Genomic DNA, 110,034 nt, shown 5'->3' on the forward strand with positions numbered 1-110,034 from the left:
AACTAGGGTGGTACCACGATTAAATCGTCCCTTGGCCAGGGGGGCGTTTTTTGTTTTTCAATGCACTATTAACTATAAAATTTTAAGGGAGATTATAAAATGAATATATCTTTAATAATAATTATTTTATATATATTAATGCTCTTCGCAATAAGCCTTATTGCAAGGAAAAAAGCATCAAAAAGCAGTGAAAGCTATACATTGGCTGCAAGGCAGCTTACAACTCCACTTGTAACCTGTTCACTTATAGGAATGGCAATAGGCGGTGCTTCAACTATAGGTGTTGCTGAACAAGCTTATGAAGTAGGCCTGTCCGCAGGTTGGTACAGTGTAGCCTGGGGTATTGCCGCCATAGTCATGGGAATAGCTGTAGCCGGCAAATACAGGGAATTCAAAGTATCTACTGTACCTGAACTCTTTGGTAAATTCTATGATGAGAAAGGAAGATTTATTTGCGTTATATGTCAGATAATAATTCTTATTGTAGTTGTATCTCTGCAATACATCGCAGGAGGAGCTATTTTATCAGCACTATTACCGGGTATATTTACATTAAAAACCGGTATGATAGTAAGTGCCTGCGTATTTGTAGGTATAACTTTTATAGGTGGAATGTGGTCTGCTGGATTATGTAATTTATTCAATGTTCCATTAAAATATATAGGAATTATATTGTGTACAATATTAGCTGTAGTTTCAAGAGGTGGAATAAGCAATATAAAAATGGAGCTTCCACATAATATCCCTTATTTTAGTGTTGTAAAAGGTACTGGCATATGGATAATTTTAAGTTGGATTTTAGTTATGACTACACAGGTAATGTCCATGCAAGGTCCTGTACAACTGACTTTTGCAGCTAAGACTCCAAAAATAGCCAGGAGAAGTTTTATAATCGGCGGCTTGCTTATGATTCCAATAGGATTTCTGTGTGCCATAATAGGTATAGCTTCCAAAACTGCCTTTCCGGATTTAAATGCAACTATGGCACTACCTAAAATGATATTGTCCTTAAATCCTGTTGCAGCCGGTATAACTCTTGCAGCTCTTTGGGCAGCGGATGTATCAACAGCTTGTAACTTGCTGCTTGGAGCATCTACATTGTTTACCCATGACATATACGTAAAGCTTATAAATCCTAAAATGGAAAATAAGAAATATACCATAATGACAAAATTGTTTGTAATATTGCTTGGTGCATTGACCTTTGTATTGGCTCTATCCATGTCAGGTATATTAAAAACCATATCAGTTGGTTTAAGTCTATGTACAGCATTTACAATTGTATTTTTATTTACAATATTTATACCTAAATTATGTAGAAAAAGTTCAGCATTTTTTACAACTCTAGCTGGTATAATAGTTTTATTTTTATGGGAATTAGTACCTAATATTAGAATATTTCCTCATGTAATATTTATGGAATGGATTGTATGCCTCATAGTATTTCTATTGATATCCCTTATTGACAAGAAAAAAATATCTGTAAATTAATTCAAAAGGCCGTTGAAAATCCAACGGCCTTTTATAAAATGCCTTATAAAATTCATATAAATTTCAAGCTAATATCCATAGCCTTTACTGAATGAGTCAAATTACCTATAGATATCAAATCAACTCCTGTAGATGCAATAGCTTGAACATTTTCCTCATTTACATTCCCCGATGCTTCCAAGATAAATCCTTTATTGACAAACCCCACTGCCTTCTTCATGGTTTCTAAGTCCATATTGTCCAACATTATTACATCAGCTTCGGTACATACGGCCTCTTTAAGTTGAGATAAATTTTCCACTTCAACTTCGATTTTAGTCGTAAAAGGCAGCTTCTCTTTTATTATTTCAACTGCTTTTTTTATAGATCCAACTGCTTTTATATGATTGTCTTTGATCATTGCATAGTCTGATAAATTCAATCTATGGTTATATCCTCCTCCTACAGTTACAGAATACTTGTCCAGTATTCTAAAACCCGGTAGAGTTTTTCTAGTGTCAACTATTTTAACACCATAATCTTTTACAAGATTAACTATGTTATTAGTTTTAGTGGCTATTCCACACATTCTCTGAATTATATTAAGTGCAACTCTCTCACCTTTTAATATGGATTTTGAATTGCCCTCTATTTCTGCAATTGTATCTCCCAATTTTACCGTATTTCCATCTTTCAAACTGTTTTTAAATACTATATTTTTATCTAAAGTATGAAATACTCTCTTTGCTATTTCAATTCCAGCTGTAATTCCAGGCTCTTTGGCAATAAATCTTGCCCTTGAAATTTCACTTCCTTTAAATAAAGTATCTGTGGTAATATCTCCATAATTTATATCTTCTATAAGAGCATTTTTAATAAATTCATCAACTATTAAATAATTCAAATTCAAACCCTCCAGATTTATTTGACCAAATTTCTACAGTATTCTTCAACATAATTGCTGCCTATTGATGTTTTACTCTGCAGGGCAGCGGAAATAATGGAATGGGCCACTTGATACATATTATATATTTCCATATAATCCATACTGTCAAATTTCAAATTTTCTAATTCATCTATTTTACTATCTACATATTTTATTGAATAATCCAGTTTATCAACATTTCTAATTATTCCAACATTCTGCTCCATTAATTCTTTCAAGTGATTCTTTATAATCTGAAATTCAATTTTTTTATTATTATCTATACATAAATATTTATCTTCTATAGCATTGATGCAGAAATCATCCTTTTCTTCATATTTGTAATTTTTTATTTTCTCTGAAATATCAAGAGCTGCTCTTCTGCCAAAAACTACTGCCTCCATAAGTGAATTGCTTGCAAGTCTGTTAGCTCCATGAACTCCTGTACATGAGCATTCTCCAACTGCATATAAATTTTCAATGTTGGTTCTGCTATACAAATCCACCTTTATTCCTCCCATAAAATAATGTTGGGCGGGAGTTACTGGAATATATTCCTCATCTATTTCTACTCCGGAATCTTTACATTTACTATAGATAGTTTTAAATCTATGTTGTAAAAAATTTTTACTGTACATAGTAGCATCCAAATATACATATTCTGATTTAAACTTATCCATCTGATCTTTAATTGCTCTTGCAACAATATCTCGTGGAGCCATATCTTTTCTTGAATCATAGTCCTTCATAAAAGCGTCTTTATAAATATTTCTAAGTACTGCTCCTTCTCCTCTTACTGCTTCTGATATCAAAAACATTCTTTTCTTAACATTATTACAGAAAAATGAGGTAGGATGAAATTGTACATATTCCATGTTTTCCAACACAGCTCCTGCTCTATTGGCCATTGCAATGCCATCCCCTGTAAGTACATCTACATTTGTAGTTTTTGAAAATAGCTGTCCAATTCCTCCTGATGCAATAATGCAAAATTTAGTCTTGAAATACACAAATTTTTTATTATAATATGCAGTTACTCCTGTACATTTATTGTTATTATCTACAATATCTATTGCAAAAATATCGCTTATAACATCTATATTTTTTGCATTTTTAACCTGATTTATAAGAGCATCCATTATGCCCTTGCCTGTAGCATCTCCATTTACATGAAGAATTCTTGGGAAAGAATGATTTGCCTCCAGAGATCTATAAAAATCCCCTTTGGAATTTCTGTCAAAATCCACTCCCAACTCAACTAATTTATCAATGGCAATCTGTGATTCATCTACAAGTATCTTTACAGCGTCCAAATCATTTATATAGCAGCCTGCATTTATAGTATCCTTTATATGCAGCAATCTATCATCATCTTCTATACTTGCCGCAATCCCTCCTTGTGCAAGGCAGGAATCTGAATCATATATATCTTTTTTACTGAACACTGCTATTTTTAAATTTTTGGGGAGCATCAATGCCATATAAAGTCCTGCTATACCGGCACCTATTATAACTATGTCATATTCCCTTTCAATTTCAAAATTTTTATTATAATTTACTAAATATCTTCTCAATTATACCGCCTTCCATTCTAATGGATTATTGAACACAGAGCATTTTTTCAAGAGAACCCAATGCCTGAATCCTTGTATCTTCAGGAATAAATATCTCATTTTCCATATTCGTCAGTGCATTATATACATCTTCAAGTGTTGTCATCTTCATATTCTCACACACTAATCTTTTACTAAGCAAATAAAACTCTTTCTCCGGATTATCATTTTTCATCTTATGCAGTACACCAATTTCAGTACCTATTATAAATTCTTTACTGGTGGAATTTTTAGCATAGTCAATTATTTGAGAAGTACTTCCTACAAAATCCGCACTCTCTCTTATTTCTTCAGAAACTTCAGGATGGACTAACATTTCAGCATATAGATGCTCCTCTTTAGCTTTAAATACATCATCCATTGTTATTCTGGCATGAGTAATACAGTGACCTGCCCATGGTATTATCTCTTTATTATCAACTTTTTCCCCAACATAAGACGCAAGATTTTGATCTGGTACAAAAATCACCTGATCGGCATCTATATTTTCTACAACTTTAACAGCATTTGAAGAAGTACAACATATATCACTTATAGCTTTAACCTCTGTTGAAGAATTAACATAACATACAACTTTTGCATCTGGATACTTTCTCTTTTCTCTTTCAAGCTGTTTCCTATCTATAGAATCTGCAAGTGGACATCCTGCATATTTTGCAGGTAAAAGCACAATCTTGTCCGGTGACAAAATTTTTGCACTTTCAGCCATGAATTTTACCCCACAAAATACTATAACTTTCTTGTCCATATTTGCAGCAGCTCTGCTGAGAGCAAAAGAATCTCCTACTATATCTGCTATATCCTGAACTTCCGGCAATTGATAGTTATGTGCCAGTATACAGGCATCTTTTTCTATTTTTAATCTGTTTATTTCATTTATTAAAGATATATTGTTCATATCTACACCTCTGAAAAATATTTATACTGGTTTACTGTATATACACTAGTATATACTAATTTTTATATTTTAACAATGCACACAAAAAACTGCCTCAAAATAATTCCTTCTTAAATTGAGGCAGTTCTTAAATATTTATCTTTTATTTAGATATGTCCATTTGGAAAGAGATAGAGAAGTATACACAAAAAGTGGCACACACTACCACCCATTACAAACAAATGCCATATAGCATGATTATATGGTATTCTGTCGGATAAATAGAGCATTGCTCCTCCAGTATATATTATACCTCCTGCAAACAACAACACTATACCAGCAGTTGGCAGAAGCATCAAAAGTCTTTTCATTGCAAAGACTATAAGCCATCCCATTACAATATATATTACAGTAGAAAGTACATTGAATTTTCCTGTCCAAAATACTTTCATTATTATACCTATAATAGCAAGTGCCCATATTATTCCGAAAATGTACCAACCTATTGTTGGCCTCAACACTGTAAGCGTAAATGGAGTATACGTACCGGCTATCAATAAATAAATGGAAGCATGATCAAATATTCTAAATAATTTTTTTATCTTTATATTTATCATACTGTGATACAGTGTTGATTCCAAATACAATATCAAAAGAGATATGCCATATATAGTATAACTTATTACATACCATTTATCTCCTTTATGATGTGCAAATGCAATCAAAAGAACTAGTGCTGCAACTGATAAAATTGTTCCCACTGCATGAGTTATTACATTTGCAATTTCCTCTTTTCTTGTGTAAAAACCTAAATTTCCTTCCAAACAAACCACTTCCTTATATATCAATTAATCATGTTTCATTACATAGTTTTAAAAACTATATGTTATATTTATAATGATATCATAATAAATATCCATATTCAATACCATGTTCAATTATTTATATTTTATATAATAAATTATAACTATATACAATAAATTTACTGTATAATATATAATAAATATTAAAACAAGTGAGGTACTAAAATGTTAAAACGTGATATTACAAATGAATTAGCAGAGAATTTTATTAATTACTTAAATAAATTGGAAATTGAAAAAAACAATAATGACTACGATAAATCACTGGCAATAATAGACTCTGCATTTAAGGATATATTTAAATTGGGAATAAAATTTTTCAATTCACTTTCAAATGAAAACTTGGTAGACATGACAAGTACAAATGGGAAAGCAAGTGCTGACAAATGTATAATGATGGCTAAACTTTTTGAAGAAGAGGCTAGAATATTAGAAATTCAGAATAAATTAGATGACTCATTCTACATAAATCAAAAATCTTTGAATATATTTTTAGATACTTATAGTGCTGAAAATGATATCTGCACTTTAAAAAAATATTTTTCCGACATACCAAATATAATAAATAGTGTTATTGAATATAAACTACCCACTTCGCTACAAATAAAAATACGTGACTATTATGCAATGGAAAATAAATTTGATAAGGCCGATAATATAGCTTATGAGATATTGGAGGAGAATAATTACGACAATCAAATTGTACATGAAACATTGAATTTTTATAAAAAACTTTTGTCACAACAAGATTTATTATTGACTAAAGGTGGAATTACAAAATCAGAGATTGAAGAATCTATAAGAGATCTCGAAATCAAACTTTAAAATACTTGAATATTATAAATAAAACCCACCATGCCGTAGGATTGAGTTATTTGAACCCGCTCTCAAGCAGGTGGGCACCGCCTTTCTGCTTCCTGTTTCCAATATATAATTGGATCTCATTTCACAAAAAGAGATAGGTTCCCTTTTTCAATATGTTCGGTCAATATGAACTCAATCTGCGCACACAGCAGGATTTACTTATATATATATTATACTACATTTTTTTTAGTTTATCCATAATTAGCAATGTTGTTTTACTTATGTTTTACATCTATGTTAAGTTCTTGTAATTGTATGTCATCCACTACATTTGGTGCTTCTGACATAGGACAAAATGCATTTTGATTCTTTGGAAAAGTTATTACATCTTTTATATTTTCAGTATCTGCCAAAAACATTATCATTCTGTCGAATCCATAAGCAAGACCTCCATGTGGTGGTGGTCCAAACTTAAATGCCTGAAGCAGGAATCCAAATCTCTCCCATGCAGATTCATCAGTAAATCCAAGGATTTCAAACATCTTTTGCTGAAGTTCGGTATCATGTATTCTTATACTACCTCCACCTAATTCTTCACCATTCAATACTATATCATAGGCCTTTGCTCTAACTCTACCCGGATCACTTTCTAAATACTGTATGTCTTCATCCATTGGCATAGTAAAAGGATGATGTTCTGCCTGATATCTTTTCTCATCTTCATTATAGGAAAGCAAAGGGAACTCAGTTATCCATACAAACTTAAATTCATGATTGTCGGAAAGTATCCCGGTCTCCTTTGCCATATGGACTCTAAGAGCACCTAAACTTTGGAATACTATCTTATTTTTGTCTGCAGCTATTAGAATAAGATCTCCAACTTTAGCATTAAGTTTTTCAAATATGGCATCAATTTTATCCTGTTTTAGGAATTTTGATATGGATGACTTTATTCCATCATCTCTATTCGCTATCCAAACAAGTCCTTTAGCTCCATAGTCTTTCACAAATTCAACTAATTTATCTATCTGTTTTCTTCCCATTTTAGCACAATTTTCAACTTTTATAGCTCTAACTGAACCACCTGATTCAATTGCACCTTTAAAGACTCTGAAGTCCATGTCACTTACAATATCTGTTATGTCATTTATCTCCATTCCAAATCTAAGATCCGGTTTGTCACTTCCGTATTTCTCCATTGCAACTTTATAAGGCATTCTAGCTATAGGAAGTTTTACATCTACTCCTACTATTTCCTTAAATATTTTCTTAATAAGTCTTTCATTTAATTCTATTATGTCGTCTTCCTCCACAAATGAAAGCTCCATATCAACCTGAGTAAATTCCGGCTGTCTGTTGGCTCTCAAATCCTCATCTCTGAAACATTTTGCAATTTGAAAATACCTATCATACCCGGATACCATCAAAAGTTGTTTGAACAGCTGTGGAGATTGTGGCAATGCATAAAATTTTCCTGGGAAATTTCTACTTGGAACAAGATAATCTCTAGCACCTTCTGGAGTACTCTTTGTAAGAATTGGAGTCTCCATCTCAAGAAAACCTTCTTTATCCATAAAATCTCTTATAACTTTTGCTGTTTTATGTCTTATCTTAAATATTCTTTGCATATCAGGTCTTCTTAAATCCAAATATCTATATTTCAATCTTATATTTTCAGCAGCATCTAAATTTTCCTTTATATATATAGGAGGCGTTTCAGATTCAGAAAATACTTTTATGTATTCACCCTTTAATTCAACCATTCCTGTAGGTATCTCATTGTTTACAGATTGTCTTTTTACCAATGTACCCTTAACTGCAATACAGTACTCAGATTTAACATTATCTGCTTTTTCAAATGCCTCCTGGTTTATTTTTTCTCCAAATACTGCCTGAACTATTCCAGTCCTGTCTCTTAAATCTATAAATATAAGTCCTCCAAGATTTCTCTTTCTCTGGACCCAGCCCATTACTGTAAATTCATTTCCTATGTTCTCTTCTTTTAAAACACCGCACATAGAAGTTCTTTTAAGTCCTTTCAAAGATTCTCCCATTATTTTCAACTCCCATTATTTATATTGTAAAGCACAACTATCCTATCAAATTGCATATTCCATTTAAATCATCTAATTTTAACTCAAATTGCTGTCCATCATCCATTCTCTTAAACTTTGCAGAACATGTATCCAACTCATTTTCTCCAAGTATAACTGTAAATTTTGCATTTATTTTATTGGCATACTTCATTTCAGCTTTAACACTTCTGTTTGTATGGTCACATTCACATCTCAAGCCTTCTTCTCTTAGTGTATTTGCCAACTTAAGAGATGCAAGCTTTGCATCATTTCCAAGGGCGCCTATGTACAAATCTATGTAAGGCTTTTCAGGTATTTTTATACCATTTTCTTTAAGAGTAAGTAACGTTCTCTCTATTCCCATACCAAAACCCATGGCTGGAAGTTCGGGTCCCCCTACTTCTTCTATGAGATAATCATACCTTCCACCTGCACATATTGTTATATCATTATTTATTATTTCAAATACAGTTTTTGTATAATAGTCAAGTCCCCTTACAATAAGTGGATTTATTTTAAACTCTATACCAAGAGCATCTAAATATTTTTTGAGCCCTTCAAAATGTTCCTTGCAATCATCACATAGATAATCCAATATTTTAGGTGCATTCTTAACTATATCTTTCTTCCCATCTATCTTACAATCCAGTATTCTCATAGGATTTCTATCAAACCTATTCTTGCATGTATCACATAATTCATCATATCTGTCAGATAGATACTCTTTAAGTGCATTATTGTACTCCTTTCTACATTTTGCACATCCTATACTGTTTATATTTAATTCAACATCTTTAATTCCAAATTCTTTATATACTCTCATGGCAAGACTTATTACCTCTGCATCAATAGATGGGCCTGGTGCACCAAAAACCTCTACTCCAAATTGATGATGTTCTCTAAGTCTCCCTTTTTGAACATTTTCATAACGAAGCGCTGGAGTAAAATAAAATAATTTTGTAGGTTGAACTTCATTGTACAAATTGCCTTGAACAAAGGCTCTTACAGCTGGTGAAGTTCCTTCTGGTTTCAAAGTAATACTCCTACCCGCCTTATCCTCAAAAGTATACATTTCCTTTTGAACTACATCTGTAGTTTCTCCAACTCCTCTTTGAAATAATTCAGTATATTCAAACACAGGAGTTCTTATCTCTCTATGTCCATAAGACGCCGCTATTTTTCTGAATTTATTTTCTAAGTATTGCCATTTGTATACCTCTCCAGGCAGTACATCTTTAGTACCTTTAGGCGCTTGAATAGCCATAAATATTTACTTCCTCTCTAATTAAATTTATGTAAAAAGCAACATAAACTATTATATATTTCATACAATAGTTTTTCAAATTTTATCTATTTATAAAAAAGGATTATTCTCTCTCTCATTGCCTATGGAACTTTTACCCTGATGTCCAGGCAATACTATAGTATCGTCTGACAATTTCATAAGTTTGCCCTTTATACTATCAATTAAAGTTTTGAAATTTCCTCCAAGCATATCTGTCCTTCCTATACTGCCGGCAAACAGTGTATCTCCTGTAAATAATACATTACCTATCAAGAAGCTAACCCCTCCTGGAGTATGTCCAGGGGTATGTATAACCTTTATATTTATATTTCCAAGTGCAAGTATATCTCCATCTTTAATGAATTTATCTATATCCTTATGTATATTTCCATACATAAAAGAACCGGACTCCATCATTTTATAATCCTCTTGATTTATATATATTGGCGCATTGTATATATTCTTTATGTCTGCTGCAGCCTGTGTATGGTCAGCATGACCATGTGTCAATAATATAAATTTTATATTGTGAATATTCATATCATCTAAAGTCTTTTTAATAATACTACTATCTGCACCAGGATCAATTACAGCACATTCATTTGAGTCAGTATCTAAAACTATATAGCAGTTGGCAGCATAATCTCCTAATGACAATCTCTTTATTTTCATAATAAAACCTCCCTAATTAAAGTCCATCAAAAATTCTTTTTGCTATCTAAAAGTATAGTAACTGGTCCATCATTTTCTATTGAGACAAGCATATCTGCCCCAAATTTTCCTGTTTCAACTTTTTTTACTGCAGATTTACACTGCTTTACAAATTCATCATATAATTTCTCCGATTTATCTCCTGACAGAGCTTCTACAAAGCTGGGTCTTCTTCCTTTTCTACAGTCTCCATATAAAGTAAACTGCGATATTAAAAGAAGTTCGCCGCCTACATCCATAAGTGATTTATTTAATTTACCATGATCATCTTCAAATATTCTCAAATTTATTATTTTATCTTTTAAGTATTCTATATCAGAAACATTATCCTCTTTTGATATTCCCAAGAGTACATTCAAACCGGCATCAATCTGTCCTATAATATTGCCATCAACCTGTACTTTTGAATTTTTAACTCTCTGAACAACTGCTCGCATATATACCACCCCTAACTATTTGTTCTGTAAACTTCTATTGTTCCACTCATTTTTCTGAGTTTCTTTATAACATCTTTAAGATCATTTATATCGGTTATTTTTAGTTTCATAGTTATAATAGCTATACCATTTTTAGAAGGCTTGGCATCTACAGCATACAGAGACGTTTTACTATTACTTACTACTTCCATAGAATCAGCTAGAAGACCAGGTCTATCCTCACTTTTAATCTGTATTTCAGTGATATATTCTTCACCCTTAGGTCTTCCCCAACTTACCTCTATCAGCTTATTTTCCTTGTTCTTTAAAAGGTGTTCTAAGTTTTTACAATCATATCTATGTATAGATACGCCTCTACCTTTAGTTATGTACCCTAAAATAGAATCTCCTGGTACGGGATTACAGCATTGGGCAAACCTAACAAGAACATTAGTCTCACCTTTCACTATTATTCCCGGAGATTTCTTCTTGTTTCTAACTTGCCTGTTACTGTTCTTGTTGAATTGATCCTGTATGACTCTCCAGTCCGTTATGTTTTTCTTTACCATTGCTTCATGAATATCTGTTAATTTAGATACTATAGTGGGTAAATTAACAACACCTATACCAATTGCAGCATATAAATCCTCTATAGAATTCATATTGTATTTCTTTAATATTGCTGTAATACCATCTTCTTTAGTTATATCTCCCAAATTATAACCATGTTTTTTAGTTTCTTTTTCAAGCAATTCTTTTCCCTTTAATATATTTTCTTCCTTCCTGGCTTTTTTAAACCAGGATTTTATCTTACTCTTGGCTTGATTGCTCTTTACTACATTAAGCCAATCAATACTAGGTCCTTTAGGAACACTTGAAACAGATATTTCTACTATTTCTCCAGTTTTCAACTTATAATCAAGAGGTACCATCTTTCCATTTACTTTGGCTCCAGCACAATTATTTCCTATGTCCGTATGTATCTTATATGCGAAATCTATTGGGGTAGCTTCATAAGGTAAATTTATAACATTACCCTGTGGGGTGAACACAAATACTTCATCTGAAAATAAATCTATCTTAAAGCCTTCCATAAATTCATCTGCGTCAGATGTCTGGGTCTGCCAATCAAGCATCTCTCTAATCCATGTTAACTTCTTATCAATCGTATCTTCGGTACTTACTCCCTCTTTGTACTTCCAATGGGCAGCTATACCATACTCAGCAGTTTTATGCATTTCAAAAGTTCTTATTTGAATTTCAAAAGGCTTTCCCTGTGGACCTATTACGGTAGAATGAAGTGATTGATACATGTTGGGTTTTGGCATTGCTATATAGTCCTTAAATCTGCCAGGGATTGGCTTATACATAGTATGAGCTATTCCAAGTGCTGCATAACAATCCTTAACTGTATCTACCAGAACCCTTACTGCAGTAAGATCAAATATCTGATCTATCGTCTTGTTCTTATTTACCATTTTTCTATATATACTATAAAAATGCTTTGGGCGTCCAGCAATATCTGAATCTATCCCTGCATCATCAAGATTTTCCTTCAATTCATGTATTATCTGTTCTATATGTTTTTCCCTTTCGCCTCTTTTTTCTGCAATTTTTCTAACTATAAAATAGTACTCATTTGGGTTCAAGTATCTAAGGGACAGATCTTCCAATTCCCACTTAACTTTAGATATACCAAGCCTATGAGCCAAGGGAGCATATATATCAAGGGTTTCTTTGGATTTTTCTTTTTGCTTTTCCACCGGCATATATTTTAATGTTCTCATATTATGCAGTCTATCAGCTAATTTTATAAGTATAACCCTTATATCTTTAGCCATGGCCAGAAGCATCTTCCTTACATTATCTGCCTGCTGCTCTTTTCTAGTTTTATATTCAAGCCTTCCAAGTTTAGTTACTCCTTCTACTAGATTTGCAACTTCAGCACTAAACTCTCTAGTTATGTCATCATGAGTAAAATTCGTATCTTCTACTACATCATGAAGAAGACCCGCTACTATTGTGCTGGTATCCATACCCATATCCGCCAATATACATGCAACTTCTACAGGATGCATTATATACGGATCTCCAGATTCCCTTTTTTGCTTTTTATGGGCCTTATCTGCAAACTGGTATGCCTTTTTAACCATATCTTTGTCTATATTAGTACAATTTTTATCAATTTTTTTTATAAGTTTTTCCAGCATATGTATACTCCCTAAAACCAATGGCTGGTTCAATAAACCAGCCATTATTTTTTACTATTATTATATTATATACTCTATTAACTTTCAATTTAAAGTTATATATTATATTGAATTAGTGAAAATACATCATAATTATCCAATTCTTTTCTTCCCTTTAAATCAGTTAATTCTATAACAAAATTTGCTGCTACAACATCTCCTCCAAGCTGTTCTACCAACTTAATGACAGACTTTAGAGTTCCACCCGTTGCCAATAGATCGTCTACTATAGCCACTCTTGTACCAGGTGTTATAGCATCTTTATGTATTTCAAGTGCATCATTTCCATATTCTAAATCATAACTTGTCTTTAGAGTATCACATGGAAGTTTTCCAGCCTTTCTTACAGGAACAAAACCTGCATCTATTGCATATGCTACAGGTGCACCAAATAAAAATCCCCTTGCCTCAGGTCCTACTACTAGATCAATGTCCTTGTTTTTTAAATTTTCTGCAATTTTATCTACGGCATATCTGAAAGCTTGCTTGTCTTTAAGAATGGTTGTGACGTCCTTAAAGCTTATACCTTCTTTAGGGAAACCTTCTATCACTCTTATTTTATCTTTTAAATCCACTAATACCCCTCCAACAACTCAAATAAATTACTACATCATAATACATTATCACAAACTCCTAAAAATTACTAATCCAAAATTTCATTTTTCAAGTATTTGGCTATTTGTTCTGCCCTGTCCATATTTTCAGTTATAAAAAGTTCAACTGCTATTCTGGCATTATCTATATATCTCTTATTTTTAGTAGATAATCTCATATTATTTGAAAGTTTAAATATACTATCTCTGTTTATATTTTTAATTCCATAAACTTTTAATAGTGCTCTAAATCCATAATTATTAGTGTAATTCAAATGGTATAATCCCTGGTCCACTATCTCCTTGTTTTCTCCAGTTACCCTGATTCCCTTTGAAAGTGTTCCAAGCAAAACCAAATCCAGATATTTACTTACAGATTTCATTTGGTAATACACAGATATAGCCTGAGAAAGCTTAAATGCAATTCCTACTGCTGTTAAATCCTTAAAAGGATAATTACAGCTTCTCTGATTTGGATTTATAACAACAGCTCTAGGAAGCACTCCCTTATATTTATGATAATCCGTAACTATGACATCCATGCCAAGTTTTTTGCATAATTCTACCTGGGATATTGATTGACTTCCACATCCAGTAGTCAATATAAGTTTGGCTCCCAAGAATTTTATGTGGTTTTTTATCAATCTAGAATTTATATTAAGCTTATCATCCATATCATCTGAAATAAAATACTCTACATCTGCATTTAAATATTTCAATACGAGAAACAACAGAGAAACAGCAGTTACTCCATCCAAGTCACAATTTCCATATATAACAATTTTTTCTCTTTCATTTACTGCTTTAATTATTCTCTTTAGAGCTGTTTCCATATTTTTTAAACGGAAAGGATCCTGCATTCCTAAAAAGTCGAAATTATAAGTAATATCTTGTCGTATCTCCATAATAAAATCCTCCAATTTATCAAAAGCACTTCTATTATAAATTAAATTGTTGTTTTTTACAAATGCAATTTAAGTAGGTTTTATGCAATAAAAAATCTAGAGTTTCAATATACTCTAGATTTTTTATTCTAACATATTCAGAGGATAATTTTAATATCTAATTTTCTGTATTGGATGAAATCTTTAACTTTTTTCTTTTTTTCATACGATTTTTTATAATCACCCAAGTAGGGCTAGCTATACATATAGAAGAATAACATCCTGATATAATACCTATCAATATAGGCTCTGAAAAATTTCTTACAGAAGGAACCAATATATAAACTGAAACCAACGTTATAACAACTGTAAGCACTGTATTTATAGATCTGGCCATAGTTTGAGTCAAACTTGCATCAGCTATTACTCCAGGCTTTTCCCGCCTCATATATTTTTGATTTTCTCTTATTCTATCAAAGACTACTATAGTATCATGGACAGAATATCCGATAACTGTAAGTGCAGCTGCTATAAAACTGGAATCAATTGATACACGGAGTATTGCATATATTGAAAGCATTATAAGTATATTATGGATAAGCCCAATAATTGCAGCCATACCAAAACTAAATTCAAACCTTATAGCTATATATATAAACATAGCTATAATTGCTATAACGATTGCCTTAATTGCATTAGTTCTAGCTTCTTGACCTATAGATGCACCTATACTCTCCTGATTTGTAATATTGCTCTTACTGTATTTAGCTTTTATATCTTTTACAATTCCACTTACATCGTTATTGCTTAAATTGGCACTCTTTATGGATATGTGGGTTTTTTCCACTTTATTGGATTGAAAATCATTGGAATACTTTTTAATTATTTTATCCACATCCGGCTTATTGAAATTTTGACCAAGATTTATTTCAATCACAGTTCCACCTTTAAAATCCAATCCAAACTCTAATCCTTTAGTTGCCATTGTAAAAATACCTAATGCAATTATTATAATTGATATTGTATACCATATTTTTCTTTTCTCTACAATTCTATATATTTTATTCATCCTATTTTGATATCCCCTTTCTAAAGTCATGGACACCAAAAGTTCCAATTGTAGCTTTGTGACTGAACAAACCTATATCTGCCACCAGCTTCATCAGAGTCCTTGTGACTGTTATAGCAGTAAACATACTTAGAACTACTCCTATTATAAGAGTAAGTGCAAATCCTTTAACAGCACCTGTACCTACGCTATAAAGTACAATTCCTGAAATGATTGAAGTTATATTTGAATCAAAAATTGAACTCATTGCCCTCTTAAACCCTATATTTATAGCAGCTTTAATAGGCCGCCCACTTTTCAGTTCCTCCTTGGTTCTTTCAAATATAAGTATATTTGCATCAACAGCCATACCTACTGTTAGCAAGAACGCAGCTATTCCTGAAAGTGTCAAAGTTACATTTATATTGGCAAATGCAGCAAGTACTATGTATATATATAATGTCAGTGCTATATCTGCAATAAGTCCCGGCAACCTGTAATACAAAAGCATAAATATCATTACAAGTCCTATACCTATTTTACCAGCAAGTATGCTTAGAGGTAAAGCATTGGCACCAAGAGATGCTCCAATAGTTGTAACCTGTACTGGTTTTATTGAAACTGGTAGAGCTCCTGATTTTATCAAATTTGCCTGTTTCTGCGCTTCCTCAAGAGTCTGACTTCCACTTATTATTGCTTTTCCATCCGTTATATGCGCATCTACTGTTGGATCCGTAAGCTTCTGATTATCTAAATATATTGCAATCTTCTTTCCCATAAATTTCTGTGTGGCATCTGCAAATTTTTTAGTTCCACTGGAATTTAATTCCAGGCTTATAGTTGGCTGTTGATTGTTGTTGGTATCTAGATATGCACTGGCATCTTTTACATCCTTACCTGTAAGTATAGTGCTATTATCTGGTCCTACAAATTTAAGTTGTCCGGTTTTTGCTACACCATCTACAACTTCTTTTGCATCAAACTTCCCAGGTATTTCAATTCTTATTCTATTATTTCCTTCTTTTGTTACTACTGTTTCACTCACTCCTAATTTATTAACTCTCAAAGCTAGGAGATCTACTGTTCTATTTACCGTCTTCTGATCTACATTTTTAGATTGGATTTCTTCTAATATGGAAATACCACCTTGCAAATCAAGTCCCCTATTTATAACTTGAGTGAGAGGTTTTACCTGATATCCGGCAAATTTAATTCCATACACTCCAGAATAAGCTAGAAAACCTATAATAGCAAGGCATACTAATAAAATTATAGTACTCCTCACTCTCGTGCTACTTTTTCTTCCAGATCTCATGTTTATGCTCCTTTTTTACTAATTTGTACTTTTTATAAATAATACAATAAAATTATATCACTTTTATTCAATTCATAGTTTTAACTTTAAGTGCAATGGCACATTCAATTCTCTTTTTCTGCATTTTACATCCCAATGAATAAGGCTTATTCATGTCTCCATTGAAATTATAGTTATTGGCCTGACAACCTCCACTACAGTAAAATCTAGCCCAGCAATTTATACATTCAGGCTTATTGTATATATGTGCAGTTTTGAATTTTTGACTTATATCATGTCTCAAATTATTAAAATTATCTAAATTCCCCATTTTAAAATTCTCATTTCCTACAAACTGATGACATGGATATATATCACCATCTGGAGTTATTGCTACATATTCATGTCCTGCACCACATCCTGATATTCTCTTGTAGACACAGGGACCTCCTTGTAAGTCTATATTAAAATGATAAAATTTAAACGTCTTTCCACTTTTATTTCTATGGAGCATTTCCTCATATAATTTATCATATTGTTTAAATATAGTATCAAGGTCTTCTTCTCTTATAGAAAGTGGGTTATCCTTAGGAAGCACTACAGGTTCAACTGATATTTCATCAAACCCTTGATCTGCCAAAAATTTTATATCTTCGAAAAAGTCTATATTTTCTCTTGTAAATGTTCCTCTAGCATAATATTGCTTGGATTTATCACGCATTTCAACCATCTTTTTTATTTTGGGAAGTATGGTATCAAAAGATCCACTTCCATCTACTCTAACTCTGACATTATCATTTACTTTTTTTCTACCATCAATACTCAGCACTATATTCCCCATGTTTTTATCCAGATAATCCATGATTTTATTATTTAATAATGTAGCATTGGTAGTCATGGTAAACCTTATATTTTTGTTATGTATTTTTTCTTGAATCTTTGCATATTCTACTATTTCTACTATAGTATCAAATGCCATAAGCGGTTCTCCACCAAATAGATCGATTTCTATATTTTTTCTAGGTCCAGACTTTTCTATAACAAAATCTATTGCTTTTTTTCCAATTTCAGCAGACATCAATTTTCTTTTACCTTTGTATTCACCTTCATCTGCAAAACAATATTTACATCGTAAATTACAATCATGTGCAATATTTAAGCAAAGTGCCTTTATAAACGATGGAGTACTGTCATTTTTTAATGCTGCATTCTTGTATATATCTTCAGAATATAGTGTTCCATTTTCAACTAATTGTTTAACTTCTGAATAGGCCTCTAAAATATCTTCTTTTCTGTATTTATCTCCAAGACATTTAACAATTTCATCCAAAGTTTTTAATCTATCATCATCTAAAATATCATATACAAGTTCATCTATTAAATGAACCGTTCCAGAGTTAACATCTATTACATAATAGTCATCACTCTGAATAAATTTATGAATATTATTCAAATTTTCTTCCTCCTACTATTTTTTGTATTTTCATGTGATTATAAACTTAAGGCAGTAACTTTATGTTACTGCCTTAAGTTTATACTAATTTTCACAAGCTAAGTTAGCAACTGTACATGAAGTCTTACATGCTGACTGACAAGAATTAGCACATTCTTTACAACCTGGTTTTTTCAAACTGTCTTTTATGTTAGAATTGTTTATAGTTCTTATATGCTTCATTTGATTTCCCCCATTCTTAAAGGTTTCTGTTTGATTATAACATAAATTATTCTTAAAATAAAGTTTGTAAACTTAGATGCAACCTATATTTACAAAGAATTAACCAACTAAAGATTAACCCCAATTATACCTGACATTCCACCTACAAGAAGTGCAAGTATCAATCTTTTAATACCTTCAGAACCAATTACAGAAGAATTTCCTGAAATTATAGAAACTATGTATAGTATGATTATATACAAAATCGCAACTATAATTCCTACAAGCCAACCTTTTCTCTTTATTTTTCTTGAAGCATATATGGCACCATACATTATGCTCAAGATAGTTGTTACAACATAAAAAATAGAATTCACAAATTCATTTACTTCAACAAATGTCATTACTACAGCAAACATCAAAAGCATTAACACTGTAATTATAAAACTTCTAAGTACACCTTCGGCAGCAGGAATATAATTATATTTTTCCAAATTAAAACACCCCCCATCTAATAGTATTTATGTAGATGAAAGATGCTTTATTACTTATAATTTATTTATCTTCGCTTTTAGACACTTCTGAAGTACTTCTAGTAGATAAAACATTTAATATACCACTTTTACTGAGCTTTATCTTTACTCTGTCTGGTCCTGTCTGAAGTGTAATTTCTTTATCCTGTATGTTGGTAACTTTTCCTATTATTCCTCCCTTTGTTATAATTTCATCGTTTACCTTAAGTTCACCAAGCATGCTGCTATATTTTTTTCTTCTCTTGCTTTCAGGAAGAAACATAAATAGATAACACACTATAATGACAATAAGGAATGGTGCAAATGTTCCTAAATTCTTCATATTTATACCTCCTTGTTATTTTTTACTTTCATTCCATTGTTGGATTTTTTGTTCTTTATATTTTGGAAAGTAATTTCCATCAATAGCATCTCTTATTTCACTCATCAAATTATTATAAAAATATAAATTATGCATGACACAAAGTCTCATAGCTAGCATTTCCTTTGCTTTAAATAAATGTCTTATGTAAGCTCTGCTGTAATTTTTGCAAACCGTACAACTGCAATTATTGTCAATTGGACTGTCATCCAATTCATACTTTGCATTTAAAAGATTTAATTGTCCATGGTCTGTAAACACATGAGAATGTCTCCCATTTCTTGCAGGAAGTACACAGTCAAAAAAATCTACCCCTCTTTCTACTGCTTCAAGTATATTTGTAGGAGTTCCAACTCCCATTAAATATATAGGCTTATCTTGAGGTAAATACGGTACAACTTTTTCTATTATCCTGTACATTTCTTCACTAGTTTCACCAACAGCCAAACCTCCAATGGCATAACCATCAAGGTTCATGTCACTTATCACCTTGGCATGTTCTATTCTTATATCATCATATGTACCACCTTGATTTATTCCAAATAGCATTTGTTTTCTATTTATAGTATCAGGCATTGAATTCAATCTATTCATTTCTGCTTTACATCTTTCAAGCCATCTTGTAGTTCTCTCTACAGATTTTTGGACATATTCTCTAGGTGAAGGATTTTCAATGCATTCATCAAATGCCATAGCTATAGTTGATGCAAGATTGCTTTGAATTCTCATACTCTCTTCAGGTCCCATAAATATTTTTCTTCCATCAATATGAGAACTAAAATAGACTCCTTCTTCCTTTATTTTTCTTATCTTTGCCAGGGAAAACACCTGAAATCCACCTGAATCCGTTAAAATAGGTCTATCCCAATTCATAAATTTATGAAGACCTCCAAGTTTTCTAATAACCTTATCTCCCGGTCTTAAACTTAAATGATATGTATTTGACAATTCCACCTGGCATCCAATATTTCTCAAGTCAACACTTGAAACAGCACCTTTTATAGCTGCCAATGTGCCTACATTCATAAATACAGGTGTTTGAACTACTCCGTGTACTGTTGTCAACTGTCCACGCCTTGCATTTCCTTGTTTTTTAAGAAGCTTATACATTAATTATTCCTCCTATTTTATGAACATAGCATCTCCAAAGCTAAAAAATCTATATTTCTCATCTACTGCAATTTTGTAAGCATTCAGTATATTTTCTCTTCCACAAAGTGCACTTACAAGCATTATTAATGTTGATTCAGGCAGGTGAAAATTGGTTATAAGATTATCCACCACTTTGTATTTGTAACCAGGGTAAATAAATATATCTGTCCACCCCGATTGTTCTCTTACTCTTCCATCTTCGTCTCCTATAGTTTCTAGCGTTCTGCAAGATGTGGTACCTACTGCTACTATTTTATGTCCTGTCTCTTTGGCTCTATTTATCTTATCTGCAGTATCTTTAGTCATACGGTAGTATTCAGAATGCATGTCATGATCTTCAATATTCTCAACTTTAACTGGCCTAAATGTACCAAGACCTACATGCAATGTCAAAAATGCAATCTCTACTCCCTTTTCAGCTATTTTACCCAAAAGTTCTTTTGTAAAATGAAGTCCTGCTGTAGGAGCTGCCGCAGATCCTTCTTCCTTTGAATATACTGTCTGATACATTTCCTTGTCTTCCAGTTTTTCCTTTATGTATGGTGGAAGAGGCATTTGTCCAAGTCTATCCAATACTTCCTCAAATATACCGCTGTATTCAAATTTTACTACCCTGTTTCCGTCTTTCTTTTCTTCAAGTATTTCAGCCTTCAATTCGCCATTTCCAAAGTTAAACCTACTTCCTACTCTAGCTCTTCTACCAGGCTTAACTAAAGTTTCCCATGTATCATCTTCTGTTCTCTTAAGCAGCAGAATTTCCATCTTACCGCCTGTTTCCTCTTTACTGCCTATTAATCTTGCAGGAAGCACTCTTGTATCATTTAAGACAAGACAATCTCCTGGATTTAAATAATCTATTATATCTCTAAATACCTTATGTTCAACATTCCCGCTATTTTTATCAAGTACCATAAGCCTTGCCTCATCCCTCTGTTTTAAAGGATGCTGTGCAATAAGTTCCTTTGGTAGATAAAAATCAAAATCTGTTATTCGCAATTTATTCACTCCATTTCGTACAATTCAAAGTACACAATTACAACTCTATTTATCAAATAAAGTTGATTGTCTTGGTTTTTTGTCTGATCTACTTCTATTAAAATGTCTATATGCACTATCTGATGCCATTCTTCCTCTTGGAGTTCTTATTATAAAACCTTTTTGGATTAAATAGGGCTCATATACATCTTGTATTGTGTCCAGTTCTTCTCCTATAAAGTAAGCCAGGGTTTCCAGTCCAACAGGACCTCCATTAAAATTATCAATTATAGCCTTAAGTATTTTATTGTCTATACTATCAAATCCTTCATTGTCAACCTCGAGAAGTTTAAGTGCTGCTTTGCTGCTTTCCATGTCTATGATTCCATTACCCTTAACTTCCGAGTAATCCCTTACTCTTTTTAATATTCTATTGGCAATTCTTGGAGTACCCCTTGATCTTCTTCCTATCTCTTTTGCAGCCTTGGCATCAATTTCTATATTGAGTATATCTGCAGATCTCAATATGATTTCACTGAGTTCGTCTTCACTGTAGAATTCCATGGGACATAACATTCCAAATCTATCTCTAAGTGGTGCCGTTAGAAGTCCTATTCTGGTAGTTGCACCTATGAGTGTAAAGTTCGGCAAATCCAATCTTATGGATTTTGCTGAGGCACCTTTGCCTATTACTATGTCAAGTGCATAATCCTCCATTGCTGGATACAATATTTCTTCTACACTTCTATTCAACCTGTGTATTTCATCTATAAAAAGTACGTCCATATTATTTAAATTTGTAAGTATTGCAGCCAGATCACCTGCCTTTTCTATAGCCGGTCCTGATGTAACTTTTAAATTGCCGCCCATTTCCCGAGCTATTATATTTGCAAGAGTAGTTTTACCAAGACCTGGTGGTCCATAAAACAGCACATGATCCAATGCTTCGTTCCTATTCTTTGCAGCTTGTATAAAGATTTTAAGCTTATTTTTTACATTTTCCTGTCCTATATATTCATTGAGTTTTTTAGGTCTTAAACTATACTCGTTTTCTCCTTCACCATTTAAAACAGAAGGAGTTACAATTCTATCTTCCATATTTACTCACCTAACCTAACCCATTAAAAATTTAAGTGCATCTTTAATAACAACTTCAACGGAATCACCAATTTTTATTGAATCCAATGCCCTTGATGCTTCTTTTTGAGAATATCCAAGAGAAATCAAAGCCTCTAGTGCTTCAGACAAGTTTTCATTGTTGGTATTCAACTCATTTTGATTCCCACTAAGTTGATCTATTTCCTTGCAATCTATTTTGTCCTTTAACTCCAATATAACTCTTTGGGCAGTTTTTTTACCTATGCCAGGAGCTCTGATTATAGTATTTTCATCTTTAGTTATTATAGCATATTTTAAGTTGTTTACATTAGTTATAGACAACAGTGACAATGCAGCTTTTGCTCCTATGCCATTTACTCCAAGCAACAAATTGAACATAAACAATTCTTCTCTAGTTAAAAATCCATATAATCCAATAAAATCTTCTCTTACTATTTGAGTTACATAGACCAATATGTGATCTCCAATTTCAGGAATATTAGCGATGGTACTTCCAGATGTATTTATTCTATATCCAATATCGTTGTTTTCCACTATTATGTAGTCTTTATTCATACCTGCATAAATTCCTCTTATATACTCATACACTAAAACTTCCTCCAAAAATAATAATACTTTCCAAAAATTAAAGAAATAATTGTAACACATAATACTTTATCATTTTAAAAACGTTTATTCAAGTAATTAAATACAACTAACGTTAAAAAGCCTCAAAGGCTATTATTCATAGTCTTCAAGGCGTGCTTCAGCATCATTTAGGGTATCACATTGAAAATATTTATCTCCCCTGGTCAGCATTTCTATATCCTTTGGTTTCAATCTGTTTATTTTTATATCCGTTATATCTCTCGATGAATCTTCTACAAACATATTGCCATTCTCATCTGTTTTATATATTGCTATTGCTCCATCTTTTATGCCAACTACATATTTATTTGGTTCATACTTATCCACTTCTTTAATCATAACTGCTTCAAGTGAATTAAAGCTATACATCTTATAGCCTTTGCCTTTATAAATATTTTCTATCTGACTTTTAGTTTTTCCTGCCAGATTGCCTGCGGATTTTTCTTCTTGAATTTGAACCGCCCCACTTTTAGCATATTTGATTTTCAATATCATATTTCCATTTTTAGACATTACATTGTCTACATTTGAATTTGTCTTTACGAAATTATAATTTTTTGTGCTATCATAATCCTGTATTTTATTTACACATATATAATAACTTATACCAAATACTAAAATGGTTAGAACGACTAATAATGCTGTACGAAATTTTCTTATATCCATAATATCCCTCCTTACTGATTATTATGGACATGATGTGCTAATATTATACATATATTATTTATTTTTACATTAAAATCAATAATTTCTTATATTTTTAAATTGTTACTAAATTTTAATAATGGTGTTTGCAGATATGTTATACTAATATAAGATTAACTATATAAATATAGAAGGAGTTGAAATTAGTTCTTAGCTTAATTAGTTACGCTATATATGAACTTCGTAATTATGAAATCAAAAAAATTTATATTCATAGCTATTGTTTTTATTTTGGCCATATATGGAGTATTTTGTCTTAGAAATATTCCATATATAAGTAGACATTTTAGAAACAATACAAATATAGTAAAAGTAACAATACCCGAAGGATACACAACTGAGCAAATAGGACAGGCACTAGAAAAATCAGGATTGGTTACAAAACATGACTTTATGAATACAGTTGAAAATTGGAAAAGTGATAAAGATACTAATTATTGGTTTTTAAAAGGTATTCCAAACAACAAGCATAAATTAGATGGTTTTTTATATCCTGCTACATATTCCTTTAATAAGAAGATGTCCAGCAGGGAAATTTTAGTTGAAATGCTGAATGCCTTTTCGACACACATACAACCTTATAAAGAGTATATAAATAAAAGCAATCTCAATACAAAAGATGTTGTAATTATAGCCTCTTTAATAGAGAAAGAAGCAAAAAAAGATGTAGACAGGCCCAAAATATCAAGTGTTATTTATAATAGATTAAACAAAAAAATGCCTCTTCAGATAGATGCAACTATTTTATATGTAATTGGACATAAGGATAAATTATATAATAAAGATTTAAAAGTTAAATCTCCATATAATACTTATTTGAACACTGGATTACCACCATCAGCCATATGTAATCCAGGCACTAAGTCAATATCTGCAGCTGTTCATCCTGCAAATACAAAATATCTTTATTATGTATTGGATAATAAAACAAATGAACATATTTTTTCTGAAACATATTCCAATCATCTAAAGAACATATCAAAATATAACAATAAGTAAAATAAAAGCAATCCACACCATGTGGACTGCTTTTTAATGTTTTAATCGTCAAATTCATCAGGGAAATCTGCATTACTGTAAACATTTTGGACATCATCATCATCTTCAAGTTTATCTATAAGTTTCTGTACATTTTCGGCTGTTTCCATATCAAGTTATAAAGCCATTTACAAATATATTAAACATATTATAATTTCAATATAAATACACATATACCTTAATTAAATTCAATTAATAATTATATAACTTAAGTATAGTATATCACTGTTAAAGTCATAATACCTCTTTATGGATTATATTGTCAAGGTAATTTTTTACCATAATGCTTTTAAATTAATTTTTATTCTATTTATTATAGTATCATCATCCTTATATTTACACTCTAAATATACAACATATGGATATTTTATATTTGTAACAGTACATTCAGTATCACTGTCTATCTTAAATCCTAATATATTTGTAGCATTACTATTATAATCAATATTAAAATTAAATTTAGCATTATCGACTATATTACCATTATTTTTTAATATAGCATTAAACTCACAACTATCTCCATCCCTTATTGTTATACTTGTATAAGTATCATCATCCCAATAACTATCATCATATGGAGTAACTTCTAAAGTATAATTATGTTGTGGTAATGTCACTACACTAGCAGAAATTATAGTTGAATATGTATTACCATCTATTCCTAAATAAGATATTGTAATATTTGCATTACCTTCTACTACTCCAGTAACTAATCCAGTATTATCTACTGTACAAATATCACTATTTGAAGATGTATATATTAATGTAGGATTTTCTACATTTGTTCCATTTACAGTAACAGTTGCAGTAATTTGAGACGTACTATTAATATTTACATTTAATGGATTAGGTGTTGCAGATACAATAGGATTATATGTTGCTGCTCCTGTAGGTATCTCATTAACTAAATCATCCCCACTTTGTATAGTATCTTGTTTTGCTTGTAATTCTAAAATACCATTTTTAGTATAGTCTACTCCCTCAACTATCCATGCCTGTTTAAACTTAATAAATCTATCTGCAACTTTTATATTATTAGTTATACTATTTGCTTGTACAGTAATCAATATTTTATTTGCAGGTAATATAACCCATTGCTCAGTTTCTAAATCTATGGATTTATTTGTTATTATACTAACCTCAGGAAATATTACATTGTCTATAGCAAAATTAATATTATAATTACATTTTTCTATTGTGTATAAATCATATACATCATTTATATTTTCATTTCTTGTAATAATCATATAGTTTATATTATTATAACTTATAATATCACCCTGTTTTAAATCTTCTACGGTTATGAAATACTTTTCATCTTTAGAGGTATCTCTATCATCTATTTCTTTGAATATACCTTCTATCATATTATTTTCATCATTATTTACAATACAGGTTTTTCCCATGTGCTTTAATGCTAAATTATAAAAATTTAATAATGTGTTCATTTTACCATTTTTCCCCCTATCTATCTGATGTAAACAACATAAAAATATTAGAAATATCGTCTTCACTGTCTGGATCAAGTAAAGTTGCTATTCTATCTTTAATTTTCTGTATTCTATCTTCTAATAGTTTATAACATTCTGCTACACTCAATTGAGTTGTAGGATCTTCAATCTTTCTCATTAAATCTATATCATTACCTACTGCTTCAAGTATATCTATAATAGTAAATAATAAATTACGCTGCATAGTACCCTTATCATATGTATCTGTGGCAGTTAATTTATTTTCTGATAAATACATCGTATATTCCTCATCTTTAAAATAATCTTTATGATTTAATTCTATTTTTAATCTATCTAATACGTTCATTTATATCTACTTCCTTTCTTGGTTTTTATTTTTAGAAATTATAAGGGGATATATCAAAATTACTTTCAATTTTGATATATCCCCTTATTTAAATATGTTATTTTTTATTTTAATGGTGATACAAATACAATAAAAGAATTTGCAGTTTTATATAAAGTATACATTCCATAAGTACAAGTGCCAAAATTAGTTGTAGTTGTACCTAACCCTATATACATAAAAAGATTACTATTCTTACTAAGTAAATCTACTAATACATTTTTATTTTTATCTATCGTTTCCATATTTTTATCTAATGCATTATCAAAATATAGTAATGCATTACTTGTATTATCAGTAATTATGGACATACCTTTAGTCATTAGAGAATTTTGCACATCTTTTGATAATAAAGCATCATTTTGAACAAGCAATTCAATTTTATTTTTATCTTTATTATACTCTATAACAATAGCAGCATAAGGTGCTATTGTTTTTCCTGTATATTGTTTCAAAATAATAAGACCTTTACTTTTATCCATATTTATAGATATAGTATCCATAGAATTAATTATATCTAATAAAAAAGGATTAATTTTATCTGCATATGATTTTCCAATAGTATCATAAAAATTATTAATAGTTGAATTTGATTGGTTAGCATTTTCATTGTTAATACTTTTTATAATATCATTATTACTAACCATATTAACTATTCCATCATCAGCAAAATTAGTAAAGTTAGCATTATTATCTGAATGAATAGGCGGATAAATATCTGGTATACTAGATTGATTAGTATTAGTACTATTTATGACATTATTGACTATATCATTACTTATAACACCTGTGCCACCTAATATACTTATTGTTTTTATATTGGATTTATTCGCCACCACTATATTTTTTGCATAATTTTGGTTATTATTATTGATTAATATTATTGGATTGTTGTTTAAAGCAGCAAGTGCACTACCTGACAATGCATCCGCAAATGTACTATCATTAGCTAAAAATACTTTAACAAAATCTAAATCATTTCTATAGGTATCGTTTATCTGTTTATTCATTTCTAAAGAATTAGAAGCATGAATTGGAGTACAACTTATTAAATCCTCTCTAACTCCTTTCGATGTCATAAAATTATTATCATCCAATATTACAACATTACTTTTTAAGTTATCAACTATATAATTCTTAATTGAAGTAATTGGAGTATCTCTATTTCCTAATATAATTGGAGATTGTTTATTTGCTGCTACAGGAGATATAGACAAAGCATCTTGCCAATTAGCCCCATCTGTAAAAAATATATTAGAAGGATTAGAAAAATATTTTGCCACTTGCAAACTAGTATTATATCTATCTTTTCCAGCAATTCTAACAACGTTATATCCTTGTGATTTCAAGTTTTTTTCAATGTTTATGGATATTACACCTGTGCCTCCAATTATATAAATGTTTTTTGCACCCAAACTTTGAATCTTATCTTTGGCAGTTTGAGATAATACATTCCCATCTGTTAATAAAATTGGTGCTGTATATTTCTTCGATAATGGAGCAGAAACAATAGCATCTGCATACATTTGGCTATTTACTAAAATTACGGATTGAGTTTTCAACCATCCTTTTGATACTATTTGGCTATTAGTATCATATCTATCTTGTCCTCCTAACCTTTCTGTCTGTATATTGCTATCTGCAAAAGTTATTCCTGGAAATGCAAATATTATACTTATAACAGAACATATAATTGTAGTTTTAATTCTTTTACTTAACATGAATTTAGTCCCCCTCTTAAAAATTAATGCCTATTCACATTTTATTCACATAATATCTATAATTCTTTAAATTATAGTAAAATCCTTCTAATTTGTCTAATATTTTTCGAAATATGAATTATACAACAAATTTTAAAAATACTCTTAAACTTGTTAATGGTATAAGTTTAAGTTAAGGATTCTTATATAATATTGAATTTTTACTGTGGGTAAAAAAATACCTTACTAAACATATTTTTTAGGAAAAGGGGGATTAAATAGCATAAAAAATAGAAGGTATTACTTACCTTCATACTTTTTTACTAATTTATAAAATGTAGTTTTCTTTAATCCTAATTCTTGCATTGCTTCAGTACCTTTTAACTCTCTGCATTTATATTTATTATAAACTTCTGTCCAATTTTCAGGATAATTTATTTCTTTTCTACCTTTGTATTTCCCCTCTTTTTTTGCTATTGCTATACCTTCTTTTTGTCTTTCTAACGTATTTTCACGTTCAAATTGATATATAGCTCCTATCATAGTAACCATTAGTTTTCCTGTGGATGTTGTGGTATCAAGGTTTTCCTTTAAACTTATTAACTTTATTCCTTTATTATTTACTAGATCTATTATATCTAATAAATCTTTTGTACTTCTCGCTAATCTACTAAAATCTTTAACATATATTGTGTCACCACTTCTAGCAAACTCTAGCATTTCATTTAATCTAGGTCTATTAATATCCTTAGCACTGATTTTCTCTTCAAAGAACTTCTCAATCCCCAAATTTTTCATGGCCTCGTATTGTCTACCTTCGTTCTGTTCCACTGTTGATACCCTTATATATCCTATCTTCATAATAAAAACCCTCCACTATAATAAACAATATCTTTTTATACACTTATTATAGCAAAGTGTTCGTTTAAGTTCAAGTATATTTGCAAACTATAGTTCAATAATTCTTAAATTCATTTTAAACGAACTAATATAAATATATTGTATTGGTTTGTCTACAGTATAGTCTATTTGAACTATATTACAAACAAATTATATACTTATTACCCATTTGATTTAGTAAAGTGAAGTGTTACATTGATAAATCTTGTCCCATTTATTTCAAGTCAATAATCATTTCAAATTTTTTACATATATTTTTTAAAATTTATTTTATCTTATGAAATATCTTGTGCTTCAAAATACTGACTGACTAGTCAGTATAATCTAATATTAGTTAACCTCTATTTCAATATCAGTTAACAATACTCTTGTCAGTATTATTTACGTTAACCTTATCATTATTATCCGTATCATTACCACTATTGTTACTCTCAGATGCTAATCTATCCATTTCCTGTGATACATCTGTTGTTATAGGACTCTTCTCTATTATAGTTTTCTTTGATATAGCACCCATTCCATATTGGACATTCAACTCATCTAATAGCTCTTGAGCATTTACAGGTCTACTATAATTAAATTCTACAGATACATAATCGTCATCATTAAACGTAATACCCTTCAACGCTAATAACTTATCAAACATTTTAAATCTTTCTCTTAATCCTTTTCTAATACATTTCTCCTGTACCATAGAATATACATCTGCTAATTGATATAGGAGTTTTAACGATACTTCACTTACATTAGATATATTGGTATTCCCACCAACAATTGAGGGCATATGAGCAACCATATTAAGTTTTTGATTGATTATATCTAAATACATCTTGATAGTTGAATAATCCATATTAGCATTAACATATTTCATATCTGAACCCATCTCAAGGGACACAGCATATCCAACAGCATCTTTATCTATGCTACCTTCTAATTGTTGTCCTATAACGGTTGGTATTGGAGACAATGATAAAGTATATATACCATCTCCTAATTTAGATAATAAATCCTCAAGCTCATCTAATATTGGAATCATATCATAAAGCAATGATACCCCAAAATTAGGATCAATATCATTTTTATTATGATAATGTATAGGTAATCCACTTACGTTGGGACTACTTGATATCAAATTAATATTTTCATTTTCATTATTATAGCTATCAACTTTATCTGGATAATATACATTATAATAATCAATTCCATTTACAGTCCAATTTTCTATAAAAGCAACATATTCATTTGTTTCAGTGATAACAGGATATGCATATTCACTATCAATTAATTTACTACATATATTCTTATCTTTATCTAAATATACATATTCATAAGCATCTCCATATTTGCCTATGCTATCAATTATATCAAAATCAATATCATTATAATTGCCTTTCCTATAGATGTTCTGATATTCCTTTACCTTATTCTCGCTACCAACTAGAGATAACGGTTTCCCTAATAAATATGTGCTATGGAAATTTAATATTGTCTTTGCTTCATTTATTATTAATTTCTTAGTTATATATGTTTTACCCTTAAATTGCATATTTTTCTTCTCTTTTATTTTATGTACTCCATGCAAATATTCTTTATTTCTTATAACTCTACTAACTCTTTGTAAATTAGAACCTTGATTTACTTCATCTATAAACCATTCTGGATTATTATTGTATAGTTTATCTATATATTCATTTATATCCATTTTATCATTCCTTTCACTACCATCTATAATTTACTCCATGCTTTATAGCATATAACGCTAATGCTGTTGCCATTACAGAATCATCATGTTGTCCAGATACCGCACCCATAGAACCATTATCATTAATTTGAAATACCTGCATTTCCTCTAATACTCTCACAGAATTAATTTTTATATGCCCTTCGTCAAACATTTCAACAAAATCATTTATAATAATCCCTTTGCTTTTAGAATTAGTATCAAATCCCAACCTAGATATTACCTTGTTATTTTCATCAAACATTTTTTGTTTATATATTCTCATATATTTGAAGTTGTATCTTAATCTTTCTATAACACTATTACCACCACTGGCACGTTCAATATTCAATAATGCTTTATTATAATAAAGTCCTAATATATTAATTATTTCTGCCATCTGATATGGTTTTATTTTATTATTGTAAAATTCTGCTACCTGTTCACCATCTTCATTGAATACTTCGCATACAGAATAATCCTGGCCAACCCCTTCACTAAGATCACAACCTATGTGATATCTAGAATTTGTCTTCTTTAATTTATAAATAAAAAATGATCTACCATAATATTTTTTTAAATCATTAGGCAAATCAGTTATATTATCTTTCTTTATATAATTGTTTTTAGGAATAGATCTTTGTATTTGTACAATTCTTTTGTTTGAGAAAATATTTTGTCCCGTTGTAATAAATGCCTCCATATCTGTTGAAGGGTATTCCATATGAAAAGCATCTAATCCACTGGATGCAACTTTTAAACGTCTCCAAACTAATTGCTCTATACTACATCCCAATTTTATAAGCCCTAATTCTTCATCGTTTAATTCTTCTTCTGTAAGCATTTTATTATTATTTTTAGCTTTGTATATATCTACGCTATTTTTATAATCTTTTTTAAATAATGTATTTCCCTTTATCCAATTAAAGAAAAGTGCTTTATAGCTATTCTCATTATTTTTAGCTTGAAAATACAAATCATGGAAATAATTCATTCCACAAGCTGTAGATTCTATAATTAATTTTCCATCTGGTGCTAGTGCCTGAGTAATAGAATTTAATTGCCTTTTTGGTGTTTTCCAGAACGCCATTTCGGATAAATGTACTAGATGTAATGTATCACCTCTAGCTACGTCTTTGTTCCCAGCACATACACAAGTAATCTTACTACCATTTACCATTTTAATTTCCATTCTATTATTAGCTATTGTTTTAGGTTTTAACCAATCTGGCAAACTATTAAATTGCTGTTTTAATTTATCAAAAATTGCATTACAACTTTTTTGATCGTGAGATACAAGTAAACAACTGGAATTAGGATACACAATACACTGTCTTATACTTAAAGCCACTGTACAAACAGATAGCCCTAACTGACGTGATTTTAATACTATAATATATTTACAAAGACCTTCAACAAATTCTCTCTGTTCTGGCGTTAATATAAAAGGTACTAATTTAGTATCCTTGTCCACTATCTTAATAAATGCTTGTATCCATTCAATCTCATTTCCATCCTCCCAAAGATATTTTATTTTTTTAACACTTTCCATCGATAAATTCATTATTTATTATCTCCTTTCAGTCCAGGTATATTTATTCCATTTAAGTAATTGTCAATTTCATCTTCGCTATTTCCAAAGAAATCTGATTTAAAGAAATCCTCACACCATTTAGCAGAATTAACATCACCTTTTTTCGTTGCTTTATTATACATGCTATTGTAAATATCTAACATTTTTAGTGTTTTAGAACTCTTTAGATATGCCTTGATTGCTTCCTGGACATCTTCTCTCATTAACCAATCTGACATGGCTGTCTCAAATTCTACCGCACAATTATTTTTTATTTCTTTATCATAACTCTCTTTACTTCTATCTGAATCCACATACCATTTAACAAAGTAAGATAATTTCTGGTTATTTCCATTAAGCATCTTTTTTATCTTAGTAGGTACACTCTTTTTCATGCTATCATTCCTTTCTATTACTCAATTTTTTGTATAGAAAAAGAACCTATATCGCTATAAGTTCTCTTTTTAATAACTATCATATTTTCAAAAATATACTTAGTTCTGTGTCATAGGATATCTACTATTAAAATCTATATTGGTAAGTTTCATACCACTATTTTCATATTTATAATAAGCATCAAATCCACCCAAACTATCAGCATGACAACTTCCTGATATATATCTAGACATTTTCAATCCAGATATACCACTACCATCTATATTATATAAACTGTATATTGGGCCATCTGAAATATATGGTTGTACATCTATTCCATTTTCCTTAGCTGATTGCATACCTTGATCATTGGTTAAATCTATAGAATAACTTTTATTAAAATTATTTGAATTTATTTCAAGTTCATCATATCCATTTAATTGAAATGACACGTTATCTTGACTTATATTAGATTCTAATTTTGGATTCTCACCATCATTATAATTATCTATTTTAGTTAAATTATTCCCTTCCACAGTTTCAACATCACAAGTTTCATTTCCAGTATTGCCACCTTCTTGAGCTACAGATATTATCTCAGGTAATCCATCTCCCGTCATATCTGCTAACATAATTTGTCCATATCCAAAATAACTATCTCCCACAACTTTTGATCCAAATATTTGTCCATTTGAAGCATCTTGTAAGTATAATTTTACATTATACTTATCATTAGGATTATTAGTAAGTATCATATTTTCTATTTTCCCATCATTATTTATATCCATAGTTTTTAAATCAATAATTTTTTCACCTTTAAAAGTCCCACCAATATCTAATTTTATTCCATTAAAATTGTTTTCTGCATTTAAAGATACAGATCCTTGTCCACCTAGAATAACAACGTTACTATAATCTGAAGAATCTATATAATTTTTTTGATTACTTATATTATTTCCATCTGTAAGTATTATTGGTGCATTCAATTTTGCAGCCAATGCACTTCCTGATAATGCATCTGGAAAATTTCTACCATTAGATAAGATTGCATATTTAGAATCCAATTTAAAATATTTAGCAGCTTGTAAAGATGTATCATATCTATCTTTACCATTAATTCTAATGATATCAGAATCTTCTATGCCTGATAAGCTACTTTTTAGTTTATTCTTAACATTATCACTTAAAACAGCAGTTCCACCAATCACATAAACTTTAGATGGATTTATGCTGGATATTTTATCAACTATAGATTGTGGTATAGCATTAGCACTACTCATAAATATTGGATAACCTTTAGATGCTGCAATACCTGATATACTTAAAGCATCTGGAAAATTAAATCCATTTACAATAACTACTGGAGTACCATCCTTAACGTTCATTTCATTAACTATTATATTATTGGTATCAAATCTATCTGTACCACCTAATCTTTTAATATTACTATATCCAGATTGTTGAAGTTGCTTAACTACATTATTGCCCACCGAACTTACTCCACCAAGCAAATATATAGTCCCATTTTCAGATAAATGTTTACTTATATAATCTAAGCTCTTATATGCTAGTCCACTATTAAAATCATCAACTAATAATATAGGTGCATTTAATTTTTTAGAAAGTGGAGCACCAACCAATGAATCTGGAAAATTTTTGCCACTAGCTATTATTATACTATCTGCTACTCCTGGATTAACTTGACTAGCAATATTAAAAGACGTTTCATATCTATCTTGTCCTGATAATCTAGTGACATTGTAGTATTTAGAAGATTGTGCAGAAACTTTATAAAAAGGCATTATAAATAAAAAAGTTGCTACTAATACAATCATCTTCATTATTCTTTTGTTCATATATAGCATCTCCCTAAATGTATAATTTTTAATATAATATTAACATTATATTAATATTATATCAACATTTAGCAAAATTCCTTTATAAATACATTTAATATAAATATATACTAACATCTTGTCTAATTATCCTTTATTAGAAATTATAGAGTAGATGTATAAATATCTACTCTATAAAATATTATTGCCTTTTAACAACTTTTGCGGGTAATTTATAAGTAAACGCATCTATTATATCATCACTATTAGTAGCATTTGGAAATTCAACTTTAGCAACATGTATATTTATTTCTTGTGTAGATGAAGTATTATTTGATATATTGCTAATATTCCCACTTAAATCAGATGAAGTGAATGGGACTATGCTATGAGGCATATTCAATTGTTCAATATTAGCTTTTTCCAATGCCTTTACCAAAACCATAAAATTCTCCGTATCATTTGGATTCAATATCATCTCTTTTTTATGTAATAAAGCTAATTTACCATTATCTCCTGCCCAATCTCCTGTATATCCACCTGTATCAAATTTACTTAAATCTACATTCTTATTAGTTGGTACAATACCATAATTTGTAGCTAAATAATCTTGATAGGTTTTATTAGTATCATATCTAGTAGTACCTGCTTGGCCACTAAATCCAGTCCCGTATTGAATATTTATTGAATCTCCATATTGTGCTTTTAATATAGCTGCATCTGATTCTTTAGCAAAAACGACTGGTCTAGTATCAACTGAACCAACTTGCGTAGGAGAATAAGATCCAGGACTAATTCCTGCTGCTGCCTGTGCTGCTAATAATTGATTTATTGCATCTATAGCTTGATTAACATTATCTTGTACTGTTACAACCATTTGTCCCATACCATTATAAGTTACATCATTAATATTAGACATACTTTGTGTAACAGTTGCTAGATTAGTATTTGCCCCTATATTAATAGCATAAGATTCATTCGTCTGTGCATCTTTTACAATAACTGTTTGCTGTGTAGTAGAAGTATCTGTTTGTTGTGTAGTTAATTGATCATATTTCTTCTGAGTACCTAATTGTTGTTGCTTAAATTTCTCTAAATCAGATAATGTAGCATTTCTGTCTTTACCATAGATTGCTGTTGCTCCTGATTGTTGAATTTGTCCTTGTAATTGATTGGTAAGTCCTCCGCCAACTACTACATCTCCTGCATTTAATTGTATTTTACTAACTTCTTTACTAGCAGTATCTATTACATCATATAAACTAGAATCAAGTGTTTTTACAGCATTTTGATAATCTGCTCCAGTAGCATAAACTTTTATCTTTTGTGCTGCCTCTCCACTTACATAATCAAATATTGCATTTGCAGTTTCTTGCCTGTTAGATCCAGATAGTCTAGTTGCTCCATTTAGATTTAATCCTTCTGTTGCACCTTGACCTCCTACAACTAAATCTCCACCTTGTAATTGCAATCCACTTCTAGCTTCTTCTGACATGTCTCCTATATCAACATACTGATATTTATCTCCAAATGCTGTTTTTGCATTTGCTAAATCTATTCCTGATCCAACAACTACATATGTTCCTCCTTGATTTATTCCATATTGAGCTATTTGCTGTTGAGTAGCATATCTATCTGCTCCCCATAATCTCGTCCCTGAACCTAAGTCCATTCCTTGTGTTACTGCTGCTCCACCAACTAAAACATCATTAGAAGTTAATTCTGCTTTAGATTTATCAAAATTTGGATCACTAATATCAACATACGTATATCCATTACTACCTAAAATGTTCTTAGCATTTGCTAAATCCGCACCACTACCATATACAACGTGTCCTTCTCCTGTCGTTTCTGTAGGATTAATTACACCATTTATACCATTCTGTGCATTGACAAAATTGGGATTTAATTTACTTATATCAGACAATATTGATTGTACAGATGAAGATACTGTACTTGTGATATTTCCAAAAGTTGTACCATATATATTTTCCATTTGAGATAAACTATCTGTTACAATTTTATTAATGTCAGTTTGGCCAGTAGAAAATAAATCTTTCTGATCATTAAAAGCATCTTCAATATTCTGTTTAATTCTATCCATTGTTTCTTGTCTGATTTGGACTTCTTGCTCTAATTGCTCTTTCTCATCATTTAATGAATCTTGTTGATGTTGTTGAGCAGTCTGTCTTTCCCAATCATTATTAGATGTTTGCTTATCTCTTAAATCTTTTTCGTCTTGATCTACTGTTGTCTGATTTGCTACATAAGTCCAGTTCCAATTACCATTCTTATCCTGAGTTAATTGTTGAACATTTCTCTCATTTTGATCTTGTTGAAGCTTTACTCTTGCTTCTTCTAAATCAAGAAGATTTTTATCTCTAGTCTCCTGCTCTTGTAGATTTTGTTCCTGCTTCTCCATAGCTTTTAACTGAGCATCTATAGCATTTTCTCTAGCTTTTGCAGCATCCTCAAATTCTTGTTTTGTCTGTCCACCATAAATTTGCTTTTCTACTAAATCTAATACCTGATTTTCTGTTTGCTCTTCTAACTGCTTATATTGATCTATCCTATCTTGCTGTATATCATTTTGCTTTTGTTGTAATGTATTAATTTGATCTAATAATTCTATTTTTTCTTCTGAACCATCTGTAAATCGACTAGCTTCATCTTGTAATAATTTAATCCTCTCAGAAATTATATCATTCTGCTTTTCATCATCTGATATAATTTTATTTATAAGATTTATCTTATCACTATATCCTTTATCGGTAGCATTATCTAATTCTTGTAATTTTGCTTTTAAATTAGTTATGTCATTTTCATATGATTTCAATTTATTTGATAACTCTAAATCAGCTATAGTATTTTCAATATCTGCTATATTCTTATTTGTATCTAATAAATCTTTATTTATTGCATCCTGTTCTTTCAACCATACTTGATTTGTTGTGCCATATTTTTCATTTGCTATTAACTGTTTAACATAGTTTAATTCATCTTCTCTAGCTGATTTTATTTTAAGCTGTTGTTCTAATTCTTCTTTTGCAATATCTAATTTACCCTGATAATTGTCTTTATCTTTAGTATCTAGTAAATCATACTGCTGTTGTAAGGTATCTAATTTATCTTGATAAATTTGAGTTTTAGCTTGATAATCAGCAGTTATCCAATCATCAAATGCCTGTTGCAATGTCTGTAACGCTTGTTGCTCTGTTGCTTTTAATTCGATTAATTGGCTCTGTAATTGTTGTATATAATTAGAGTTCCATCCACCTTTTTGAATCTGATTTTCTATGAATTTCTGCTTTGCATTATAGGTGTTATATTGAACATTCATATCCTGCCATTCTTGCTTTAAAAATTCAACTTTTTCCTTACTTCCTTCATTATACATATCTGCTTTAGTTTTTACTGCTTCAATAAATTTAGCATAAGAATTAATCTTATCATCAAATTGTCCCTCTTTAGCTTCTAATTCTGCCCATGCAACTTGATCTATTTGAGCTTTTAAATCTGGAATTGACTGTTGCAAACTTTCTACTTGAGATAATAAACTCTCATATCCTGATTGTGCTGTGTTAGCGGCATCTTCTCCAGACACGACACCTGTTGTAGTTGTTGAACTACTTGATGTACTACCAGAACCTCCAAATTGTGAATAATATCCCATTACTTTTTTAACATAATCTTGTGTTTCTGATATATTAGGTATAGAACCATGTACATTACCTGGCCCAGCATTATAAGCTGCTAATGCTAAAGGTATACTACCACTTTCATACTTTAGCATTTGTGCTATATATTTAGTTCCTCCCATAATATTCTGTTGAGCATCATAAGGATTTACACCCAGTCCACTTGCTGTACCTGGCATTAATTGCATTAATCCTATTGCACCTGCTGGTGAAATAGAACCTTGATTACCACCACTTTCTTGTTGAATTATTGCTTGAATAAGTGCGGTTGGTACTCCATATGTTGAACTTGCTTTATTTATATAACTAGCATAATTTCCACTTGCACTACCACTACTACCAGAAGAAGTACTCGTACTACTCATTGTATAATTTATTCCAGCATATTGATTTGCCATATTTTTTAATGAAGCTGCATTTGCATTATTAGCAGCTATATTTTTATTTGTTAAAGCTAATTGCTCTTGTAATGCTTTTTTCTTCTTTTCAAGAGTTGCTATATATTCATTAGAATGATCATTCATTGTACCTAAAGTATAATCATAATTTTTAATTGCTAATTGTACTTTATTAATTTCATCTTCATATACTTTCATAACATTAGTAGCTTCTTTTACTGCCTGAGTTGCTCTTTTTTGCATTTCTTCATTAAGTTTTGTAGCCTGTGTATTGGCATCTGTGGCATCAGTATTATCTTTGGTTGCCTTAGTATTTGCTTCTTCAGCACCTGAATTATCCTCATCAGCTTTTGAATCATCTTCGATAGATTTTTTCGCTTCCTCATATATTTTATTTACTTCAGACAAACTGTTAGATATCTTAGATGCAGCATCCGTATAACCAGATGCAGTTTTCTTGGCACTATCTTTTGTTTCCTTACTCCAGCCTGGCATACTATATAAAGCTTTTGTATTATATGCTTCTTCTTGTAGTATCTTCATCCTTGCAGTGGCTTGTTGATATGTCATAGTAGTTTCACCAACTTGGATATCTTGTGCTTGTTTACTAGCATCCAGTTTTATTTTTATCAAATCTTGTACTGACACGCCTTCTTTACCAAGTATACCTATCTCCGCATTTAATAATCCTGTATTTTTAATAGTAACATTACCATCTTTATCTTTTTGCGTAACTAATCCAGAAACTTCCCCACTTAATTTATTGGCAATAGTACTCATTTTATCTTGTATTTCTGCATTAGGAACAGATATTTGTTGTAATTTTTTATATTCGTTGCCCAATGAAATAATATTATCTTTATGGCTTATTTCTGCCTGTGATGTCTTGGAAATCTTTTCAACAGTGTCATTAATACCTATTTGTTGTTCTGCTTCTGTGTATTTATATATCTCACCAGTAGTACTATTAAAAGCTAATCCTGCATCTTTTAGAACCTTTTCTTGTTCTTTGATCTGATTATTTACCTTTGCCAATTTATCTAAATCAGGACTATTTCCAACTATGTTTTTACCAGCTATGCTTATACCAAAAGAGGGATCTTGCATTTGTCCTTGTATATCATTACGTTGTTTTATTAATTTTTGCAAATTTTCTTGAGTTTTCTTTAAATCTGATGTGTTAGATTTTATACCTGCTACATCATTCTCCTTCATTGCTTCGGTTAATCCAGAATAAGATTGCTTTAAGTCATCTGTTTGTTGTTTTAAATCCTTCTGATGTTGGATATGTTTAATTATTGCTACTCCTGCAACTCCTAATGCAGCTATAATCCATGTAATAGGATTTGTTAAGAATGCTAAACTTACAGCTTTTATACTTGTCGCTAACGCTGTAAATGAACCTGATAATGCATTGGTAATTCCTACTCCTTCGCTAATAACATTAAATAAAGCAAATGAAGCACTCATCTTTTTTAGTCCAGATGTAACTAAACTAGCATTTTTTATTATTAATATCATTGCAGTTCCTATTCCTGCTAATGCAATTCCAGATTTCGGTGCAGATGTTGTTATTGTGTCTAAAGATTGTATAAAACTTGTTAATCCTTGTAAAGCTTTATTTATAGTAGAACTTGATACAAGTGAAGTGTGTAAATCTTCTACTGCATGTTGGAAAGATTTTAATTTTGCTTCTGGACTATCTGCAAAAATATCCATTTTCTTTTGAGCATATCCAGCACTATCACCCATGTCTTTTAAGTTTTTATCTACTTGATCAAGATTGTTCATCAATGCTTGGAAATTATTAGCGTTTTCTGCTCCTGCAAAGGCCTTAGATATAGCCGATTTAGACACTTCATCTAGATTTTTCCACTTTTTAGATAACTCATCGATAACAGTTTCGTACGATTTAAATGTTTTAGGATCTGACCTCAAATTTATATTAGCATACCGTTTTAAGTCCCTTTCTACATTTGAAAGATCATCGCCTGAGAAGGCATCAAATTTCTGTCCTCCTTTTACGTTAAGAAAACGTGAGAACATAGTTGAAAAAGAACGTCCTATACTTGATGGATCTTCCCTCGTTACAGAACTTACAGTACTCTCGTAAGCCAATAAATGATTAAAGTCAACTTTTGCAGATTTGGCCATATCGGCAGATTTACTCATGCTTGTTGCCATTTCTGCAAATGAACTGGCACTACTATTATCTGTTTTAGTTAATTTATCTATAACTGTCATCATTTCTTTAGCATTGGATGTATTCATTTTAAATCCATTTGCCATAGCTATTAATTGGTCAGAAACCGTCTTAGTATCTTGCCCTGATAATGTAGCACCAAAACTACTAGCTTTTAATAAATTTTTAGTTTCACCGATAGAATTTCCTGCTCTAAGAAAATTCTCTGCTCCACTCATCATTTCACCAGTAGTAGAATGTACTTGTGTAGCTAAATCAGAAAATTGTTCTGTCAACCCTTTTACTTGTTGTTGATTCATTCCAGTAATCATCTGAATATTTGTCTGATTTTTACTGATATTCATAACATCTTGAATAGCTTCTTTTATTTGGTTAATTCCACCATATACTGCTGCACTTACAGCAGTCCATTGTAAGATACCCTTTATTGAACTTGCTAATTGAGATGCTAAAGTACCATGTCTACTACTTAAATCTTGAATACTTGTACTCATATTATGTACTGAACCACTACTCTCATCTAAAGTAGCTTTATAATTATGTACTATATTCTTACCTTCATTAACAGAATAATTAACTGTTTTCATAGTATTCCCAAGACTATCTACAGATTCCTTTACACTAGATACAGTAGCTTTACCATTATTTAATTCACTAAAATATTTTTGTATATCACTAAAACTAGAATTCATATTTAGACCAGTACTATTAAAGCTTCCTAAATTAGAACCCATACCTTTAATTCGCTGAACTTCAGTTCCTAATTCCTTCAATTTTTTAATTTGAGAATCTATATTTCCACTATCACCTTTAAAATTAGTTGAAGTATATAGTTTTTGCATTTCAGATCTTATTTGATTTATCTTACTTTCTGGAATTATATTGCCAAATTTAGATTTCAAATTATTTAATGCAATTTCCTGCTGTTTTATAGCATTGGTTATACTAATAATCTTACTCTGTTTTTTGTCTAAATCTGAAATAGATTGTCTAAGCCCTTGTTGTTCTGTACTAGATAAAACTTCATTTGCTCCTCTAGTTCTATTTATAGCAGAATTTATTGCATTATACGTATTTTCTAATTCTTTATATTGAGAAGAATCAACATCTATTTTACTACCATAATTATTACGAACGTTATTCAATTTGGACTGCTGTGAATCTAAGAAATTCTGTGTACTTTGTTGTAATTTTAAATTAGTTTCATATTCTTTACTTGCTTTAGATAATTCAATATACGTATTCTTTATTTGATTAGATTTTTCTTCAAAATTATTTATATTTAAAGAATCTAACTGTTTCTGTAATCCAACTATAGAATCAATTTTAATTCCTTGTAATTGTTTTACAGCATTATTATATTTACTCTTAAAATTATCTACGTTATTCAGCGTTTGGTCTAAATTATTTATCTCCTTGATATTATCTACACTGAAACTAATTGGAGTTAAATTCTTACCATCCATAAATTCATTAGCATTATATTTAATTTTATCGACTAAACCATTCAATTGTTGCAATTTAATTGTAAAGTCCTTTATCATCCCATTTTTATCAAATGTTGGATTTACGCTAATCTGCCCCATTTGCTTATATGTATTAATAATATCTTCAAAATTACCCTTGATTCCTGCTAAATCCTGTTTAGTTTTAACAGTATTTACCTGTAAATCAACAGATTTTGAAGCTGTATTTTGTACATTTTTAACTGCATCTAATATAGAATTCAGTTGTTTTATTGCTTTATCATCTTTTATATCAACACCTAACTCAATTTTTTGTTGAGTTATTTTATTTATCTGGTCACTAAGTTGTGTTTTTAAAGCATTTAATGAAGATTGATCCCAACCTATTTTTAATCCACTCAAATATTATTCCTCCCAATTTATCTATTTTTGCACTTTAACTTCATAAAACCATTTTAAAATCATATTTTCATCATCTCTTGCACCGATACGTTTAATTCGCCATGGTTATTGGACATATAATATTTTAAATTCAACATCAGTATCGCTTATATCAGATATAAAAGGCACTTCAAATTCTTTTATATCATCTCTATTAATACAAATTGTTTTCTTTTTCTTATAATCATTAAATATGAAGTATTTATTTGTAAACTTTTCTTTATCTTGTACTTTATAACTATAAATTTCAGGATTATTATTAAGCCAGTCCACAAATTCCGTTGATTCGGTAGCAGTAGTATATATATCTAATTTCTGTCTAAATCCTTTCAATATAACACTCACATTTATAAGTGTAGTATCTAAATCAATCTTATTTTTTCTTATTCTTGCCATTAATAAATTCCCCCAATTTATCTATTTTTTTATCCATACCATCCATTTTCTTATCTAATTTATCAAATTTATTATTAATCATTGTATTGTTTTCTTTTATGATACTAAATAATTTATCAAATCTTTTATTCAATCCAATTAAATCTATATCCTTGTTATCATAATTTTCTGATTTTCTTGTATATGAATATATCTTTTCTACATTTTCCATATTATAAATTTCTCCTCTTTAATTTAATTTTTAATTATATGCACCATTATAATAATCCCCACCTCGGGGGATTATAAATGTGAACTGATCTTCAATTTTTAGGCACCTTTACCTATAGACATTAAATCTATAGGTAAAATTCTTAAAGGAAATTACAAACAAAGCATAGTAATAAAATCATTATTTCTTTAGTTGAACATTTAAAATGTTTTGGTATGTAATTTTCCTGCTTAATAAATTTTTCCATAATATTTCTTGAGATTTAATAACTCATGCAGACAATCCATAAATTCTGGTGTCCTTTCAAATACAAATATTTTTCTATCTCCTTCAGGTATTTTTTTGAAATGATACCCTAAAAAATTCATAGCCATCGCTAAAGAAAATTTATTGATATTATATGTCGCTGTTATTTCTTTATAATCCATATAATTCCTCCTATATATAAAAGAATTCACTATTTTTAGTGAGTCATTTTTGTTTTCTATGTATTATTTATTTTGTTTATGTATAAGGTAAATTTCATGTGCTGCCAATTCTAACCTTGCTAATAATTGATCTCTTTCAACTGTGTCAAATATATGATTATTCCTATTCTCTTCTAATTTACCTTCGCATTTATATATTTCTTCTAATTGTTCTTCTAATCTTTTATCCATATATATAAATCTCTCCTTCTATAAATTTAAATTTTATGATAATACTGAATATATAGCACTATTTTTATAAGTCCACGCCAACGAGAATATGTTATTTTCTACTGGCACACCTGTCTTTTTTATAAATTTTTTGCATAATAAAAACTCCTTACTAGGGAGTTCTAAATTGAATCCAAATAATTTATTTAATTCATCTAGTTTTATATCTGTTTGTAAATATCCATCAACCATGTTTATACTTGCATATAGGTTATATTTATCTATTATTTTATAAAAATAATCCGCATCATGTTTTTCTAATATATCCATTAATTCTTTATATCCTAATATAGTATCTATATAATACGTTGCCTGTTTTTTATTAAAATAGTAAGATTTAAACATTGTATCTATACACAATATTACTTCTTTTTGTTCTTCTGTAAATATGTTAATATCCACATTTAGTATGCTCAATATTGTTATTAAAGTTGATCCTGCAAATTTATTATAATAGTTATGTCTACCAATATTACATAAACTATTTATATTAATGGCATCTTTGTTAATATTATTCGTCAAATGATTTCCAAAACACTTCCCTGAATATAAATCTGCATCCACTGCAATACAAGTGTTCGGAATAACTTCTATCCCCTGATTTTTGTATAATCCATAAAAAGAATAGAAATATTTTATATCCCATTTTTTATGTAATGTAAGATAATAGCAACTCATTAACGAATCTATATCGTTGCTTAGACACAGACAATATTGTCCTACTGTATTAATCCAATTTGGTAATCGTTTTATTATTTCTTTGTTCAAATAATTCGTGTTTTGATCGTAAAGTAACAATTACTATGTATTATTTATAATTCGAATATATTATGTTAATACAAACATTTATCCCCCTTCCTCTTGTGCTAGATTTTTACCTCTGCAACACTTCCACCTCCTGTAATTATATTTTCTGTTATCTCTAAAATCTCTCATATTTTCTCCTCTAATCTCTTTTTATTATTTATTCCTTTTTAAATAATTTAGGATTATCCAATATATTCATTATCATTGTTCCTCTCATTTTTCTTAGTGTTTTTAATTATTTTGTCCATTATTTCCTCATGAGCAGTATGCTTCTTATGCCCTGCATCTTTTAATCTTTCCTTGCTTTCCTTTTTCCACTTTTCAATTTTTAACTCAAACACTTCTTCTTTAGTCAGCTTCTTTTTTATTTTCTTCATTTTCAACTTCCTTTTCCTTGCTTTTATTTTTAGCTGATACTTTGTATACTGCATTTACATATTTATCATGCTGTGCCTTAGAATAACCATGTTTACCATTCTCAATCATTGAAATATAATTTTTAGATGTTCCCATTTCCTCTCCAATTTCTTTTTGTGTAACATCATGTATCAATCTTAGAAATTTTAATTTATCTGGACTTAACACCTAATCTCACTTCCTTTCATCAATTTTTCTTACTTAAATCTTTTATTTCAAGCAGTAAAGCTTGTATTATATCTTCTTTTATATTTAATTTTATTTGCAATTTTTCTAATTCATCTTTTATTTTATCTACCTCAAATTTTGTATATATTTGTTTATTCATATATAACTCCTTTTACATAAAAAAGATGGGAAAATACTATTCCCACCATTTTAAATATGTATTATACTATTGTTTTCTTTAACATAATTACCCCAGATTCATCTATCTGTTTTACAGCATAAATATATGTACCAACTATATCACTGGCATGTAATTTCTCTTCTCTTTCTTCTTTTATATCTATAGCTCTTTTCTCCATATATGCAAGTGCATTTTTCTTTATAATAAAAGATCTACATTCACCTGTAATAGAATCATAGGTGCTATGATTACTATGAAATACTGGTATCCCTCTAAAATAACCTATCATACCATTCCTAACTATTCCATTGCTTTGTTGATTATAAGTTTTACTTACATCTACAAATTCAGGCATACTATAAAAAGAACTATCTAGCATACTATTTATAACTATTCCTGCCATCTCATCTACATCAGATTCATCTCCAAATAAAGTCAATGCTTCATTTAATTCATTGGCAGTAATTGCTTTCCCATCTGCTGTAGCAGTTTTAAGAGGCGTTTTAGATGCTTCCTCTATCAAATCTTTATCCAGTGATCTTGCAAACACTATAGCTTGCTGAGAAGAAGCTTCCTCAATTTGATTTCCTAATGCTGTCATATCATCAATATCAAAAACCCTTATTATAGAGTCCTTCATTAATATTGTTGCAGTAGAATCATCCTGGTCTAAAGTTTGTATTGGTGATTGTGTTCCTTTTGTAACTTCATTAGCGTCTCCTATGGTTTTAAATTTTGGAAAATGTATTGTTTCCCCTACAGTAGTATTTTTTAAATCTCCTAGTGGAGCAGCTAAAAGTGCTACCCTTACTTTCCCTTCAAATTTCTCTCTTGTTAATTTACTGTATACCTCTGGTATTATTAAACTCATTAATAATCAGATCCTTTCTTATTTTTAATTTTTAATATAATAAAAAAGCCACCTACAAAATTTATGTAGATAACTTTTTATTTACTTAATTTATCATATAATTCTTTGTTAGTATCATATAGATCCATTCTTTCCATAATTCCCATTTTCTTAAATTGTTCTTTTGTAATAGAAACTAATTTAGATTTGTGAGAACCTGGTTTAAAACTATTATCTATTTTGCTATTAGTAAATATCTCCTTTAAATTTCCAATTTCATCAGACAATTTATCATCTTCAATTCCTGATAAATACTTTGCTAATTGTTCAGGTAAGCCCTGCTCTTTCAATTTACTAGATACATTCATTACCTTTTCTTTTTTAGCAACTTCTTTTTCCTTATCCTCAAGTATCTTCAATCTTTTTTCCAATTCAATTTCAGCTTCTGATTTATCCTTAGGTTTATATTTTTTCAATTCTTCCTCTGCTACATTTAATTTTTCACCATATGTATTTTTAATTTTACTTGTTTCAGCTTCAATTAATTTATTTACATCATCTTTAGGCAAATAATCCTTGTAACCTTCCTTGGTCTTAGTAATTTGCTCAGTTATATATTTATTTACTCCTTTTGTTTGTTCTTCACTTAAATTTAAATCTTTGATATCCATATAATCTTCCTCTCAAATTATTTATTTTTTATTCTAGCTTTAGTCTCTACAATTTTATCTAATATTTCTTCCTTTATTTCTTGAGTTTCGGCAATATCATATTCTTTCTTCAACTTGGACAATAACTCTTCATCACTCATCTGTATTTCTACTACTTTTTGTTTTATATCTTCAGGCAATTTGGCGATATTTTTATCTAACTCTTTATTTACCTTGTCAATGCTTTCTTTAAATTCAGTGAATCTATTCATAAGATCAATAAATTCTCTATTAATTTCTGTAATGAATTTTATAAAAGCATTATTTGGTGGATACGCTAACATACTTTTAAATTGTTCTAATTCAATATCCTTTTTGACATTGGTTAAAATATCTATGAGCCTATAAACTAGCTCATCATATTGTTTTTCTTTTTTAATATCTACAGAATTAAGCTTATCTAATAATCCCTTATTAATGCTGTGGAATTTTATTCTACCTTTTGTAAGTGGTTCAATTATCCTAGTAGCTTCCTTACCTTCTTTATCCATATAAAACTCTAATTCCCTATCTTTTGTAAAATCTGATAACTTCATTTAACTTACCCCCTATATTATTTCTTTAGATAATTTTTGTAATTTTTTATGTATTCTTTCAATTTCATATGATGAAATATCAAAATCATAAGCTATATTTCTTATTTCTGCAACGTCTTTTAAGTATGTATTTTGTTTGTTACAAACATCAAACAAAATATCAATCAAATCATTTTTTGTTTGAATAATTTCTATATAACAATCCTGTACATGCTGTGTATATTTTTTTTTATTACAATATTCATCTAACTCTTCATAAGTCATATTTTCTATTTTTTTGTCCTTTGCTTCTTTTCTTGTATCTCTTTTTAATTCCATAAAATAATCTCTCCCTTTTTAATATTTAAGTATAAAATTTTTTAATTTATTAAATTTGTCTTCTCTAATTTCTCTTCCATCCCTTGCAAAATGAGCCACATCATATCTTTTAATTCCTGCTGCTCTTGCAATAAAGGCGAAAGATATTCCTTTTTTATCTTTCATTTGTAATACTTTTTCTCTTATTACTTGTCTTGCTCCATCATCATTCAATTTTCTCCTCTCCTTATTAAATAGTCTGTGCTTAATTTTTTTAATTTAAGTATATACCAGTATAGCAATACCAACGGTTGACACTAGCTTTACAACTTAGGTATTAGTTTGTTTTGTGCTATAAAAAAAGAGAATACAAAGTGTACTCTCTATATCTCCAAAATTAAGATACTTAATAAATTAATTAAGTACCTACATAGCATTTTCCCCTATGTGCGTCTAGTTTTTTCTTAATGGCAAAGGGGCAGGATCTGAACCTACATCAAAACTAGCAAAAATTACCGATAAATAATTTAGCATACCAGAATCATTCTAGCTAAAAAATAGCTAGAATCAATTATCTATTTCTTCAGATAATTCATTTTAACTATTTTTATATAATTTTCTATTGACTATTGTAATTTAAATATGTTATAGTATATTTGTATTATTATATAGTTTTTTAGATGAAAATATATAAATATTATGGAGAGGTATAAATACTAGGCATATAGCTGTTCTTTCGGGATTCTTGGTATACCTTCCCATCATACCTCTCTACCATATAGGAACCAAATTTCAACTCACTTGTTAAGTATTTTTTATGAAACTTTAAAACTAGTTGTCTAACAAATTTCCAAAATGAATGTTTTTTTCCAAAATATTATTTTTTGTCTTAAATACATTTAAAAATATATCTTTATCTGCTTGATATAATGAATTTAATAAATCTAATTTGTATTTGCATTCAATAGGAGTAAAATATTTTTCTTTATGAAACACTTTATAAATGATAGCATATACAGTTTCTGATTTAATTTTATATCTCTTTATTTTACTCATTCCCTTAGATTTATTATCATCTAATTTATTATATTTTTCTAATTCTTGCGATTTTGATAACTCATTATATTTTTTATATTTTGCTTCAATAGATTTTTGTTTATTTGTAATTTCCATAATACAACTTACAATATTTTCTATTTGTCTCTTTTTTGCTTTTTTAATATCAAGATCAACCAATAATGTATCTAATTCAATTGTAGGAATTGAATCTGCATCTTTAACATCCAATATTGATTGAAGATAATCCATACTTGTATCGTATTTTTTAATTTTATTTTTTATCTTCTTACTTTGATTAATATATTTAAAAAATTCTGGTTTTTTATCATATAATATATTAGTATTAGCAAGATTTTTTATTTGTAACTCTATATCTACATCGTACATTCTTTTGGCACTATCAATACAAATTTCGGATAATACTGTACATATATCTACTCCCTGCAATAATTCATTTAATTTATTTTTATCCTTACTATTTTTATTTATTAAATCCCAATATGTACTCATATACAATTGTCCTAAATTAACCACAGTTCCAATATTTTTTTGACTTGTTGCTAATATATTATCTATTCGAGCCATATCTTCTGAGCATACTGTATATCTGTTTTTATTTTTTTCGGTATCAATATTGGAAGATACTTTCTTATTCTTAGTATCATCTATTAAATCCACCCCATTTTCACATACCTTATAATTTTGATTATTATAACATTTCTTAGCATTCTCTAGCAAAGTAGCATTTCTGACTAAAAGTAATACATCACTGTCATAATCCATGCCTGACAATATCCTTTGTATCGGAAATTCAATTGCATTTATAGCAATAATATTAGGTGTTAAATTGAAATACTCTTTAATAAATTCATTATCTTTATTATGTAAAATCAATACATTAGAAGGAGATGTATGTGGATTTCTAAAAGCAACATATTCTTTATCAAATGGATGTAATGTAGTATATACTTCATTTGTTTTAAATTGCTGTTCACTATCCCATTTATGTAATAATATATTATTTTTATCTACTGGTAAGATTCCTATAGCATGGTACATATATTCCACCAGATTTCCAGCTATAGTACAATAGTCTGCTTCTAATCTAATCTTACCTTTCTTTACATGAGTAATATATTTATGTATATCTTTTTTCCTTTTGTCTTTAAATACCTTGGTATTAACTATTTTAATATTTCTATTATATAAATCAACTAACATGTTATTTGAATTTATTGTATTAGCTGTATTCTTCAAATATTGTATATATGTTTCAATATCATTTTTTAACTTATCTATATAATAAAGTTCAAACTCACTTAATTTTGCCATACCATCAAGATTAATAGGAATAGAATTTAGCATCTGGTAGCTCATCTGATTTATAATATTACCTTTATCATTTTTACCTTTTGTACTTTTTTGCTCACTTTTACAAATTCCAAAAATACAATTTTCTTTCTCTATTTTTCTTTTCCAATGCAACCACATTTTCTTTTTGTTATTGTCTTTTACAACATAAAATTTTAATGCTTTTAAAGAGTTAGGAGTAATAATCATATGTACGTCTTTAGCATATATAGCTTCATCAAACATATTTTTTAATTGCCAATCATTATAATTTATGTTTTCAGGACAATTATTCTTCAGAAAAGATTGTAAATTGCAATTAAATACACAGCTTTTAAACATATGATTTCTAAGTAACATCATACCTTTACCAGTTTTAAAGTAACTGCTATCTAAGATCCCTTCACCGTCAAACAAATCATTTTTCATCTTTATATTTTTCTTTTGACTAAATAATTCTTGATTTCCTTTTTCTTTTTTCTTAACAACATTACAGTCTATCGGAAACACGCTCTTTACATCATCAATAATTAATATATTTTTAGTATTAATTTTTATAATATCTTCAATATGACTGCTAACCAATGATTCATAACTTAAAAGTCCTGGAAAATCTATATCATTTCTTCCTTCCAATCTCATTCCCATTCTTGCCCAATTTATCATAGTATCTCTTAAAGATTTTTTAATAAATAATACTTGTCCAGTACGTGACTTAGATGAAGATCTTTTATATACAACAAAATCAACTTTTTCAGTTTTTTTCTTACTATTTTCATCTATATAATGGAATGTTAATATAAATCCTTCTTTATATAATAAGCTTCTTAATTTATCATTTTTTATTTCTTTCCATTTATCTAATGCAATTTCTTCAGATATTTCATTTATATAAAGCTTTAATTTTTGTATATATTCTTTATTTTTTTGAGTATCAGGAGATATAGTTTTTAATTTTTTATTTATGATTGATATTACTTCATTACCAGATTTTACTTTTTGCTTAAATTTAACATTTATAATATCATTAGTCATAATTTTATTATATCTTTTACTGCTAAATGTCTTAAAACCTTTTTGATTATGTAAGTGTCTTAATTCCAGTGAATATGGAATCATACCACAATAAGAAGTATTTAATTCATTCTTTCTATTTAAATGTTCCCAAATTTCAGAACCTTCAACAGACATTATGTATATATTATTATTTTCCATTATAAATCAATCCCTCTTTTTTATTTTATGTGCTAAATTGTACAAATATAATTTATCTGGCCTGCACCTACAGATATTAAATCTATTGCATTTTAAATGCTTTGCTTTAGTTAGAAATTTTAAACCCTTATTTCAAGCCATTTGAGGTTGTACTATATGACCAGATAACCATATACCTATATAGGATAACCTTATAAGATATATTATTAATGTAACCGATACGTTTTAAACGTAATGTTGAATCCCCAACGTTGGGGATTTAAATAATTTTAAAGCCATCAACAGATTTATGATCGGGATATTTTCGTTCCCATCAATAAATATATATATAATAGTTCTATGAACCTATGGTCGATTAAGTTGCAAAGAACCGCAACATTAACCTCCTGTCTTTGCCACTACGTGTCAAATCCAATATACTTTTTTTAATAAATGTATAAGTGGAATTTCCCCGATTCACTGAAAACTTCTTAGAGCGTATTCTTACGCTTATCAAATTATAGAGAATATTATTCTAAGGGACTTATAGTCTCCCTCTTATATGTATTGTCAACCTGTCTTATAAATTCCATTTACAATAAATTATATATACTAAGAATACGACCTGTAGTCGGATTCTTAAGGCAGGTAATCCTTTAGGATTACCGACTCTCTCCCTTTGAACTAGAACTCTTTTTATTTTTGGGGTCGTTTTATGCAATAACCTCTATATAGAGCTTGTGGGTGTTTTTGACCCCAAAAATTATTCTTCTTTATATATTAATTTACCAACTATCCAATATCTTTTACCTCTATTAAGATTCTTATTTCCATTATTTAATTTTCTTCTCTTGTCTATATCATGATTAATCGTATAAGGCAGTCCTAAATCTTTTAACCACCCATTTAATGTATGTCTTCCCATTGTTCTAGCTTTAAGGCCTGCTTTATTAAATATCTTCTTCAATTCTTTTCGTTCATCTGAAAACAATTTTGTACCTTTTATATTTTCTAAATAATTTATTAATATATCCTTTTCTTTTTGTTCTTCTAATATTATATAGTTGTATTTTTGACTGTTATTATAAAATCCAAATATATTTGCTAAATACTTACAATATCCGAAATTACCAAGTTGTTTCATTTTATTAATATTCAATAAATCTATTTTGCATTTGAAATACATCATCTCATTTATTTTTTTAGTACATTTATTATTTTCTTCTACAGGATCATCATATATTATATTAGAGTAATCATTTTGTCTAGGATATTTTAATATATAGTTTTTGATACCATTCTCTTTTAAATAATCTGCCATTTCAATTTTTTTATTGAGTTGAGTTTCTATTCCACCAAGTTGTTTATTTGTTATTGTTTTAATATATATATTTACATAATCATCTAAACTTTTTATTCTCTTCCTTCCAATACATTGAATTAAGCTTCCTACATCTTTTACATCACAAACTATATGTTTTATATCAGTATCAATTAAATTTATTCCAGCATCCATACAAGTGGTTGTTATTAGGATATTTTCTTCAAACTTTTCTTTTACTAGCATATCCATTACTTTTTCCTGATCTACTTTTTTAAAATATTGTTTATTGTTTCTGCTACAATTAAATAAACTATATTTTTCAAATTGTAAATATAAGCCATATGCTTTTTGGGCAGATTGTATAAAAAATATTATTTTTTCACTTGTTTTTATTGCATCTTTGGCTAATTCTACTAAAGTCGTATCATAGTTAAAAAATACTAAATTTTCAAATTTATATTTTATAGGTAAACTATAATCTATTGTTTTTATTTTTTTCTTTCTATTTAAATATTGTTTGATGTAATCTCCAGTGGCAGACATAAATATTTTTGTGACATTTTGAGATAATATTAAATTTAGAGATATATCTGTTGTTTTATTAAAGGCAGCATCTGATAGGAAATAATGGAATTCATCGCAGACTATATATTGATATTGATCTAATAAATTTTTATATTTATGTATTTCTTTAAATTCTAATTTTTGATATGTATGTATATCTATTACATCTATTTTTTTATCTTTATTAATTTCATTTTGAAACTGATTTACACAATTTGTTCTATGTATTAGCATTAGTATTTTCTTATTATTTTTCTTTGCAAAGGCATATAGAATATTTTTTATAAAATAACTTTTTCCTGTACCAGTTCCTGCTGTGATTGTTACAGTATTATTATTCCATTGTCTAATATCATCAATTTTGATAATTTCACTTATTCTTTTATCCATTCAATTTCCCCCAAATTTGATATTTTTAATTTAATTTGGTAAGGTAGGGTAATACCCTACCTTTCAGATTTTAAATTTTCCATCTTCAAAGTAATATAACTTATCCCATTTTCTAACTAATGTTTTACTAAATTTTTGTGCTGTACCCCACTTAAAATCACGTAACTTTTGTACTACTTTTGCTGTTAAATCTGCAACTAAAATATCTTTTGTCCCTAATATACAAAATTCTATTTTTTTCCTTCCGACTATTTTATAGTTAAAGATTACATCTATTTTGCTAAAATCTTCGTTACTAAACTCTTTTATAATATCTAATTCTTTTTTTAATAAATCTGTATTTTCGATCGTTTTTTTAGTTACTATCATATCTCTCACCTTTACCCTTATATAAATTTGTTTAATTCATCCAGCTCATTTTGTTTAATTTGTTCTAATTCTTCATCCTTATTATCAGATTTTACTTTTACTGGTTTATCATTAAAATTACTTAAATTTAGTGCAAAATTATTATCATTATTGTTTTTTACTGTATTTGATTTACTTTTATTACTCTCCATTACTTCTGTATCATTATTACTGCCCTTGACTGTTTTTACAACATTTTTAGTAATAGTGAGTAACTTTTTATCACTTTTATTGCCTTTGCTTACCTTCTTCTTGCTTCTAGTTTCTTCTATTTCCTTTGTAGAATTTTGATTCACAATGTATTGAAATAATATTCTTTTTATCTCCTGAGTTTCATTAAATGATTGTGAAAGATAATCTAGAACTATCCTTTCTTTCTCTTTATTTCTATTAAATGTTAATTGGAATCTTTTACTGCTATTGCTTATTGCCATTATGCAACAACATCTTTCAATATTATTTTACTAGCTTCCATTGCCCCTATTATATTAGAATTTAAAGCATCCTCATGGATTTTAAAATTTGGCAAAGTTAACTTATTAATATACTCTTGCAGCATTAAGCTTGTACCGCCTGTAAAGATTACCTTATAAGTTGCTAGATTAACTAATGGTTTAATAGCATCCAATATATTATTAAGGAACTCTGCATATTGTTTTTGGTAAACTTTAATTATACCCTCATCAATCAGGCGTTTTATATCTTCTTCTACAAAATTTTCTCCCTTAGCATTTTCAATATTTTTTATTTTTTGAAAAAAGTTATAACTTCCTAGTGTTATGGTATTAAGTTTTTCAATTTTGCCATTGTGCAATACTACTAAGTTTACTGTCCTGGAACCTATATCTACTAGTGCTACAGAACCTTTCTTATCTTCACTATTCAGTGAAAAATATGAAACATAGCCCTCTGGCAGTATCATCACATTATGTATAGAAGCAAGAATTTCTTTTCCATTATATTTAAAATTAAATTCTTTATTTTTTAATTTACCTATTAATCTTGTTTTATTTTGCATTTGGATTGCAGGCAGTAATAAAGTAATATTAGATTCCATGATCTCTTGTCCTGGATTTGCTTTACATAATGTATATAGGATCTGAGGTATTAGGCACCATTTTTCTATCTTATTAAATTCTTTTTGGATCTGTCCCACTTCAAAGAATATCGTTTGTTCATTATACTCAATTCGCTGGAATCCTTCCTCATAAGATTGATATTCGCTGCTAACTCTACTGCTAAAAACCCCTTTAATTCCTTTATTATTAATCCATTTTGTATTCCAATTACCTTGATCTATTACAACAACATTATTTACTATTTCTTCTTTTGCACTTGTTTTTTCCATTTTAATTCCTCCAATTATTTTAAAATTCTGATATTGCTGTATTTTTGTGAATCTCCACTATTAAGACATTTAAATATTTTAAGAGTACAAATTATACCTTGCAATTTAAAGTATCTTAAAAAAGCTATTGAATAATATTTTTATGTGTGTTATACTAAATTTATTGTTTAAGAATTTTTATTTTATTGTCAAAGATCGATATAACTTGAAGAGTTATTTGTCTGAATTACTTTCAAGTGACACCTTATATCGTACCAAGTTTTTGATTATTGTTCAAATTTCATATTTAGTTATATGTTTTATTTTTTGGCTATTATAGGCAAATAGGTATTTTGTTTGGCGTTTTATATAGCTTTATTTGTGTTTTCTATGTTTTTGTAATTAATTACACCAAATAGCCATATTTTTACCATTAGCAGTTATAAATACTTCTCTAAATCCATCTTCCTGCCCCCAGTAATCCTCCATTATATTATTTACATCATCTAAATTTACTTTATATTGGATTGATTTTGACATATTATTTTCATCCATCTCAACACCTGTTATTTTTAAAATATTATTATTCTTTAATATTCTATAATCCTTTAATATGTGTATAGCCTGTTCATCTTCAATAGTTAAATATTCATTATTAAAATCTGCTAATATCTCATCTAAATTTTGCCTCAGTTGATTCAAATGATATACTTTGCCTCCACTCATAAAAATATTTACCAAAATGTTATCTATTTCTATATTAGTAATATCGTCATATTTGAGCTTTAATACAGTAATTATCTTGTCTTTATTTAAGTATATAAACTCAATGCCATGTTCCTTACATACTAGAGATCCTTCAGTTAAATCTTCAAATTTTGGCTCTATCATATGTAAAGAATATACCTTATAGTTTAATCCTTTCAGTTTTTCTTTTACATTTGTTAATTTTTCCATCTGTCTTCATCCCCCAATTATTTAAATATTAAAGGAGTACTCTTTGCTGAAGTACTAGAAGAATACTCCAACAAAAATTATTTTTCTAATGTATCTAATATTCGATCAATCTGCCTTTCAATCTTATCATCTGTAATATTTTTTAATTGTTCTGTATATAGTGTCATAATTTCTGTAGCTTTTTTATAAGTAACTTTTATATCGCTACCACTCTTCATAAATGATGTTCTATATATGTTGTGGCTTTCATTATCTATACATATTTTGCAATACCAACCTGATTCATAGTTCTTATATTCATTTATCACAGTATGTACTAAATTTAATATATAATCTCTATTCCATTTAATGGCTTGTCTTAATGTTGCAGTTTCAGATGATGTTTGATATTGTCGTCCTGGGTACTGCTCTTTATAGTTATCTATAAGCAGATATTCTTGTGCTTCCTCTATACTCTTATATTTGGTTCTAATATTATCCTGAGTATCATCCATTATTGTTGGTGCTGGTACAAGCTCGTTATAACTCTCTTTAAAATTTACTTCTCCATCACTTATTGAATGTATTTTTGCATTACCAGAGACACTTACACTATCATCCCCATATTCTCCTAGTCCCTCAAATTCTTCTTCTGCCTTTTCCCTTATTTTCTGTGCGGTTGCATTGTCCTCTACTTCTACTTCCTGTATTACCTCGCATACTGCATATCCACTTACACTTACTTTTTTCATTCTAAATTCCTCCATTTTTTATTTATAGTTTTTTAAAATTTAATGATTAAAAAATTAATCATTATGTGTTATAATTTATTTGATATTTAATTTATATTAGTAGAAGTTAAGTGTGCGAAACTTATCATCTACATTAATAACTACATAATATTTTATTTAAGTTAAGGTATTTAGCCGTACCTTAACTTATTAAAATTTTTTAGTTTTAGAGAAATTTTCAATACTTTTTAGAATCGTTTTATTAAAATTGTCAAGTGATTTTTTATAACTCTCTGGATAATTAGGTACATCAATATTTTCTTTATATTTATCTGGTTCATAATAGTATAAAATCAACATTGAAATTGCATCTGCAATCCATATTTCGTGAAAATTATTTGTTTGGATAATTGCAATTACTAATTTTAAGTACATATGTACTTGATTCATATATACTCTATCATTTATGTTATCAAATTGTAATATTCTTTTTATTTCTTCAATAATCTCAATACTTTTAATTTTTACACTTATAAGAGATATTTTTTTAAGCGTGACTCTATCTCTTCCTTTAATATCTTTTATTTTAATATCTTCTTTAAGCATATTAGAATCTAATTCATTATTTAATTTTTTTTGTTGAATATAAAGCTTATCTAAATCATTAATTTCTTTTTGAAAATATTCTTCTGGCATATCATCAAACCTCTTAGACAAAATAGGAATATACTTTTTAGCAACTGGCCTTCTGCCTGATGTCCATGCGTTTACTGTCTGCCTGCTGATACCTAATTCTCTTGCTATATTTATATATTTAACATTGTACAAATTACATATATACTCAAATCCTATCATTTGTTTATCTCCCATTTGTAATACATTGTATTGCTTTATGCTTATATAATATCACCCTTGTAATACATTGTCAAACATTATTTTTAAGTTATCAATGTCTTTATTTACAAAAGTTAATAAAAATATTGACAAAGCGATAAATAAACCTTACAATATAAATAATAAAACAAATATGGGTCATACCTGTGTTTATTTTCAGGTAACTGATTTAAATAAAATACATATAATATAGTAGTAGTAATGCTATTTAATTATCAAGGAACAATTTTTCAATGTGTATTTCCCGCAACAGAAACACCTTTAAATATACTCTTTTTATTTTGCTACTGTAACATAGTAATTTGTCTATATTTTCTTATTAAAGTTGTTTTTTGATTAATTAACTTTAAATTACTTTGTTTTTCATAATATAGCAAAGTTTTTTTGTGTTGCCTAAAATTATATAGATTAAGCATGTATTTTTCTTATCAGCTCCCCTAAAGTTATATCTCCAAATAATTCTCTTAAAAATTCTAGCTTCTTATTTAAATCTCTTGCTTTAGCAATATATCCTAATTTCATTTTTATTTTCCTCCCTCTTGGTATATTTCTATAATACTACGATATTCGTAACGTGTCAACACTATACTCGTAAATAAATATATTTTTTATGATATCTATATTGACCACAATTCAAATAAATAGTAATATATTAAGTGGTGATGATATTATGATAAGAATGAAATTACATATTAAATTAGCAGAAAAAAGATTAACTCAAAAACAATTAAGTGAACTAACTGGCATAAGATTACCCACTATTTCAGCTTATTGCACAGACAAATTCAAAACAATTCCCAGGGAACATTTAAATATATTGTGTCGCTTTTTTAATTGTAAGATAGAGGATTTAATAGAATATATTCCAGATCCGACAGATGGACTATAAAAGGTTTGTCTGTTTTTCATTATTCCCCTCCTGCAACAAAAACATTGTATCATTTATTTCTTTTCTTTGCACGACAAATAGACACCAGAAAAATCCATTATATTAAAGTTTTTCTGCTGCTCCTATATTTTCCTATTATATTCTTTTATTTTCTGCCTAATCTATATTATACATTTTATATAATTTATGTTATAATACCTACCCTTAACATTTTAAATACATCTCATGTTAAGGTTCAATAATAAGATTTATTAATTTTATTTAAACATAAAACACATCATTAGTAATTACACTACGCCTAACTTACTTACATTCTTATTTTATTAATTTTATTGACCATTGTCAATGGTTTTTATTAATTTTATTTATTTTTTTATAAATATTTTAATATGATTTACATACGATCCGCATGGTTGAGCCATTCACTAAATTAAATATAATTAATATAATTCAGTCATATATGCAATTTTCCTTTTTATTAATAAAATAAATATACGGTAAAACCATAATAAAACCTTGATATTGCATCATTTAGTAGATATAAAAATTTTAGATTATCTTTAATAATCCAGTTATATCAACAGTCATGCTATTGTCTTGCTTTGAAACACTAGATTTTAAATCCTTATAACTAAATTTTATTAATTATTTGAACTCTTGTCAATGAATTTTTATTAATTTTATTTATTTTAATATATATTAGATAAATCTCTTTTAGAGTTTTATCTTACTGCTGATCAGACCATCTATATACTCATACTTAAGCATATAGCGATGCTAAAAGAAGAAATATACTATTATTTATTATTATAAGTTAAATTTCTAATCCTATAATATTTCTATTATTCTATTATACACTATATAAACTTTTATTTATTTTATATAACTCTTACTTAGCTTATACCCCTACAAATAAGCCATTTATATAACGATCACATTTATTAGAGTATAAAAAAACTAATTATTTATTTTATTAATGTTATTTAATTTTAGTTTTATTAATTATATTTATCCTTTATATTCATGTGAAAATCCACATTTGCCACAATAATAAGCACTTTTTTTCTTACCTAATGCTCCACCAACTAATCCTATTGGCCCAAGTAATATTCCTCCTACTGCTGCTTTACCAACACTGAATCCTTTATTCTCCGTATCAACTTTCTTCCAACTTTTAACTTCACCGCACATTGGACATTTTTTAGGTGCTTTCCCCATACTTATTTCCTCCTCAAATTATATAATATATATCCATTATAGATTTAATTACCAGTAAATTCAACGATTACCCAATAATTAATCTTTCTATGATTTATTTATCTCTAACCTTTACCTTTTTCAGCTTATGACCTCCCTATAATTGGTTAGCCGTATCATAATCAAAATGTTGATCAACTTCAGGCATATCGGGTTGAATAATTTTTACATCTATACTCTTTATATCTTTTAAACCTGATATATCAAATTTTCCGCCAATAGTATTTTTATATACTGGTTTATCTGGGAAAAAATCAGTTACAGATTCATTGCTCATATCAGTTGACATACTAGTTGGATGTAATGTTTTTTGAGTTCCATCATTATTAGTTACTATAATTACAATATTATCATTTTTTGCAAAATCCATTTCATCTCCACCAACAGTTGCAGAACAAAATACTAAATTTAAATTTGAACTTTTCTTTTTAAGTTCATTTGTAACAGATTTATCACTTATATCATTATAGTTTTTAGCTAAATCAGCACTTGTACTCACTACTGTAGTATATGGTGTCCATATAGTAATACCACCCACATAGCTATTTTGAAATTCATCAGAAGATTTTATTACCATGTTAATACCACTAGTATATATCGATTTATCTTTATATTTTTGTCCTAGACTCATAGCTTTATGAAATTGATCTTTTGTTAAAACTCCTAAATCAAATCCATTAATTTTATTATCTTCTTTTGGTTTCTGTTGAGTAACTAATTTATCAACTACCGATTTATTATTAGATACACTTTTATCATTATTTTTACTAGCAAAATAATATCCGCCTATAAATACTAATATAATAACTACAATTGTTCCTATTACAATACCTATCTTCTTTTTAGTTTTTTGCTTTTTAATACTACTATTTTTTACTTCTTTTTTAATTTTCTTTCCACAATAACTACAAAATACATTATCATCTGGATTTTCATGACCACATTTTTTACAAATCATCTTAATTCCCCCTTGAAAATATTTTACCTCATTTTACAATTTTTGTACATATTTTATTCATATATTGTTAACTTTTAAGTTTCAAATATATAAATTCAATAGAAAATTTTATACCTATACATCTATTTTTTCTATTTTAAGAATCCTTTAATAGCAACGTTCCTAGCATCTCAATTTTAGTAAATTTCAATTCTAAGCGTTTTATTTTTGCTATAGGTATAATCCACATACCTTCTATTTTAGGATGTCTTAAAACGGCTGTATAAATTATAAATTGTGATTATTTTATATAAGACCATTATATTTATATACTCTCTTATTATATCTCTTACACATATGTTCTTTATGAGATACTTTCCTATTCATACTGCAATACTCCAATCCTTCATTATGATAATAACAACAATTTACACACATACACTTTCTTTCCTTTCTCTTAATATTAACTACTCTTAATATATTATCTTTCATTTTATTTTTATATCTCAATCTCAATCACTCCTAAATTTTTAATTATTACTTGACTTTTGATCTAATTCTGATAAACTCTGGCAATAGTTAAGCAATTGGGTATAGTTTGCCCTAGGATTTCTGAGCAAACTATTGACAAACTCTGTATAATGAGTTGAAGTTTCTTGTCATACTGCCATTGTTCCATGATAGGATATCTTAACTACTCACCCATTAAGAACTATCATAGATCCATCTTACGATTGAGTGTACCACCCCAGATAATTTATTAGACGGTCATCTGAACCCTTCTAAGGGGTATATATACAAATAGCAGTATAATATATATCCCCATGAATTTTACTCGCTGGCGGCTTCATGTCACCCCTAGAATTATTTATAGTTGTTCTAGTGCATACACAACTAACCTATACCATTTTTATCCATATTATTTTATGGTATAGGAAATAAACCTTGCAAATTCCTATTTTTTGAAATATAATAAAAGTATTGAGTTTATATTTTATTGATAGGTTTTTGCAATGAATATTATTTGATATTCAGTTTTGTAGGTCTATCGTAAATATTAAGTTGTAGCCACCTTCTTGCAGGTGGTTATTTCTTTTATATAGCCATTCTAAGACACTTTAGTGCGTGACCATGGATTACTTATATGCTTATCGCTTATATCTCTCTGTATTATCCCCTCAATTTCATCAGTGGACTTGTATCCATACTCATTTTCACAATTTCTTTATCTTTTAAACTTTGTAAGTAAATTTTAGTTATATTTACATTTTCATGTCCCAATAACCTACTTACTGCATAAATATCTTCATCATGCCTAAGCATGAATTGTGCATAATAATGTCTTATTGTGTGTGGAGAACATCTTATTGTATCTCTTACCTTTGCCGTCTTTCCTGTTTGTCTTACAACTCTTTCTATAGTTTCAATCGTCAATCTATTTCCCCTAAAACTTATAAAATAAGCATCTGTTGTAATAAATTTATTCTTTATATAACCTTCCCTTACTCTTGCATACTTGATAAAAATTCTTTTCAATGCAGGTGAAATAGGAACATATCTTTCTTTATTGCCTTTGCCATGAATTAAAATTATTTGTTCTCTTATATCTGACATATTTAAAGAACACAACTCAAGATTTCTGATACCTGTTTCAAATAAAATAGCCACGATTGCTTTATTTCTTGCATTATAAAAAGATTTGTAATCCCATTGTTTCAACATTTTCTTTGCTTCACTATCTGTAAAAGTTTCAATTAATTTTTTTGCTTCTTTTACCCACTTAACTTTTCGCACAGGATTATTTTCAGAAGAAATATATTCCTCCTGAATGCAATACCTATAAAATCCCCTTATGCATTTTAAAATTGAGTTCATATAAACTTCTGTTCTGCCCTGCTTATCTAAATAATTAATATATTTTTTTATAGATGGACTTCTAATTTGTTCTAATTCAGTTATATTAAACTCATTTTTCACATACTTACAAAATCCTTTCACAATATTAATGTTTGTCCTAATAGTTCTAGGACTTAATTTTCTACACTCCATATCAAACTTAAATTCTTTTATAAGGTCATTTAATGGCAACAAAAAAACCACCTCCAAATATAGATAAATTTACACGTATATCTATATTGAAAATGGTCTATTCCTTGCATAGCCTCATTTAATATGTTTTATATTTTATATATACCGTTATAACTCGACTTTTTGAAAATATACTAAACTTGTTGACTTTGTCTAAACCGCCTAATCATCAAATTCATCAGGGAAATCCGCATTGTGATAGACATTTTGGACGTCATCATCATCTTCAAGTTTGTCTATAAGTTTCTGCACCTTTTCGGCTGTTTCCATATCAACAGCTGTCAAAGTATCTGGTATCATAATAATATCAGCTGATATAAATTTAAATCCCTGTGATTCAAGTGAATCTCTCACATTTCCAAACTCTTCTATAGTAGTAGTTATTTCAAATACTTCATCCTGAGTTTCAAAATCTTCTGCACCGGCATCCAAAACCTTCATCATCATGTCGTCTTCATCCATATCATCTGTTTTTTCTATTATTATCTGACCTTTGGTCTGAAACATATAGCCTACACATCCATTAGCTCCTAAGTTTCCACCACTTCTTGTAAATGCGGTTCTAACATTTCCAGCAGTTCTATTTTTATTGTCAGTAAGAGCTTTAACTATTATAGCTACACCACTTGGTCCATAGCCTTCATATGTAACTTCTTCATAATTCAGTCCTTCCATTTCTCCAGAACCTTTTTTTATTGCTCTATTTATTGTATCTTGAGGCATATTATTGGATTTTGCCTTTGCAATAACATCCCTTAGTTTTGAATTTGTATCCGGATTTGAACCATCTTTTGCTGCAATTGCAATTTCTTTACCTATTTTAGTAAATATCTTTCCACGTTGGGCATCTATTTTACCTTTTTTAGCTTGTATATTATGCCATTTTGAATGTCCTGACATATTCATTCCCTCCCAAATACCATTTATATAAAATCTTAAATATTATATCATATAAACGTTTATTCGCACAAATCTTCTTCCCTATACAACCTATTTTCCATTTTAAAATAGTCTTCTTCATCTCCAACTATTACCTGACATTTTCCTCTAGTTATATCTATAGTCTTATTTATAACTTTATCATTACATTCCAATGGACAGTACATTAAAATTTTAACTTTATCTGAATAATCTATATTTTCTATATGCCACAATTCATTTTCAAAACCATGTTTAATTTTGTCCAAGTCTTCATAGTTTACCATTATATCAAGCTCTACACCTTTAATTTTTTCTATTATGCCGCTATCTTCTATAGCCTTGGATGCAGCTTTGGAATAAGCTCTCAAAAGACCTCCTTTTCCTAATAGAATTCCTCCAAAATATCTTGTAACTACTACCACCACGTCTGTTATTTTATTTTTTTTGATTATTCCAAGGATAGGCAATCCTGCTGTACCTTGCGGTTCACCATCATCACTATATCTTTGTATATTCATATTTTCTCCTATAGCATAGGCATATACATTGTGCCTTGCTTCTTTTTCACCGCGTTTTATTTTATTTATAAATTTTTTGGCTTCATCTTCAGAATAAATTCTCCTTACACGACCTATAAATGTGGATTTTTTTTCTTCAAATTCATATCGAGATTCATTCTTCACTGTAAAATAACCCAAACTTTTCACCTCTTTTAAATATTTTGTTTAATAATATTTAAATATTGTTGTGAGCATATCTTCAAATATTCTTTATCTGTATTATTTTTTATATATTCTATTTTTTCCGCTGCTTTTTCACTTTTTATTTTAATCAAAGCCTTTATGGCATACATTATAACTTGAGGGTTTGTATCATCTAAAGCTCTTATAAGTGCATTTTCTCCTAACTTATTTCCTGATTTGCAGCCTAATTTTCCAATAGCAGAAACTGCCATTCTTCTAACATTTACATGCTTATGGACTACTCCCTTTACTAGAACATCAAAGGCCTCCATATCTCCTATTTCTCCTAGTATCCAAAGTGCAGTTTCTTTATCTTTGGTTCGCATGTCTGTATAATTCAACTTTATAAATTCAACTAGTTTTTTTTCATTAGATTTGTCTAAATTTTTAAGTACATTTATTTTATCAAATTTTCCAGATATGGATATTTTATAAAGCAGCTGTTTTTCGCTGCCACTTTTAGCCAAAATTCCATATTTTATTTTACCACTTATTATATGATTTTCAATCGTCTTTCTATCTAAATTTCTTATTTTACTTATAGAATCTATACTTTTGCCTTCTAGAGACAAAAAATAACTTATCTCTTCAGTAGTATAAGAATCTATATCATTCCAATCTACTTTCAACATTCCATTTAAGCCCATAACATTACCTCTTTTGGTTCATAATATCTGATATAATATTAATCCCTGTTTTTATATCCTGATCTTTTACCTGGGAAAAACTCAACCTAAAATATTTTTGTCCATCTAATGGGTTTTTGTAAAATAAAGTTCCAGGAGTTATTAGTATTTTTCTACTTTTAGCTTCATTAAAAAGCTGAATTGTATTTATAGAGATTTCATCCAGTATTCTCAAATAAAAATGAAGTCCTCCTCCCGGGTCATTAAATACTGCTTTATCTTTCAAATACTTTACAAGACAGTACTTTGTATAATCATATCTATGCGAGTAGACGCTATTCAACTTATTTATATAGTTTCTCCAGAATCCCTTTCTAATATATAAATCAAGTGCCCTTTGCATAATACTTGAAGTAGATATGTCTGTGTTTATTTTACAATTTTGTATACTCTCTTTAAATCTCTTAGGCGGCACTAAATAACCAATTCTTATTCCAGGCAAAAATATTTTTGAAAAACTCTTTATATATATTACTCTATCATTAGTATCTAAACTTTTAAAACTATTATATTTTATTCTGTCATCATAAATAAGTTCTGATAAATAATCATCTTCTATAATATAAAAATCATATATTTGTGCTAAATTGAGTATCTGTATTTTCTTCTCATAGCTATAACTCATACCTGTTGGATTTTGAAAATAACTCATTGTATAAAAACATTTTATAGTATTTTTTCTTAATATTTTTTCAAACTTGTTAATACTGAGACCATCTTTATCTACAGGAACTTCAAATATCTCAGCCCTTCTCCATTTAAATACAGATAATGCCCCACTATAAGTTGGTTTTTCTAAAATCACACCATCATTTGTATTAACTATAGCTTTAGATACTATATCTATTCCTTGTTGTGCTCCCGAAACTATTAATATATCCTCACTATTGATTTTGTTATTCCAAAAGATATGACTTATACTGTCCCTAAGTCCTTCATATCCTAAAACTTCCTGACAAATAAGAGCTTTGGCTCCATCTCTGTCAAGAACTTCATCTATTACATTTTTAAAAGACTTTACAGGGAAAAAATCTCCATTTGGAGTTTCTCCTGTAAAATCCATATACTCTGTATAACCGTTATTAGATATTTTTTTTAATACTTTTGAGTATTCTCTTCGAAAATTTTTATCTATATCTTTTCTCTTTGCATATGTTCCGCTGCCCAGCTTTTGAAAAGCATATCCTTCACTTTCAAGCTTTTTATATGTATTTACAATAGTTATACTATTTACATTCAAATATTCAGATAGTTTTCTTATGGAAGGTAATTTCTCCCCATCTTTTATACTATTGGAGTCAATTAGCTTTTTTATATGCTTTGCTATAGCCTTGTATTTAACTATTCCCTGACGATCAAATTTTAAAAAATACTTATTCGATTCAATCACATCCATTTGTTTTGTGTATTAATCTAAACAAAATACACATTTTCTTTAGATAGTATACTACCATCTTCCAATTTGTAATCTCTTATTTGCTTTTTTATTATATTCTTCTTCCAAAGTTTGTCTAGTATTTCTTCCATACATATATCATATTCCTTGAATAATTCATCTTTTTTTATTTGTTCAGAACTCAAGAAATCATCTTTTCTCTTAATATAATTTATTAATACATTTACAAGCTTTGATATATTTAAATTTATGTTTTCATCAAAGTATTCAATTAAATTTCTTATAGATATCTCTATATCTTTTTCCTCTTTACTACAGAATAATAGATTTTTAACATATTTTTTTAGTTTATCATTTAAATTTACAGCAACACTGACGGCATCCTTGCTTATCATATATCCTGCAGAGTTAACATACAACTTAGAAAATTCCTCTATTGACTTAATTGCTTCAATATATGCAGTATAAATACCATCATTTTGTAAATATTTTTTACATATGGAAATATTTTTAATCAATTTTCCCACATACACCATATTCCATCTTTCTCTATCTATATCTGGATAATATCTAATTATATCATATCTAGAACTTATTTCCATGTCCTTGGAAAACACCAAACGAGAAGATGATATTATTCTATGTATAAAACCACCTCTTAAATTTTCATCATTAATTTGCATGAAATTACCTTTACTCATAAATTTAATATGAATTGGAATACCTATTTCTTCCGTATATATATTTATTAAACTTGAAGCATTATTGTCATATATTACAAATAGATCTACATCTGACTCATCCCATAAATCTCCTGTAATTATACTTCCAAAAACCATAACAGCCAATATGGATTTATTTTTCTTAAATCTAGCAATTGCACTATTAAATGCTTTTTGATATTGTAATATTGTCTTTTCCACTATATTACAACCCCCCTTACCATAGGTCATAAGCAATTCAATCGGTTATTTTGCTGAATTGAATATTAACAGAATTTTTATATATTATATAATTATTATAATATAAATACAATAGTGAATTTATATTGGAAATTATTCCATTCAATTTTTAAGCAAATTATAATTTAAAAATTAAAAGAGGAAGAAGCAATTTAAATTACTTCTTCCTCTTTTGTACTTTTATATTTTAACTCTCTTTTTCAAATTCATCCTTTGAAACTCCGCAAAGTGGACATACCCAATCATCTGGTAAATTCTCAAATGCTGTTCCTGGATTTACTCCATTATCTGGATCCCCTTTTTCTGGATCATAAATGTATCCACAGGCACTACAAACATATTTATCCATATCTAAATTCCTCCAATCATAAAATGTACTAATAAATTTTGTACTATTAGTATGTCACATTAAGTCATATAAGTCAATATATCTATATATTACCCAAATATTTGATAACTACATATTATCTTAATATGGTATATAATATAATAATATTTACTATCATTATATTTCAATATTTTTATCTACCTATTAGTATTGTTAAAAACATTGAAAAATATTAGAAACATTGCTAATATTAATAATGTAATTTTATAATAAAATGGACAATTTTAATAAGGAGGGCAATTATGGGAAAGAGCCAAAAAAAGTCTCGGAAAAAAACTCCAAAGAAAACTCAGAAAAAAACTTTGAAACTCTCATTTACTATTTTAATCTGCATATTTTTATCAATAGTTGTAATATGTATTGGAGTTGGAGCAGCTATCATAAAAAGTGCACCTGCTCTAGATGTAAATCGTGTATTAAATTTAAATGAGCCTTCAGTTTTATATGATAATAAAGGAAATATGGCAGATACAGTGACCAGTACCGAGCAAAGAACTGTTCTTTCTTTTAATAATATACCTGATAATTTGAAACATGCTTTTATAAGTATTGAAGATGAACGATTTTATAAGCATAAAGGTATAGATATAAAAAGAATAGTGGGAGTAGTTTTAATAGATATTGAAAATAAACTAAAAAGACAATCTGGACTGCAGGGAGCATCTACTATAACTCAGCAGTTGGTAAGAGGTATATATCTGTCGCCACAAGTAACTATGACAAGGAAACTACAAGAAATGTATCTTTCCATAAAGCTTGAAAAACTTTTAACCAAAGATCAAATTCTTGAAGGATATATGAATACAATTTTTTTAGGTGGAAGAGCTTTCGGTGTTGAATCCGCATCACAACAATACTTTGGCAAGTCGGCCAGTTCATTAAATTTAATTGAATGTGCCTTTATTGCAGGTATACCTCAAAGTCCATCTGTATATTATCCTTATTCCAGTGCTTCTAAAAAAAATCCATCTATATATTTAAACAGAACAAAAAGTGTATTGAAAAAGATGTATGAAAATAATTACATAAGTGAACAACAATATGTTGAAGCTATAAATAATATAAATAAGGGAAATTTACATATAAAACCGTATACTCCCCAAAGCAACAGGTTGGAACACGAATGGTTTTCTATGCCTGCAATGCAGCAGGTAAAAAATGATTTAAAGACAAAGTACAATTACACTGATTCACAGGTTAGTCAAATGATAACTTATGGAGGATTAAAAATATACACTACTATGGATAAAAACCTTCAAAAGCAAACTGAAAGTATATTGAATAATTCTACTGTATTACAAAATAATTCTGCAAAAGATAAAAATGGAATAATACAACCTCAAGCTTCAGCTGTAGTTATGGACTACCATACTGGAGAGGTAAAGGCTTTAGTTGGAGGTAGAGGCACTCAACCTGCCATGTCATATAATAGGGCAGCTTCTCAAAGTTATTTAAGACCACCTGGTTCTGGAATAAAGCCTTTAACTGTATATAGTCCTGCTATAGAGTCTAAAAAATATACTGCAGCAACTATACTTGAAGACTCACCATGGTCAGATGACACAGCCAGAAAATATGGAGCAAATGGCAGTGCTTATAATCCAACAAATGAAGGTACTATTTCATATACAAATATGACATTGCGAACTGCACTTATGAAATCATCAAATGTTATAGCTGCTAAAGTAGAAGATACTATAGGACTTAAAACAGGTGCTTCATATGCAGAAAAATTTGGGTTGAATTTGGATACTACGGATAAATCAAGTATGGCTGCACTTTCACTAGGAGAAATGTACCATGGTACAAATACACTGCAAATGGCTGCTGCCTATGGAGTATTTGGTAATAATGGCATATATACTTCACCTAGACTTTATACAAAAGTTACAGACAGATCCGGAAAAGTAATTTTGGAATCAAAAGTAAGTTCTAGAAAGGTATTATCAGCAAATGCTGCATATGTAATGTTTGATCTTTTAAAAGCTCCTGTAAGCTCAGAAGGAACAGGTTCTGCAGCTAATTTTAGTGATATGGCTAGAGGTAAAACAGGTACCTCAAGTGATGACAAAAATTTATGGTTTTCAGGATTAACTCCCTACTACTCCGCTTCAGTTTGGATAGGAAATGATGATAATTCACAAATATCAAGTTTAAACAGTAACTCTTCAGCTGCAGTTTGGGCATCTATAATGACAGCTTTTCATGAAGAATTACCTTATAAAGAATTAACTATGCCTTCTGGAGTTGTAACTGAACAAGTTTCTTCTGAAACAGGCAAACTACCATCTCCACTTTACTTTTTGAATCCATCAAAAAGTAAATACTATACTGAAGTATTTATAGATGGTACTGAACCAACAGAAGAAGATACAATATCTGATTCATTATTTAATAATAATAATAAAGATTCCCATAAAACAAATAATCAGCAAAATACTAAATCAAAAAGAAAACATGTAAATACTCCAAATTCCAATGACAATACAACTGATTTAAATAATCAAAACTCCAATAATAAAAATATAAATAGTAATAATGCCAATAGTAATGTTAATACTACTGACAATACCAATAATACTACTAATACTACTAATAACAATACTAATAATACAGACACCAATAATACAGATACGACAAATGATGCAAACTCACAAAATCAATCCAAATTAGGCAATTAGCATAAACAAGTAGGTTTCGTAAATACTTTTGTATTACGAAACCTACTTGTTTATTGATTCAAAATATCTTTCATAGTTTTCAATACTTTCTTTTCAATTCTTGATACTTGCACTTGATTTATACCAAGCATTTTGGCAACTTGTACTTGAGTTTTATCTTTAAAATATCTTAACATTATTATTTGTCTTGACCTTACATCCAAACTTTTAAGTGTTTCCTTTAAAGCTATCCTGTCTACCATCTCAACATCTTCATTTGGATTCTGACTTAGCTTATCTATCAAGAGAACTGGTGCTCCATCATCCTGATGTATAGTATCATATAAATATTGCATATTATTTGCAGATTCCGATGCAAATATTAAATCTTCTACCTTTATTCCAGAGTACTTAGCCAGCTCTTCAACAGTAGGCTCTCTATTTAACTGTTTTGTAAGTGCCTCTTTATCATAATGGATTTTTTTAGCAGTGTTTTTTACACTTCTGCTAACTTTTATCATTCCATCATCTCTCAAAAATCTTTTTATTTCACCCATTATCATAGGTACTGCATAGGTAGAAAATTTCACATTATATGTTTCATCAAAATTATTAATTGCTTTCATAAGACCCATACATCCTATCTGGAATATGTCCTCATATTCATAGCCTCTATTTAAAAATTTCTTACTTATAGAAGTAACTAATGGAAAATTAACTTCTACTAACTTATTCAGCGCATTTTTGTCCCCTTTTTTGGCAGCTCTTATAAGTTTTAAATTGTCATTATAGTCATAATTAGATATTTTTACAGCTTCCTCACTCATATTATTCACCTAACTTAATGATTTAAAAACTTTTTTCATCAATACTCTTGTCCCCTTGTTCTTTTCAGATTGTATTTCAAGAGAATCCATAAAAGTATCCATAACTGTAAATCCCATGCCTGATCTTTCTAAATCAGGCCTGGAAGTATACAGGGGCTGCATAGCAAGATTTATATCTTCTATGCCAGCACCTTCATCTTGTATTATTAAAGTAAGTTCTTTTTCCTTTATATAAGCTTCAATTTTTACAATACCCTTTCCGTTTTCATAACCATGAATAATAGAGTTTGTAACTGCTTCTGAAACTGCAGTCTTTACATCAGTTAATTCATCTATAGTTGGATCTAATTGTGATACAAAAGCTGCTACTGATACTCTTGCAAAGCTTTCATTCTGCGATTTGCTAACAAACTCTATTTTCATACTGTTATCATACATGTCTCTATCCCCCCATTAAATATTATCAATAGCCTGCTCAACGCTGTCATACACCTTTATTATTTTAAACATACCTGATAACTGAAATACTCTATTTACTGAATCTATAACTTTTGCAATACAAACAGTTCCATTTTTTAAGCCTAGCTTTTTATACCTTCCAATTACAACACCTATACCTGAACTATCCATAAAACTCACATGAGAAAAATCCATTATAAGTTTCTTTATGTTATCCCTTTCAAGTCTATCATCAATCTTATTTCTTACTTCTTCAGCACTATGATGGTCTAGTTCTCCGGTCATATGAACTATAAGTTTATCATTTTTAACTTCAAATTCTAAATTCATATCATAAAAACTCTACTAAAACCATGGTTTAATATATAAAATGCCATATATGGTCTTAGCGTTAAGCTATAGCTTAACTTTAATTTTACATACAGTAATAATGGCATATTTCCATATGTCTAAAATTTATATATAAATGTATAAATTTTAGTATGTGCAAGAATCTACACAGTCCGAGTCAGACGCTCTTACCCCCTCTCCTTTGTAAAATTTTAAAAACCATTAAGTTTTATTAAAGTATTTGAAACTTCAATTTCATACATAAAAATGTTCATAATGTAAAATTAGATACTCTAAGATAATATTCGCTGTGTGGAATAATTTTCCTCTATTTTTATAATTTATTTTTTATTTATAATATATTTTTACCATATAATATATTTTTAAACATATTTAACTTGTATTACTTACATCTATTTTCCAATATATTTATTTCTTTTTTACTAAATCCAAAAAATTCATATAAATACTCAGTATCCTTAATATGGTCATAATCAATATATGGAACTTTTAATTTCATAAGTTTATTAGGATAATATTCATATAAACTTTCTCCTAATTTTTTAGCAAAACTCTTAATATAAAATTCATAGATGGGGCTATTTAGTATATACAATAACATTTCATAATTAAAAATGCTCTGTTTCTTTAATATTAGGCAATACACATCTGCACTGAAATAACTTCCCTTATCAAGTGCAAATCTATTATGAGAAGATTTATATGGAAACACAATTTTTTTATTTTCAAATATTTCAGGTTTTCTTGCCCATTGAATTTCATACCACATTCTCCTCCCGACTTTGCACTCTCGTCTATTTTCTAATTTTTCCTTATATCTACTTATATAATTTATTGAATTTTTATATGTTTGTTGTTCTACATTATTTAAATATATAATATATGTTTCTGTAGGATTTACCTTGTACTTATTAATATAACTGCTCTTTATCCATGGTCTAACTATGTCTTCTTCTATATGTCGTGTTTTAATAACTTGACGATTTAATATAAAAGCCCTATCACATCCAGTTATTATTCCCTGGTGGCTATCGCATATATCTGATAGTGAAATTTCACATTTTTCTTTTATCTTATTTAATATTTTTCTCTCATTCTCATCTATAATAACCCATTCTTCTGAATCCAAATCACCCTTTTTTATAAAAAATCTAGTGAATTCTCCTTTATTATTTGGCTTTATAATTTTTATTTTATTTTCATCACTACAATTTTTTTCATTTTTAAGAAAAATTATAATTGGGTCTATTCCTATATCTTTAAAAGGCCTTATACCATAAAAATCCACAATTAATTTTATACTTGCATTATCCAATATAAATTTTCTCAATTTTTTTCCACTTGAAGCTTCACAAAAATATCTGGATATTATAAAACCCAATTTTCCTCTTTTATTTAAACATTTTAATGCCTTGCTGAAAAAGCAGTAAGATACATCTCCCTTATCTTCATATACCTCTTTATACTTATCCTTTAATATTTTAGAATAATTTTTTTCTACATTTTTATGCCCTATATAAGGAGGATTACCTATGATAAAATCGAATTTATCTCTTATTTCATCCATTAGAAAATCCTTTACAATGAAATTTTTATTATTCATACTGCCACTTAATCTAAATAAGTCTATTTTTAATATAATAATAGCTGTTTTATCTATATCAAATCCAAACAAGTTATAGCAGACTATATGATACTCTACTTCATCTGGATTTAATTTTTTATTTAATTTTTTATTTATTTCATTAATATTATTTAGAAATATTTCTTTCAAATACTGAAAGCATGAAAATATTAAATTTCCACATCCACATGATGGATCCAGTATTTTAATATATGGATTATTGATCACTTCATTTGAATCTATTAAATTTTTAACCATATAATCCGCTATTTTTTTAGGAGTATATACTATTCCTGATCTTTTACTATCTTTTATATATTTGTAGTATCTAGTAGAAAACCTGTCTTTCACATTGATTTTCATGCTTCTTTTAAAAGTATCTATATAATCATTTTTTTCATATACAGATACTTCCTTATTTATAAATTCATATATTTTATATATAGTTTTTAAAAAATCATCCATATATTATTTATAATCTCCTTAATATATTTCCAATCTATTCATAGTATAAATTGTTCTATATAGTATACCATAAATATATCATAGTTATGGTAGGTGATATATAAATGAAAAAAAATATTGTGCATTTTTTATTAATATTTATAATTTCTACAATATTTATTTCCCAAATAAATATTTGTACTGTAAATGCTTCCAATACTCTAGAAAAACCTGTTTCCAATTCTCTTAAAGGTTTAGATATTTCTAAATTGGATATGACTGAAAAAAACTGGTTTTTCAAGCCTAAAAGCGATGGATTACCATCGGAAGAACCTGCTGATATTATATCTCTTCTGCAAAAATATTCTGGATATTACTTAGGAGATACCTCTAAAAAAGTGTTATATCTAACTTTTGATGAAGGATATGAGAATGGATACACAGGTAAGATACTTGATATATTAAAACAGAATAATGTAAAAGCAGCTTTCTTTACAACCACTCCGTATATACGGGATAATAAGGATCTAATAAAGAGAATGGTAAATGAAGGTCATTTAGTATGTAATCATTCAAACAAACATCCTTCTATGGCCCAGAGGGCTAAAACTCCTGATGAATTCAAAGAAGAATTCACTATTACAGAAGATGCTTATAGAAAAGCTACTGGTAAAGAAATGCCTAAATTTTTCAGACCCCCTATGGGAAAATATAGTGAATTATCATTATTCTACACAAAAAAATTAGGATATAAAACTATATTCTGGAGTTTTGCTTACAATGATTGGAACAGGGATAGCCAGCCTTTACCTAAATCTGCTAAAAAGAAAATAACTGATAGAACTCATAATGGAGCTATAATACTATTACACGCAGTTTCAAAAACCAATTCTGAAATTTTGGACTCTGTTATTAAGGATTGGAAGCATTCTGGTTATACCTTGGAAAGTCTTGATAAATTACCTTAACATTCATAAAATATTTTATAAAAATAAAAATACTTTCATAATTTTACTTTATATTATCTTCATATTTAGTTATAATTAAACTAACATATAAATACTATTTGATCATATAATAAAAAGGTTAAATAGTATCTTTGTTGAGCTCTATTAATATAATTTATATTTGGAGAGATAATATGAGAATTACACAAGAAACAGACTACGGATTTAGAGTTATATTATATCTATCAGGACTTGGATATGGAGAAAAAATCGAGGCTAAATCTATATCTAAAGATCAAGGTATACCACTTAGATTTCTTTTGAAATTACTTAGAAAATTAACTAGACATGGAATCATAAAGTCCTATAGAGGTGTCAATGGAGGTTACTCCCTCAATCGTATGCCAGATGAAATTACTTTAAAAGATGTTATCGAAGCCATAGATGGACCTATTTTTATAAATAGATGTCTTGATGACCCTGAAAACTGCAACATGGACAATAGTTCCTATTGTGCAGTACATCGTGCTCTATCTAAAATTCAGTCTAATCTAATTGAGGATTTACAAAAAATGAATTTTGGGAGATTGTTAAAAAAAACTCCTTAGATAAATATTATACAGTACAATAGAAAATACTATTTTTTATTGTACTGTATAATATTTATTAAAAATTTAGGTATTGATATTAATCTTTTTATTCTCCAGGGTTCTTTTATTACTCTATAAAACCATTCTATTCCAATATTAACCATCCACTTTGGAGCTCTCTTTACCTTTCCTGCAAAAACATCAAAACTTCCCCCAACACCCATGAATATATTACATGGAAGTTTTTCCATGTTGCCGCTTATAAATATATCCTGTCTTGGAGATCCCATTGCTACAAAAATGGCATAAGGTCTTTTTTGTTTTATATCTTCTATAATATTATTGCAATTTTTCAAATCAAAAAATCCGTTATGAGATCCAACTATATTCAAATTTTTATGGATGTTTTTTAAATTTTTCATACAATTTTCAAGTACATTTTGTTCAGCTCCCAAAAAATATACAGCCTTATTTTCAATCTCACATTTCTCAATAATCTGTTTCATTATATCTATTCCCGCTATCTTTTCAATTACAGGATTTTTTAAAATTTTAGATGCTATAACAGTACCTATACCATCAGGTATTATAATGGAATATTTACTCGTAAAACATTTGAATAATACAGGATTTTCAAGACCATTATACAGTACTTCAGGATTACCTGATATTATATTTACCTTTTCAAATTTTTCTATATAATTCATAAATTGTTTTTTGGTACCATTGAAAACCTTATAGTCCAATATATTCGTAAACATTTGTTCATTCATACTTTAAAAAGCTCCTTCACTTTTAAATACAGAAGAGAATGTTTTAAAAAGTACCTTTATATCCAACCATAGTGAAAAATTCTTTATATAAGTCAAATCATAGTATACAGTCTTGCCAAGTTCAATTTCTCCTCTTCCGCTTATCTGAGCCAAACCTGTTATTCCTGGTGTTACCATAAGTCTCTGTTTATATTCTTCTGGATAAACTCTTGCCACATCTGGTATTTCAGGTCTTGGACCTACCAGACTCATATTTCCAATAAGTACATTCATAAGCTGAGGAATTTCATCTAAACTTGTTTTCCTCAAAAAAGCCCCTGATTTTGTAATTCTATTATCAGCTTTACTTTGAAATATAAAATTTTCCAAATTATTTGTATCTATATTTAACTTTCTTTTTTTCTCTGCATTTACTATCATGGTTCTAAATTTATATATCGTAAAATCCAAACCATCTTTACCTACTCTTGTCTGCTTAAATATAACAGGTCCCTTAGAATCTTTTTTTATCCATAATGTAATTACCAAAAACACAGGACTTAAAATTATCAAACCAATAAGAGCAAGTATGAAGTCCACTATCCTCTTTACTATAAATTGAATTTTCTTGCTGCTTATGTCTTCAGCCGGATCAATTTTTATATCTTCAGCCTTCATGAGAGCCTCCTCATTATTTAATTTTTATATTTTATAAAAATTTCTTTAATTCATTTATTATTAAAGCTCCAAAAAATGTAATGAAAAACGCTTTTAATTCAAAGTGTAAACTATTCAATGCATATCCATTTGAGATATAATATTGTGTATAAAAATACAGTATTAATGCATGACATAAATAAATACTATAGGATCCTTTGGATATATATTTTATTATACCCATAAATAATTTATTTTTCCAATTAAAGCTGAATATAAATAATATAAACAAGGTACTGTATATTATAATCGATGGTCTTTGAAAAGTCACTAAATATTCTAAATTTTTTCCAATTGCTTTATAAAAAATAAGTGAATTCAAAACATACAACATGGAAATTATAAGACATCCTAAAATCAAAAAACTATAATTTCTTAATTTAGGTAATATAGTATCCTTGTGTTTTCCTATATATCCACCAATGGAAAAATAAAAGATCCAATACAGTAGATTCTTCTTGTCAAAAAACCACATATCAGGAGTCACATTTATAAAATAATATGTATATATAATCATAACTGCAGTAATACCAAAGCTCAATATTGCAAACCATCTCTTTCCTATAAATCTATAAATTATAGGAAATATCAAATATAATTCTATTATCAATGGTATAAAATATAGATGATAAAACACCTTTCCATGTATAATATAATCTATATTCTGATGTATATTATAATTTTTAGTTACAGCAATTATGTAAATTAAACACCATACAAGATATTGTGGTAAAACCTTTTTACATCTCTTCCATAAAAAATAAAAGTAATTCTCTTTTCTATTATAAGATATAGTAATACCCATTCCCGAAATAAATATAAAGGCAGGAACAGAAAATCTACATATCTGATTTAATATAAATGTAATATTGTACGTAGTAGGGTATGGATTATATCTGAGTGTAGTTGCAGAAATATGTATCCCTATTACCCCAAGTATAGCCATAGCCCTAATTACATCCATTTCCAAAATACGTTCCTTCTTAATTAAAAGCACCTTCTTTATCTATTGAATATTCTACTTTTTATTAAATTAATTAAATTTAAATATTCTCGAATTCTAACCATATATAAAGATACAGCATATACAATAGTTCCAATTACTAATGATGCAAGTATTGAAACCAGACTTGCCTTCATAGTACTTGCAAATGTATAATTGCATAATCTATTTATAATAAATATGACAACACCCATTATACCTGAAGCAACAATGACTTTTATAAAATTTATAAATATCCTTGAGATATCAATTCCTTTAATTCTTCTGTTCAAATTCCAAAACATGAGAATTGTAGTTGTCACTGCTGAGATGGTAGTAGCCAGTGTAAGCCCTGATACCTTCATATATTTAACTATAAATATATTTATAATTATATTTACAATTATACCTAAAAAACTATTTATCATAGGTGTTTTTACATCTTTTAAAGAATAAAAGGCTTTATTGAGTATATCACGTATCCCATATGCAATCATCGCAGGACAATAAAATAGGAGCGCATTTGAAGTCAGCTTTGCAGCCTCTAAAGTAAACGCCCCTCTTCTAAAAATTAAAGTTACAAGAGACATTCTAAGCATTCCTATAGCAACTGCTGCGGGAACCATTATAATTATTATGGTAGTCAACGCACTTGATAATGACTTTTTATATTTATCTAGATTTCCTTTAACTGCCAATTCTGATAATGTTGGATATACAATCATAGCTATACCAATAGCAAATACTTCATAAGCCAAAGTATTTATTTTATTTGAGTAATCCAGTACAGTAGCCGCTCCAAAATAAATATTTATTGCAAATGACCTATTTACAAAAACATTCAATTGAACTACTGATGTGCTTATAACTACTGGAATCATCAATTTAAACATTTTTATAGTATCACTATCTTTAAAATTCAATACTGGAAAATATCTATATCCAAGCTTTCTATATTTAGGAACATTTATTAAAAACTGTACAAAAAATCCTATTACAGTGGCTGCAGCGAAACCTATTATTCCGTATTTTGCTGTAAGAAATACAAGATATATTATATACACTATATTTGACATCAGTGCCATAGCTGCAGGTTCATAAAATTGTTTATGTGACTGAAGCGCCCCTGCCAGTATACTCTGCAGTGTTACAAATATAAGCGATAAGAACATTATTCTCGTTACATGAACAGATGTATTGAATATTACTGTTTGAGACGTAAAATTATGACCAAATATATATATTATCTGTTTTGTAAAAACGACAAGCAGTACAGTTATAATTACAGTTACAATAGAAGATATACTTATAATGTTATTTACAAATCTATTTCTCTTTTTTATATTTCCACTTTCTATGTATTCTGTATTCAATGGTATAAATGTAGTTGTAAGACCATAACTTATAGTAGTTAAAAGATATACTATACCTATTGCAAAATTATATATATCAGTAACATATGTAGCTCCAAATTGTGAAGCTATTAAAGAATCTCTTAAGAGAGCCAGTACCTTTCCCCCAATTATAAAAATCATAACCAATAGGGAACTTTTCATTAATGTCTTCTTTCCCATTTACTTCACTCCACCTAAAATATGTAAATATGTTTTATAATAATTTTCCCAGAATTTTTTCATTGAAAATCCATTTAACATATCCTTATAAAAATTATTTCCTACAACATCTAGTTTATATCTATTTAAATAAGATTTTTCCATTTTATTATATATATCTTTTTTGTCTTTTGGATTTATTAAATATCCATTTTTGCTATTAATAATTAACTTCATATCGCCTACATCAGAACATATAACCGGTTTTTTTAACAGAGCACTTTCAAGTACCACAAGTGGAGGAGCTCCTCCTTCATTAAATGAAGTAAGTATGCTTATGTCCGAGGCATTTATGAAATCCAGTACATTATTTTTAAAACCTGTAAATATAACTTTATCCTTCATCTTTAAATCTTCCACCATACTTTTTAAACTTTCTTCCAATTCTCCGTCTCCAACCAGAATCAATTTAGTATCTGAAAATTTATTCTGCAGCATATAAAAAGCTCTTATAAGTGTATCGTGATTTTTGATAGGATGCATTCTAGCCACCATTACGTATACAAAATCATCTTTATTTATGTTGAATTTCATCCTCAAATCATCTCTTGCTAATACTATCTTGGGAGAATTGAAATTTATTCCATTATTCACCACATATTTATTGCCTGTAAAATTACTTTCATCCAATAAATTCTTAAGATAATTTGATACGCATATATAATTATCAAATTTTTTAAGTCCTCTAATGCTTAAAGGTGTATATATGTACTTTTTTAACTTGTTGTTTAGAAAATCATATCTGTAATCACTATGGACTGTAACGGCACATAAAATATTCAATTTTCTATTTATTACAGAATATAAAAAATTTGATTTAGCTCCATGAAAATTTAATATGTCTATGTCATTGTGCTTTAAGTAGTTTAAAAATTTTTCACCTAAAATATCTTTATATCCAAAATTGACTACTTCTATATTGTTTTTAATAGCAGCATCATATAAAAAACCTTTCCCTATAGTTACAATAGAACTTTTCATATCAAAAACATCGTTATTGCAAATATTTAAAACATGTCTGGCTCCTCCACCATTATCATTTCCAGATATAACCTGTACTATATTCATGTTATAACCACCAATTTAAAATATATTTTTTATTTCAACAGGATTGTCATCACATTCTATTTCATATGCCTGCAGCACTGCTATAATAATCCAAAAAAATGCTATTACTTTAGGTGCTGAAAAGAAATCATCAAGTAAGTTCATTATCAAAAATACTATGAAAGATACAAAAAATCCCTTATAAAAAGCTGAATAAAATTTATCTCTAACATTTTTAATGAAATATACAAGTTTAACTATAATTGAAATTATAATTGCTATAAAAGCTACGCTTCCAAATACACCCATTTCGCTCTGCATTTCCAGAAAAATATTATGAGGATGTTTAGGAATAAAATTACTGGTTTTTAATCCAGGTCGCTGGTACATATACCTGGCTGCTGCTTCTTCAAAATTTCCATTTCCTACTCCTTTAATTGTATGATCTTTTATTATCATAGTGGCTACATCCCATATCTTAATTCTAGACGTATTCTGACCTATATCTGTTATTTCCTTTAATCTATCCCGTATTTGTGGTATAAAAGAACTAATTCCTACAATAGGAATTAAGACAAACAAAAATTTCAAGCTGTACATAATTCCAAAAATTATGCAACCAACAATAAAAGCAATCCATGCATTTCTTGAAAAACTAAATACTATATTTGCTAGAAATATACAGGTGCTTATTATGTAAAATATTTTTTTCTTTTTATCTTTTTTCTTAATAGCAAGCATTATTGTTGGAAATATAATCAAAATAAAATAAGCTCCTAGATTATTAGAATTTTCTAAAGTAGATGCAATTCTAATCCTTTGTACTCCCTCTCCAGCTTGAACAATACCAATTCCATTTATGTAGTAAAATATTCCTACCACACCTATTATAAGAGAAACACATATATAGCATAATAAGATACCTTTCAAGAATTTTCTTTTACTTCCTTCGCATAGTATTATAAAATATATTGCAATATAACTTATAAATCTACTAGTTGAACTTACAGATGATGTTATATCTTCAGCATATATAAAGGATGCTAACATTATAATTATAAGTGCCAATATTGAAAGACTTAAATAATTTGTAAAAAATTTTTTTATTCCCCGTATAAACCTTCTTCTAGTATCTTTAAAAAACACAAGTCCAACTAGATATATAACAATTACTATTGCAAGCCATATATCCCCATTAAAAGAAATGTTCATAAACTTATACTTACTATATATAAGAGGCATAATAATTATATAGAGATAAATTGATAAATATAATATCATATCATAAATTGCCATTTAATTTATTCCTCCACACTACTTATTTTAAATTTAAAATATTCTTCCAATTTCATATATAATTCAATTATTAATATAACGCATTAAATATATGTTATATAAAATTGATGATATTATATATACTGAAACTGTAGCTAAAGATGCACCTAAAGATCCAATGCTATTTATAAGAATTACATTTAATAATATATTGGCTATTCCCGTTATCATGGAATTATAAAAATTCACTTTTACCAATTTCATACTTGCAAGTATATTTCCAGATGGTGTTCTAAAAGTTCCTGCTACAAGATACCCTATAGATAATATTCTAAAATTAGTAACTGCATCAGAATATTTTTTAGTAAATACTATATTTATAATATAAGGTGCAAATACTATAAGTATAATAGTTATTATCAAATTAAAAATAAATAAATATTTAATAAGCATTTTATATTTATCTTTAATCCATTTTTTATCATTCCAGTGTCTAGCAAAATATGGATAGGCAAATATCATTATTGACATAGGAATAAAAGTAAGATTAAATGGTATTTGAGCAGCAGCACTATAAGAAGCTACAACTGAACTATCCTTTATTATAATTCCTACAAAGAAAGTATCCATCATATATAATATTTGCGACATCGCATTAGTAAAACAACAAACAACTGAATATTTCAAAAAATCTTTTTTCTCTTTTAATTTTGGATAGTCTATTTTTACAAGCTTTTTTAATCCATTTCTTATCATATATATTCCAATTAAAATTGATATAATATACGATATATATCTTCCTATAATTATACCTTTTATACTAAAATATCTTCCAAGTACAATATTTCCTATAAAATATAATAAAGTATTTATAACTGTAAGAGAAGAAAATTCATTATTTCTAAATTCCGATCTAAGTAACACTTGAATTTCATTAAAAAATATAGTTAAAAGAGGCATTAAAGACATGTAAAATAATATCTCAGTACTACCTTCAACAGGTAGTTTAAAAAAAGTAGTATATATTATAATACAAATAGCTATAATAACATTAAACATTCCTCCTATTTTAATTGCATATTTAAAATAGGAAAGCCTTTTTTCTTCTATATTTTCCATACTACAGTACTGAAGTGAACCTGATACCATTCCAAGTCCTTCCAGCAATAAAAACATATTTAATATACTTTGGGCATATACAAATTTACCATAAAGATTTACTGATAATATTCTAGTTAAAAGCATTACTATACCAAATTGTATTATTTTATTTATAAAATTTGCACTAAATATTTGAACAAGGCCTTTTTTTAACGCTGCCTTAATGGTATTTGTATCCTGCATAATAGCCTCCTCAGATTTTAAGACACATAATTTTAATTTTTTATAAAATATTCTTAAGTATATTTTCTAGATTTCTAGTTATTTTATCTCTAGAATAATTTTCAGTAACATACTCTCTTCCATTGGCTCCAAATACAGCTCTTAATTTTTTATCCTCAGCTAATTTTAAAACTGCATCAGCCATCTCTTCAGAATTTTCTGGTTCAACTACTATTCCCGCTTTAGCCGCATTTATAAGATTGGCAGCTTCTCCTTCTACGGACAGAATAATTGGAAGCTCCGTAGCTAGTGCTTCAAACATTTTAGATGGAAGAGCTCCTTTAAATAAATCCAGTTTTTTTAGTGGTATAATTGAAGCATCCATAGAAGCAATTATCTTAGGCATGTTCTTCTTGGGTTGCACTGGAATAAAAGTAACATTGCTAAGTTCTTTTTCTTTTACCATATTCTTGAGCTTTTCTTTTTCAGGTCCATCACCAACAAAAATAAATTGTATATTATCATGATTTTTTAAAATTTCAGCTGCATTTATAATAACTTCAAGTCCTTGTGCCAATCCATGTATTCCACCATAACATGATGCAAATTTACCTTCTATTCCTATTTTTTTTCTGAATTCTTCATCCCTGTTTTCTTTCTTGAAAAATTCAGTGTCTACACCATTGGTTATAAGATGAACTTTATTGCTGTCAAATCCTCTCATGATTATATTGTTGACAATCCCTTTTGTCTGGCCAGTAATTGCATCCGCTTTTCTATAACAAAATTCTTCCAACCAGGTAGATGCCTTTATTAAAAGTTTATTATGAAGCATTCCCAATTTAACCGCTGATTCCGGCCACAAATCAGATATATTAAAAACAAATTTTGCCTTTATTTTTTTAGATATTACATATCCTGACCAACCTAAAAAAAGAGGAGGTGACTCGGTTATAATTACATCCTGATGTCCAACATGTTTTGCTCCAGTAATTACAGAAGAAAATGTAAAAGATAGATAATTTCTGAGTCTTTTTATAAAACCTTTTTCTTTAGTGGCATATATACTTGTTCTTATTATTCTTATATCGTCAATTTCTTCTATTACAAGCTTCTTTCCCTTATATTGATCGAATATTTCTCCCTTGGGATAGTTTGGCATAGCTGTAAGAATTGTAATCTCATGTCCAAATTTTTTTAGACGTTTTGCAAATTCAAAAATTCTATTCTGGGGTGCTCCAACTTCAGGAGGACAATACTGAGTTAAAAATAATATTTTCATCTTTTCACCTTACTTATTATATATTTCCTTCTTTAATATATCTAATATTTTTTCTCCAGCTTTTCCATCACCAAATATATCTTCCTGTTTTCTTTCTGGAGTAAATTCTACTATAGCATTTAGAATATTATTTTCATTAGTTCCAACAATAATATTCCATCCATTTTCTACAGTTTCAACCCATTCAGTTTCATCTCTCATAGTTATGCATGGCTTTTTCATAAAAAATGCTTCTTTCTGAACTCCTCCACTATCTGTAACAATTTTCTCCGAATGCATTTCAAGACTTATCATGTCTAAATATCCTACAGGTTCAATTAATTTTATTTTATCACTAAATGTTAATCCATAATCATCTATATATTTTCTAGTTCTAGGGTGAAGTGGAAGCACAATTTCCTTGCCACTATCATTCAAAGCTGATACAATATTTTTCAGCCTATGTATATCATTGGTATTTTCAGCTCTATGTATAGTTGTCAAAATGTATTTACCATTATATAAATTTAATCTGTCAATTATATTTGATTTCTCCATAGCTAACTTTTTAAAATCTATTACAGCATCAAACATTACGTCACCTACATTATATACATGCTCTTTTATACCTTCGTTTTTCAAATTATATACGCCAGTTTTCGTAGGTGGAAATAATACTGAGGATATATGATCTGTCAATATTCTATTCTGTTCTTCTGGCATTTTCATATTAAAGCTTCTAAGGCCTGCCTCTACATGAGCTACAGGTATTAATAATTTACTTGCTGCAAGAGCTCCTGCCAATGTTGAATTCGTATCACCATATACTAATACCAAATCAGGTTTTTCCTTCAAATATATTTTTTCAAGTTCTATTAGCATGGTACCCGTTTGTTTACCATGATTTCCAGATCCTATTCCAAGATTATAATCTGGCTTAGGTATATTAAGTTCATCAAAAAATATTTTTGACATATTTTCATCATAATGTTGTCCTGTATGAATTAATACTTCTTTAAATTCATTTCTTATACCATTAGATACTGCTGCTGCTTTTATAAATTGAGGTCTTGCTCCAACTACAGTTAATATTTTCATAATTTCACCACCAACATAAATTATACATTTATTATTTCTTTATATATTCTATCCACTTTATTAAAATTATCTTCTATATTAAAATTATCTTCTACAAACTTTCTTGCATTCTTTCCCATTGATATTCTAAAATCTTTATTTAAAATTAATTTTTCCAGTGCATTTTGTATATCGTCACTATTCTTTTTTCTTACTAAGATACTTGACACATCTGGAGATGTTGCTTCAGGGAGACCTCCTACATTGGAAACTATAACAGGAGTACCACATGCTTGAGCTTCTACTGCTGCTACTCCAAAGCTTTCACTATCTAAAACAGAAGGGAAAACAGCTATATCAAATCTATTGAAAGTTTCTACAACCTGCTGCCTATTTAAGAATCCAAGAAATTTAACCTTATTATGTATTCCCAATTTTTGAGATAAATTTTCAAGATATTCTTTCTGAGATCCCTTGCCACCTATTTCCAATATTAAATTTATACCTGGATATTTAAAACTTACTTTGGCAAAACCCCTTATTAAATATTCTATACCATATTTCTCTTCAAGGGTCTTTATAGTACCTATAGTTATAGTATCTCTATCATCATATTTATTTTCAGATGGTTTTAATATATTTAAATCCACCCCAAATGGTGTGATTTCTATTTTCTTATCTGTATATTTACTAGTTTCTTTTGACATAACTTTACTTGTGGAAAGCACTTTATCTGCCTTTTTCAAATTATATTTCAGCATCATTTTATTCAATATTCCTGACTTAGGGAAATCAAATACATCACTTCCCCAAACAGATAATATAAATGGGTGAAATTTAGACAGTGCTGCCAACAATCCATAACTGGTTGCATAATGTGCATGAATTAAATCCGGTTTTATTTTATCTATAATTCCGCTTATCTTTCTAAAAGAAAGTATATATTTTAATTTTCTAGTAGAACTATTCTTTTTTATATCATTTATATCATAATTTAAATTATATACAGAAATACCATCTATGTATCCATCGTTTAGAGATATAACAGATACATCATATCCTTTATTTTTAAAAAAGTCACAAAATTTTTTAGTATGTATGCTATTGGCATCGGACAAATAACATATTTTCATATATATTCCTCCAAAATCATTTTTTTAAATCATTCATAACTTTGATTGCCCTTGCTTCCCATGTATTATCCTGTATAATATTTTTTATGTTATTTACTTTTTCTATATATACCTCTGGATTCTCAATTATATACATCAACTTTTTTCTAAGTTCCTCTTTTGAATAATCTACAGACCATCCTACACTATTTTTATCTATAAATTCACCCACTCCTGTTCCACTTGTAGCAATTATAGGTTTCCCATAAGTAAGATAATCAAATAATTTAACTGGCATTGCAAATTCTCTATACTCTTGAGGTTCTACAAATATGCTAAATAAATCTGCTTGTTTAAAATATGGAATTAATCCATCTCCTGATTCATGGATTACCTTTATTCTGTCATTGAGATACTTTTCATATTTTCCTTTTTCTACTGTCCACTCTTTCTCCCTGCAGCAAACAGTTAGGTCTAAATTTTTATTTTCACTTACTACATCAAACAAATACTCTAAATTGTAAAGATAATTTAATCCACCTACATAAAATATATTTAAATTTTTTCTTTTCTCAATTAAGGTATTATCATAATCTAAACATATTTTATCCTTTTCTGCAGCAGGAGGCAATTCTTCTACTTTTCCCTTGAAATCTATAGGTACATAATCATACATCTTTAGTGATGGAAGATACAAGGTATTTAAAAGTCGTTTATATCTAAATAGATCATACTTATAAAACATACGTGCAATAATTCTTTTTATAAAAGATACTGTTAGTTTATATTCGTCAAACTTCCAATATACATCTCTATAAAATAATCCTATATTTATTCCATTATTTGTACAAAAATTAAAAAATCCAAAATCTAAAAATGGGAATTTAGGAATATGATTTTTTTCAGTTAATAACGTAGGTTCTGTAGAACTTTCTGAATACATGAAATCATATTTTACCCCACTTCTAATTTTATCTTTTATTTTTTTTATATTATTCTTACGCTCTTTTCCACATCCCATAACTATATCTACATTGTATCCAATACTCTTAAAAGCATTTAACATTCTCATAGGTCTGATTTGAGATGCTGATGGCCAATCTTCATCTATTTTAAATGGTATGTGAAATATACAATTTGGCATACAATCCATCCTTTCAACAATTACTTGAGTATCAACTTGAAAGAATACTAATATATAGTTCTTTAAGTTTTTTTCCAATTGAATCATAATTAAAATTATCTTCAGCATAATTTCTTATATATTGAAAATCAAAATGATCATAGTTGTCAATCATATTTTTTATTCCAAGTTCTAATTGTTCCTTGTTACCGGATTCAACTAATATTCCAACTTTTTTGTTTACAAAATCTTGTGGGCCGCCACATTTGGTAGCAAGCACAGGTTTACCACCAGCCATGGATTCTATTAATACGCTTCCAAAAGTTTCCTTTATACTTGGCAATATTAAGAAATCATTTTTTTCTATTAATTTAGGTATTTCTAATTTATCCACTTTACCATAAAAATTACACTTATCATATATGCCCAATTCTTTACACGTTTTTTCGTATTCTTTTCTCTTGGACCCGTCACCTACTATATTAAAATTTATATCATACTCTGGATTTTTAGACATAAAATCAGCAAGTGCCGGTATGAAGTATTGCAGACCCTTTACTTCACTGTCAGGCATTAATCCAACAAATAACAAATTCCAGTGTTTTGCATCTTTATTATTCATAATTTTTATATTATATGAAGATGTATCTACTACATTTCCTATTACTCTACTTTTAAATTTAAATTTTAAATCAGCAAGCTCTTTTGCTAAATATGTACTTACCGTAATTACATATTTAGCCTTCTTATATGATAAATAAAATAAGATTTTATTGTAAATCTTATTTGAGAATTCTTCAACTTTTGAAGAATGTTCTGTTATTATATATGGTATATTATTGAAAAATTTGCTATATACATATGCTATAAAACCTGCCGTATAACATACATGACAATGTATTAAACTTATGTTATTTTCATTTAATATCTTTTTTAATATTTTAGCTGACTTTATTATGCTATACAATCTTGATATTTTAGCATTTTTTAAATAGTCCGTATTAGCTCTATAAATAATAACTCCTTCTTCAATAGTTTTTCTATATCTACCATTATCTGCGCTTTTGTCATAAGGATAGAATACAATTGGAGTAATTCCTACTTTTTTCAAAGCTCTAACTTGCTCTTTTACAAATACTCCATTTACAGGACTTGAATCATCAGGATACCAACTAGCCAACACTAAAATTTTCAATATAATAACACCTCAACTACTAATTATTTTCCACAAATTTTTTGCTTCTTCCTACTATAAGAGCTAAAGACATTCCCATAGAAATCCAAAAAGGAGGATACCACATGATTGTACTAGGACCAAAACATAAGAATATAATGCCAAATAAATTTGCAGAGAACATTATAAAATACTTTTTATACTTAGCTTGTTCATAATAATATGCCTTTATACCATCTCTAATCATACTTATATATATGTAGATGATGTATAAAAATATTGCTATTCCGAAATTTCCTAGCATTTCAAGCCAAAAGCTATGTACATTCAGAACTCCAAATGTATTGTTCATCTTTTCTACATATTTTTCTATATTTCCAGCTCCAAATCCCAAATAATGTTTTTCTGATATTACCCCATGTACTACATCGTGCATAAGTGTATACCTTTCATTATCTGATCCCTTTTTACCTAATTCAAGTAATTTTTGATCTTTTAAATCAGGTTGATATTTATAATTGGCTATGTTCAATTTGCTTAAAAGTGTGGAACCTGTTATTTTACCATAAAAAGGCTGCATATTAGGCACAAAAGAAATTCCTACAAATACCCCAAGAGTTATAAGAGCTGTAGATATTAGTTTTATTACGTTAAATTTATCTTTATTTTTAGATATAGAATAGAATAATATCATGAATATTATTACTGCAAATATAGTTATCCATGATGTCCTAGACCTTGTAAATATTAAATTAATTTGACTTATAAAATATAAAACTATATATAATCTCTTTTTAAACTTGTTTTTAGTAAATAACCAGGCAACTATGAGAATAGTCATTGCCATAACTAAAAATACTGCATAATTGTTAGGATTATAAAAAAATACAACTGGTATTTTTTTGACATAACTTATTTGAGTTGATATAGGATCCCATTCTTCAAAATGATTTCTTACTCCATATCTTATGCCGAACATTTCCAATACTCCAAGGAACAATATTCCCATATATATGTACTGTAAAAGGCTTAAAGTCTTTCGCATTATATCTTTAGACCTATTCTCCCAAAATATCATTACCAAAAGAGAAAACATAATAAAAAAGTTAAATACATATTTAACTGCAAGCTTTTTATCTTGTGCGATTAGAACACTAAACAGCATATATACAATAAATATAATTATAAAAATTAAATATTTATTATATTTAATATTTTTAAAACCATCTTTAATACAATGTTTTATAAAATTGCGCAATAAAAATACTATATATATAAATAAGGTTATGTAGAAATAATATACATCATATCTACTTCCTATCGGTACTTTCAATGAAAAATTTATAATAGCAAATAGAAGTGTGGAAAAATATATAAAATTCCGTTTACTTCCTATAAATTTTTTATAAATTATAGTAACATAGAAAGCTGCAAATATTTGAACTACAATCAAACTTGGAAACATAAAATAGTTAGCTATTAAACTTAAAATAATTATTAAATATATAATTTTATTTTGATTTTTGACGCTTATATCCATTACCAGTTCCACCTTTTCATTTATTGTTGATTTTTAAGAAGTTGATCTTCTGGCACTTTTCTTAAAGATTTGGCTGGATTACCTGCAACTATACTTTCACTTTCTATATTTTTTGTAACTACACTTCCTGCTGCCGCAAAGCCATCTATATCTATTGTTTTCCCCGGCAATATAACAGCTCCTGCTCCTATTCTGCCTCCTCTTTTTACTGTCACGCCCTTAAAGTGTTTAAATCTTTCTTTAGATCTAGCTGCATAATTGTCATTTGACGTAACAACGCATGGGGCTATAAAAACATAATCTTCAATTTTTGAATAAGCTGTTATATATGCATTTGTCTGAATTTTACAATTTGATCCTATGCTGCAGTAATTTTCAACTGTGGCACCTTTTCCAATTATGGTCTTTTCACCTATAGTTACATTTTCTCTAACTACAGCTATATCTGCAACCAACGTGTTTTTTCCTATGCAGGAACCTGCATACACAATAGCAGCTGCACCTATCAAACAGCCATCTTCTATTTTAGATGGCTGTAATGGCTCTTCATCATCTTTAAATATACTATTTGCCGCTCTCATAGGTTGTTTACCTATAACTGCATTATCATCAATTCTTACATTGTCACCTATTATTGCTCCCTTATGTATAACTACATTGTTTGAAATAATACAATTATCTCCTATAACAACTTCATCTTCTACAACTACAAAACATCCAAAGCTTACATTTTTACCTATATTCGCAGTTTCAGATATAAAACATTTATCCATAATCTTCTGCTCCTTTTGACTAAAACAAATTATTTATGTATCTTATCTACATTTATCATATCCATAGTAGAGAAATTATCAAATGGGAATTTAACAGGCTGTCCTGTAAGCCTTGACTTATAAGCCGCCAATATTATAGACATTCCCTTCTTGCCTTCTTCACCATTTACAAGAGGTTCTCTATTGTTATTTATTGCATCTATCATATCTTTAAACAATGGAGTATGACCAAATCCATATACTGTATCAGGATCACCCTCCTGAGCCTTCAATACATCTTCCTCATTGTCCTTATTATCATCGAATCTCCATGTCTCTATCTTGTTAACTGCAAGTCCACCTATACATACTGCCCCATTTTGACCAAATATGCTTAAAGTTTCTTCAAGATTTTTAGGATATACACATGCACTACCCTCAATCATTCCTATAGCACCATTTTTAAATCTTATTATTACAGCTCCAAAATCTTCTGCTTCTATGTCCCTCATGAAAGTATCACTTTGTGAATATACTGTATCTATTTCCCCGCCAAGCATCCACTGAAGTAAATCTATATCATGTATACATTGATTCATCAATGTACCACCATCTAACTTCCATGTTCCTCTCCATGAAGCTTGTTTATAGTAATTCATATTTCTGTTCCACAATATCCTTGCAGTACCGTTTATAAGTCTTCCAAATCTCTTTTCATCAATGGCCTTTCTCAACTTTTGAATTGGCACATTAAATCTGTTTTGATGACTTATGCACAATTTTACATTATTGTCTTTTGCACACTTTATCATGTTATTTGCATCATCTATTGATAATGCCATAGGCTTTTCCACTATAACATTTTTCTTTTTGTTCATACAGTACATAGCTATTTCAGGATGATATCCGCTTTCTGTAGCAATTGTAACTACGTCTATATCCTCATTTTCAAGCATTTCCTTATAGTCACTATATGTTTTTATTTGTATGTTTTCATTTAATTTATCTGCATATTCCCTGCTTTTTTCCTTGGCCTTATCCAGCACTATGTCACATGTACACACAAGCTCCGCTTCCATCTTATTATTTATTAAAGCTTCCACATGTTTATAAGAAATCCTTCCACAACCAATAATGGCAAATTTTAATTTATTCATAAAGACACCTCTCTTTTAAATTACTATATTCAGTAATATAAGCCCCATAAATTAGGACTTATATTAATATAATATCATTTTAATAATTTTTACAGTTTATGAATTTTGTCTCTATTGTTCTTTACATCTTTAGTAGCATTTCTAGTATCATAAATAAGTTTTGCTCTCTCAGCAATCTTTTCATAATCGTAGCAACTGTGATTTGTAGTTATTATTACTATATCCGCATCATCTATTACTTCTTTCCAATCAACAGTTCTATATTCCTTATCTTTATGTTTGAAACTAGGTATATACGGATCATTTATTATGATATCAGCTCCATTAGCCTCCAGATGTTCTATAACCTTAAGAGCAGGTGATTCTCTCATATCATCTATATCATTTTTATAAGCTACTCCAAGGAGCAATACTTTTGCACCATTCATAGCCTTTTTTTGATATTTATTTAATAATTTCATAGCATTATCTACCACAAAAGATGGCATGGAATCATTTATATCTCCTGAAGTTTCTATAAGTTTGGTATGGAAATCATATTCTTTAGCTTTCCATGAAAGATAAAATGGATCTAGTGGTATACAATGTCCACCAAGTCCTGGGCCTGGATAAAATGGCATGAATCCATAAGGTTTGGTTTTTGCAGCTTCTATTACTTCCCATATGTCTATGTTCATTCTATTACACAATATAGCCATTTCGTTTATAAGTGCTATATTTATATTTCTAAATGTATTTTCAAGTATTTTTTCCATTTCAGCTACTGCTGGTGAGGATACTGTAAACACATCACTTTTTAATACGCTTCTATAAAGTGCTGCTGCTACTTCAGTGCATTCAGGTGTGCAGCCACCTACTACTTTTGGAGTGTTTTTAGTTTTGTATTTCTTATTTCCTGGATCTACTCTTTCAGGTGAAAAAGCAAGGAAAAAGTCATCTCCACATTTTAAACCGCTCTCTTCAAGTATTGGTTTCAATACTTCTTCTGTTGTTCCAGGATATGTAGTACTTTCTAAAACTACCAACATTCCTTTATGTAAATATTTAGCTACACTTCTAGTAGAATTTACTACATATGATAAATCTGGCTGCTTATATAAATCAAGTGGTGTAGGAACAGATATTGTAACTGCATCTACATCTTTTACAAAACTAAAGTCGGTAGTAGCTTTCAATTTACCATCTTTAACTAATGCAGAGAGATCTGAATCAACTATGTCTCCTATATAATTATGTCCCTCATTTACCATGTTCACTTTTTTATCTTGAACATCGAATCCTATAACATTATACCCTACCTTTGCCTTTTCAACTGCAAGTGGGAGTCCCACATATCCTAATCCTACTACACCTAGCTTGGCAGTCTTATCATTTAATTTTGATATCAATTCATTTTTTAACTGTGACATTGTTTTTCCTCCTGAGTTTTCAAGTATACAAAATTTTATTAAATCATAAATATATTCTAATTCAAATTTTCCTTATCCTATTATATCATACTGTATATTGTGACATTTATTTTTCAGCTAGTTTATTACTTTATATTCTTTGTTATTTAAGCTGATTCTCTTTCATTATTTTTTCTTGTATAGGTCGGAACTTTTTCTTCCATAAGTTTAAATATATGTTCCCTGTCCTCATATACAACTTCTTTAAATTCAAGTATAGATTTTTCTATGAATTTCATATCTATTTTATTTGGCTTTTCAACAAAAATCTTTTTATGTTCTGTTGATGTAAGTGCCAATTCATTCATAAGAAGTTCTTCATATAATTTTTCTCCAGGTCTTAATCCAGTGTATTCTATCTTTATATCTTCATCCGGTCTATATCCAGATAGAGTTATAAGATCTCTTGCCAGGTCTACTATTTTAACAGGTTTTCCCATGTCAAGTACAAATATTTCTCCACCATGGGCTATTGCACCTGCCTGAATAACAAGTTGTGCAGCTTCCGGTATGGTCATGAAGAATCTATTTATCTCAGGATCTGTAACAGTAACAGGTCCTCCATGAGATATTTGCCTCTTAAAAAGTGGAATAACGGAACCATTACTTCCAAGTACATTGCCAAATCTGACAGCTACATATTCAGTTTTGCTTACAGCATCAAAAGCTTGAACCATCATTTCACAAAATCTCTTGGTAGCACCCATAATATTGGTTGGATTTACAGCTTTATCAGTACTTATTTGAACAAATTTTTTCACATTGTAATCATTACAACATTTAAGTACATTATAAGTTCCAATTATATTATTTTTTACAGCTTCACCAGGATTCATTTCCATTAGTGGAACATGTTTATGTGCAGCTGCATGAAATACTACATCCGGTTTATAATGTGAAAAAATTTCACTAAGTCTGTCAGCATCTCTTATAGAAGCTATAATAACCTTTTTGTTCAATTCAGAATGATTATAATTAAGTTCCATCTGAACGTCATATACATTGTTTTCATATATGTCAAGTATTAATAGTTGTTTAGGATAGAACTTGGCTATTTGTCTGCACAATTCAGATCCAATTGAGCCTCCACCGCCAGTTACCAATATTACCTTATCTTTTATGTATTTATTTATATTGCTGTTGTTTAATTTAACTTCTTCCCTGCCAAGTAAATCTTCTATATTTACATCTCTTAATTTACTTATATTGACTTTTCCATCTACAATTTCATATATTCCAGGCAATGTTTTTAATTTACATCCAGTACTTTTACAGATGTTTATAATTTCCCGTTTTGAATGCATATCAACTGATGGAATAGCAATTATTATATCCTCTATTCTATTTTTTTTACATATTTCAGGTATATCTCCTCTTCCTCCTAAAACTTCTATACCACTTATAAATTTTTTCTTTTTATAAGAGTCATCATCAATAAGTCCTACTATGTCATAGTTCAAATTTTTATGTCTCTTTATTTCCTTTATCAACATTGCAGAAGCATCTCCTGCTCCTATTATAAGGAGCCTTTTACTTTTTTTGTTTACTCCTTTTTCTCCAGCACTCTGCTCAAACATTCTAAGTAAAAATCTTGTTCCGCCTAAAGTTACTACAGACAATATCCAAAATATTATATGTACAGTATAAGGAAATCTATAATATCTGTTTTCAAGAAACCTAAAACTTACTATATAACTATAAACTACAAATACAGCATTTGACAGTGAAACTGAATAAATAATAGACATTAATTCTTCTATAGATGCATACTTCCATATACTGCTATATAATTTAAAAAACCTATTAAATATAAGAGTTATTCCTATTACTGGGATTAACGACAACTTTAAAAATTCCATATATTCTGATGGTATACTGAAATCAAATCTTAAGAGGAACGCAAAATATAATGAAACTATTATTAAAGCTATGTCATATATAATAAGCTTTTTGTCTTTCTGCATATCAACACTTCCTAAAGTTATTTTTACAAAAATAATTCTACATTAAAACTCTCTTTTCTATTTTACATCATAGCTAAAATTATTCAATATATTTTTATTTATCAAATTGTAAACTTATTTTTATCAGTTTTGTCTAAAATTTCTTTATGTACATTTTTAAACAACTCTGTATCCTTTAAATTTAACAAATATTCCATAAAAGGCTTTTTCAATTCATCTCTCTTTAAAGCATACTCCACTGTAGCTTGTAAGAATCCCAATTTGTCACCTACATCATATCTTCTTCCTCTAAAATTATACGCATACATCGCTTCTTTGTTGGCTAGAGTTCTAAGAGCATCTGTAAGCTGTATTTCTCCTCCCTTTCCAGGTACAGTATCTTTAAGTATTTTAAATATGGATGGTGTTATTATATATCTGCCTAATATGGCTATATTAGAAGGAGCATCTTCTACTTTAGGCTTTTCTACCAATCCCTTTACTTTATACACTCTATCCTCTATATACATTCCTTTGACTATTCCATACTTGTATGCCTGATCTTTTGGTACTTCCTGAACACCTATTATGGAAGTCTTATATTCGTCATAACAATTTATAAGTTGTTTAAGACATGGTTCTTTGCTATCTACTACATCATCACCAAGCATTACAGCAAATGGTTCATTTCCCACAAATGTTTCAGCGCAACTTATTGCATGGCCTAATCCCTTTGGTTCTTTTTGCCTTATATAGTATATATCTGCCATATTTGATATCTTTTTTACTAAATCCAAAAGTTGAGTTTTATTATGCATTTCCAACTCTTTTTCTAATTCAACAGATTTGTCAAAATGATCTTCTATGGCTCTTTTATTTCTTCCTGTAATTATGAGTATCTGCTCTATTCCAGAAGATACAGCCTCTTCTATAATGTATTGTATTGTAGGTTTATCAACTATCGGAAGCATTTCCTTAGGTTGGGCTTTAGTTGCCGGCAGAAACCTGGTTCCCAGTCCCGCAGCTGGTATTATAGCTTTTTTAACTTTCAAAATAAAATCTCCTTTCAAATAATTTATTGATCTTTTTCTAAATAACCTTTAATCTGTAAAACTATTTCATCATTTGGATCAAGCTTTTTGGCAATATCATAGTTAAGTTTTGCATTGTCCATATCTCCAAGATTCAAATAGCACATTATTATATTGGTACATATCTCCACAGATTTAGTAGCTTCAAAAGCCTTTCTCAAGTATGCTAAAGCAGTTTTGTAATCTCCAATAGATGCATAATTTATTCCCATTTCATTTACTATCTCAACTATACTGCTGTCTATGCTTAGGGCTTCATTTAAATAATATATTGCCTTTTCATAGTTTTGAAGCATTCTATAGCCTACTGCTATATAGTAGTAAAGCGAAGCGTGATCTCCAAAAGTGTCTATCAATGGAATAAGCTTTTTCAATGCTTCTTTAGGATTTTCATTCAGAATCTCCTTGGCTCTGTCAAAATCTACTACTGATTTAACTGACTCTTTAAAATCTGTAACTTCTAGAGTTTCCTCTCCACCTTTTGATATATAGTTATTAATATAAAAAAGAGCCTTTTCATAATCTTCTCTCTCTTTTTCAATTATTGCATGATAGAAATATGGGAGAGCATAGTTATCAATGCTCTCAGCTCCCTCCAATATTTCCAATTCTTCATTTCTATAATCGTTGTTCATAATTCTAAGTCTATCTATTATAAATATAGTTTTATCGTATACTTCTTCAGTTTTTTCCACACAGAGCAATCCTTTTAAAAGTATATACGCATCTTCATAATTTTTATTTTTTACTCTATCTGCTATTTCAGCCTTTATTAATGGTACTGAATCCTTTGTATTTTTTAATATAATCTTATAGCAGTCATTGAATTTAAATTTAATATCTGCTCCGAGTACATAAAACATACCTTCTATAAAAAATGCTACAGGTATTTTATCCATATTGTTTTCAGCTTTAACAGTATCTACTATGTTTTTAGCTTTTAATGGTATATATATGCTTTCATTCAAATCGACTTTGAATACTTTTTGCAAAGTTTCCCTATTTATCTCTAAAAACATTATACTTGATAGTTTATCTTTAAAATGTGCTTCTATATTCATAAATCTCACCTATATCTTTATATTTTAACTTTCACATGCATCATCAAATATACTTTCAATCTTCTTTTGAAAATTTTCAATTCTATTATTGGAATCATCCAAAGTATTTCCTATTACAGATAGATATATTTTTATCTTGGGTTCCGTTCCGGATGGTCTTACTACAAAGCAGGATTTATCCTCCAGTATAAACTTAAGAACATTGGATTTAGGTAAATCAATAAAGCTTTCTTTTATATTTACAAGATCTTTCTCCACACTTAGTTTATAATCCATCTTCTTGACTATTTTTACACTGCCAACAATATTCTTCATTGAATGTCTAAGGTACTGCATTATTTTTTCAATTTTTTCATGACCTTCTTTTCCTTTAAGTTCTACTGATACAAGTTTTTCTCTGTAGTATCCATATTTATCATACAATGCTATAAGTGCATCATACAAACTCATACCCCTGGATTTATAATATAAGGCCATTTCACATATAAGTGTAGAAGCAATTACTGCATCCTTGTCTCTTACAAAATCACCTGCCAGATAACCATAACTCTCTTCAAATCCAAATATAAAATTCTTGTCTCCACTCTTTTTAAATTCCTTTATTTTTTCTCCTATATATTTAAAACCTGTAAGTACGTCTATTATCTCAACACCATAATCTTCTGCTATTTTTGAAACAGCCTCTGTGGTCACAATTGTCTTAACTACAGCTCCATTTTCAGGTATTGAATTAAATTCTTTTAAAGAAGATAAAATGTAATTTGTCAGAAGAATTCCTGTTTGATTTCCAGTTAAGATTTTATATTCTCCGTTAGAGTTTTTTACTATAACTCCAATTCTGTCACAATCTGGATCAGTTCCAAATATTATATCTGGCTTTATCTTTTTAGCCATATCGAGAGCTATTTCAAATACCTTTGGATCCTCGGGATTAGGATATGGGGCAGTTGGAAAATTTCCATCTGGTTTTTCTTGCTCCTTTACTACAAATACATTCTCATAACCTAATTCACTAAGTGCTCTTCTTACTGGAACATTTCCACTACCATGAATTGGTGTATATATTATGTTCAGTTCTTTTGCCTTTGATTTAACTAATTCTTTTCTTATTCCAAGTCCTTTTACTTTTTCTAAATATGATCTGTCTACTTCTTCTCCAACTATATTCAACAGTTTTTTATTTTCTGCATCAGACCTGCTCATATTTTTAATTTTGGAAATATCGTCTACATTTTCTATTCTATATAATATTTCTTGGGCTAAAGTATCGGTTACCTGTCCACCATCTTCTCCATAAACCTTATATCCATTATATTGCTTTGGATTGTGAGATGCAGTTATTACTATTCCAGCTTTACTTTTAAAATACCTGACGGCGTAGGACAACATAGGAGTAGGTCTTAAAGATTCAAATAAATTAACCTTAATTCCATTGGCACATAAATTAAGTGCCGCTCTTTCAGCAAATTCATTTGACATAATTCTTGAATCATATCCTATAGATACTGATATATCTGTATTTTTATATTTATTTAATAAATAATCAGATAAACCTTGTGTAGTTTTTCCTATAGTATATATATTCATTCTATTTGTTCCTGCTGCCATTACTCCTCTAAGGCCACCAGTTCCAAACTCAAGATCTTTATAGAATCTGTCTTCTATTTCCTTTTCATCTTTAATATTTTGCAATTCTTGTTTTGTACCCTCATCAATAAACTTTGAGTTCAACCACTGTTCATATTTTTCTCTATACATTAATCAATACCTCCTACTATTTATCAAAATCATCTATATATCAATATTTAACATTTACAATTATACTATAAATACTTATTAAAATCACTTTTACCTACCCTAAAATTTATTTATATTGTTGAATTTATAAAATAATTAACATATAATAATATTAGTTTTTATTAAATATAAGAAAACCCTTTAAATTCAAGAGTTAAAGGGTTGTTTTTATGAAAGAAGGTGCATATCCAGATGTACAAATTAGATCAAAATGAAACTCCGCTATTTGATGCATTAATGGAATACGTAAAACGAAAAACTATACCATTTCATGTACCGGGTCACAAAAAAGGTGTTGGAGCAGATGCAGAATTCAAGACCTTTATAGGTGAAAATCCTTTCAAAATAGATGTGACAGTTTTCAAATCAGTTGACAGTCTGCATCATCCTACAGGTCCTATAAAAAGGGCTCAGGAATTAGCAGCTGATGCATATGGATCAGACGCTGCTTTTTTTTCAATACATGGCACATCAGGAGCAATACAGGCGATGATTATGTCTGTAGTAAATTCAGGTGACAAAATTATAATACCTAGAAATGTTCACAAATCAGTAACAGCAGGAATTATACTAAGTGGTGCTATTCCTGTATATATGCAGCCTGAACTTGATAAAAAGGTAGGAATTGCCCACGGTGTCACTCCTAAAACCGTTGCTAAGACACTAGAAGAAAATAGTGATGCAAAAGCAGTTTTAATTATAAATCCAACATACTATGGTGTAGCTGCAGATATAAAAAAAATAGCAACTATTGTTCATAGTTATGATATTCCATTAATAGTAGATGAAGCCCATGGACCACACCTTGGTTTTAATAAAAAACTTCCCCTTTCCTCCATGGATGCTGGAAGTGATATGTGTTGTCAAAGTACTCATAAAATAATAGGTGCACTTACTCAAGCCTCTCTACTACATGTTAATTCTGAAAGAGTTGACGTTCATAGAGTACAACAGGTTTTATCATTACTACAAACTACTTCACCTTCTTACATACTAATGGCTTCCCTGGATTGTGCCAGAAGGCAGATTGCAATCAGCGGTAAAGAACTATTGGATAAAGCTATAGATCTAGCCAATTATGCACGATGTGAAATAAACAAAATTCCTGGTCTTTATTGTTTTGGAGATGAACTTCTAGGTAACAGCGGTGTGTACTCGCTGGATCCAACAAAGATAACTATTACTTGTAGAGATTTAGGAATAACAGGATACGATTTGGATATGATTTTATCAAGTAAATATCATATCCAAATGGAACTTTCAGATATATATAATGTTCTAGCTGTAGGATCCTTTGGAGATACAATGGAAAATATGAATGCTCTAATAAATGCCCTTAAGGAAATCAGTAAAGAGTATTTTGGAAATAATACTAAAAAGTCAGATTTTCTTGACGTCCCTGACATTCCAAAACAAATTAAAATTCCAAGAGATGCTTTTAATGTAGAAAAAGAAGCTGTTTCTTTAAAAAATAGTGTAGGTCTGGTTAGTGGAGAATTTTTAATGGCCTATCCTCCTGGAATTCCAGTACTATGTCCTGGAGAAGAAATAACCAAGGATATAGTTGACTATGTTAAACAACTTAAGGAAGCAGGTCTTTATGTTCAAGGAACAGAAGATCCTGAAGTCGAATATATTAAAGTGGTAAAATAATAAAATATTCCCGATTCAACAAAATCAGGATAGCTCACAATAAAATTTGAGCTATCCTGATTTTTATACTTCAATAACCTCTATGTTATTTTCTATAAGTAGTTGTGCAAATACTCCATTTCCATTTATAGTATTTCCAGAAAAACTTCCATCATATATTTTTCCACATCCACAGGATGGACTCTTGGATTTTAATATGGCAGTTTTTATAGAGCATACTTTACATATATTTATTACTTCATTAGCTCCTTTTACAAACTGCTCAGTTAAGTTATTTCCCTCTTTATCAATTATTCTAGCTTTTCCAATCAATACATCTTTTCCAGTTCCCCCATTTATTTCACATGGAAGTCGTGGTGTAGTCAAACCACCAAGTTGTTCGGGACATACGGGGATTGCTTTTCCGGATTTTAGAAGTTTTAAAACTTTATAATCCAAACTGGACTTTCCATCATATCTTGTATTTATTCCGCAAAGACATGCACTTACTATAATCATATATAGTCCTCCTATTTAAGTTCAACTACAGTAACGCCCGTTCCACCTTCACCATATTCACCTAACCTGTAGTTTTTGACATGAGAATGATGCTTCAACATTTCATTTATAGAATTTCTAAGTACACCAGTTCCCTTTCCATGAATTATTACTACTTCTTTTAATCCACTCATATATGCATCATCTAAATATTTATCCGTAGTATAAGATGCTTCTATGGAATCCATACCCCTTAGATCTACAGAACTTGATACAGATTTAAAATTCAATTTAGCTTCTCTTTTTTTCTTTTTCTGCTGTTTTGAAATTCCCTTTGGAGCTCTTAAATCTTTTAATTTTGCACTTACCTTCATTATGCCTGCCTGAACTTGAACCTCACCTCTGTTATCAGGTGTTGCAAGAACTATTACATTTTGATTGAGGGAAGGAAGAAATACTTCTTCTCCTTCTTTTACATTTTTAAGTTTTTCACCATCATCACTTTTATTTATATATAGTTTGCTTTCGGTTTCATCTAATTTTCTGTTGATTTTTTTTCTGTGCATTTCCAGATTTTTTCTAGCCTCAGAAGTATATCCAAGTTTCTCCATCTCATGCATTTCACGTACTATTTTATCCGATTCATCTTTTGCTTCTTTTATTATATTTTTTGCCTCTCTCTGTGCTTCCATATATATCTTGTCTCTAGTATTCTGAAGTTTTTTCAATTTATTGTCATACTTATCTTTAATTTTTAAAGCATCAGCCTTTAGATTCTCGGCTTCTCGTTTATATGCCTCAGCTTTCAAATTTTTATCCTGAAGATTTTGAATTAAATCTTCAAATTTTAAAGTTTCACTAGTTATATTTTCCCTAGCATCTTCTATTATAAAATCTGGAAGTCCAAGTCGCTTTGATATTTCAAAGGCATTGGATTTCCCGGGTATTCCTATTATAAGTATATATGTAGGTCTTAATGTCTCAATATCAAATTCTACAGATGCATTTTCAACTCCTTCAGTTTTAAGTGCATATACTTTTAATTCACTATAGTGGGTAGTTGCAACTATACTTGAACCTCTTTTCTTCAAATTTTCAAGTATTGCAACTGCAAGTGCAGCTCCTTCAGTTGGATCAGTTCCTGCACCAAGTTCATCAAATAGTACTAAAGACTTTTCATCCGCCTTATCTATAATATTAACTATATTTGTCATATGAGAAGAAAAAGTAGACAAATTTTGTTCAATACTTTGTTCATCACCAATATCAGCAAATACTTCATTAAAAAATCCTACTGTGGAATTTTCCCTTGCGGGTATCATAAGCCCACTTAAAGCCATAATATGCAAAAGCCCTATGGTTTTTAACGTTACTGTTTTTCCTCCTGTATTAGGACCTGTTATAACAAGAGACTTAAATTTCTTTCCCATGTATATATCCATTGGGACAACTACTTTTCTATCTATAAGAGGATGTTTTGCCTGTATTATATCTACAATTCCATCTTCATTTACTGAAGGAATTGTACAATTTAAATCATTTGCAAATTTAGCTTTTGCAAATATAAAATCCAGTTCCCACAATATGTTGGCATCTATCTCAATTGCAGATATATCATCATATATCTCTAGTGACAACCCTGCCAGTATTCTTTCTATTTCAGCTTTTTCACTTAATTTTAATTCCTTTATTTCATTATTGAGATTTACAAGCCCCATAGGTTCTATATACAGAGTAGATCCACTTGCACTTTGATCATGTACTAATCCAGGAACCATGGATTTATGCTCTGATTTTACTGGAAGTACATATCTATCCCCTCTCATGGTATATATACTGTCCTGCAAATACTGGGAATAATTTCTCATAAGAGAATTCACTTTATCTCTTACAGAAGAATTTTTATCTCTTAAACTTCTTCTAATTTTATATAAAGTAGAACTTGCCCTATCCGATACTTGTTCTTCACTTTCTATGGATAAAAATATTTTATCTTCCAACTTATTTAATTCCGTAATTCCTGAACATATGTCTTCTATTACAGGAAACGATTCTTCATCATCTTTATGACTTATATATTTTTTAAATCTTCTTGCAGACCTTAGCACTGCACCTATTCTCAGTATCTGAATGGGCATAAGTACCGAACCTTTTTTTGCCATAGTTATCCCAGTTCTCACATCATAAACTCCATCAAAAGGAACCTCGCCCTTGATCACCAGTAATTTAAACGCTTCTCTAGTTTCTTCCAAGTGCTGTCTTACTGCATAAATATTATCATAAGGTTTTAGATCCTCTATTATATCTTTAGCTGCAACAGTGTTGGTATACTCTTCTATTTTTTTCTTTATTTTATTAAATTCCAATATTTCTAAAGACTTTTCGTTCATGTAAAATTATTCATCCTTTCATATTTCACTAAAAATCTATTAAATTTACTCTACTCCTCTTTTATAACTGCCTCTCGTAAATTCAGAAAAATCTCCACTCCACTTTTCTGAAATAAAAGCTTTTAATATGTTTTTGGTTTGTTCATAACTTTCATCTAAAAAATCCAGTCTAAAACTTTTTATGCCCATATTCCTAATTTCTTTCATATCAGATATTAAATTTAAAGAAACACTATTATATATATGACTTCTGCAGAACTTATCTGTTTTAATTGGGAATTTTATATTTTTTCTATCTATAATACAATATTCACCATGTTCACAGGAACTATTGCAGTTTTTTGAAGCAGTCCTGCCTCCAAAAGTGCTTCCTATAGCACAATATTCGCTTACCATAAGTTCAATTTTCCCATACATCAACATTTGAGCACTATATTTGGTATTATTTAATACATTTCTAATTTCACCTCTACTTAACTCTACACTCAAACAATTTCCATTTGTAAATCCATTGTAAAACTTCAAAGAAGCACTATTAAATATATTAAGTTTATAATCTCCAATTAAATTTATTTTATTTTTAAATCTGTTCAATATACCTAGATTTGAGGTAATTATACCTTTAATTCTATTAGAATTTTTTTCTATAAAATTGCATATATAATCGAATTCCTCCTTTATTATATTAGGAGCTTTAATATATATATCTATATTACTTTCAATATTATCCAATTTAATTGAGTTCTTTCGTTGAAAAGGGTCTACACATATGGAATTGAAGTTTAATTCTAAAGCTGCTCTAAGCTGATCATTTGTGGTTACAAATATTATATTTCCTGGTAAATCAACTTTAGTTTCAATATCAGTTATATCAAATTTATATTTATCATTAACTACAGGCATATTTTTCCCAAGCACGTACTTTTCAATTTTATTTATAAGCTCTCTTCTGGCAATATTTATTTCAGACATAGGTAAAAATCCTTCTTCATAATCTATAAATTCCATATTTGAAAATTTGAAAGGGGTATCTCCTGTTTTTAATAGATTTTCACTTATTCTATCCTTGGTAACAGGTCTTTTAACTGCACTTTCAACAATTTCACCAGCAAAAGTAAATACATGATTCTTATATTTGGTTTCAAGTAAAAAGTCTGTTCCTACTTTGAATTTTACTTTTAGATTCAAGTATATTTTCCTTTTATAAGGACTTTTATAAATATTCTCCAATCTTTTGAGTTGGTTTAAATCCGATGTCTTATATATTATATCACCTGATTTATATCTTACCGGCATAAGTTTTACTCTTTGAGATTTTTCAGCATTATCCAATTCCCTATTATTTTCAATTATTTTAGAAACAGTGAATCCATTTTTGTTGTTCCTAACTCCATCACCTTTAGATATACACTCATTTAAAAGAATAGTCATATCTTTTTCAATCTTTCCAATTTCAACTCCTGTATTCTTTGGAAATGAATAAGACATCATATCTTTTCCTGTGTTTTTAAATAAATAAGCCTTAGAAAATCCTTCCCTATTAAATAGTTGTAATAATCTCTTTTTGCATTCACTTATATTAATGTTATTATTTTTGCTTTTGGACTCTATATATTCATCTATTACAGCTCTGTATTCACTTACAACTCCAGCTACATATTCTGGTCTTTTCATTCTTCCCTCAATTTTTAGAGAAGCTGCACCAGTATTTATTATATCTTCTATATTTTCAATAATACACATGTCTTTAGGACTTAAAATATATCCTTTTCTGTTGACTCCATTTTGTAAATTTACTACACTATATGGAAGTCTGCAGGGTTGTGCGCATCTTCCCCTATTCCCACTTCTTCCACCAATCGTACTGCTCATAAGACATTGACCTGAATAACAAATACAAAGAGCTCCATGTATAAATATCTCAGTTTCAACTCCAAGATTTCTTGATATATATTGTATCTCTTTTAGCGAAAGTTCTCTAGATAATACTATTCTTTTAAATCCAATTTCTTTTAAAAACAGTGCACCTTCAAGATTATGAACTGTCATCTGAGTTGAAGCATGTAATTCAAAATCAGGTAGAATTTTCTTTATATTAATTGCAAATCCTATATCCTGTATTATAAGACCATCTACACCTATACTATGTAAAAACTTTGCATATCTAACTGCCTCTTTCAATTCATTTTCCTTCATAAGCGTGTTTATAGTTATGTATATTTTAACATCATAAATATGACAGTATTTAACTGCAACTTCAAGATTTTCATTATTAAAATTATTTGCGTAAGCCCTAGCAGAAAATTTATTTCCACCTAGATAAATTGCATCAGATCCAGATTGAACTGCTGCATATAAGCTGTGCATATCTCCAGCAGGAGCTAATAACTCAATTTTTTTCATATATTCATCTCCAAGTATCAATTTTATTTTTTAATTTTTTCATATGAATCATAGTATCACATATTTTAATTATTGCACAATAAAAATAACATTTAAAAGTTTAAGCACTTTAATTTAAATACTTTAATTTAAGCACTCTAATATGTAACCAAACCTACTGTCCTATAATATATTATAATTGAAGCAAATTAAAACTTGTTTTATTACAACAGAATAATACTCGAAAGTGAGGTATGTATTATATGACTATTCACAGAGCTTATCCTACTGATGATGTCTATATATCCGAGTTTTTCCCAAATAAGAACTTTGTTTCATCTTCAGTTTTATATACAGGCGAATACACAAGATATAAGAACTGCCCGGATTCCTATAGAAGTCTTTTAAAGTTTGATATTCCTGGTTCAATACCTTCTAAATGTAAAATAACCAAAGCACTATTATATATATATGTTAACAGAAAAGATAAAGATCATTGCAGCTATCCATCTCAAACTGTAACAGTTTATAATAACTTGGTTAATTTTAGCCAAAACACAGTTACATGGAATAATGCACCTAATATTTCAATTACTCCATATAAAATTAAAATATCTAATAAAGATATAGGTCATTATGTAAAATTTGATATTACAAATTTAGTTAGAGACTGGTACAATAATACCATTGCAAATAATGGTTTAACATTAGTCGGAATAGAGGATACTCCTTATACTATAATTGGATATGATAGCAGTAGAGGTGCTAATAGTCCTTATTTATCCATAGACTATAAATGTGAAAAACCATGCCCAGTATGCCCTACTGGCCCAACTGGTCCTCAAGGTCCTGCTGGTGCTGACGGTTTAAATGGTGTTACTGGTCCTGCCGGTCCTCAGGGTCCTGTTGGCCCTACTGGTTCTCAAGGTCCCGCTGGCCCTAACGGTCCTCAAGGATGTCCTGGCCCTGCTGGTCACCAAGGTCCTCAAGGTGCTGACGGCTTAAATGGTGTTACTGGTCCTGCCGGTCCTCAGGGTCCTGTTGGCCCTACTGGTTCTCAAGGTCCTGCTGGCCCTAACGGTCCGCAAGGATGTCCTGGCCCTGCTGGTCCCCAAGGTCCCCAAGGTGCTGACGGCTTAAATGGTGTTACTGGTCCTGCCGGTCCTCAGGGTCCTGTTGGCCCTACTGGTTCTCAAGGTCCTGCTGGCCCTAACGGTCCGCAAGGATGTCCTGGCCCTGCTGGTCCCCAAGGTCCCCAAGGTGCTGACGGCTTAAATGGTGTTACTGGTCCTGCCGGTCCTCAGGGTCCTGTTGGCCCTACTGGTTCTCAAGGTCCTCAAGGTGCTGACGGCTTAAATGGTGCCACTGGTTCTGCCGGTCCTCAGGGTCCTGCTGGTGCCAACGGCTTAAACGGTGCTACTGGTCCTCAGGGTCCAGCTGGTCCTGTCGGTCCTCAAGGTCCCGCTGGAGTCAACGGCTTAAATGGTGCTACTGGCCCTCAAGGTCCTATTGGTCCTACTGGTGTCAATGGCTTAAACGGTGCTACCGGTCCTCAGGGTCCTGCTGGTGCTAACGGCTTGAATGGTCTAAATGGTGCTAATGGTTTAAATGGTTTGAATGGTGCTACTGGTCCTCAGGGTCCTGCTGGTGCTAACGGTGCTCAGGGCCCCGCTGGTCCTACTGGTTCTCAAGGTCCTGCTGGTGCCAACGGTTTAAATGGTGCTAATGGCCCTCAAGGTCCTGTTGGTCCTACTGGTGCCAATGGCTTAAACGGTGCTATCGGTCCTCAGGGTCCTGTTGGTCCTACTGGTGCCAATGGCTTAAACGGTGCTA

At 29.1% G+C, this 110,034-nt stretch carries 98 protein-coding genes, 1 other RNA gene and 1 pseudogene; 9 read left to right on the forward strand and 91 right to left on the reverse strand.

Annotated elements, in window-relative coordinates; genetic code table 11:
- The first annotated feature begins 99 nt into the window (after positions 1–99).
- Positions 100–1,491 carry a sodium:solute symporter family protein gene (locus tag KM800_RS02630; RefSeq protein ID WP_217811677.1) on the forward strand — a complete coding sequence of 464 codons (1,392 nt, stop codon included), beginning with the start codon at positions 100–102 and terminating at the stop codon, positions 1,489–1,491.
- Between the two features lie 52 nt (positions 1,492–1,543).
- On the opposite strand, the gene nadC is transcribed toward KM800_RS02630, so the two are convergent.
- The 4 genes from nadC to trhA all read right to left on the reverse strand — a co-directional run bounded on the left by nadC (position 1,544) and on the right by trhA (position 5,709).
- Positions 1,544–2,374: a carboxylating nicotinate-nucleotide diphosphorylase gene (nadC, locus tag KM800_RS02635; RefSeq protein WP_217811678.1), complete on the reverse strand. Its 831-nt coding sequence runs from the start codon at positions 2,372–2,374 to the stop codon at positions 1,544–1,546.
- A gap of 17 nt (positions 2,375–2,391) precedes the next feature.
- Entirely contained in the window at positions 2,392–3,969 is a 1,578-nt protein-coding gene (gene nadB, locus KM800_RS02640; protein ID WP_217811679.1) for an L-aspartate oxidase, read from the reverse strand.
- Between the two features lie 25 nt (positions 3,970–3,994).
- Positions 3,995–4,906 carry a quinolinate synthase NadA gene (nadA, locus tag KM800_RS02645; protein WP_217811680.1) on the reverse strand — a complete coding sequence of 304 codons (912 nt, stop codon included), beginning with the start codon at positions 4,904–4,906 and terminating at the stop codon, positions 3,995–3,997.
- Between the two features lie 146 nt (positions 4,907–5,052).
- A complete protein-coding gene (gene trhA / locus KM800_RS02650) occupies positions 5,053–5,709 on the reverse strand; it encodes a PAQR family membrane homeostasis protein TrhA (RefSeq protein ID WP_217811681.1) in 657 nt (218 codons plus the stop codon).
- A gap of 204 nt (positions 5,710–5,913) precedes the next feature.
- Between trhA and KM800_RS02655 the strand changes: the two genes are divergently transcribed.
- Positions 5,914–6,573, forward strand: coding sequence for a DUF6483 family protein (locus KM800_RS02655; protein WP_217811682.1), 660 nt, complete (start codon positions 5,914–5,916; stop codon positions 6,571–6,573).
- 18 nt (positions 6,574–6,591) lie between these two features.
- Here KM800_RS02655 and ssrS read toward each other — a convergent pair.
- From ssrS to KM800_RS02750, 19 genes are all read right to left on the reverse strand, one after another.
- Positions 6,592–6,770: non-coding RNA, 6S RNA (gene ssrS, locus KM800_RS02660), on the reverse strand.
- Positions 6,771–6,827: 57 nt separating this feature from the next.
- Positions 6,828–8,606 (reverse strand): aspartate--tRNA ligase, encoded by a 1,779-nt coding sequence (gene aspS / locus KM800_RS02665; RefSeq protein ID WP_217811683.1) that lies wholly within the window; start codon positions 8,604–8,606, stop codon positions 6,828–6,830.
- Positions 8,607–8,643: 37 nt separating this feature from the next.
- Entirely contained in the window at positions 8,644–9,891 is a 1,248-nt protein-coding gene (hisS, locus tag KM800_RS02670) for a histidine--tRNA ligase (RefSeq protein ID WP_217811684.1), read from the reverse strand.
- 90 nt (positions 9,892–9,981) lie between these two features.
- Positions 9,982–10,584, reverse strand: coding sequence for an MBL fold metallo-hydrolase (locus KM800_RS02675; RefSeq protein ID WP_217811685.1), 603 nt, complete (start codon positions 10,582–10,584; stop codon positions 9,982–9,984).
- Positions 10,585–10,610: 26 nt separating this feature from the next.
- Positions 10,611–11,060: a D-aminoacyl-tRNA deacylase gene (gene dtd, locus KM800_RS02680; protein ID WP_217811686.1), complete on the reverse strand. Its 450-nt coding sequence runs from the start codon at positions 11,058–11,060 to the stop codon at positions 10,611–10,613.
- Between the two features lie 11 nt (positions 11,061–11,071).
- Entirely contained in the window at positions 11,072–13,249 is a 2,178-nt protein-coding gene (locus tag KM800_RS02685; protein ID WP_217811687.1) for a RelA/SpoT family protein, read from the reverse strand.
- Positions 13,250–13,344: 95 nt separating this feature from the next.
- The gene (locus KM800_RS02690; RefSeq protein ID WP_217811688.1) at positions 13,345–13,863 is read right to left on the reverse strand and encodes an adenine phosphoribosyltransferase; all 519 of its coding nucleotides are present in this window, start codon (positions 13,861–13,863) and stop codon (positions 13,345–13,347) included.
- A 68-nt stretch (positions 13,864–13,931) separates the two neighbouring features.
- A complete protein-coding gene (locus tag KM800_RS02695) occupies positions 13,932–14,786 on the reverse strand; it encodes a DHH family phosphoesterase (RefSeq protein WP_217811689.1) in 855 nt (284 codons plus the stop codon).
- A 157-nt stretch (positions 14,787–14,943) separates the two neighbouring features.
- Positions 14,944–15,834, reverse strand: coding sequence for a protein translocase subunit SecF (gene secF / locus KM800_RS02700; protein ID WP_217811690.1), 891 nt, complete (start codon positions 15,832–15,834; stop codon positions 14,944–14,946).
- 1 nt (position 15,835) lies between these two features.
- Positions 15,836–17,128 (reverse strand): protein translocase subunit SecD, encoded by a 1,293-nt coding sequence (gene secD / locus KM800_RS02705; RefSeq protein ID WP_217811691.1) that lies wholly within the window; start codon positions 17,126–17,128, stop codon positions 15,836–15,838.
- Between the two features lie 67 nt (positions 17,129–17,195).
- On the reverse strand, positions 17,196–18,560 hold the full coding sequence (gene scfB / locus KM800_RS02710; RefSeq protein WP_217811692.1) for a thioether cross-link-forming SCIFF peptide maturase: 1,365 nt from the start codon (positions 18,558–18,560) through the stop codon (positions 17,196–17,198).
- Between the two features lie 84 nt (positions 18,561–18,644).
- Positions 18,645–18,782 carry a six-cysteine ranthipeptide SCIFF gene (scfA, locus tag KM800_RS02715; protein ID WP_017752806.1) on the reverse strand — a complete coding sequence of 46 codons (138 nt, stop codon included), beginning with the start codon at positions 18,780–18,782 and terminating at the stop codon, positions 18,645–18,647.
- 107 nt (positions 18,783–18,889) lie between these two features.
- Positions 18,890–19,255, reverse strand: coding sequence for a TIGR04086 family membrane protein (locus tag KM800_RS02720; RefSeq protein WP_017752807.1), 366 nt, complete (start codon positions 19,253–19,255; stop codon positions 18,890–18,892).
- Between the two features lie 61 nt (positions 19,256–19,316).
- Positions 19,317–19,616: a preprotein translocase subunit YajC gene (yajC, locus tag KM800_RS02725; RefSeq protein ID WP_217811693.1), complete on the reverse strand. Its 300-nt coding sequence runs from the start codon at positions 19,614–19,616 to the stop codon at positions 19,317–19,319.
- Between the two features lie 15 nt (positions 19,617–19,631).
- Positions 19,632–20,765 carry a tRNA guanosine(34) transglycosylase Tgt gene (gene tgt / locus KM800_RS02730; RefSeq protein WP_217811694.1) on the reverse strand — a complete coding sequence of 378 codons (1,134 nt, stop codon included), beginning with the start codon at positions 20,763–20,765 and terminating at the stop codon, positions 19,632–19,634.
- 12 nt (positions 20,766–20,777) lie between these two features.
- On the reverse strand, positions 20,778–21,803 hold the full coding sequence (gene queA / locus KM800_RS02735; protein ID WP_217811695.1) for a tRNA preQ1(34) S-adenosylmethionine ribosyltransferase-isomerase QueA: 1,026 nt from the start codon (positions 21,801–21,803) through the stop codon (positions 20,778–20,780).
- Positions 21,804–21,848: 45 nt separating this feature from the next.
- Positions 21,849–22,880, reverse strand: a complete 1,032-nt coding sequence (gene ruvB / locus KM800_RS02740) for a Holliday junction branch migration DNA helicase RuvB (RefSeq protein ID WP_217811696.1) — start codon at positions 22,878–22,880, stop codon at positions 21,849–21,851.
- Between the two features lie 15 nt (positions 22,881–22,895).
- A complete protein-coding gene (gene ruvA, locus KM800_RS02745; protein ID WP_217811697.1) occupies positions 22,896–23,489 on the reverse strand; it encodes a Holliday junction branch migration protein RuvA in 594 nt (197 codons plus the stop codon).
- 132 nt (positions 23,490–23,621) lie between these two features.
- Positions 23,622–24,194, reverse strand: a complete 573-nt coding sequence (locus tag KM800_RS02750; RefSeq protein WP_217811698.1) for a hypothetical protein — start codon at positions 24,192–24,194, stop codon at positions 23,622–23,624.
- Between the two features lie 228 nt (positions 24,195–24,422).
- On the opposite strand from KM800_RS02750, the gene mltG reads away from it, so the two are divergent.
- Entirely contained in the window at positions 24,423–25,232 is an 810-nt protein-coding gene (gene mltG / locus KM800_RS02755) for an endolytic transglycosylase MltG (protein WP_217811699.1), read from the forward strand.
- 41 nt (positions 25,233–25,273) lie between these two features.
- On the opposite strand, the pseudogene KM800_RS02760 reads toward mltG, so the two are convergent.
- The 31 genes and pseudogenes from KM800_RS02760 to KM800_RS02910 all read right to left on the reverse strand — a co-directional run.
- Positions 25,274–25,387: pseudogene (locus tag KM800_RS02760) on the reverse strand (YebC/PmpR family DNA-binding transcriptional regulator); the annotation flags it as partial.
- 159 nt (positions 25,388–25,546) lie between these two features.
- Positions 25,547–26,719, reverse strand: a complete 1,173-nt coding sequence (locus KM800_RS02765; protein ID WP_217811700.1) for an Ig-like domain-containing protein — start codon at positions 26,717–26,719, stop codon at positions 25,547–25,549.
- 16 nt (positions 26,720–26,735) lie between these two features.
- The gene (locus KM800_RS02770) at positions 26,736–27,089 is read right to left on the reverse strand and encodes a hypothetical protein (protein WP_217811701.1); all 354 of its coding nucleotides are present in this window, start codon (positions 27,087–27,089) and stop codon (positions 26,736–26,738) included.
- A 104-nt stretch (positions 27,090–27,193) separates the two neighbouring features.
- The gene (locus KM800_RS02775) at positions 27,194–28,849 is read right to left on the reverse strand and encodes a cell wall-binding repeat-containing protein (RefSeq protein WP_217811702.1); all 1,656 of its coding nucleotides are present in this window, start codon (positions 28,847–28,849) and stop codon (positions 27,194–27,196) included.
- Between the two features lie 279 nt (positions 28,850–29,128).
- Complete coding sequence (locus tag KM800_RS02780; protein ID WP_217811703.1) at positions 29,129–29,689, reverse strand: recombinase family protein; 561 nt, start codon at positions 29,687–29,689, stop codon at positions 29,129–29,131.
- Positions 29,690–30,080: 391 nt separating this feature from the next.
- A complete protein-coding gene (locus KM800_RS02785) occupies positions 30,081–31,430 on the reverse strand; it encodes a phage portal protein (RefSeq protein WP_217811704.1) in 1,350 nt (449 codons plus the stop codon).
- Between the two features lie 16 nt (positions 31,431–31,446).
- On the reverse strand, positions 31,447–33,012 hold the full coding sequence (locus KM800_RS02790) for a terminase (protein WP_217811705.1): 1,566 nt from the start codon (positions 33,010–33,012) through the stop codon (positions 31,447–31,449).
- A complete protein-coding gene (locus KM800_RS02795; protein WP_217811706.1) occupies positions 33,012–33,416 on the reverse strand; it encodes a hypothetical protein in 405 nt (134 codons plus the stop codon). Before KM800_RS02795 ends, KM800_RS02790 begins: the two co-directional genes overlap by 1 nt.
- A 99-nt stretch (positions 33,417–33,515) precedes the next feature.
- Positions 33,516–35,252: a cell wall-binding repeat-containing protein gene (locus KM800_RS02800; protein ID WP_217811707.1), complete on the reverse strand. Its 1,737-nt coding sequence runs from the start codon at positions 35,250–35,252 to the stop codon at positions 33,516–33,518.
- 181 nt (positions 35,253–35,433) lie between these two features.
- The gene (locus tag KM800_RS15620; protein WP_217811708.1) at positions 35,434–43,398 is read right to left on the reverse strand and encodes a phage tail tape measure protein; all 7,965 of its coding nucleotides are present in this window, start codon (positions 43,396–43,398) and stop codon (positions 35,434–35,436) included.
- Positions 43,399–43,503: 105 nt separating this feature from the next.
- A complete protein-coding gene (locus KM800_RS02810; RefSeq protein ID WP_217811709.1) occupies positions 43,504–43,833 on the reverse strand; it encodes a hypothetical protein in 330 nt (109 codons plus the stop codon).
- The gene (locus KM800_RS02815) at positions 43,811–44,044 is read right to left on the reverse strand and encodes a hypothetical protein (protein ID WP_136710901.1); all 234 of its coding nucleotides are present in this window, start codon (positions 44,042–44,044) and stop codon (positions 43,811–43,813) included. Before KM800_RS02815 ends, KM800_RS02810 begins: the two co-directional genes overlap by 23 nt.
- A gap of 230 nt (positions 44,045–44,274) precedes the next feature.
- Positions 44,275–44,472, reverse strand: coding sequence for a hypothetical protein (locus tag KM800_RS02820; RefSeq protein ID WP_136710900.1), 198 nt, complete (start codon positions 44,470–44,472; stop codon positions 44,275–44,277).
- A 63-nt stretch (positions 44,473–44,535) separates the two neighbouring features.
- Positions 44,536–44,703 carry a hypothetical protein gene (locus KM800_RS02825; protein ID WP_217811710.1) on the reverse strand — a complete coding sequence of 56 codons (168 nt, stop codon included), beginning with the start codon at positions 44,701–44,703 and terminating at the stop codon, positions 44,536–44,538.
- 33 nt (positions 44,704–44,736) lie between these two features.
- Complete coding sequence (locus KM800_RS02830) at positions 44,737–45,510, reverse strand: hypothetical protein (RefSeq protein ID WP_217811711.1); 774 nt, start codon at positions 45,508–45,510, stop codon at positions 44,737–44,739.
- Positions 45,511–45,731: 221 nt separating this feature from the next.
- Entirely contained in the window at positions 45,732–45,926 is a 195-nt protein-coding gene (locus KM800_RS02835; protein ID WP_136710898.1) for a hypothetical protein, read from the reverse strand.
- Entirely contained in the window at positions 45,898–46,134 is a 237-nt protein-coding gene (locus tag KM800_RS02840) for a helix-turn-helix domain-containing protein (RefSeq protein ID WP_136710897.1), read from the reverse strand. The genes KM800_RS02835 and KM800_RS02840 overlap by 29 nt, the downstream gene beginning before the upstream one ends.
- A gap of 19 nt (positions 46,135–46,153) precedes the next feature.
- Complete coding sequence (locus tag KM800_RS02845) at positions 46,154–46,294, reverse strand: hypothetical protein (RefSeq protein WP_208936555.1); 141 nt, start codon at positions 46,292–46,294, stop codon at positions 46,154–46,156.
- A gap of 61 nt (positions 46,295–46,355) precedes the next feature.
- A complete protein-coding gene (locus tag KM800_RS02850; RefSeq protein WP_217811712.1) occupies positions 46,356–47,186 on the reverse strand; it encodes a hypothetical protein in 831 nt (276 codons plus the stop codon).
- 77 nt (positions 47,187–47,263) lie between these two features.
- Entirely contained in the window at positions 47,264–47,836 is a 573-nt protein-coding gene (locus KM800_RS02855) for a capsid assembly scaffolding protein Gp46 family protein (RefSeq protein WP_217811713.1), read from the reverse strand.
- Positions 47,837–47,853: 17 nt separating this feature from the next.
- Complete coding sequence (locus tag KM800_RS02860) at positions 47,854–48,411, reverse strand: hypothetical protein (protein WP_136710894.1); 558 nt, start codon at positions 48,409–48,411, stop codon at positions 47,854–47,856.
- Between the two features lie 12 nt (positions 48,412–48,423).
- Positions 48,424–48,729, reverse strand: a complete 306-nt coding sequence (locus tag KM800_RS02865) for a hypothetical protein (protein WP_217811714.1) — start codon at positions 48,727–48,729, stop codon at positions 48,424–48,426.
- Positions 48,730–48,747: 18 nt separating this feature from the next.
- A complete protein-coding gene (locus tag KM800_RS02870; RefSeq protein WP_136710892.1) occupies positions 48,748–48,942 on the reverse strand; it encodes a hypothetical protein in 195 nt (64 codons plus the stop codon).
- 597 nt (positions 48,943–49,539) lie between these two features.
- Positions 49,540–52,332, reverse strand: coding sequence for a hypothetical protein (locus KM800_RS02875; protein WP_217811715.1), 2,793 nt, complete (start codon positions 52,330–52,332; stop codon positions 49,540–49,542).
- Between the two features lie 742 nt (positions 52,333–53,074).
- Complete coding sequence (locus KM800_RS02880; RefSeq protein WP_217811716.1) at positions 53,075–54,589, reverse strand: DEAD/DEAH box helicase family protein; 1,515 nt, start codon at positions 54,587–54,589, stop codon at positions 53,075–53,077.
- Positions 54,590–54,652: 63 nt separating this feature from the next.
- A complete protein-coding gene (locus tag KM800_RS02885) occupies positions 54,653–54,958 on the reverse strand; it encodes a hypothetical protein (RefSeq protein WP_136710889.1) in 306 nt (101 codons plus the stop codon).
- Between the two features lie 17 nt (positions 54,959–54,975).
- Positions 54,976–55,431 carry a hypothetical protein gene (locus KM800_RS02890; RefSeq protein ID WP_136710888.1) on the reverse strand — a complete coding sequence of 152 codons (456 nt, stop codon included), beginning with the start codon at positions 55,429–55,431 and terminating at the stop codon, positions 54,976–54,978.
- Complete coding sequence (locus KM800_RS02895; RefSeq protein WP_217811717.1) at positions 55,431–56,345, reverse strand: ParM/StbA family protein; 915 nt, start codon at positions 56,343–56,345, stop codon at positions 55,431–55,433. The genes KM800_RS02890 and KM800_RS02895 overlap by 1 nt, the downstream gene beginning before the upstream one ends.
- 381 nt (positions 56,346–56,726) lie before the next feature.
- A complete protein-coding gene (locus KM800_RS02900; RefSeq protein ID WP_136710887.1) occupies positions 56,727–57,281 on the reverse strand; it encodes a hypothetical protein in 555 nt (184 codons plus the stop codon).
- A gap of 77 nt (positions 57,282–57,358) precedes the next feature.
- A complete protein-coding gene (locus KM800_RS02905; RefSeq protein WP_217811718.1) occupies positions 57,359–58,012 on the reverse strand; it encodes a hypothetical protein in 654 nt (217 codons plus the stop codon).
- 189 nt (positions 58,013–58,201) lie between these two features.
- Positions 58,202–58,846: a helix-turn-helix domain-containing protein gene (locus KM800_RS02910; RefSeq protein ID WP_217811719.1), complete on the reverse strand. Its 645-nt coding sequence runs from the start codon at positions 58,844–58,846 to the stop codon at positions 58,202–58,204.
- A gap of 709 nt (positions 58,847–59,555) precedes the next feature.
- Between KM800_RS02910 and KM800_RS02915 the strand changes: the two genes are divergently transcribed.
- On the forward strand, positions 59,556–59,774 hold the full coding sequence (locus KM800_RS02915) for a helix-turn-helix domain-containing protein (RefSeq protein WP_217811720.1): 219 nt from the start codon (positions 59,556–59,558) through the stop codon (positions 59,772–59,774).
- A gap of 1,008 nt (positions 59,775–60,782) precedes the next feature.
- On the opposite strand, the gene KM800_RS02920 is transcribed toward KM800_RS02915, so the two are convergent.
- From KM800_RS02920 to rd, 10 genes are all read right to left on the reverse strand, one after another.
- Positions 60,783–60,992: a hypothetical protein gene (locus KM800_RS02920; protein WP_217811721.1), complete on the reverse strand. Its 210-nt coding sequence runs from the start codon at positions 60,990–60,992 to the stop codon at positions 60,783–60,785.
- A 136-nt stretch (positions 60,993–61,128) separates the two neighbouring features.
- A complete protein-coding gene (locus KM800_RS02925; protein ID WP_217811722.1) occupies positions 61,129–61,989 on the reverse strand; it encodes a zinc ribbon domain-containing protein in 861 nt (286 codons plus the stop codon).
- Positions 61,990–62,274: 285 nt separating this feature from the next.
- Positions 62,275–62,478, reverse strand: a complete 204-nt coding sequence (locus tag KM800_RS02930; RefSeq protein WP_136711043.1) for a hypothetical protein — start codon at positions 62,476–62,478, stop codon at positions 62,275–62,277.
- Between the two features lie 660 nt (positions 62,479–63,138).
- Positions 63,139–64,059: a tyrosine-type recombinase/integrase gene (locus KM800_RS02935; protein WP_217811723.1), complete on the reverse strand. Its 921-nt coding sequence runs from the start codon at positions 64,057–64,059 to the stop codon at positions 63,139–63,141.
- A 159-nt stretch (positions 64,060–64,218) separates the two neighbouring features.
- A complete protein-coding gene (locus KM800_RS02940) occupies positions 64,219–64,956 on the reverse strand; it encodes a YebC/PmpR family DNA-binding transcriptional regulator (protein WP_217811724.1) in 738 nt (245 codons plus the stop codon).
- A 59-nt stretch (positions 64,957–65,015) separates the two neighbouring features.
- Entirely contained in the window at positions 65,016–65,675 is a 660-nt protein-coding gene (locus KM800_RS02945; RefSeq protein WP_217811725.1) for a YigZ family protein, read from the reverse strand.
- 14 nt (positions 65,676–65,689) lie between these two features.
- Complete coding sequence (locus KM800_RS02950; RefSeq protein WP_217811726.1) at positions 65,690–66,367, reverse strand: HEAT repeat domain-containing protein; 678 nt, start codon at positions 66,365–66,367, stop codon at positions 65,690–65,692.
- Positions 66,368–66,371: 4 nt separating this feature from the next.
- Complete coding sequence (locus tag KM800_RS02955; RefSeq protein WP_419195453.1) at positions 66,372–67,796, reverse strand: PLP-dependent aminotransferase family protein; 1,425 nt, start codon at positions 67,794–67,796, stop codon at positions 66,372–66,374.
- A 23-nt stretch (positions 67,797–67,819) separates the two neighbouring features.
- Positions 67,820–68,725, reverse strand: a complete 906-nt coding sequence (locus KM800_RS02960) for a nucleotidyltransferase domain-containing protein (protein WP_217811728.1) — start codon at positions 68,723–68,725, stop codon at positions 67,820–67,822.
- A 226-nt stretch (positions 68,726–68,951) separates the two neighbouring features.
- On the reverse strand, positions 68,952–69,113 hold the full coding sequence (rd, locus tag KM800_RS02965) for a rubredoxin (RefSeq protein ID WP_217811729.1): 162 nt from the start codon (positions 69,111–69,113) through the stop codon (positions 68,952–68,954).
- 281 nt (positions 69,114–69,394) lie between these two features.
- Between rd and KM800_RS02970 the strand changes: the two genes are divergently transcribed.
- Positions 69,395–71,833 (forward strand): transglycosylase domain-containing protein, encoded by a 2,439-nt coding sequence (locus KM800_RS02970; RefSeq protein WP_217811730.1) that lies wholly within the window; start codon positions 69,395–69,397, stop codon positions 71,831–71,833.
- Positions 71,834–71,883: 50 nt separating this feature from the next.
- On the opposite strand, the gene sigF is transcribed toward KM800_RS02970, so the two are convergent.
- From sigF to KM800_RS02990, 4 genes are all read right to left on the reverse strand, one after another.
- Positions 71,884–72,639, reverse strand: coding sequence for an RNA polymerase sporulation sigma factor SigF (gene sigF / locus KM800_RS02975; RefSeq protein ID WP_217811731.1), 756 nt, complete (start codon positions 72,637–72,639; stop codon positions 71,884–71,886).
- Positions 72,640–72,648: 9 nt separating this feature from the next.
- Entirely contained in the window at positions 72,649–73,077 is a 429-nt protein-coding gene (gene spoIIAB, locus KM800_RS02980) for an anti-sigma F factor (RefSeq protein ID WP_217811732.1), read from the reverse strand.
- Positions 73,078–73,092: 15 nt separating this feature from the next.
- Positions 73,093–73,428: an anti-sigma F factor antagonist gene (gene spoIIAA / locus KM800_RS02985; protein ID WP_217811733.1), complete on the reverse strand. Its 336-nt coding sequence runs from the start codon at positions 73,426–73,428 to the stop codon at positions 73,093–73,095.
- A 403-nt stretch (positions 73,429–73,831) separates the two neighbouring features.
- Positions 73,832–75,538 (reverse strand): Eco57I restriction-modification methylase domain-containing protein, encoded by a 1,707-nt coding sequence (locus KM800_RS02990; protein ID WP_217811734.1) that lies wholly within the window; start codon positions 75,536–75,538, stop codon positions 73,832–73,834.
- A 104-nt stretch (positions 75,539–75,642) separates the two neighbouring features.
- Between KM800_RS02990 and pdaA the strand changes: the two genes are divergently transcribed.
- Together pdaA and KM800_RS03000 are read left to right on the forward strand one after the other, a co-directional pair.
- Positions 75,643–76,485 carry a delta-lactam-biosynthetic de-N-acetylase gene (gene pdaA / locus KM800_RS02995; protein ID WP_217811735.1) on the forward strand — a complete coding sequence of 281 codons (843 nt, stop codon included), beginning with the start codon at positions 75,643–75,645 and terminating at the stop codon, positions 76,483–76,485.
- Positions 76,486–76,658: 173 nt separating this feature from the next.
- Complete coding sequence (locus KM800_RS03000; protein WP_217811736.1) at positions 76,659–77,072, forward strand: RrF2 family transcriptional regulator; 414 nt, start codon at positions 76,659–76,661, stop codon at positions 77,070–77,072.
- A gap of 29 nt (positions 77,073–77,101) precedes the next feature.
- On the opposite strand, the gene KM800_RS03005 is transcribed toward KM800_RS03000, so the two are convergent.
- From KM800_RS03005 to KM800_RS03100, 20 genes are all read right to left on the reverse strand, one after another.
- Positions 77,102–77,815 carry a WecB/TagA/CpsF family glycosyltransferase gene (locus KM800_RS03005; RefSeq protein WP_217811763.1) on the reverse strand — a complete coding sequence of 238 codons (714 nt, stop codon included), beginning with the start codon at positions 77,813–77,815 and terminating at the stop codon, positions 77,102–77,104.
- A gap of 15 nt (positions 77,816–77,830) precedes the next feature.
- Complete coding sequence (locus KM800_RS03010; protein WP_217811737.1) at positions 77,831–78,484, reverse strand: sugar transferase; 654 nt, start codon at positions 78,482–78,484, stop codon at positions 77,831–77,833.
- A 31-nt stretch (positions 78,485–78,515) separates the two neighbouring features.
- Complete coding sequence (locus tag KM800_RS03015) at positions 78,516–79,487, reverse strand: acyltransferase (RefSeq protein ID WP_217811764.1); 972 nt, start codon at positions 79,485–79,487, stop codon at positions 78,516–78,518.
- Between the two features lie 38 nt (positions 79,488–79,525).
- Entirely contained in the window at positions 79,526–81,079 is a 1,554-nt protein-coding gene (gene murJ / locus KM800_RS03020) for a murein biosynthesis integral membrane protein MurJ (protein WP_217811738.1), read from the reverse strand.
- Positions 81,080–82,186, reverse strand: a complete 1,107-nt coding sequence (locus KM800_RS03025) for a glycosyltransferase (protein ID WP_217811739.1) — start codon at positions 82,184–82,186, stop codon at positions 81,080–81,082.
- Between the two features lie 15 nt (positions 82,187–82,201).
- Complete coding sequence (locus KM800_RS03030) at positions 82,202–83,461, reverse strand: O-antigen ligase family protein (protein ID WP_217811740.1); 1,260 nt, start codon at positions 83,459–83,461, stop codon at positions 82,202–82,204.
- Positions 83,462–83,524: 63 nt separating this feature from the next.
- Positions 83,525–84,784, reverse strand: coding sequence for an oligosaccharide flippase family protein (locus KM800_RS03035; protein WP_217811741.1), 1,260 nt, complete (start codon positions 84,782–84,784; stop codon positions 83,525–83,527).
- A 40-nt stretch (positions 84,785–84,824) separates the two neighbouring features.
- A complete protein-coding gene (locus KM800_RS03040; RefSeq protein ID WP_217811742.1) occupies positions 84,825–86,045 on the reverse strand; it encodes a glycosyltransferase family 4 protein in 1,221 nt (406 codons plus the stop codon).
- A gap of 9 nt (positions 86,046–86,054) precedes the next feature.
- Positions 86,055–87,122 carry a non-hydrolyzing UDP-N-acetylglucosamine 2-epimerase gene (gene wecB / locus KM800_RS03045; RefSeq protein WP_217811743.1) on the reverse strand — a complete coding sequence of 356 codons (1,068 nt, stop codon included), beginning with the start codon at positions 87,120–87,122 and terminating at the stop codon, positions 86,055–86,057.
- A 20-nt stretch (positions 87,123–87,142) separates the two neighbouring features.
- Positions 87,143–88,234: a glycosyltransferase gene (locus tag KM800_RS03050; RefSeq protein WP_217811744.1), complete on the reverse strand. Its 1,092-nt coding sequence runs from the start codon at positions 88,232–88,234 to the stop codon at positions 87,143–87,145.
- 16 nt (positions 88,235–88,250) lie between these two features.
- Entirely contained in the window at positions 88,251–89,357 is a 1,107-nt protein-coding gene (locus tag KM800_RS03055; RefSeq protein ID WP_217811745.1) for a glycosyltransferase, read from the reverse strand.
- A 31-nt stretch (positions 89,358–89,388) separates the two neighbouring features.
- Positions 89,389–90,531: a glycosyltransferase gene (locus tag KM800_RS03060; protein ID WP_217811746.1), complete on the reverse strand. Its 1,143-nt coding sequence runs from the start codon at positions 90,529–90,531 to the stop codon at positions 89,389–89,391.
- 19 nt (positions 90,532–90,550) lie between these two features.
- On the reverse strand, positions 90,551–92,050 hold the full coding sequence (locus KM800_RS03065; protein ID WP_217811747.1) for an O-antigen ligase family protein: 1,500 nt from the start codon (positions 92,048–92,050) through the stop codon (positions 90,551–90,553).
- 20 nt (positions 92,051–92,070) lie between these two features.
- On the reverse strand, positions 92,071–92,823 hold the full coding sequence (locus KM800_RS03070) for an acyltransferase (protein WP_217811748.1): 753 nt from the start codon (positions 92,821–92,823) through the stop codon (positions 92,071–92,073).
- Positions 92,824–92,852: 29 nt separating this feature from the next.
- Positions 92,853–93,959: a Gfo/Idh/MocA family protein gene (locus KM800_RS03075; protein WP_217811749.1), complete on the reverse strand. Its 1,107-nt coding sequence runs from the start codon at positions 93,957–93,959 to the stop codon at positions 92,853–92,855.
- Between the two features lie 89 nt (positions 93,960–94,048).
- Complete coding sequence (locus KM800_RS03080; protein ID WP_217811750.1) at positions 94,049–95,368, reverse strand: nucleotide sugar dehydrogenase; 1,320 nt, start codon at positions 95,366–95,368, stop codon at positions 94,049–94,051.
- Positions 95,369–95,514: 146 nt separating this feature from the next.
- Positions 95,515–97,371, reverse strand: a complete 1,857-nt coding sequence (locus KM800_RS03085; protein ID WP_217811751.1) for a polysaccharide biosynthesis protein — start codon at positions 97,369–97,371, stop codon at positions 95,515–95,517.
- Between the two features lie 101 nt (positions 97,372–97,472).
- Complete coding sequence (galU, locus tag KM800_RS03090; protein WP_217811752.1) at positions 97,473–98,402, reverse strand: UTP--glucose-1-phosphate uridylyltransferase GalU; 930 nt, start codon at positions 98,400–98,402, stop codon at positions 97,473–97,475.
- Between the two features lie 23 nt (positions 98,403–98,425).
- The gene (locus tag KM800_RS03095; protein ID WP_217811753.1) at positions 98,426–99,502 is read right to left on the reverse strand and encodes a tetratricopeptide repeat protein; all 1,077 of its coding nucleotides are present in this window, start codon (positions 99,500–99,502) and stop codon (positions 98,426–98,428) included.
- A gap of 24 nt (positions 99,503–99,526) precedes the next feature.
- Complete coding sequence (locus KM800_RS03100; protein ID WP_217811754.1) at positions 99,527–101,260, reverse strand: phospho-sugar mutase; 1,734 nt, start codon at positions 101,258–101,260, stop codon at positions 99,527–99,529.
- Between the two features lie 231 nt (positions 101,261–101,491).
- Here KM800_RS03100 and KM800_RS03105 point away from each other — a divergent pair, with 231 nt between their 5' ends.
- Positions 101,492–102,952 carry an aminotransferase class I/II-fold pyridoxal phosphate-dependent enzyme gene (locus KM800_RS03105; protein ID WP_217811755.1) on the forward strand — a complete coding sequence of 487 codons (1,461 nt, stop codon included), beginning with the start codon at positions 101,492–101,494 and terminating at the stop codon, positions 102,950–102,952.
- Between the two features lie 63 nt (positions 102,953–103,015).
- Here KM800_RS03105 and KM800_RS03110 read toward each other — a convergent pair whose 3' ends face one another.
- The 3 genes from KM800_RS03110 to KM800_RS03120 are packed head-to-tail and all read right to left on the reverse strand — an operon-like array spanning position 103,016 to position 108,222.
- A complete protein-coding gene (locus tag KM800_RS03110) occupies positions 103,016–103,450 on the reverse strand; it encodes a DUF523 domain-containing protein (RefSeq protein ID WP_217811756.1) in 435 nt (144 codons plus the stop codon).
- Positions 103,451–103,461: 11 nt separating this feature from the next.
- Positions 103,462–105,819: an endonuclease MutS2 gene (locus KM800_RS03115; protein WP_217811757.1), complete on the reverse strand. Its 2,358-nt coding sequence runs from the start codon at positions 105,817–105,819 to the stop codon at positions 103,462–103,464.
- 45 nt (positions 105,820–105,864) lie between these two features.
- Positions 105,865–108,222, reverse strand: a complete 2,358-nt coding sequence (locus KM800_RS03120; RefSeq protein ID WP_217811758.1) for a DUF3656 domain-containing U32 family peptidase — start codon at positions 108,220–108,222, stop codon at positions 105,865–105,867.
- Between the two features lie 242 nt (positions 108,223–108,464).
- On the opposite strand from KM800_RS03120, the gene KM800_RS03125 reads away from it, so the two are divergent.
- A partial coding sequence (locus KM800_RS03125; RefSeq protein ID WP_217811759.1) for a DNRLRE domain-containing protein occupies positions 108,465–110,034 on the forward strand: 1,570 nt, incomplete at its 3' end.

Source organism: Clostridium tyrobutyricum (assembly GCF_019144085.1).
Classification (GTDB): Bacteria; Bacillota; Clostridia; order Clostridiales; family Clostridiaceae; genus Clostridium_B; species Clostridium_B tyrobutyricum_A.

What these genes read in the sequence shown, in the direction of transcription:
- KM800_RS02630 (WP_217811677.1), top strand. Translation starts at nt 100, where the DNA reads ATGAATATATCTTTAATAATAATTATTTTATATATATTAATGCTCTTC.
- nadA (WP_217811680.1), bottom strand. Translation starts at nt 4,906, where the DNA reads ATGAACAATATATCTTTAATAAATGAAATAAACAGATTAAAAATAGAA.
- KM800_RS02655 (WP_217811682.1), top strand. Translation starts at nt 5,914, where the DNA reads ATGTTAAAACGTGATATTACAAATGAATTAGCAGAGAATTTTATTAAT.
- aspS (WP_217811683.1), bottom strand. Translation starts at nt 8,606, where the DNA reads ATGGGAGAATCTTTGAAAGGACTTAAAAGAACTTCTATGTGCGGTGTT.
- hisS (WP_217811684.1), bottom strand. Translation starts at nt 9,891, where the DNA reads ATGGCTATTCAAGCGCCTAAAGGTACTAAAGATGTACTGCCTGGAGAG.
- KM800_RS02675 (WP_217811685.1), bottom strand. Translation starts at nt 10,584, where the DNA reads ATGAAAATAAAGAGATTGTCATTAGGAGATTATGCTGCCAACTGCTAT.
- dtd (WP_217811686.1), bottom strand. Translation starts at nt 11,060, where the DNA reads ATGCGAGCAGTTGTTCAGAGAGTTAAAAATTCAAAAGTACAGGTTGAT.
- KM800_RS02685 (WP_217811687.1), bottom strand. Translation starts at nt 13,249, where the DNA reads ATGCTGGAAAAACTTATAAAAAAAATTGATAAAAATTGTACTAATATA.
- KM800_RS02695 (WP_217811689.1), bottom strand. Translation starts at nt 14,786, where the DNA reads ATGGAGATACGACAAGATATTACTTATAATTTCGACTTTTTAGGAATG.
- secF (WP_217811690.1), bottom strand. Translation starts at nt 15,834, where the DNA reads ATGAATAAAATATATAGAATTGTAGAGAAAAGAAAAATATGGTATACA.
- secD (WP_217811691.1), bottom strand. Translation starts at nt 17,128, where the DNA reads ATGAGATCTGGAAGAAAAAGTAGCACGAGAGTGAGGAGTACTATAATT.
- scfA (WP_017752806.1), bottom strand. Translation starts at nt 18,782, where the DNA reads ATGAAGCATATAAGAACTATAAACAATTCTAACATAAAAGACAGTTTG.
- yajC (WP_217811693.1), bottom strand. Translation starts at nt 19,616, where the DNA reads ATGAAGAATTTAGGAACATTTGCACCATTCCTTATTGTCATTATAGTG.
- tgt (WP_217811694.1), bottom strand. Translation starts at nt 20,765, where the DNA reads ATGTATAAGCTTCTTAAAAAACAAGGAAATGCAAGGCGTGGACAGTTG.
- ruvB (WP_217811696.1), bottom strand. Translation starts at nt 22,880, where the DNA reads ATGGAAGATAGAATTGTAACTCCTTCTGTTTTAAATGGTGAAGGAGAA.
- KM800_RS02750 (WP_217811698.1), bottom strand. Translation starts at nt 24,194, where the DNA reads ATGGATATAAGAAAATTTCGTACAGCATTATTAGTCGTTCTAACCATT.
- mltG (WP_217811699.1), top strand. Translation starts at nt 24,423, where the DNA reads ATGAAATCAAAAAAATTTATATTCATAGCTATTGTTTTTATTTTGGCC.
- KM800_RS02765 (WP_217811700.1), bottom strand. Translation starts at nt 26,719, where the DNA reads ATGAACACATTATTAAATTTTTATAATTTAGCATTAAAGCACATGGGA.
- KM800_RS02770 (WP_217811701.1), bottom strand. Translation starts at nt 27,089, where the DNA reads ATGAACGTATTAGATAGATTAAAAATAGAATTAAATCATAAAGATTAT.
- KM800_RS02775 (WP_217811702.1), bottom strand. Translation starts at nt 28,849, where the DNA reads ATGTTAAGTAAAAGAATTAAAACTACAATTATATGTTCTGTTATAAGT.
- KM800_RS02780 (WP_217811703.1), bottom strand. Translation starts at nt 29,689, where the DNA reads ATGAAGATAGGATATATAAGGGTATCAACAGTGGAACAGAACGAAGGT.
- KM800_RS02785 (WP_217811704.1), bottom strand. Translation starts at nt 31,430, where the DNA reads ATGGATATAAATGAATATATAGATAAACTATACAATAATAATCCAGAA.
- KM800_RS02790 (WP_217811705.1), bottom strand. Translation starts at nt 33,012, where the DNA reads ATGAATTTATCGATGGAAAGTGTTAAAAAAATAAAATATCTTTGGGAG.
- KM800_RS02795 (WP_217811706.1), bottom strand. Translation starts at nt 33,416, where the DNA reads ATGAAAAAGAGTGTACCTACTAAGATAAAAAAGATGCTTAATGGAAAT.
- KM800_RS02800 (WP_217811707.1), bottom strand. Translation starts at nt 35,252, where the DNA reads ATGAACAAAAGAATAATGAAGATGATTGTATTAGTAGCAACTTTTTTA.
- KM800_RS02810 (WP_217811709.1), bottom strand. Translation starts at nt 43,833, where the DNA reads ATGGCAAGAATAAGAAAAAATAAGATTGATTTAGATACTACACTTATA.
- KM800_RS02815 (WP_136710901.1), bottom strand. Translation starts at nt 44,044, where the DNA reads ATGGAAAATGTAGAAAAGATATATTCATATACAAGAAAATCAGAAAAT.
- KM800_RS02820 (WP_136710900.1), bottom strand. Translation starts at nt 44,472, where the DNA reads ATGGATTATAAAGAAATAACAGCGACATATAATATCAATAAATTTTCT.
- KM800_RS02825 (WP_217811710.1), bottom strand. Translation starts at nt 44,703, where the DNA reads ATGGATAAAAGATTAGAAGAACAATTAGAAGAAATATATAAATGCGAA.
- KM800_RS02835 (WP_136710898.1), bottom strand. Translation starts at nt 45,926, where the DNA reads ATGAAGAAAATAAAAAAGAAGCTGACTAAAGAAGAAGTGTTTGAGTTA.
- KM800_RS02845 (WP_208936555.1), bottom strand. Translation starts at nt 46,294, where the DNA reads ATGAATAAACAAATATATACAAAATTTGAGGTAGATAAAATAAAAGAT.
- KM800_RS02850 (WP_217811712.1), bottom strand. Translation starts at nt 47,186, where the DNA reads ATGAGTTTAATAATACCAGAGGTATACAGTAAATTAACAAGAGAGAAA.
- KM800_RS02855 (WP_217811713.1), bottom strand. Translation starts at nt 47,836, where the DNA reads ATGGATATCAAAGATTTAAATTTAAGTGAAGAACAAACAAAAGGAGTA.
- KM800_RS02860 (WP_136710894.1), bottom strand. Translation starts at nt 48,411, where the DNA reads ATGAAGTTATCAGATTTTACAAAAGATAGGGAATTAGAGTTTTATATG.
- KM800_RS02865 (WP_217811714.1), bottom strand. Translation starts at nt 48,729, where the DNA reads ATGGAATTAAAAAGAGATACAAGAAAAGAAGCAAAGGACAAAAAAATA.
- KM800_RS02875 (WP_217811715.1), bottom strand. Translation starts at nt 52,332, where the DNA reads ATGGAAAATAATAATATATACATAATGTCTGTTGAAGGTTCTGAAATT.
- KM800_RS02880 (WP_217811716.1), bottom strand. Translation starts at nt 54,589, where the DNA reads ATGGATAAAAGAATAAGTGAAATTATCAAAATTGATGATATTAGACAA.
- KM800_RS02885 (WP_136710889.1), bottom strand. Translation starts at nt 54,958, where the DNA reads ATGATAGTAACTAAAAAAACGATCGAAAATACAGATTTATTAAAAAAA.
- KM800_RS02890 (WP_136710888.1), bottom strand. Translation starts at nt 55,431, where the DNA reads ATGGCAATAAGCAATAGCAGTAAAAGATTCCAATTAACATTTAATAGA.
- KM800_RS02895 (WP_217811717.1), bottom strand. Translation starts at nt 56,345, where the DNA reads ATGGAAAAAACAAGTGCAAAAGAAGAAATAGTAAATAATGTTGTTGTA.
- KM800_RS02900 (WP_136710887.1), bottom strand. Translation starts at nt 57,281, where the DNA reads ATGGAAAAATTAACAAATGTAAAAGAAAAACTGAAAGGATTAAACTAT.
- KM800_RS02905 (WP_217811718.1), bottom strand. Translation starts at nt 58,012, where the DNA reads ATGAAAAAAGTAAGTGTAAGTGGATATGCAGTATGCGAGGTAATACAG.
- KM800_RS02910 (WP_217811719.1), bottom strand. Translation starts at nt 58,846, where the DNA reads ATGATAGGATTTGAGTATATATGTAATTTGTACAATGTTAAATATATA.
- KM800_RS02915 (WP_217811720.1), top strand. Translation starts at nt 59,556, where the DNA reads ATGATAAGAATGAAATTACATATTAAATTAGCAGAAAAAAGATTAACT.
- KM800_RS02920 (WP_217811721.1), bottom strand. Translation starts at nt 60,992, where the DNA reads ATGGGGAAAGCACCTAAAAAATGTCCAATGTGCGGTGAAGTTAAAAGT.
- KM800_RS02925 (WP_217811722.1), bottom strand. Translation starts at nt 61,989, where the DNA reads ATGATTTGTAAAAAATGTGGTCATGAAAATCCAGATGATAATGTATTT.
- KM800_RS02940 (WP_217811724.1), bottom strand. Translation starts at nt 64,956, where the DNA reads ATGTCAGGACATTCAAAATGGCATAATATACAAGCTAAAAAAGGTAAA.
- KM800_RS02950 (WP_217811726.1), bottom strand. Translation starts at nt 66,367, where the DNA reads ATGGGCTTAAATGGAATGTTGAAAGTAGATTGGAATGATATAGATTCT.
- rd (WP_217811729.1), bottom strand. Translation starts at nt 69,113, where the DNA reads ATGGATAAATATGTTTGTAGTGCCTGTGGATACATTTATGATCCAGAA.
- KM800_RS02970 (WP_217811730.1), top strand. Translation starts at nt 69,395, where the DNA reads ATGGGAAAGAGCCAAAAAAAGTCTCGGAAAAAAACTCCAAAGAAAACT.
- sigF (WP_217811731.1), bottom strand. Translation starts at nt 72,639, where the DNA reads ATGAGTGAGGAAGCTGTAAAAATATCTAATTATGACTATAATGACAAT.
- spoIIAB (WP_217811732.1), bottom strand. Translation starts at nt 73,077, where the DNA reads ATGTATGATAACAGTATGAAAATAGAGTTTGTTAGCAAATCGCAGAAT.
- spoIIAA (WP_217811733.1), bottom strand. Translation starts at nt 73,428, where the DNA reads ATGAATTTAGAATTTGAAGTTAAAAATGATAAACTTATAGTTCATATG.
- KM800_RS02990 (WP_217811734.1), bottom strand. Translation starts at nt 75,538, where the DNA reads ATGGATGATTTTTTAAAAACTATATATAAAATATATGAATTTATAAAT.
- pdaA (WP_217811735.1), top strand. Translation starts at nt 75,643, where the DNA reads ATGAAAAAAAATATTGTGCATTTTTTATTAATATTTATAATTTCTACA.
- KM800_RS03000 (WP_217811736.1), top strand. Translation starts at nt 76,659, where the DNA reads ATGAGAATTACACAAGAAACAGACTACGGATTTAGAGTTATATTATAT.
- KM800_RS03005 (WP_217811763.1), bottom strand. Translation starts at nt 77,815, where the DNA reads ATGTTTACGAATATATTGGACTATAAGGTTTTCAATGGTACCAAAAAA.
- KM800_RS03010 (WP_217811737.1), bottom strand. Translation starts at nt 78,484, where the DNA reads ATGAAGGCTGAAGATATAAAAATTGATCCGGCTGAAGACATAAGCAGC.
- KM800_RS03015 (WP_217811764.1), bottom strand. Translation starts at nt 79,487, where the DNA reads ATGGATGTAATTAGGGCTATGGCTATACTTGGGGTAATAGGGATACAT.
- murJ (WP_217811738.1), bottom strand. Translation starts at nt 81,079, where the DNA reads ATGGGAAAGAAGACATTAATGAAAAGTTCCCTATTGGTTATGATTTTT.
- KM800_RS03025 (WP_217811739.1), bottom strand. Translation starts at nt 82,186, where the DNA reads ATGAATATAGTACAGGTTATATCTGGAAATGATAATGGTGGAGGAGCC.
- KM800_RS03030 (WP_217811740.1), bottom strand. Translation starts at nt 83,461, where the DNA reads ATGGCAATTTATGATATGATATTATATTTATCAATTTATCTCTATATA.
- KM800_RS03035 (WP_217811741.1), bottom strand. Translation starts at nt 84,784, where the DNA reads ATGCAGGATACAAATACCATTAAGGCAGCGTTAAAAAAAGGCCTTGTT.
- KM800_RS03040 (WP_217811742.1), bottom strand. Translation starts at nt 86,045, where the DNA reads ATGAAAATATTATTTTTAACTCAGTATTGTCCTCCTGAAGTTGGAGCA.
- wecB (WP_217811743.1), bottom strand. Translation starts at nt 87,122, where the DNA reads ATGAAAATATTAACTGTAGTTGGAGCAAGACCTCAATTTATAAAAGCA.
- KM800_RS03050 (WP_217811744.1), bottom strand. Translation starts at nt 88,234, where the DNA reads ATGAAAATATGTTATTTGTCCGATGCCAATAGCATACATACTAAAAAA.
- KM800_RS03055 (WP_217811745.1), bottom strand. Translation starts at nt 89,357, where the DNA reads ATGCCAAATTGTATATTTCACATACCATTTAAAATAGATGAAGATTGG.
- KM800_RS03065 (WP_217811747.1), bottom strand. Translation starts at nt 92,050, where the DNA reads ATGGATATAAGCGTCAAAAATCAAAATAAAATTATATATTTAATAATT.
- KM800_RS03070 (WP_217811748.1), bottom strand. Translation starts at nt 92,823, where the DNA reads ATGGATAAATGTTTTATATCTGAAACTGCGAATATAGGTAAAAATGTA.
- KM800_RS03075 (WP_217811749.1), bottom strand. Translation starts at nt 93,959, where the DNA reads ATGAATAAATTAAAATTTGCCATTATTGGTTGTGGAAGGATTTCTTAT.
- KM800_RS03080 (WP_217811750.1), bottom strand. Translation starts at nt 95,368, where the DNA reads ATGTCACAGTTAAAAAATGAATTGATATCAAAATTAAATGATAAGACT.
- KM800_RS03085 (WP_217811751.1), bottom strand. Translation starts at nt 97,371, where the DNA reads ATGCAGAAAGACAAAAAGCTTATTATATATGACATAGCTTTAATAATA.
- KM800_RS03095 (WP_217811753.1), bottom strand. Translation starts at nt 99,502, where the DNA reads ATGAATATAGAAGCACATTTTAAAGATAAACTATCAAGTATAATGTTT.
- KM800_RS03100 (WP_217811754.1), bottom strand. Translation starts at nt 101,260, where the DNA reads ATGTATAGAGAAAAATATGAACAGTGGTTGAACTCAAAGTTTATTGAT.
- KM800_RS03105 (WP_217811755.1), top strand. Translation starts at nt 101,492, where the DNA reads ATGTACAAATTAGATCAAAATGAAACTCCGCTATTTGATGCATTAATG.
- KM800_RS03110 (WP_217811756.1), bottom strand. Translation starts at nt 103,450, where the DNA reads ATGATTATAGTAAGTGCATGTCTTTGCGGAATAAATACAAGATATGAT.
- KM800_RS03115 (WP_217811757.1), bottom strand. Translation starts at nt 105,819, where the DNA reads ATGAACGAAAAGTCTTTAGAAATATTGGAATTTAATAAAATAAAGAAA.
- KM800_RS03120 (WP_217811758.1), bottom strand. Translation starts at nt 108,222, where the DNA reads ATGAAAAAAATTGAGTTATTAGCTCCTGCTGGAGATATGCACAGCTTA.